This is a genomic window from Chromatiales bacterium (genome assembly GCA_014762505.1).
Taxonomy (GTDB): domain Bacteria; phylum Pseudomonadota; class Gammaproteobacteria; order SpSt-1174; family SpSt-1174; genus SpSt-1174.
This window is the reverse complement of the sequence record JABURS010000042.1, coordinates 111,923-223,971: the sequence shown is the minus strand read 5'-3', so window position 1 is coordinate 223,971 and position 112,049 is coordinate 111,923. Positions and strand designations below refer to the sequence as shown.

General features: G+C 66.9%; 112 protein-coding genes, 3 tRNA genes and 1 other RNA gene (2 of these 116 running past the window's edge). 65 read left to right on the top strand and 51 right to left on the bottom strand.

Going from position 1 to position 112,049, the window contains the following annotated elements:
* Nucleotides 1-1,020, top strand: the 3' portion of a protein-coding gene (locus HUJ28_11495; protein MBD3620087.1) for an enoyl-CoA hydratase/isomerase family protein. Its footprint begins 1,020 nt before the window's first position; 1,020 of the gene's 2,040 nt are visible here — the last part of the coding sequence; the start codon falls outside the window, past its left edge; the stop codon is at nt 1,018-1,020.
* Between the two features lie 69 nt (nt 1,021-1,089).
* Here the strand turns inward: HUJ28_11495 and HUJ28_11490 are convergent, their stop codons facing one another.
* The 11 genes from HUJ28_11490 to fabD all read right to left on the bottom strand — a co-directional run bounded on the left by HUJ28_11490 (nt 1,090) and on the right by fabD (nt 10,664).
* On the bottom strand, nt 1,090-1,863 hold the full coding sequence (locus HUJ28_11490) for a TatD family hydrolase (GenBank protein MBD3620086.1): 774 nt from the start codon (nt 1,861-1,863) through the stop codon (nt 1,090-1,092).
* Nucleotides 1,864-1,974: 111 nt separating this feature from the next.
* Nucleotides 1,975-2,316: a PilZ domain-containing protein gene (locus tag HUJ28_11485; protein ID MBD3620085.1), complete on the bottom strand. Its 342-nt coding sequence runs from the start codon at nt 2,314-2,316 to the stop codon at nt 1,975-1,977.
* A gap of 15 nt (nt 2,317-2,331) precedes the next feature.
* Nucleotides 2,332-3,318, bottom strand: coding sequence for a DNA polymerase III subunit delta' (locus HUJ28_11480; GenBank protein MBD3620084.1), 987 nt, complete (start codon nt 3,316-3,318; stop codon nt 2,332-2,334).
* Nucleotides 3,315-3,950, bottom strand: a complete 636-nt coding sequence (locus tag HUJ28_11475) for a dTMP kinase (protein ID MBD3620083.1) — start codon at nt 3,948-3,950, stop codon at nt 3,315-3,317. Before HUJ28_11475 ends, HUJ28_11480 begins: the two co-directional genes overlap by 4 nt.
* Entirely contained in the window at nt 3,947-4,972 is a 1,026-nt protein-coding gene (gene mltG, locus HUJ28_11470; GenBank protein MBD3620082.1) for an endolytic transglycosylase MltG, read from the bottom strand. The genes HUJ28_11475 and mltG overlap by 4 nt, the downstream gene beginning before the upstream one ends.
* A 25-nt stretch (nt 4,973-4,997) precedes the next feature.
* Nucleotides 4,998-5,798 carry an aminodeoxychorismate lyase gene (pabC, locus tag HUJ28_11465; GenBank protein ID MBD3620081.1) on the bottom strand — a complete coding sequence of 267 codons (801 nt, stop codon included), beginning with the start codon at nt 5,796-5,798 and terminating at the stop codon, nt 4,998-5,000.
* 14 nt (nt 5,799-5,812) lie between these two features.
* Entirely contained in the window at nt 5,813-7,177 is a 1,365-nt protein-coding gene (locus HUJ28_11460; protein ID MBD3620080.1) for an aminodeoxychorismate synthase component I, read from the bottom strand.
* Between the two features lie 27 nt (nt 7,178-7,204).
* On the bottom strand, nt 7,205-8,452 hold the full coding sequence (gene fabF, locus HUJ28_11455) for a beta-ketoacyl-ACP synthase II (GenBank protein ID MBD3620079.1): 1,248 nt from the start codon (nt 8,450-8,452) through the stop codon (nt 7,205-7,207).
* 99 nt (nt 8,453-8,551) lie between these two features.
* Entirely contained in the window at nt 8,552-8,785 is a 234-nt protein-coding gene (acpP, locus tag HUJ28_11450) for an acyl carrier protein (protein ID MBD3620078.1), read from the bottom strand.
* Nucleotides 8,786-8,979: 194 nt separating this feature from the next.
* The gene (fabG, locus tag HUJ28_11445; protein ID MBD3620077.1) at nt 8,980-9,723 is read right to left on the bottom strand and encodes a 3-oxoacyl-ACP reductase FabG; all 744 of its coding nucleotides are present in this window, start codon (nt 9,721-9,723) and stop codon (nt 8,980-8,982) included.
* Entirely contained in the window at nt 9,723-10,664 is a 942-nt protein-coding gene (fabD, locus tag HUJ28_11440; protein MBD3620076.1) for an ACP S-malonyltransferase, read from the bottom strand. The genes fabG and fabD overlap by 1 nt, the downstream gene beginning before the upstream one ends.
* A 220-nt stretch (nt 10,665-10,884) precedes the next feature.
* Between fabD and infA the strand changes: the two genes are divergently transcribed.
* Nucleotides 10,885-11,103 (top strand): translation initiation factor IF-1, encoded by a 219-nt coding sequence (infA, locus tag HUJ28_11435; protein ID MBD3620075.1) that lies wholly within the window; start codon nt 10,885-10,887, stop codon nt 11,101-11,103.
* A gap of 42 nt (nt 11,104-11,145) precedes the next feature.
* On the opposite strand, the gene clpA is transcribed toward infA, so the two are convergent.
* Both clpA and clpS read right to left on the bottom strand, forming a co-directional pair.
* Nucleotides 11,146-13,410, bottom strand: coding sequence for an ATP-dependent Clp protease ATP-binding subunit ClpA (gene clpA, locus HUJ28_11430; GenBank protein MBD3620074.1), 2,265 nt, complete (start codon nt 13,408-13,410; stop codon nt 11,146-11,148).
* Nucleotides 13,411-13,491: 81 nt separating this feature from the next.
* Entirely contained in the window at nt 13,492-13,815 is a 324-nt protein-coding gene (gene clpS / locus HUJ28_11425) for an ATP-dependent Clp protease adapter ClpS (protein MBD3620073.1), read from the bottom strand.
* Nucleotides 13,816-14,057: 242 nt separating this feature from the next.
* On the opposite strand from clpS, the gene HUJ28_11420 reads away from it, so the two are divergent.
* The 4 genes from HUJ28_11420 to acnA all read left to right on the top strand — a co-directional run bounded on the left by HUJ28_11420 (nt 14,058) and on the right by acnA (nt 19,107).
* Nucleotides 14,058-14,519, top strand: a complete 462-nt coding sequence (locus tag HUJ28_11420) for an NUDIX hydrolase (protein ID MBD3620072.1) — start codon at nt 14,058-14,060, stop codon at nt 14,517-14,519.
* Nucleotides 14,516-15,613 carry a tRNA 2-thiouridine(34) synthase MnmA gene (gene mnmA / locus HUJ28_11415; GenBank protein ID MBD3620071.1) on the top strand — a complete coding sequence of 366 codons (1,098 nt, stop codon included), beginning with the start codon at nt 14,516-14,518 and terminating at the stop codon, nt 15,611-15,613. Before HUJ28_11420 ends, mnmA begins: the two co-directional genes overlap by 4 nt.
* Nucleotides 15,614-15,660: 47 nt before the next feature.
* Nucleotides 15,661-16,248, top strand: a complete 588-nt coding sequence (hflD, locus tag HUJ28_11410; GenBank protein ID MBD3620070.1) for a high frequency lysogenization protein HflD — start codon at nt 15,661-15,663, stop codon at nt 16,246-16,248.
* Nucleotides 16,249-16,362: 114 nt separating this feature from the next.
* Nucleotides 16,363-19,107, top strand: a complete 2,745-nt coding sequence (gene acnA, locus HUJ28_11405) for an aconitate hydratase AcnA (protein ID MBD3620069.1) — start codon at nt 16,363-16,365, stop codon at nt 19,105-19,107.
* Nucleotides 19,108-19,197: 90 nt separating this feature from the next.
* Here the strand turns inward: acnA and HUJ28_11400 are convergent, their stop codons facing one another.
* Complete coding sequence (locus tag HUJ28_11400; protein ID MBD3620068.1) at nt 19,198-20,853, bottom strand: bifunctional diguanylate cyclase/phosphodiesterase; 1,656 nt, start codon at nt 20,851-20,853, stop codon at nt 19,198-19,200.
* Nucleotides 20,854-21,047: 194 nt separating this feature from the next.
* The gene (locus HUJ28_11395; GenBank protein MBD3620067.1) at nt 21,048-22,442 is read right to left on the bottom strand and encodes a class II fumarate hydratase; all 1,395 of its coding nucleotides are present in this window, start codon (nt 22,440-22,442) and stop codon (nt 21,048-21,050) included.
* A gap of 105 nt (nt 22,443-22,547) precedes the next feature.
* On the opposite strand from HUJ28_11395, the gene purB reads away from it, so the two are divergent.
* The 12 genes from purB to HUJ28_11335 all read left to right on the top strand — a co-directional run bounded on the left by purB (nt 22,548) and on the right by HUJ28_11335 (nt 31,935).
* Nucleotides 22,548-23,915, top strand: a complete 1,368-nt coding sequence (gene purB / locus HUJ28_11390; protein MBD3620066.1) for an adenylosuccinate lyase — start codon at nt 22,548-22,550, stop codon at nt 23,913-23,915.
* Nucleotides 23,915-25,102 (top strand): cupin domain-containing protein, encoded by a 1,188-nt coding sequence (locus tag HUJ28_11385; GenBank protein ID MBD3620065.1) that lies wholly within the window; start codon nt 23,915-23,917, stop codon nt 25,100-25,102. The genes purB and HUJ28_11385 overlap by 1 nt, the downstream gene beginning before the upstream one ends.
* Nucleotides 25,083-25,520: a GNAT family N-acetyltransferase gene (locus HUJ28_11380; protein ID MBD3620064.1), complete on the top strand. Its 438-nt coding sequence runs from the start codon at nt 25,083-25,085 to the stop codon at nt 25,518-25,520. Before HUJ28_11385 ends, HUJ28_11380 begins: the two co-directional genes overlap by 20 nt.
* A 202-nt stretch (nt 25,521-25,722) precedes the next feature.
* Nucleotides 25,723-26,262 (top strand): hypothetical protein, encoded by a 540-nt coding sequence (locus tag HUJ28_11375; protein MBD3620063.1) that lies wholly within the window; start codon nt 25,723-25,725, stop codon nt 26,260-26,262.
* Entirely contained in the window at nt 26,262-27,086 is an 825-nt protein-coding gene (locus HUJ28_11370; protein ID MBD3620062.1) for a hypothetical protein, read from the top strand. Before HUJ28_11375 ends, HUJ28_11370 begins: the two co-directional genes overlap by 1 nt.
* A gap of 556 nt (nt 27,087-27,642) precedes the next feature.
* Nucleotides 27,643-28,386 carry a hypothetical protein gene (locus tag HUJ28_11365; GenBank protein MBD3620061.1) on the top strand — a complete coding sequence of 248 codons (744 nt, stop codon included), beginning with the start codon at nt 27,643-27,645 and terminating at the stop codon, nt 28,384-28,386.
* Nucleotides 28,387-28,833: 447 nt separating this feature from the next.
* Nucleotides 28,834-29,130, top strand: coding sequence for a transposase (locus tag HUJ28_11360; GenBank protein MBD3620060.1), 297 nt, complete (start codon nt 28,834-28,836; stop codon nt 29,128-29,130).
* Nucleotides 29,127-29,717: an IS3 family transposase gene (locus HUJ28_11355; GenBank protein ID MBD3620059.1), complete on the top strand. Its 591-nt coding sequence runs from the start codon at nt 29,127-29,129 to the stop codon at nt 29,715-29,717. The genes HUJ28_11360 and HUJ28_11355 overlap by 4 nt, the downstream gene beginning before the upstream one ends.
* Nucleotides 29,718-29,774: 57 nt before the next feature.
* Nucleotides 29,775-29,993 carry an IS3 family transposase gene (locus HUJ28_11350; GenBank protein MBD3620058.1) on the top strand — a complete coding sequence of 73 codons (219 nt, stop codon included), beginning with the start codon at nt 29,775-29,777 and terminating at the stop codon, nt 29,991-29,993.
* A 79-nt stretch (nt 29,994-30,072) separates the two neighbouring features.
* On the top strand, nt 30,073-30,612 hold the full coding sequence (locus tag HUJ28_11345) for a hypothetical protein (protein MBD3620057.1): 540 nt from the start codon (nt 30,073-30,075) through the stop codon (nt 30,610-30,612).
* Nucleotides 30,609-31,463: a hypothetical protein gene (locus HUJ28_11340; GenBank protein ID MBD3620056.1), complete on the top strand. Its 855-nt coding sequence runs from the start codon at nt 30,609-30,611 to the stop codon at nt 31,461-31,463. Before HUJ28_11345 ends, HUJ28_11340 begins: the two co-directional genes overlap by 4 nt.
* 43 nt (nt 31,464-31,506) lie before the next feature.
* Nucleotides 31,507-31,935, top strand: a complete 429-nt coding sequence (locus HUJ28_11335; GenBank protein MBD3620055.1) for a hypothetical protein — start codon at nt 31,507-31,509, stop codon at nt 31,933-31,935.
* Nucleotides 31,936-32,048: 113 nt separating this feature from the next.
* On the opposite strand, the gene HUJ28_11330 is transcribed toward HUJ28_11335, so the two are convergent.
* A tRNA-Ala gene (locus HUJ28_11330) sits at nt 32,049-32,124 on the bottom strand.
* 76 nt (nt 32,125-32,200) lie between these two features.
* Entirely contained in the window at nt 32,201-34,390 is a 2,190-nt protein-coding gene (gene glgB, locus HUJ28_11325; GenBank protein ID MBD3620054.1) for a 1,4-alpha-glucan branching protein GlgB, read from the bottom strand.
* 200 nt (nt 34,391-34,590) lie between these two features.
* On the opposite strand from glgB, the gene glgC reads away from it, so the two are divergent.
* The 4 genes from glgC (at nt 34,591) to HUJ28_11305 (ending at nt 40,073) form a co-directional block, all read left to right on the top strand.
* On the top strand, nt 34,591-35,856 hold the full coding sequence (gene glgC / locus HUJ28_11320; protein ID MBD3620053.1) for a glucose-1-phosphate adenylyltransferase: 1,266 nt from the start codon (nt 34,591-34,593) through the stop codon (nt 35,854-35,856).
* Nucleotides 35,846-37,561: a glycoside hydrolase gene (locus HUJ28_11315; protein ID MBD3620052.1), complete on the top strand. Its 1,716-nt coding sequence runs from the start codon at nt 35,846-35,848 to the stop codon at nt 37,559-37,561. Before glgC ends, HUJ28_11315 begins: the two co-directional genes overlap by 11 nt.
* Nucleotides 37,562-37,621: 60 nt before the next feature.
* Nucleotides 37,622-39,148, top strand: coding sequence for a 4-alpha-glucanotransferase (gene malQ, locus HUJ28_11310; GenBank protein ID MBD3620051.1), 1,527 nt, complete (start codon nt 37,622-37,624; stop codon nt 39,146-39,148).
* Between the two features lie 265 nt (nt 39,149-39,413).
* Complete coding sequence (locus HUJ28_11305) at nt 39,414-40,073, top strand: arginine N-succinyltransferase (protein MBD3620050.1); 660 nt, start codon at nt 39,414-39,416, stop codon at nt 40,071-40,073.
* A gap of 11 nt (nt 40,074-40,084) precedes the next feature.
* Here the strand turns inward: HUJ28_11305 and HUJ28_11300 are convergent, their stop codons facing one another.
* The 10 genes from HUJ28_11300 to HUJ28_11255 form a co-directional block, all read right to left on the bottom strand.
* Nucleotides 40,085-40,363, bottom strand: a complete 279-nt coding sequence (locus HUJ28_11300; protein MBD3620049.1) for an MTH1187 family thiamine-binding protein — start codon at nt 40,361-40,363, stop codon at nt 40,085-40,087.
* 62 nt (nt 40,364-40,425) lie between these two features.
* Entirely contained in the window at nt 40,426-40,797 is a 372-nt protein-coding gene (locus HUJ28_11295; protein ID MBD3620048.1) for a hypothetical protein, read from the bottom strand.
* Between the two features lie 6 nt (nt 40,798-40,803).
* Nucleotides 40,804-41,034, bottom strand: a complete 231-nt coding sequence (locus HUJ28_11290; protein MBD3620047.1) for an RND transporter — start codon at nt 41,032-41,034, stop codon at nt 40,804-40,806.
* On the bottom strand, nt 41,031-41,669 hold the full coding sequence (locus HUJ28_11285; GenBank protein MBD3620046.1) for a TIGR04282 family arsenosugar biosynthesis glycosyltransferase: 639 nt from the start codon (nt 41,667-41,669) through the stop codon (nt 41,031-41,033). The genes HUJ28_11290 and HUJ28_11285 overlap by 4 nt, the downstream gene beginning before the upstream one ends.
* Nucleotides 41,662-42,342 carry a TIGR04283 family arsenosugar biosynthesis glycosyltransferase gene (locus HUJ28_11280; protein ID MBD3620045.1) on the bottom strand — a complete coding sequence of 227 codons (681 nt, stop codon included), beginning with the start codon at nt 42,340-42,342 and terminating at the stop codon, nt 41,662-41,664. The genes HUJ28_11285 and HUJ28_11280 overlap by 8 nt, the downstream gene beginning before the upstream one ends.
* Nucleotides 42,339-43,460 (bottom strand): methyltransferase domain-containing protein, encoded by a 1,122-nt coding sequence (locus tag HUJ28_11275; protein ID MBD3620044.1) that lies wholly within the window; start codon nt 43,458-43,460, stop codon nt 42,339-42,341. Before HUJ28_11275 ends, HUJ28_11280 begins: the two co-directional genes overlap by 4 nt.
* A gap of 390 nt (nt 43,461-43,850) precedes the next feature.
* Nucleotides 43,851-44,813 carry an arsenosugar biosynthesis radical SAM protein ArsS gene (gene arsS, locus HUJ28_11270; GenBank protein ID MBD3620043.1) on the bottom strand — a complete coding sequence of 321 codons (963 nt, stop codon included), beginning with the start codon at nt 44,811-44,813 and terminating at the stop codon, nt 43,851-43,853.
* A 76-nt stretch (nt 44,814-44,889) separates the two neighbouring features.
* Entirely contained in the window at nt 44,890-45,240 is a 351-nt protein-coding gene (locus tag HUJ28_11265) for a DsrE family protein (GenBank protein MBD3620042.1), read from the bottom strand.
* 21 nt (nt 45,241-45,261) lie between these two features.
* The gene (locus HUJ28_11260; protein MBD3620041.1) at nt 45,262-46,227 is read right to left on the bottom strand and encodes a VTT domain-containing protein; all 966 of its coding nucleotides are present in this window, start codon (nt 46,225-46,227) and stop codon (nt 45,262-45,264) included.
* Entirely contained in the window at nt 46,220-47,080 is an 861-nt protein-coding gene (locus HUJ28_11255; GenBank protein MBD3620040.1) for a sterol desaturase family protein, read from the bottom strand. The genes HUJ28_11260 and HUJ28_11255 overlap by 8 nt, the downstream gene beginning before the upstream one ends.
* A 128-nt stretch (nt 47,081-47,208) precedes the next feature.
* On the opposite strand from HUJ28_11255, the gene HUJ28_11250 reads away from it, so the two are divergent.
* The 9 genes from HUJ28_11250 (at nt 47,209) to ffs (ending at nt 55,156) form a co-directional block, all read left to right on the top strand.
* The gene (locus tag HUJ28_11250) at nt 47,209-47,868 is read left to right on the top strand and encodes a metalloregulator ArsR/SmtB family transcription factor (protein ID MBD3620039.1); all 660 of its coding nucleotides are present in this window, start codon (nt 47,209-47,211) and stop codon (nt 47,866-47,868) included.
* Nucleotides 47,869-47,944: 76 nt separating this feature from the next.
* Nucleotides 47,945-48,907, top strand: coding sequence for a MoxR family ATPase (locus HUJ28_11245; protein MBD3620038.1), 963 nt, complete (start codon nt 47,945-47,947; stop codon nt 48,905-48,907).
* 29 nt (nt 48,908-48,936) lie between these two features.
* Entirely contained in the window at nt 48,937-49,905 is a 969-nt protein-coding gene (locus HUJ28_11240) for a DUF58 domain-containing protein (protein MBD3620037.1), read from the top strand.
* Nucleotides 49,902-50,369 carry a hypothetical protein gene (locus HUJ28_11235; protein MBD3620036.1) on the top strand — a complete coding sequence of 156 codons (468 nt, stop codon included), beginning with the start codon at nt 49,902-49,904 and terminating at the stop codon, nt 50,367-50,369. Before HUJ28_11240 ends, HUJ28_11235 begins: the two co-directional genes overlap by 4 nt.
* On the top strand, nt 50,366-51,433 hold the full coding sequence (locus tag HUJ28_11230; GenBank protein MBD3620035.1) for a VWA domain-containing protein: 1,068 nt from the start codon (nt 50,366-50,368) through the stop codon (nt 51,431-51,433). Before HUJ28_11235 ends, HUJ28_11230 begins: the two co-directional genes overlap by 4 nt.
* Nucleotides 51,430-53,259, top strand: a complete 1,830-nt coding sequence (locus tag HUJ28_11225; protein MBD3620034.1) for a VWA domain-containing protein — start codon at nt 51,430-51,432, stop codon at nt 53,257-53,259. Before HUJ28_11230 ends, HUJ28_11225 begins: the two co-directional genes overlap by 4 nt.
* Nucleotides 53,253-54,446 (top strand): BatD family protein, encoded by a 1,194-nt coding sequence (locus HUJ28_11220; GenBank protein ID MBD3620033.1) that lies wholly within the window; start codon nt 53,253-53,255, stop codon nt 54,444-54,446. Before HUJ28_11225 ends, HUJ28_11220 begins: the two co-directional genes overlap by 7 nt.
* A gap of 109 nt (nt 54,447-54,555) precedes the next feature.
* On the top strand, nt 54,556-54,957 hold the full coding sequence (gene mscL / locus HUJ28_11215; protein MBD3620032.1) for a large-conductance mechanosensitive channel protein MscL: 402 nt from the start codon (nt 54,556-54,558) through the stop codon (nt 54,955-54,957).
* 102 nt (nt 54,958-55,059) lie between these two features.
* An RNA gene (gene ffs, locus HUJ28_11210) (signal recognition particle sRNA small type) lies at nt 55,060-55,156 on the top strand.
* A gap of 39 nt (nt 55,157-55,195) precedes the next feature.
* On the opposite strand, the gene HUJ28_11205 is transcribed toward ffs, so the two are convergent.
* On the bottom strand, nt 55,196-55,558 hold the full coding sequence (locus HUJ28_11205; protein MBD3620031.1) for a hypothetical protein: 363 nt from the start codon (nt 55,556-55,558) through the stop codon (nt 55,196-55,198).
* 244 nt (nt 55,559-55,802) lie between these two features.
* Here HUJ28_11205 and HUJ28_11200 point away from each other — a divergent pair, with 244 nt between their 5' ends.
* The 7 genes from HUJ28_11200 (at nt 55,803) to HUJ28_11170 (ending at nt 62,558) form a co-directional block, all read left to right on the top strand.
* Nucleotides 55,803-57,287 (top strand): HAMP domain-containing protein, encoded by a 1,485-nt coding sequence (locus tag HUJ28_11200; protein MBD3620030.1) that lies wholly within the window; start codon nt 55,803-55,805, stop codon nt 57,285-57,287.
* Nucleotides 57,277-58,671: a sigma-54-dependent Fis family transcriptional regulator gene (locus HUJ28_11195; protein MBD3620029.1), complete on the top strand. Its 1,395-nt coding sequence runs from the start codon at nt 57,277-57,279 to the stop codon at nt 58,669-58,671. The genes HUJ28_11200 and HUJ28_11195 overlap by 11 nt, the downstream gene beginning before the upstream one ends.
* 162 nt (nt 58,672-58,833) lie before the next feature.
* Nucleotides 58,834-59,220, top strand: a complete 387-nt coding sequence (locus HUJ28_11190) for a DUF4168 domain-containing protein (protein ID MBD3620028.1) — start codon at nt 58,834-58,836, stop codon at nt 59,218-59,220.
* Nucleotides 59,221-59,357: 137 nt separating this feature from the next.
* A complete protein-coding gene (gene dnaX / locus HUJ28_11185; protein ID MBD3620027.1) occupies nt 59,358-61,190 on the top strand; it encodes a DNA polymerase III subunit gamma/tau in 1,833 nt (610 codons plus the stop codon).
* Between the two features lie 10 nt (nt 61,191-61,200).
* Entirely contained in the window at nt 61,201-61,527 is a 327-nt protein-coding gene (locus HUJ28_11180; protein ID MBD3620026.1) for a YbaB/EbfC family nucleoid-associated protein, read from the top strand.
* Between the two features lie 10 nt (nt 61,528-61,537).
* Entirely contained in the window at nt 61,538-62,134 is a 597-nt protein-coding gene (gene recR / locus HUJ28_11175; GenBank protein ID MBD3620025.1) for a recombination protein RecR, read from the top strand.
* A 79-nt stretch (nt 62,135-62,213) separates the two neighbouring features.
* Nucleotides 62,214-62,558 (top strand): histidine triad nucleotide-binding protein, encoded by a 345-nt coding sequence (locus HUJ28_11170; protein MBD3620024.1) that lies wholly within the window; start codon nt 62,214-62,216, stop codon nt 62,556-62,558.
* A 154-nt stretch (nt 62,559-62,712) separates the two neighbouring features.
* On the opposite strand, the gene rsgA is transcribed toward HUJ28_11170, so the two are convergent.
* Genes rsgA through HUJ28_11150 form a run of 4 tightly spaced genes read right to left on the bottom strand, consistent with a single transcriptional unit; the run spans nt 62,713 to nt 65,534 of the window.
* Nucleotides 62,713-63,603: a small ribosomal subunit biogenesis GTPase RsgA gene (rsgA, locus tag HUJ28_11165; GenBank protein MBD3620023.1), complete on the bottom strand. Its 891-nt coding sequence runs from the start codon at nt 63,601-63,603 to the stop codon at nt 62,713-62,715.
* Entirely contained in the window at nt 63,600-63,947 is a 348-nt protein-coding gene (locus HUJ28_11160) for a 4a-hydroxytetrahydrobiopterin dehydratase (protein ID MBD3620022.1), read from the bottom strand. The genes rsgA and HUJ28_11160 overlap by 4 nt, the downstream gene beginning before the upstream one ends.
* Before the next feature lie 16 nt (nt 63,948-63,963).
* On the bottom strand, nt 63,964-64,254 hold the full coding sequence (locus HUJ28_11155; protein MBD3620021.1) for a cytochrome c: 291 nt from the start codon (nt 64,252-64,254) through the stop codon (nt 63,964-63,966).
* Between the two features lie 32 nt (nt 64,255-64,286).
* Nucleotides 64,287-65,534, bottom strand: a complete 1,248-nt coding sequence (locus HUJ28_11150; protein MBD3620020.1) for a M48 family metallopeptidase — start codon at nt 65,532-65,534, stop codon at nt 64,287-64,289.
* Between the two features lie 101 nt (nt 65,535-65,635).
* Between HUJ28_11150 and orn the strand changes: the two genes are divergently transcribed.
* Nucleotides 65,636-66,208 (top strand): oligoribonuclease, encoded by a 573-nt coding sequence (orn, locus tag HUJ28_11145; protein MBD3620019.1) that lies wholly within the window; start codon nt 65,636-65,638, stop codon nt 66,206-66,208.
* 159 nt (nt 66,209-66,367) lie between these two features.
* Here orn and HUJ28_11140 read toward each other — a convergent pair whose 3' ends face one another.
* From HUJ28_11140 to moaB, 4 genes are all read right to left on the bottom strand, one after another.
* Entirely contained in the window at nt 66,368-67,507 is a 1,140-nt protein-coding gene (locus tag HUJ28_11140; GenBank protein MBD3620018.1) for a carbohydrate porin, read from the bottom strand.
* Nucleotides 67,508-67,646: 139 nt separating this feature from the next.
* Nucleotides 67,647-70,349 (bottom strand): cation-transporting P-type ATPase, encoded by a 2,703-nt coding sequence (locus tag HUJ28_11135; protein ID MBD3620017.1) that lies wholly within the window; start codon nt 70,347-70,349, stop codon nt 67,647-67,649.
* Between the two features lie 344 nt (nt 70,350-70,693).
* Entirely contained in the window at nt 70,694-71,599 is a 906-nt protein-coding gene (locus HUJ28_11130; protein ID MBD3620016.1) for an amidohydrolase family protein, read from the bottom strand.
* Nucleotides 71,600-71,661: 62 nt separating this feature from the next.
* On the bottom strand, nt 71,662-72,183 hold the full coding sequence (moaB, locus tag HUJ28_11125) for a molybdenum cofactor biosynthesis protein B (protein ID MBD3620015.1): 522 nt from the start codon (nt 72,181-72,183) through the stop codon (nt 71,662-71,664).
* A gap of 89 nt (nt 72,184-72,272) precedes the next feature.
* Here moaB and rluB point away from each other — a divergent pair, with 89 nt between their 5' ends.
* From rluB to HUJ28_11110, 3 genes are all read left to right on the top strand, one after another.
* Nucleotides 72,273-73,160: a 23S rRNA pseudouridine(2605) synthase RluB gene (gene rluB, locus HUJ28_11120; GenBank protein MBD3620014.1), complete on the top strand. Its 888-nt coding sequence runs from the start codon at nt 72,273-72,275 to the stop codon at nt 73,158-73,160.
* A gap of 89 nt (nt 73,161-73,249) precedes the next feature.
* Complete coding sequence (locus HUJ28_11115) at nt 73,250-73,831, top strand: endonuclease (protein MBD3620013.1); 582 nt, start codon at nt 73,250-73,252, stop codon at nt 73,829-73,831.
* A gap of 70 nt (nt 73,832-73,901) precedes the next feature.
* Nucleotides 73,902-74,945, top strand: coding sequence for a thioredoxin fold domain-containing protein (locus HUJ28_11110; protein ID MBD3620012.1), 1,044 nt, complete (start codon nt 73,902-73,904; stop codon nt 74,943-74,945).
* Nucleotides 74,946-75,027: 82 nt separating this feature from the next.
* Here the strand turns inward: HUJ28_11110 and HUJ28_11105 are convergent, their stop codons facing one another.
* From HUJ28_11105 to hpnC, 5 genes are all read right to left on the bottom strand, one after another.
* Nucleotides 75,028-75,780, bottom strand: coding sequence for an SDR family NAD(P)-dependent oxidoreductase (locus HUJ28_11105; protein ID MBD3620011.1), 753 nt, complete (start codon nt 75,778-75,780; stop codon nt 75,028-75,030).
* Nucleotides 75,767-77,095, bottom strand: coding sequence for an FAD-dependent oxidoreductase (locus HUJ28_11100; protein MBD3620010.1), 1,329 nt, complete (start codon nt 77,093-77,095; stop codon nt 75,767-75,769). Before HUJ28_11100 ends, HUJ28_11105 begins: the two co-directional genes overlap by 14 nt.
* An 8-nt stretch (nt 77,096-77,103) precedes the next feature.
* Nucleotides 77,104-77,994: a presqualene diphosphate synthase HpnD gene (gene hpnD, locus HUJ28_11095; protein MBD3620009.1), complete on the bottom strand. Its 891-nt coding sequence runs from the start codon at nt 77,992-77,994 to the stop codon at nt 77,104-77,106.
* A 69-nt stretch (nt 77,995-78,063) separates the two neighbouring features.
* A complete protein-coding gene (locus tag HUJ28_11090) occupies nt 78,064-78,828 on the bottom strand; it encodes a lipo-like protein (GenBank protein ID MBD3620008.1) in 765 nt (254 codons plus the stop codon).
* A 56-nt stretch (nt 78,829-78,884) separates the two neighbouring features.
* Complete coding sequence (gene hpnC, locus HUJ28_11085) at nt 78,885-79,745, bottom strand: squalene synthase HpnC (GenBank protein ID MBD3620007.1); 861 nt, start codon at nt 79,743-79,745, stop codon at nt 78,885-78,887.
* Between the two features lie 84 nt (nt 79,746-79,829).
* On the opposite strand from hpnC, the gene HUJ28_11080 reads away from it, so the two are divergent.
* Together HUJ28_11080 and gloB are read left to right on the top strand one after the other, a co-directional pair.
* Nucleotides 79,830-80,024, top strand: coding sequence for a hypothetical protein (locus HUJ28_11080; GenBank protein ID MBD3620006.1), 195 nt, complete (start codon nt 79,830-79,832; stop codon nt 80,022-80,024).
* A gap of 7 nt (nt 80,025-80,031) precedes the next feature.
* Nucleotides 80,032-80,817: a hydroxyacylglutathione hydrolase gene (gene gloB / locus HUJ28_11075; GenBank protein ID MBD3620005.1), complete on the top strand. Its 786-nt coding sequence runs from the start codon at nt 80,032-80,034 to the stop codon at nt 80,815-80,817.
* An 8-nt stretch (nt 80,818-80,825) separates the two neighbouring features.
* Here gloB and HUJ28_11070 read toward each other — a convergent pair whose 3' ends face one another.
* From HUJ28_11070 to HUJ28_11040, 7 genes are all read right to left on the bottom strand, one after another.
* Entirely contained in the window at nt 80,826-81,158 is a 333-nt protein-coding gene (locus HUJ28_11070) for a YnfA family protein (protein ID MBD3620004.1), read from the bottom strand.
* A gap of 2 nt (nt 81,159-81,160) precedes the next feature.
* Nucleotides 81,161-81,433 carry a PilZ domain-containing protein gene (locus HUJ28_11065; GenBank protein MBD3620003.1) on the bottom strand — a complete coding sequence of 91 codons (273 nt, stop codon included), beginning with the start codon at nt 81,431-81,433 and terminating at the stop codon, nt 81,161-81,163.
* 15 nt (nt 81,434-81,448) lie between these two features.
* Nucleotides 81,449-82,723: a DNA recombination protein RmuC gene (gene rmuC / locus HUJ28_11060; GenBank protein ID MBD3620002.1), complete on the bottom strand. Its 1,275-nt coding sequence runs from the start codon at nt 82,721-82,723 to the stop codon at nt 81,449-81,451.
* The gene (locus tag HUJ28_11055; GenBank protein MBD3620001.1) at nt 82,723-83,412 is read right to left on the bottom strand and encodes an HAD-IA family hydrolase; all 690 of its coding nucleotides are present in this window, start codon (nt 83,410-83,412) and stop codon (nt 82,723-82,725) included. The genes rmuC and HUJ28_11055 overlap by 1 nt, the downstream gene beginning before the upstream one ends.
* A 3-nt stretch (nt 83,413-83,415) precedes the next feature.
* Nucleotides 83,416-84,123: a bifunctional 2-polyprenyl-6-hydroxyphenol methylase/3-demethylubiquinol 3-O-methyltransferase UbiG gene (gene ubiG / locus HUJ28_11050; GenBank protein MBD3620000.1), complete on the bottom strand. Its 708-nt coding sequence runs from the start codon at nt 84,121-84,123 to the stop codon at nt 83,416-83,418.
* 62 nt (nt 84,124-84,185) lie between these two features.
* A complete protein-coding gene (locus tag HUJ28_11045; protein ID MBD3619999.1) occupies nt 84,186-85,502 on the bottom strand; it encodes a TRZ/ATZ family hydrolase in 1,317 nt (438 codons plus the stop codon).
* 63 nt (nt 85,503-85,565) lie between these two features.
* A complete protein-coding gene (locus tag HUJ28_11040) occupies nt 85,566-86,393 on the bottom strand; it encodes a mechanosensitive ion channel (protein ID MBD3619998.1) in 828 nt (275 codons plus the stop codon).
* Between the two features lie 111 nt (nt 86,394-86,504).
* Here HUJ28_11040 and mtnA point away from each other — a divergent pair, with 111 nt between their 5' ends.
* The 18 genes from mtnA to fghA all read left to right on the top strand — a co-directional run bounded on the left by mtnA (nt 86,505) and on the right by fghA (nt 106,460).
* Nucleotides 86,505-87,560 carry an S-methyl-5-thioribose-1-phosphate isomerase gene (gene mtnA, locus HUJ28_11035; GenBank protein ID MBD3619997.1) on the top strand — a complete coding sequence of 352 codons (1,056 nt, stop codon included), beginning with the start codon at nt 86,505-86,507 and terminating at the stop codon, nt 87,558-87,560.
* 158 nt (nt 87,561-87,718) lie between these two features.
* On the top strand, nt 87,719-90,343 hold the full coding sequence (gyrA, locus tag HUJ28_11030) for a DNA gyrase subunit A (protein MBD3619996.1): 2,625 nt from the start codon (nt 87,719-87,721) through the stop codon (nt 90,341-90,343).
* A 32-nt stretch (nt 90,344-90,375) separates the two neighbouring features.
* A complete protein-coding gene (serC, locus tag HUJ28_11025) occupies nt 90,376-91,458 on the top strand; it encodes a 3-phosphoserine/phosphohydroxythreonine transaminase (protein MBD3619995.1) in 1,083 nt (360 codons plus the stop codon).
* 27 nt (nt 91,459-91,485) lie between these two features.
* Nucleotides 91,486-92,649 carry a phosphoglycerate dehydrogenase gene (locus HUJ28_11020; protein MBD3619994.1) on the top strand — a complete coding sequence of 388 codons (1,164 nt, stop codon included), beginning with the start codon at nt 91,486-91,488 and terminating at the stop codon, nt 92,647-92,649.
* A 9-nt stretch (nt 92,650-92,658) separates the two neighbouring features.
* Nucleotides 92,659-93,750, top strand: coding sequence for a prephenate dehydratase (gene pheA, locus HUJ28_11015; protein ID MBD3619993.1), 1,092 nt, complete (start codon nt 92,659-92,661; stop codon nt 93,748-93,750).
* A gap of 8 nt (nt 93,751-93,758) precedes the next feature.
* A complete protein-coding gene (locus HUJ28_11010; protein MBD3619992.1) occupies nt 93,759-94,943 on the top strand; it encodes a histidinol-phosphate transaminase in 1,185 nt (394 codons plus the stop codon).
* Complete coding sequence (locus HUJ28_11005) at nt 94,940-95,797, top strand: prephenate dehydrogenase/arogenate dehydrogenase family protein (GenBank protein ID MBD3619991.1); 858 nt, start codon at nt 94,940-94,942, stop codon at nt 95,795-95,797. The genes HUJ28_11010 and HUJ28_11005 overlap by 4 nt, the downstream gene beginning before the upstream one ends.
* A 44-nt stretch (nt 95,798-95,841) precedes the next feature.
* Complete coding sequence (gene aroA / locus HUJ28_11000) at nt 95,842-97,158, top strand: 3-phosphoshikimate 1-carboxyvinyltransferase (protein ID MBD3619990.1); 1,317 nt, start codon at nt 95,842-95,844, stop codon at nt 97,156-97,158.
* Complete coding sequence (gene cmk / locus HUJ28_10995; protein MBD3619989.1) at nt 97,155-97,835, top strand: (d)CMP kinase; 681 nt, start codon at nt 97,155-97,157, stop codon at nt 97,833-97,835. Before aroA ends, cmk begins: the two co-directional genes overlap by 4 nt.
* Nucleotides 97,836-97,932: 97 nt before the next feature.
* Nucleotides 97,933-99,612, top strand: a complete 1,680-nt coding sequence (rpsA, locus tag HUJ28_10990; GenBank protein MBD3619988.1) for a 30S ribosomal protein S1 — start codon at nt 97,933-97,935, stop codon at nt 99,610-99,612.
* A 100-nt stretch (nt 99,613-99,712) separates the two neighbouring features.
* Entirely contained in the window at nt 99,713-100,018 is a 306-nt protein-coding gene (locus HUJ28_10985) for an integration host factor subunit beta (protein ID MBD3619987.1), read from the top strand.
* Nucleotides 100,019-100,076: 58 nt separating this feature from the next.
* Nucleotides 100,077-100,370: a LapA family protein gene (locus HUJ28_10980; protein MBD3619986.1), complete on the top strand. Its 294-nt coding sequence runs from the start codon at nt 100,077-100,079 to the stop codon at nt 100,368-100,370.
* A 92-nt stretch (nt 100,371-100,462) separates the two neighbouring features.
* Nucleotides 100,463-101,161 carry an orotidine-5'-phosphate decarboxylase gene (gene pyrF / locus HUJ28_10975; protein ID MBD3619985.1) on the top strand — a complete coding sequence of 233 codons (699 nt, stop codon included), beginning with the start codon at nt 100,463-100,465 and terminating at the stop codon, nt 101,159-101,161.
* Between the two features lie 125 nt (nt 101,162-101,286).
* Nucleotides 101,287-101,556, top strand: coding sequence for a helix-hairpin-helix domain-containing protein (locus HUJ28_10970; GenBank protein MBD3619984.1), 270 nt, complete (start codon nt 101,287-101,289; stop codon nt 101,554-101,556).
* A gap of 73 nt (nt 101,557-101,629) precedes the next feature.
* Nucleotides 101,630-102,514, top strand: coding sequence for a UTP--glucose-1-phosphate uridylyltransferase GalU (gene galU / locus HUJ28_10965; protein ID MBD3619983.1), 885 nt, complete (start codon nt 101,630-101,632; stop codon nt 102,512-102,514).
* Nucleotides 102,515-102,584: 70 nt separating this feature from the next.
* Complete coding sequence (locus HUJ28_10960) at nt 102,585-104,330, top strand: YcaO-like family protein (GenBank protein ID MBD3619982.1); 1,746 nt, start codon at nt 102,585-102,587, stop codon at nt 104,328-104,330.
* Between the two features lie 160 nt (nt 104,331-104,490).
* Nucleotides 104,491-105,600: an S-(hydroxymethyl)glutathione dehydrogenase/class III alcohol dehydrogenase gene (locus HUJ28_10955; GenBank protein MBD3619981.1), complete on the top strand. Its 1,110-nt coding sequence runs from the start codon at nt 104,491-104,493 to the stop codon at nt 105,598-105,600.
* Between the two features lie 11 nt (nt 105,601-105,611).
* The gene (gene fghA / locus HUJ28_10950; GenBank protein ID MBD3619980.1) at nt 105,612-106,460 is read left to right on the top strand and encodes an S-formylglutathione hydrolase; all 849 of its coding nucleotides are present in this window, start codon (nt 105,612-105,614) and stop codon (nt 106,458-106,460) included.
* A gap of 228 nt (nt 106,461-106,688) precedes the next feature.
* Here the strand turns inward: fghA and HUJ28_10945 are convergent.
* Both HUJ28_10945 and HUJ28_10940 read right to left on the bottom strand, forming a co-directional pair.
* A tRNA-Asn gene (locus HUJ28_10945) sits at nt 106,689-106,764 on the bottom strand.
* 54 nt (nt 106,765-106,818) lie between these two features.
* Nucleotides 106,819-108,000 (bottom strand): pyridoxal phosphate-dependent aminotransferase, encoded by a 1,182-nt coding sequence (locus HUJ28_10940; GenBank protein MBD3619979.1) that lies wholly within the window; start codon nt 107,998-108,000, stop codon nt 106,819-106,821.
* A gap of 118 nt (nt 108,001-108,118) precedes the next feature.
* Here HUJ28_10940 and uvrB point away from each other — a divergent pair, with 118 nt between their 5' ends.
* Together uvrB and HUJ28_10930 are read left to right on the top strand one after the other, a co-directional pair.
* A complete protein-coding gene (uvrB, locus tag HUJ28_10935; protein ID MBD3619978.1) occupies nt 108,119-110,149 on the top strand; it encodes an excinuclease ABC subunit UvrB in 2,031 nt (676 codons plus the stop codon).
* Between the two features lie 92 nt (nt 110,150-110,241).
* Nucleotides 110,242-110,318 (top strand) — tRNA-Val (locus HUJ28_10930).
* 120 nt (nt 110,319-110,438) lie between these two features.
* Here HUJ28_10930 and HUJ28_10925 read toward each other — a convergent pair.
* Nucleotides 110,439-110,708, bottom strand: a complete 270-nt coding sequence (locus HUJ28_10925) for a hypothetical protein (GenBank protein ID MBD3619977.1) — start codon at nt 110,706-110,708, stop codon at nt 110,439-110,441.
* A 202-nt stretch (nt 110,709-110,910) separates the two neighbouring features.
* On the opposite strand from HUJ28_10925, the gene HUJ28_10920 reads away from it, so the two are divergent.
* On the top strand, nt 110,911-112,049 hold the 5' portion of the coding sequence (locus HUJ28_10920) for a nitrate- and nitrite sensing domain-containing protein (GenBank protein ID MBD3619976.1). The gene runs 163 nt beyond the window's last position; the window shows 1,139 of its 1,302 coding nt (coding positions 1-1,139); the start codon lies at nt 110,911-110,913; its stop codon lies beyond the right edge, outside the window.

The window sequence follows — 112,049 nt, the reverse complement described above, 5'->3', positions numbered from 1 at the left end:
CCGCGCCCCGAGGCCCTGGCGCAGACCATCAAGCGGGCCCAGAAGCAGTTCGCCCGGCGTTTTCGCAGCTACCCGCTGCTCGGCATGGCCGCCGGCGACCGGCTGATACCCGACCCGCAGGGGCATGGCCTGGGACGCGCCGACGTGGTGATCGAGGCCATCTTCGAGGACCTTCAGGCCAAGCGCGCGCTCTACCGTGACATCGAGCCACGCATGCGAGCCGAGGCCCTGCTCGCCACCAACACCTCGAGCATCCCGCTGGAGCGGCTGGCCGAGGGGCTGGCAGACGCGAGCCGGCTCGTCGGCCTGCACTTCTTCAACCCGGTGGCGAAGATGAGCCTGCTGGAGATCGTGCGCGGCGAGACGACCAGCGAGGCGACCATGGCGCGCGCCCAGGCCTTCGCCCGGCACATCGACAAGCTGCCGCTGCCGGTAAAGAGCTCCCCGGGCTTCCTGGTCAACCGCGTGCTTATGCCCTACCTGCTCGAGGCGGTCATCCTCTACGAGGAAGGCGTGCCCCGAGAGATCATCGACAGGGCGGCGCGCGACTTCGGGATGCCCATGGGCCCCATCGAACTCGCCGATACCGTGGGCCTGGACATCTGCCAGCACGTGGGCGAGATCCTCGCCGGCGAACTGGGTTACGAGGTGCCCAAGGCGCTGTCACGCATGGTCGAGCGCGGGCATCTGGGCAGCAAGTCCGGCCAGGGCTTCTACGACTACAAGCAGGGACGGCGGGTGAAGACGAAGCCGCCGGAATTCACCGGTTCCCTGGAGGAGATCCAGGACCGGCTGATCCTGCGCTATCTCAACGAGGCCGTCGCCTGTCTGCGCGAGGGCGTGGTGGAGGATGCCGACCTCATCGATGCCGGCATGATCTTCGGCACGGGTTTTGCCCCCTTCCGCGGCGGTCCCATGCATTACCGCGCGCAGTATGCGGCGGCACTGGAGAAACGCCTTCGGGAGCTGGCCGAGACACAGGGGCCCCGGTTTGCCCCGGATGCCGGCTGGCAGGGCTGAGGCGCCGGTCGGACACGACACGGCCCGGCAGGACACCGTCCTGCCGGGCCGTCGTCTTCCGGGACTGGTTCAGGCCGCGCGGAACAGGGTGCGGAAGTTGCGGGTGGTGGCGTCCTCGATCTGCGCCAGGGACAGCGCCTTCACCTCGGCCACACGCTCGGCGACGTGCCGCACCCAGGCCGGGTGGTTGCCCTTGCCGCGATGTGGCACAGGCGCCAGGTAGGGGGAATCGGTCTCCACCAGCAGGCGATCCAGCGGCACCTGCCGGGCCACCTCGCGCAGTTCCTCGGCGTTCTTGAAGGTGACGATGCCGGAGAACGAGATGTAGAAACCGAGCTCCATGGCTTGGCGCGCGGTCTCCCAGTCCTCGGCAAAGCAGTGCATCACCCCGCCGACGCTCTCGGCACCCTCTTCCCGCAACAGACGGATGGTGTCCTCGCGCGCCGCGCGGGTATGGATGATGAGCGGCTTGCCGGTCTGCTTCGCCGCACGGATATGGGTGCGAAAACGCTCGCGCTGCCACTCGAGGTCGCCCTTCAGGCGGAAGTAGTCCAGCCCGGTCTCACCGATGGCGATGACGTTGGGGTCCGCCGCGAGCCGGCAGAGTTCGTCCACGTCCGGTTCGTGCACGTCCTGCGAATCCGGATGCACGCCCACCGAGCACCAGACGTCCTCGTGTGCAGCCGCAATGTCGCGCACATCCGCAAAGTGTTCCGTGTCGATGCACACGCAGAGGAAGCCGCCGATGCCGTTGGCGCGGGCGGTATCCAGCGCCTTGCCCAGGGAACCGTCGAAGGGTTCGAGGTCGACGCGGTCGAGATGGCAATGGGAGTCGATGAGCATGATGGAAGCGTTCGTCTGTACGGGGTTGAGATTCTGCCACAGCGGGCGGTGGCGAAAAAACGGAAGGCGCCGATGGCGCCTTCGCGTATTCACTGCTTATTCCGGGCCGCGTCACATCGTGTGCGTCGGCCGGTCGGCCTTGAGGGCGCCGGCCAGCAGGCCCTCGATCTTGTTGCGGGTCTGCCCGTTGTCCTGATCGGAGAACTGAACACCGATACCGGGGGTGCGGTTCCCCTGGGCGCCTTGGGGCGTCACCCAGACCACCTTGCCCGCCACCGGCAGGCGATCCTTGTCCTCCATGAGCGTGAGCAGCATGAAGACCTCGTCGCCGATCTTGTAGGGCTTGGTGGTGGGGATGAACAGACCACCGTTCTTCACGAACGGCATGTAGGCCGCGTACAGCGACCCCTTGTCCTTGATCGCCAGCGATAGAATGCCCTGTCCTGCCGGCATGCGCGTACTCCTCGATCAGGCGCTCTGTCTGCGTCCCCGGTCGAGCGTGTGCGCCCAGGCCTGGATGACGTCTTCGAGCAGCAGTTGCGTATTGAGATTGGCCGAGGCCATGCGCCGATATTGGATGAGTTGGTCGCGCAGGTCAAATAGGCCCTGGCTGCCCATGATCGGCGCCAGGCGCTGCAGGACCTGGGCCTTTTGCGGGTCCAGTTCCATCTGCCCGGCAGCGAGCAGACGCAGCATCGCATCCACCCAGTCGATCTGCCAGGCGAGCTGCGCGCCGGGATCGGCCTTGTGCCATTGCTCGGCCATGGCCGTGAGCGACTCGCGGCCACGCAGCACGTCCATCAGCTGGTCGAAATAGCGCGACTGCGTCTCCAGCAGGCCTTCGCGGTCCATCGCCAGCGCCAGCAGCGGCGCGTGATGGGCCGCAGCGAGCAACTGTTCCGCGTCGCCCTGCGGCGACTGCTCGCGCAGCCAGGCGAGTCCGGCCTCGGGGGACGGGCGGCGCAGGTCGATACGCTGGCAACGGCTGCGGATGGTCGGCGGCAGCAGGCTGGGTTGGGCCGTGACGAGCAGCAGCAGCGTGCCGGCGGCCGGTTCCTCCAGGGTCTTGAGCAGGCTGTTGGCGGCGTTCACGTTCATCGCCTCGGCGGGCTCGATGATGGCCAGCTTGTAGCGCTCGTACTGGCGGCTCAGGGCCATGAATTCGATGAGGCCGCGCACCTGGTCGACCTTGATCGGCTTGCCCTCCTCCTCGGGAACCAGCCGCTGGTAGTCCGGATGGTTGCCGGCCAGGAACAGGCGGCAGCCGTGGCAGCTGCCGCAGGCCATGCCACGCGCGTCGGGGGATTCGCAGAGCAGGGCCTGGGCCAGACCGCGTGCCAGTTCCCCCTTGCCGATGCCGGCCGGCCCGGTGATCAGCAGGCCATGCGGCAACCGGTCCTGGGCGCGACGTTCCTGCAGCCGCTCCCAGGCGGGTTCCAGCCAGGGATGGATCACGAGGCCTCCCCGACCGCCGTCTCCAGCACGGCGGCGATGTCCGCCTGTACCTCGGCGAGCGGGCGGGCGGCATCGACGAGGCGGTAGCGTTCGGGATGCGCACGTGCGCGCTCATGATAGGCCGCGCGCACGCGCTCGAAGAAGGCGACGGTCTCCTGTTCGAAGCGGTCGGCCTCGCCGCGGCTTTTTGCCCGCGCCAGGCCGGTGTGCACGTCGGCATCCAGCAACAGGGTGAGGTCGGGGCGCAGGTCCCCCTGTACGAAGGACTCCAGGATACGGATGCGCTCGCTCGGGATGCCGCGCCCGCCGCCCTGGTAGGCGTAGGTGGCGTCGGTGAAACGGTCACAGACCACCCATTGCCCGGCCTCGACGGCCGGGAGGATGCGCCGGTGCAGGTGCTCGGCGCGCGCCGCGAACATCAGCAGCAGCTCGGTATCCGGGTGCATGCCGGGCAGTTCCGGCGAGAGCAGGATCTCGCGGATGGCCTCGCTGACCTCGGCGCCTCCGGGCTCGCGCGTCACCACCACCGTCTTGCCCAGTGCCTCGAGACGCTGGCGGATGAAGTCGATGTTGGTCGACTTGCCCACGCCCTCGATGCCCTCGACGGTGATGAACCGGCCGCGCACCGTCATCGTGTATCCCCCTGGTAGCGGTCGGCATTGCCGCCGAGCAGGTAGCGGATCACCGCCTCGCGGTGTTCCTCGTAGGTCGCGGAGAAGTGGTGGCTGCCATCGCCGCGGGCGACGAAGTACAGGGCGTCGGTGTCGGCCGGATGCAGCACGGCGTGTATCGACTCGCCGCTGGGCAGGGCGATCGGGGTGGGCGGCAGACCGCTGCGGGTATAGGTGTTGTAGGGCGTGTCGCGGCGCAGGTCGGACTTGCGGATGTTGCCGTCGAAGTCCTCGCCCATGCCGTAGATCACGGTCGGGTCGGTCTGCAGGCGCATGCCCTTGCGCAGGCGCGAGATGAAGACCGCCGCGATCATCGGCCGCTCGCTCGTCACGGCGGATTCCTTCTCCACGATGGAGGCCAGGGTGAGTGCCTCGTAGGGGGTGCGCAGCGGCAGCCCCTCCTCGCGCCCGGCCCACTCGGCCTCCAGGCGCTCGCGCGTGATGGTGTTGGCGCGACGCAGGAACTCGAGATCGGTGGTCCCCTTGGGGAAGTGGTAGGTATCGGGGTAGAACCAGCCTTCGGGGTGCATGCCCGGCTGGCCCAGTTCGGCCATCAGGGCCTCGCGGTCCCGCACGATGTCGGTCTGCACGATCTGCGGATGCGTGGCCAGGCTGTCCAGCAACTGGCGGAAGGTCCAGCCCTCGAGCACGGTATGGCTGTACTGCACCGTCGCGCCGGTGACCAGGGTGTCGAGGATCTCGGCCGGCGTCATGGTGGTGGAGAGACGGAACTCGCCCAGGCGGATGCGATGCGCCCTGTCCTGCAGGCGGGCATACAGGCGCCAGTAGAGCGGGTGGCGAATCAGGCCCTCCGCCTCGAGCTCGCGGGCCACCCGGGCGAAGGCGGCGCCCTTCTGGACCTCGTAGGTGAGGCTGCGCTCGGCACCACCCACCGGCGAGTGCAGGTAGAGATAGAAATGACCCAGGCCGGCAAGGCCGACGAGCAGGGATAGCAGAATGACGATGAAGACGAATCGTTTCATGCAGGTATTCAGTCCTGGCGGATAATCAGTCCTGGCCGATGTCCTGCATCAGCACGCGGATGGTTTCGTCGATGCGATACGGCCTGTCATCGAGCTGCCGTACCGGCCAGATGCCGATGACCGTGTTGCAGAAAAACAGTCCCCGGGCGCGCGCGAGATCGGTCATCGAGACCCGGCCGACGGTGACCGGCAGTCCCCGCGCCTCGGCGGCGGCGAGCACGCGCGCCCGGGTGGTTCCCTCGATGCCGCAGGCCGTGAGGTCCGGCGTCAGCAGGCCCTGTTCCGTCACCAGGAACAGATTGCTCATGGTACCGGAAACCACGTTTCCCTGCGTGTCGCACATCACGCCTTCCTGATAGGCATCGCCCCATTCGGCGCGGGCCAGCACCTGCTCCAGGCGGTTGAGATGCTTGATGCCGGCGAGTCGCGGGTTGTGTCCGAGCGGCATGCGGCAGCAGGTGGCCAGTATCCCCTCCTCCCGGTATTGCACCGGGTGTTCCGGCCAGGGGTGACGGCTGACGATGCGGGTGGGAGTGGCGCCCTCGGGCGGCCGATAGCCCCGTCCGCCCGCCCCGCGGGTCAGTACCAGCTTCACCACCTCGCGGGGCGCACCGCTGGCCACGCGGGCAATCTCGCCAAGCAGCAGGGAGGCCGCCGGCACGGCCAGGCCCAGGCGCTCGCCGCCGCGCTGCAGGCGGGCGTAATGCGCCGGCCAGTGGCACACCTCGCCGCCGCGCAGGGCGAGGGTCTCGAACAGGCCGTCGCCGTACTGCAGCCCACGGTCGGCGGCCTCGACCAGGTGGCCGGGCTGACCGTTGACGAGCATGGAATCCGTCATGCTCAGCCCCCCTGCCCCAGCGCGTGCAGCAGACCGCGGGCCTTGTGTCGGGTCTCCTCCAGCTCCGCCTGCGGGTCGGAGTCGGCGACGATGCCGGCCCCGGTACGAAAGTGCAGGGTGTCGCCCTGGCGCAGGATGCTGCGGATGAGGATGTTGAGATCCATGTCGCCGCTGCGATCGAGATAACCGATCCCCCCCGTGTAGGCGCCGCGCCCGACACCCTCCAGTTCGGCGATGATCTCCATGCAGCGCACCTTGGGGCAGCCGGTGATGGTGCCGCCGGGAAAGACCGCACGGATCACCTCGCCCGGGCGTACTCCCTGGCGCAGTTCCCCGGTGACGTTGGAGACGATGTGATGGACATGGCGATAGCTCTCCACCGACATGAGCTCGTCGACCCGGATGCTGCCCGGGCGGCAGATGCGTCCCAGGTCGTTGCGTTCCAGGTCCAGCAGCATGACGTGCTCGGCCCGCTCCTTGGGATGGCCGATGAGCTCCCGCGAGAGGCGGTCGTCGTCTCCGCTGTCCGCACCGCGCGGCCGCGTGCCGGCGATCGGCCGCGTGTCGACACGCCCACCCCTGACCTTCACCAGTCGCTCCGGCGAGGAGCTCAGCACCGCCCAGTCACCGAAGTCGGCGAGCCCGGCAAAGGGGGCCGGGTTGGCCTCGCGCAGCCGGGCATAGAGATCGGCATGCGAGACCGCCTGCGACAGCGTCACCTCCCAGCCGCGCGAGAGATTGACCTGGAAGACGTCGCCATCGCGGATGTAGTCGAGGCAGCGTCGTACGCCGTCGAGGTAGGCCGTGGGCTCGTCCTCGCGGATCGTGCCGACAATCGGCATGGGGCTGGTGCCGGCCTCGCGGGCGGCCAGGTCGGATGCCACGTCCGCGCACAGGGCGGCGAAACCGGCCTGCGCTCCCGGCTCGGCCACCACCGCGCAGGCCCGGCGTTCGTGGTCGACGATCACCGCCCCCTGGCAGCGTACGGCCTCGGCCACCGGTGCGATGCCGGCGGCCGGTGGCAGTTCGAGCGTGGGTTCGAGTTCGGCGGCGAGCTCATAGCCCAGGTAGAGGAACCAGCCGCCGTGAAACGGCAGCTCGTCGTCGGCCGGCGTGGCGGAGCCGACCTCGGCGAGAAACCAGTTGTCCAGGGCATCGACGAAGCGGGTCTGCCCCGCGGCATGGGGGCCGGTCAGGACGCCGTCGGCGGTCAGCCGGAGCCGCTCGCCAGGCAGTGCCAGGAGGATGGAATAACGCGAGTGGGGGGTCCCGGTGACCGCGCTATCCAGCAGGAAGGGATAGCGCGCGGGCGCGTGCCGGTGCAGGGCGAAGAGGTCGGTGCTGCTGTCGAACCAGCGTAGGAGCACGCGCCGCCCGCCCTGCCCGGGCAGTGATCAGGCGAGTTTCTTGAACACCAGGGTGCCGTTGGTGCCGCCGAAACCGAAGGAGTTCGACAGCACCACGTCGAGCTTGCCCTCGCGTGCGGTGTTGGGCACGAAGTCGAGATCGCAGGCCGGGTCCTGGTTGTCGAGGTTGATGGTCGGGGGCATGATCTGGTCGCGCAGCGACAGCACCGAGAACACCGCCTCGACACCGCCGGCGGCCCCGAGCAGGTGACCGGTCATGGACTTGGTGGAGCTCACGGCCAGCTTGCGGGCGTGATCGCCGAAGGCACGCTTGACCGCCGAGGTCTCGGCGACGTCGCCGGCCGGGGTGGAGGTGCCGTGGGCGTTGATGTAGTCCACGTCCTCGGGATTGATGCCGGCGTCCTTCATGGCCATGGTCATGCAGCGCGCCGCACCTTCCCCACCCTCGGAGGGCGAGGTCATGTGATAGGCGTCGGCCGACCAGCCGAGACCGGCCAGTTCGCAGTAGATCTTCGCCCCGCGGGCCTTGGCATGTTCGTACTCCTCGAGCACCAGCACGCCGGCACCGTCGCCGAGCACGAAGCCGTCGCGGTCCTTGTCCCAGGGACGGCTGGCCGCCTGGGGATCGTCGTTGCGGGTGGACAGGGCGCGGGCGGCGGCGAAACCGCCGATGCCGAGCACGGTGCAGCCCATCTCCGCACCACCGGCGATCATCACGTCCGCGTCACCATAGATGATGTGACGGGCGGCATCGCCGATGCTGTGGGTCGCGGTCGCGCAGGCACTGACCAGCGCGATGTTCGGACCCTTGAAACCGTACATGATCGAGAGATTGCCCGAGATCATGTTGATGATGGCGCTGGGCACGAAGAACGGCGAGATCTTGCGCGGACCGCCCTTCATGTAGGCCTCGTAATTGCGTTCGATGGTACCGAGACCACCGATACCCGAGCCGATGGACACGCCGATGCGCTCGGCATTCTGCTCGGTCACCTCCAGCCCGGCGTCGGCAACGGCCTGAATCCCTGCCGCCATGCCGTACTGGACAAAGAGGTCCATCTTCTTCTGGTCCTTGGGCGTGATGTAGTCATCGGCGGTGAAGCCGCTGACGTTACCCGCGATCTGCACGGAAAAGGCACTGGAATCGAAAAGATCGGGATTGATGCGGTCGATCCCGCTTTTACCCGCCTTGATGTTCTCCCAGGCAGTATCGATGGTGGAACCGACGGGCGAAATGATACCCAGACCGGTGACAACTACACGACGCTTGGACAAGGTGATGACCCTTCTTCGTTTCGCTTCATGATCCAAAGCAACAGACCGCGACCGTAGGGTCGCGGTCTGTTGCTCTGTCTTTATTCCGCAGGTCGCGCGTTACTTGTGCGCGTTGATGTAATCAATGGCCTGCTGGACGGTGGTGATCTTTTCGGCTTCCTCGTCGGGAATCTCGGTCTCGAACTCTTCTTCCAGAGCCATGACCAGTTCGACGGTGTCGAGGGAGTCAGCGCCCAGATCGTCGACAAAGGACGCTTCATTGGTGACATCTTCTTCCTTGGCGCCCAGCTGTTCGACGACGATCTTCTTGACGCGTTCTTCGATAGTACTCATTGGCTAGTTATCCCCTAAATATGCTCAACGCAGCGTAACTGCGGCGGTATTTTAGTGTAAAGCCATCCGGCAATCTACTTTGTCGGAAGACCCGCTCTCGAGGACCGCGCAACGTTCTCGTTACGCAGACCAAAAAACCTTTTCAAACAGAATGTTGGAGCCTGTTTCTCGTCTTTCTTCTAGGTAGTGGCGGCTCAGGCCATGTACATGCCGCCGTTCACGTGCAGGGTCTCGCCCGTGATGTAAGCGGCCTCCGGCGAGGCCAGGAAGGCCACCGCGTTGGCGATGTCCTCGGCCGCGCCCAGGCGTCCGAGCGCGATCTGGCCGACGAGCGCCTCGCGCTGCTCTTCCGGCAGGGCGCGCGTCATGTCGGTGTCGATGAAGCCCGGCGCCACCACGTTCACGGTGATCCCGCGCGAGCCCACCTCGCGGGCCAGCGACTTGGAGAAGCCGACGATGCCGGCCTTGGCGGCGGCGTAGTTGGCCTGACCCGGGTTGCCGGTGGCACCGACCACGGAGGCGATGCTGATGATGCGGCCCTTCTTCGCCTTCATCATGCCGCGCAGCACGGCCTTGGAGACGCGGAACACGGAGCTGAGGTTGGTCTGCATGATGTCATCCCATTCCTCGTCCTTCATGCGCATCAACAGGTTGTCGCGGGTGATGCCGGCATTGTTCACCAGAATGGTCACCGGACCATGCGCCTCGCCGATGGCCTTGACGGTCTCGGTCACGGCCTCGGCATCGGTGACGTTCAGGGTCATGCCCTGCCCCTTGATGCCGGCCTCCTTCATGTAGGCGGTGATCGCCTCGGCGCCCTTGTCGCTGGTGGCGGTGCCGATGACGGTCGCACCCTGCTGTCCCAGGGCCACGGCGATGGCACGGCCGATGCCGCGGCTGGCGCCGGTGACCAGCGCGATTTCTCCTTCAAGCTTCATCAGGCTTTCTCTCCGCACAGGCCGAGGGCGGACGCGAGCGAGGCCGCATCGAGCGCGCACTGGGCCGAAATGGACTTGTCGATTCGTTTGGTGAGGCCGGCCAGGACCTTGCCGGGGCCGAATTCTACGATGTCGGTGACACCGTCGGCCGCCAACCGGTTAACAGTTTCGACCCAGCGCACCGGGCTGTAGAGCTGGCGGGCCAGGGCGTCGCGGATGCGATCGGGCTCGCTGTGGCTGGCGACGTCGGCGTTGTGGATCACCGGGATGGACGGGGCCTGGATGGCCACGCCTGCCAGGCGCTCGGCGAGCTGATCGCCCGCGCCACGCATCAGGCTGCAGTGCGAGGGCACGCTCACCGGCAGTTTCAGGGCCCGCTTGGCACCGGCCTCGGTGGCGGCGGCCACGGCGCGCTCGACGGCGGCAGCCGAGCCCGCGATCACCACCTGGCCCGGCGAATTGAAGTTGACCGGCTCGACCACCTCGCCCTGCGCGGCGCCTTCGCAGACGGCCCGCACGGCGTCGTCGTCCAGCCCCAGGATGGCCGCCATGGCGCCCTCGCCTTCCGGTACCGCCGCCTGCATCAGGCGGCCGCGCTCGCGCACCAGGGTGACGGCCGCGTCGAACTCCATGGCGCCGGCGCAGACCAGGGCGGTGTACTCGCCCAGGCTGTGTCCGGCCATGGCCTGCGGCAGGCAGCCGCCCTGGGCCTTCCACACGCGCCAGACGGCAACGCCCGCCGCCAGCATGGCCGGCTGCGTGTTCTCGGTGCTGTTGAGATCGCTCTCGGGACCGTTCTGGGTCAGCGACCAGAGGTCGAAGCCCAGTGCGTCGGAGGCCTCCTGGAAGGTCTCGCGTACCTGGTAGTACTTGTCGCCCAGCTCGGCGAGCATGCCCATGGACTGGGAGCCCTGGCCGGGGAAAACGGCTGCAAAGGTCATGTAGGTGGTGGCCTCTTGCCTGGTTGTCTATTGTTTATCTGATGGCGACGTCGGCGAAGGCGCGTAGTGTAGGCAAAGCATCGAAGCAGCGCAAATGCGCCGGTGGGGATAAAAATGCCCGAAAATCAATCCGGAATGGGCGGCAAATGCTTGTTTTATCCGGCAGGTTGTCGATAATACCGGCTGGTCAAAACGGCGCAGCCTCTAACCTTCAAGGCATATGGCAAAAGAAGATCACATCGAGATGGAAGGCACGGTGGTCGACACCCTGCCCAACACGATGTTCCGAGTGGAACTGGACAACGGTCACGTGGTGACGGCCCATATCTCCGGCCGCATGCGCAAGAACTACATCCGCATCCTCACCGGCGACCGCGTCACCGTGCAGCTGACGCCCTACGACCTCACCAAGGGGCGCATCACCTACCGCAACCGCTAGGCCCCTGGCGACTGCGTGAAACCGAGATGCCGGAGGCGGTGCCTAGTGCACCGCCTCTTTTGTTTCGTATTCGAGTTTCAGCCCACCCTCGCCGGCCGTGATGCGCACCTCGCCACCACCCGCCAGCTTCCCGAACAGGATCTCGTTGGCCAGCGGCTTCTTGATGTGCTCCTGGATGACACGGGCCATGGGCCGTGCACCCATCTGCGGATCGTAGCCGCGCTCGGCCAGCCAGTGCCGCGCCGAATCCTCCACCACCAGCGTGACCTTCTTCTCTTCCAGCTGGGACTCGAGCTGGATGATGAACTTGTCGACCACGTTGACAATGGTGCGCGGGTCCAGCGACTTGAACTGGATGATGGCATCCAGGCGGTTGCGGAATTCCGGCGAGAAGGTCTTCTTGATGGTCTCCATCGCGTCGGTGGTGTGATCCTGCGGGGTGAAGCCCACGGTCTTGCGCGTCAGCGATTCGGCGCCGGCGTTGCTGGTCATCACGATCACCACGTTGCGGAAGTCCACCTTGCGGCCGTTGGTGTCGGTGAGCGTGCCGTGGTCCATCACCTGCAGCAGCAGGTTGAAGACGTCCGGGTGGGCCTTCTCGATCTCGTCGAGCAGCAGCACGGCATGCGGATGCTTGAGCACGGCGTCCGTGAGCAGCCCGCCCTCGTCGTAGCCGACGTAGCCGGGGGGCGCACCGATCAGGCGCGAGACGGTGTGGCGCTCCATGTACTCGGACATGTCGAAGCGCAGCAGCTCGATGCCCATGATACGGGCGAGCTGGCGTGTCACCTCGGTCTTGCCCACGCCGGTGGGGCCGGCGAACAGGAAGGAGCCGATCGGCTTGTCGGGGTCGCCCAGGCCGGAGCGTGACATCTTGATCGCCGAGGCCAGCAGGTCGATGGCCTCGTCCTGCCCGTAGACCACCATCTTCAGGTCGCGCTCCAGGTTCTTCAGCGTCTCCATGTCGGAGGCGGAGACGTTCTTGGCCGGGATGCGGGCGATCTTGGCGACGATGTCCTCGATGTCGCGGATGCCGATGGTCTTCTTGCGGCTGCTCTCCGGCTGCAGGCGGCGGCTGGCGCCGGCCTCGTCGATCACGTCGATGGCCTTGTCCGGCAGATGGCGGTCGGAGATGTACTTCTCCGACAGCTCGGCCGCCGCACGCAGGGCCTTGCTGGTGTACTTCACCGAATGATGTTCCTCGAAGCGCGACTTCAGCCCCTTGAGGATCTCGAAGGTCTCGTCCACGCTCGGCTCGTTCACGTCGATCTTCTGGAAACGACGGGCCAGGGCGCGGTCCTTTTCGAAGATGCCGCGGTATTCCTGGTAGGTGGTGGAACCGATGCACTTGAGTTCGCCCGAGGCCAGCATGGGCTTGATCAGGTTGGAGGCGTCCATCACGCCACCCGAGGCCGAACCCGCACCGATGATGGTGTGGATCTCGTCGATGAACAGGATCGCACCCGGCTCCTTCTTCAGCTGGCGCAGCACGCCCTTGAGGCGCTTCTCGAAGTCGCCGCGGTACTTGGTGCCGGCCACCAGGGCGCCGAGGTCCAGCGCGTAGATGGTGCTGTCGGCCAGCACCTCCGGCACCTCCTCGTCGACGATCTTCTTCGCCAGGCCCTCGGCAATCGCGGTCTTGCCCACGCCGGCCTCGCCGACCAGCAGGGGGTTGTTCTTGCGCCGGCGACACAGGATCTGGATGGTGCGCTCCACCTCGCTGGCGCGGCCGATGAGCGGGTCGATCTTGCCCTGGATGGCCTGGGCATTGAGGTTGGTGGCGAACTCGTCCAGCGGGCTGCGGCGCGATTCCTCGTCCTCCCCCTCGCCCTCTTCCGGCACGATGTGCTCCTCGCCCAGCTCCTCCTCGTCGCCGATGCGCGAGATACCGTGGGAGAGGTAGTTCACCACGTCCAGCCGCGTCAGGTCGTACTTGGCCAGCAGGTACACGGCCTGCGAATCCTGCTCGCCGAAGATGGCCACCAGCACGTTGGCGCCGTTGACCTCCTTCTTGCCGGAGGACTGCACGTGGAACACGGCGCGCTGCAGCACCCGCTGGAAACCGAGCGTGGGCTGGGTGTCGCGCGGATCTTCCGGCGGCAGCAGCGGGGTGTTGTCGTCGATGAACACGGCGAGGTCGTGGCGCAGCTCGTCCAGGTCCACGCCGCAGGCACGCATCACGCTGGCCGCCGTCGCGTTGTCGACCAGCGCGAGCAGCAGGTGCTCCACGGTCATGAATTCATGACGGCTCTCGCGGGCATTCTTGAAGGCCGCGTTGAGGGAAAACTCGAGTTCTTTGCTGAGCATGGGCTCTCTCTATCGTTCCGGCTGGCTGATGTACCGGCTGGGCCGGGTCTGGCTGCTGCCTGTGGGGCGTCCGGGCCGGATTCAGTCCGCTTCTTCCATGGAGCACAGCAACGGGTGCTGGTTCTCGCGGGCGTAGTCGTTCACCTGGGCCACCTTGGTCTCGGCGATGTCGCGGGTGTAGATGCCGCACACGCCCTTGCCCTTGGTGTGTACCGCGAGCATCACGCGCGTGGCGCGCTCGCGGTCCATGTTGAAGAAGGTCTCCAGCACCAGGACCACGAACTCCATCGGCGTGTAGTCATCGTTCAACAACACCACCTTGTACATGGGCGGGCGCTTGACCCGGGGCTTCGATTCCTCGACGAGCAGGCCGTCGTCGTGATCCTGTCTGTGTTGCTCTGCCATTGATCTGAGTCTAGTTCAGTTGCCGTATTGCCGACCCGGTGCGGCGGGACCCAGAGTATACCGCAGCGCCGCGTTTCACCCAACGGGCAGCGTTGCAAAACCGCGGCTTAACCCATTGATTGGTCGGGTTTTTCAAAGAACTGAGACTGGTCCTGCAAAACGAAAGTTCCACCGGCTGCTGTTTTCCCGGGCGGCGAGACGGCGGCGCGTCCCGGCGCTGGGCCGCATGATATGATGCGCGGATGATCTGGAAGCCGAATGTCACCGTGGCCTGCGTGGCCGAGCGCGAGGGGCGCTTCCTGCTCGTGGAGGAGCGGGAGGCCGGCCGCGCCGTGCTCAACCAGCCCGCCGGGCACCTGGAGGAAGGCGAGAGCCTGCTCGAGGCGGCGGTCCGCGAGACCCGCGAGGAGACCGGGCACGACTTCCGCCCCACCGCCCTGGTCGGGCTGTATCGCTGGGTGCATCCGGCCTCGGGCCTCACCTTCCTGCGCGCCGCCTTCACCGGCGAGCTCGGCGAACCGGTGCCCGGTGCGACGCTGGACCCCGACATCGTCGCCACCCACTGGCTGGACCGCGAGGCCCTGCTAGGCTCCGCCCTGGCCCTGCGCAGCCCCCTCGTACTGCGCTGCATCGACGACTACCTGGCCGGCCGGCGCTACCCCCTCGAACTGCTCACCGATCTCGACCACAGGGAAACGGCATGACCTCCCGCGCCCCCCGCGTCATCGTCGGCATGTCCGGCGGCGTCGACTCGTCGGTCGCCGCCCTGCGCCTGCTCGAACAGGGCTATCGCGTCGAGGGCCTGTTCATGAAGAACTGGGAGGATGACGACGACGCAGACTACTGTGCCGCCGCCCAGGACCTCGCCGACGCCCAGGCCGTGTGCAGCGATCTCGAGATCGTGCTGCACAAGGTGAACTTCGCCCGCCAATACTGGGACCGGGTGTTTGCCTACTTCCTGGAGGAATACCGCCGCGGCCGCACGCCCAACCCGGACGTGATGTGCAACAAGGAGATCAAGTTCAAGGCCTTCCTCGACTATGCCCTCGAACTCGGCGCCGATTACATCGCCACCGGCCATTACGCACGGGTGGAACACGGCGAGCGCGCCCGCCTGTTGCGCGGCGTGGATGCCAACAAGGACCAGAGCTACTTCCTCTATGCCCTGGGCCAGGCGCCGCTCGCCCGCAGCCTGTTCCCCGTCGGCGAGCTGGAAAAGCCCCGCGTGCGCGAGATCGCCGCAAAGGCCGGCTTCATCACCTCCACCAAGAAGGACAGCACCGGCATCTGCTTCATCGGCGAGCGCAAGTTCCGCGACTTCCTCGCCCGCTACCTGCCCGCCCGGCCCGGCCCCATCGTCACGGCGAACGGCGAGACGCTGGGCGAGCACCAGGGGCTCATGTACTACACCCTGGGCCAGCGCCAGGGGCTGGGCATCGGCGGGGTGCGGGATGCGGGCGAGGCGCCCTGGTTCGTGGTGGGCAAGGACCTGGAGCAGAACCGGCTCCTCGTCGGCCAGGGACACGACCACCCGCTGCTCTATCATCCCGCCCTGCTGGCCCGGCAGGTCCACTGGATCGCGGGCGAGGCACCGGCCTTTCCCCTGTCCTGCACGGCGAAGATCCGCTATCGTCAGCCCGACCAGGCCTGCAGCGTCACGCTGCGCGGGACGGATACCCTGGCGGTGCATTTCGCCGAGCCGCAGCGCGCCATCACGCCGGGCCAGTCCATCGTCTTCTACGACGGCGCGGTCTGCCTGGGCGGCGCCATCATCGAAGAGCCCATCGACCATCCGTAACAACAGGTAGCCCCGTGACACCGAGCATCGAAAATCGCGCCATCGCCATGGCCGCCCTGTTCCAGTGTGCCGAACTCGTGCGCCAGGTCGCCTGGGAAGGCTCGGCCGACCCCGCCGCCTTCGAGACCTGCATCAAGAGCCTGTTCACGCTCGAGGCCGAGGGCATCGAGTCGATTTACGGCGAACTGTCGAACCTGCGCCTGGGCTTCAACGTGCTGGAACAGCAGCTGGGCCAGCAGAACACCACGCGCGAGATGGAGATCACCCGCTACGTCGTCACGCTGCTGCACCTGGAGCGCCGCCTGCGCAGACGCCCGGACCTGGTGTCCACCATCCAGGAAGGCCTGCAGACGGCCGAGAAGCAGTTCGAGTTCTTCTCCGCCACGCATGCCAACACCGTGGCGCGGCTGGCCGAGCTCTACCAGAACACCATCAGCCAGATGGGGCCGCGCATCATCGTGCAGGGCGACCAGGGCCACCTGAGCAACCCGGACAACGCCTCCCGCATCCGTGCCCTGCTGCTGGCGGGCATCCGTGCCGCGGTGCTCTGGCGCCAGGCCGGCGGTTCACGCTGGAGTCTCATCTTCGGCCGCACCAAGCTGGTCGCCGCGGCACGCCGGCTGGGGCCGCATTAGCCCGGCGCGTCACCCCCGCCCCTACCGTTTCGGGGCCAAATCGCCGATAATTACGCGCTTTCGCGCCGAAAAACCGCGCGCAAGACGAATAACCTCCAACACGCAGGACAGACCATGGCTGATACCTTCAAGACCCGCTCCCATCTCGACGTCAACGGCAAAACCTACGAGATCTTCCGCCTGAGCGGGCTGGACAAGGCACAGCGCCTGCCCTACTCCCTGAAGATCCTCCTGGAGAACCTGCTGCGTTTCGAGGACGGCAAGAGCGTGAGCGCCGACGACATCCAGGCCCTGCTCGACTGGGACCCCAAGGCCCAGCCGGCCAAGGAGATCGCCTACCGCCCCGCGCGCGTGCTGATGCAGGACTTCACCGGCGTGCCGGCGGTGGTGGACCTCGCCGCCATGCGCGACGCGATGAAGGCCCTGGGCGGCGACCCGGCCAGGATCAACCCGCTGCAGCCGGCCGAGCTGGTCATCGACCACTCCGTGCAGGTCGACAACTTCGGCGACACCAGCGCCTTCTCGCTCAACGAGAAGCTCGAGTACCAGCGCAACAAGGAACGCTACGCCTTCCTGAAGTGGGGCCAGGAGGCCTTCGACAACTTCAAGGTGGTGCCGCCGGAGACCGGCATCGTGCACCAGGTCAACCTCGAGTACCTGGCGCGCGGCGTGTTCGCCATGGAGAACAACGGCGTGCTGCAGGCCTACCCGGACACCCTGGTGGGCACCGACTCCCACACCACCATGATCAACGGCCTGGGCGTGCTCGGCTGGGGCGTGGGCGGCATCGAGGCCGAGGCCGCCATGCTCGGCCAGCCGGTCACCATGCTCATCCCGCAGGTGGTTGGCTTCCGCCTCACCGGCCAGCTGCCCGAGGGTGCCACCGCCACCGACCTGGTGCTGACCATCGTCGAGATGCTGCGCGCCAAGGGCGTGGTCGGCAAGTTCGTGGAATTCTTCGGCGACGGCCTGGATCACCTGCCGCTGGCCGACCGCGCCACCATCGCCAACATGGCACCGGAGTACGGCGCCACCTGCGGCATCTTCCCCATCGACGACGAGACCCTCACCTACCTGCGTCTCTCCGGCCGCAGCGCCGACGAGGTCGCGCTGGTGGCGGCCTACGCGAAGGCCCAGGGCATGTTCCGCGAGACCGGCGCTGCCGAGGCCGTCTACAGCGACACCCTGGAACTGGACATGTCCACGGTCGAGCCCAGCCTCGCCGGCCCCAAGCGCCCGCAGGACCGCGTGAAGCTGAGCGAGGCCAAGGGCTCGGTGCGTGCCGTCATCGACGCCATGCTCGACGAGCGTGCCCTGGCCGGGGCGAAAGACGTGGAGGCCGACCGCTTCGAGGGCGAAGGCGGCCACACGGCCGTCGGCGTCGAACACCAGGCCGATGAAAAGCCGCGCCACACCGTCTCGCACAAGGGCCAGCAGTTCCACATGGATCACGGCATGGTGGTGATCGCGGCCATCACCTCCTGCACCAACACCTCCAACCCCTCCGTCATGGTGGGTGCTGGCCTGGTGGCGACGAAGGCCCGCGAGCGCGGCCTGGCCGTCAAGCCCTGGGTGAAGACCTCCCTGGCCCCCGGCTCGCGCGTGGTCACCGACTACCTCGACAAGGCCGGTCTCACCGAACACCTCGACGCACTGGGCTTCAACCTGGTCGGCTACGGCTGCACCACCTGTATCGGCAACTCGGGCCCGCTGCCCGAGGCCATCAGCGAGGCCATCCTGGAAGACGACCTGGTGGTCTGTTCGGTGCTCTCGGGCAACCGCAACTTCGAGGGGCGCATCCACTCCGAGGTGCGCATGAACTACCTCGCCTCGCCGCCGCTGGTGGTGGCCTACGCCATCGCCGGGCGCATGGACATCGATCCGTACAACGAGCCGCTGGCCACCGACGCCGACGGCAACGACGTCTACCTGAAGGACATCTGGCCCACCCAGGCCGAGATCCAGGCCGTCGTGGGTGGCTCGGTGAGCGCCGAGGGCTTTGCCAATGCCTACGCCGACGTCTTCAAGGGCAACGAGGCCTGGAACAAGCTGGAATCGCCGAAGGGCCAGCTCTTCGCCTGGTCGGACGACTCCACCTACGTGCAGAACCCGCCCTACTTCGTCGACATGGCCAAGGAGCCGGGTGCGGTCACCGATATCAAGGGCGCGCGTGTGCTCGCGCTGCTGGGCGACTCGGTCACCACCGACCACATCTCCCCGGCCGGCGCCATCAAGGCCGACAGCCCCGCGGGCAGGTACCTGCAGGCGCATGGCGTCGCCCCCGCCGACTTCAACTCCTACGGCTCACGCCGCGGCAATCACGAGGTCATGATGCGCGGCACCTTCGCCAACGTGCGCCTGCGCAACCTGCTCGCGCCCGGCACCGAGGGCGGTGTCACCCTGCACCTGCCGGACGGCGAGGCCATGTCGATCTACGACGCGGCCATGAAGTACGCCGACGAGGGTGTGCCCACCATCGTGCTGGCCGGCAAGGAATACGGCTCCGGTTCCTCGCGCGACTGGGCGGCCAAGGGCCCGCGCCTGTTGGGTGTGCAGGCCGTCATCGCCGAGAGCTACGAGCGCATCCACCGCTCCAACCTGGTGGGCATGGGCGTGCTGCCGCTGGAGTTCCTGCCGGGCGAAAACCCGGCCACCCTGGGGCTCACCGGTACCGAGGCCTTCGACATCGAGGGCCTGGACAACGGCAACGCGAAGGAGGTCACCGTCACCGCCACCGCGGCCGATGGCAGCCGCCGGCAGTTCAAGGCACGCGTGCGCATCGACACGCCGGTGGAGGCCGACTACTACCGCAACGGCGGCATCCTGCACTACGTGCTGCGCCAGCTGGCCAGCGCCTGAGCCGATACCGATGCATGGATTACCGGCGGCCGGGATGGCCGCCGGGCGATGAGAGATTCAGGTACGCCCCGCTAGCGGGGGAAGCGCCGCTCAGGCCGGCACCACCGTGCCGGGTCCCGGCCAGGCCGCGGGGCGTTCCTCGCGGGGGGCGTTGGTCTGCAGCCAGGCCTGCAGGCTGTCCACGTCCATGGGGCGGCTGATGTAATAGCCTTGGGCGCGGTCGCAGCCCAGGATGGCCAGCAGGTCCAGCGTGTCCCGGTCCTCCACCCCTTCCGCCACCACGCGCCGGCCGAGGTTGTGCGCGAGATCGATGGTGGCGCGCACGATCACGGCGTCGTTGTCGTCGAACCCCATCTGCGTGACGAAGGACTTGTCGATCTTGATCTCGCGCGCCGGCAGGCGCTTGAGGTAGGCCAGCGAGGAATAGCCGGTACCGAAGTCGTCGATGGCGAAGCCGAAGCCCATGCGGGTCAGACGGGTGATGGCGTTCATCGCCTGTTCGGGGTCGGCCATCACCGCGCTCTCGGTGATCTCCAGCATCAGTGCACGCGGCGAGATGCCGTGGCGGCGGAAGGTGGCGATGATGTCGTCCAGAAAACCCGCATCGCTCAGGCTGCGCGCCGAGATGTTCACCGACACGCTGAAGTCGCCGGTGATGCGCTCCCACTGCCGGAGGTATTCTGCCACCCGGCGGATCACCCACTGATCGAGCTGGGTGATGAGGCCGGTCTGTTCGGCCATGGGGATGAACTCGTCGGGCATCACCGTGCGCCCGTCATCCCCGCGCCAGCGCACCAGCGCCTCCAGCCCCCGCAGCTCCCCGCTCAGCACATCCACCTGCGGCTGGAACATCAGGTGCAGTTCGTTCCCCTCGATGGCACGACGCAGTTCGCCGTGCAGCGAGAGCTGGTTGAGGCTGTGCTGTTCGAGTTCGTGGTTGTACACCGCCCACTGGATGGCCGATTTCTTCGCCGCGTACATGGCGATCTCGGCGCGTTTCATCAATGTGTTGGCCGTGCTGCCGTGATCCGGGAAGAAGGCGGCGCCCAGGCTCATCGCCGCGTCCATCACGTGGCCGTCGATGACGAAGGGCTCGCTGAGTGCGGCATGGATGCGTCCGGCGATGGAGCCCACGCGTCGCGCGTTCGCCACCCCCTCGATCACCAGGCCGAACTCGTCGCCGCCCAGCCGCGCCAGGGTATGCGTCTCGTTGAGGACGCCGCTCAGGCGTTCGCTCACCGCCACCAGCAGGCGGTCGCCGTAGTCGTGGCCGAGGGTGTCGTTGATGGCCTTGAAACGGTCGAGGTCCATGAGCAGCACGGTGAAGGCCCGTTGCTCCTCGCCCGAGGACTCGATCAGTGCCGAGATCCGTTCGCTGAAATGGGCGCGGTTGGGCAGGCCGGTGAGCCCGTCGTGCGAGGCACGGTGGCGCTCCAGGGCCGAGATGCGGCGCACCTCGCGGATGGTGATCATGCTCAGGCGGCTCACCACCAGCACGAACACGCTGCCCATGAAGAAGATGCCGGCCACCACGTAGTCGATGGGCGTGACCTCGCGGCCGATGAGCGAGACGTTATAGGCCAGGTAGCCCAGGATGAAGACGACGATGAGGAGGGAGAGGATGCGCCAGCCCTGGACGGTATCGCGGGCCTCGCCGCAGATGCGGCAGGCGGGTAACAGGGCGGCGACCAGGAAGGTCACCCCCACGAGCACGAGCCCGGCGGGTAACAGGTGCAGGGGTTCCAATGGACTTCTCCCAAAGACCGGCCGTGATTGTCGTTGTAGTGGCATTCGCCCCCTGCCCGGCCGGCTGCGTGTTGCGGGGAGAATGCGGGCGCCGGGTCATGCCCGGCGCCGTTATCATTGCAGTATAACCACCTGCGAAGCTTAATGTAAAACGTTTGCTTGCGCGGATAACCCGATGATTATCCATGAGTAATTTAGCCTTCGCTAATACCGCCCTCGGTGAGCCTGGCCGGGTCCAGCAGGCGACGCAGCGTGGCCTCGTCGAGGTCGGTCTCCTCCAGCGCAACCTCCAGCAGCGGGCGGCCCTCGGCATAGGCGCGCTTGGCCACCTTCGCCCCCAGCTCGTAGCCGATCACCGGGTTGAGCGCCGTCACCAGGATGGGGTTCCGCTCCAGGGCCTCGCGCAGCCGCGCCTCGTTCACCACGAAGCCGGCGATGGCCTTGTCGGCCAGCACCTGCGAGGCGCTGGCGAGCAGCGTCAGGCTCTGCAGCAGGTTGTGGGCGATGACCGGCAGCATCACGTTGAGCTGGAAGTTGCCGGACTGGGCGCCGATGGTGATGGCCGTGTCGTTGCCGATGACCTGGGCGCAGACCATGGCGGTGGCCTCCGGGATCACCGGGTTGACCTTGCCCGGCATGATGGAGCTGCCGGGCTGCAGGGAGGGCAGCGCGATCTCGGCCAGGCCGGCCAGCGGGCCGGAGTTCATCCAGCGCAGGTCGTTGGCGATCTTCATCAGCGCCGCGGCGTAGGCCTTGAGCTGGCCGCTCAGCTCCAGGGCGTCGTCCTGCGCGCTCAGGGCCTTGAACTTGTCGGGCGCGGTCTCGAAGGCGATGCCCGTGCGCTCGGTCAGGCGCGTGGCCACCCGCTCGCCGAATTGCGGATGCGCGTTGATGCCCGTGCCCACGGCCGTGCCGCCCAGCGCCAGGCGACGCAGCCGCGGCAGGCTGGACTCGATGCGCGCCACCGCGTCCTCCACCTGCGCGGCCCAGCCACCCAGTTCCTGCGACAGGCGCACGGGCATGGCGTCCATCAGGTGGGTGCGGCCGGTCTTCACGTACTGCTCGCATTCCCAGGCGCGGCGGGTGATGGTCTCCGCCAGGTGGCGCATGGCCGGCAGCAGCGCCTGTTCCACCTGCAGGCAGGCGGCCACGTGGATGGCCGTGGGGATCACGTCGTTGGAGCTCTGCCCCATGTTCACGTGGTCATTGGGGTGCACCCCGGCATCGGCGGCCAGGTGGGCGATCACCTCGTTGGCATTCATGTTGGAGCTGGTGCCGGAGCCAGTCTGGAACACGTCGATGGGAAACTCGCCGTCGTGCCGGCCCTCGGCCACGGCCTCGGCGGCGGTGACGATGGCCCCGGCGCGCGCGGCGTCCAGCAGGCCGAGATCGGCGTTCACCTCGGCGCAGGCGGCCTTGATCAGGCCCAGGGCGCGGATGAAACCGCGCGACATGGGGATGCCGCTGATGGGGAAGTTGTCCACCGCCCGCTGGGTCTGCGCGCCCCACAGGGCGTCGGCGGGCACCTTAAGCTCGCCCATGCTGTCGGTCTCGATGCGATAGTCGCCGCTCTGCTTCTGCTTGCTCATGGTCTCGGGGTTTCCGGTCAGGCGCGCCGGTCGGGAAACCGGCGCGGGTGATGTATAATCCGTGCCCTTCGCACGATCCTTACACGTCATTCTAACGGAGCCGGCATGGAACTCTCATCCCTTACCGCAATTTCCCCCGTCGACGGCCGCTACGGCAGCAAGACCGAGGCGCTGAGGCCCATCTTCAGCGAGTACGGCCTGATCCGTCACCGGGTGCTGGTGGAGGTGCGCTGGCTCCAGGCCCTGGCCGCCTGCCCCGAGGTGATCGAGGTCCCGCCGCTGTCCGAACACGCCAACCACCTCCTCGACCACATCGTCGAGAAGTTCAGCGAGGAGGATGCGCAGCGCGTGAAGAACATCGAGCGCACCACCAACCACGACGTGAAGGCGGTGGAGTACTTCCTCAAGGAGAAGATCGCCGGCAACGCCGAGCTCGAGGCCGTCTCCGAGTTCATCCACTTCGCCTGCACCTCCGAGGACATCAACAACCTCGCCTATGCACTGATGCTCGCCGAGGGCCGCGGCCAGGTGATGCTCAACGAGATGGACGAGATCATCGACACCCTGCGCACCCAGGCCCACCAGTTCGCCGACGCCCCGCTGATGTCGCGCACCCACGGCCAGCCGGCCTCGCCGACCACCATGGGCAAGGAGTTCGCCAACGTGGTCGCGCGTCTGCGCCGCCAGCGCCAGCAGGTGGCCGCCGTGGAGATGCTCGGCAAGATCAACGGCGCGGTGGGCAACTACAACGCCCACCTGGCCGCCTACCCGGACGTGAACTGGCCGGCCTTCGCTGAGCAGTTCGTGAGTTCGCTGGGGCTGACCTGGAACCCCTACACCATCCAGATCGAGCCGCACGACTACATCGCCGAGCTGTTCGACGCCGTGGCCCGCTTCAACACCATCCTCATCGACTTCGCCCGCGACGTCTGGGGCTACATCGCCATGGGCCACTTCCGCCAGAAGGTGGTGGCCGGCGAGGTGGGCTCCTCCACCATGCCGCACAAGGTCAACCCCATCGACTTCGAGAACGCCGAGGGCAACCTGGGCGTGGCCAACGCCCTGTTCACGCACCTGGCGCAGAAGCTCCCGGTCTCGCGCTGGCAGCGCGACCTCACCGACTCCACCGTGCTGCGCACCCTGGGCGTGGGCTTCGCCCACAGCAGCATCGCCTACCAGTCGCTGATGAAGGGCCTGGGCAAGCTGGAGATCAACCGCGAGAGCCTGCAGGACGAGCTCGACCGCAACTGGGAGGTGCTCGCCGAGCCCATCCAGACGGTGATGCGCCGCTACGGCATCGAGAAGCCCTACGAGAAGCTCAAGGAGCTCACCCGCGGCCAGCGCGTCACCCGCGAGGTGATGCAGGCCTTCGTCGACGGCCTCGACATCCCCGAGGAGGCCCGGGCCCGCCTGCGCGCGATGACCCCGGCCAGCTACATCGGCAACGCCGCCGAACAGGCCCGCAACATCTGATGCAGCTGCTCGGCGGACTGAGCGCGGAGGACTTCCTGCGCGACTACTGGCAGCAGCGCCCCCTGCTCGTCCGCCAGGCCATCCCGGGCTTCGCCTCCCCGCTCAGCCCGGACGAGCTCGCGGGCCTGGCCTGCGAAGAAGGCGTCAGTGCGCGCATCATCCGCGAGCACGGCGAGACCGGGCCGTGGCAGGTGAGCTACGGCCCGTTCGCCGAATCGGTCTTCGCCACCCTGCCCGAGACCCACTGGACGCTGCTGGTCTCCGACGTGGAGAAGCACGTGCCGGAGCTGCTCAACGTCATCGAGCCCTTCCGCTTCCTGCCCGACTGGCGCATCGACGACCTCATGATCAGCTACGCCCCCGAGGGCGGCTCGGTAGGCCCGCACATCGACGACTACGACGTGTTCCTGCTGCAGGCCCACGGCCACCGCCGCTGGCAGATCGGCGGCGTGCCGCTGCAGGAGGAACGCTACCTGCCGGACCTGGAGCTGCGCATCCTGGAGCGCTTCGACGCCGCCGAGGACTGGGTGCTGGCCCCCGGCGACATGCTCTACCTGCCGCCGCGCTACGCCCACCACGGCGTGGCCACCGACGACTGCCTCACCTACTCCATCGGCTTTCGCGCCCCGGCGCAGCGCGAGCTGGTCACGGGCTTCGCCGAGTTCCTCGCCGCCCGCCTGCCCGCCGCCGCCCGCTACGGCGATGCCGGCATGGCGCCGGTGCAGAAGAAAGGCGAGATCGATGCCGCCGCGCTCGAACGCGTGCGCGCCCTGCTCGCCCCGGTGCTGCAGGCCGGGGACAATGCGCTCGCCGTCTGGTTCGGCCAGTACGTCACCGAGCCGAAGAACCCGGAGCTCGCCGAGCTGCTCTACGATCCGCCGACGGACGACAGCGCCGCCCTGCGCGCACGGCTCGCCGCCGGCACCCCGCTGGAGCGGGCGGCCGTCTCCCGCCTCGCCTTCATCGCCGAGGACGAGCGCCTGCTGTTCTTCTGGGACGGCCACTGCCGCATCCTGCCCAACGAGGCCCGCGCCACGGTCGAGACCCTCTGCGAGGGCTACCGCTACGCCCCGCGCGTGAGCCAGGCCCTGGCCCGCGACGACGCCCTCTTCGCCCTGGCCCACGCCCTGTTCCAGAGCGGCTGCCTCGGCTTCGAGGCGGACGACGATGACGGCCTCAACGGCTGAGCTGCGCCTGGCCGACTGGGCCCGGGACGAGCCGGCCCTGGCGCTGATCCGCCGCGAGGTCTTCATCGAGGAGCAGCAGGTGCCGGAGGCCCTGGAGTGGGACGGGCTCGATGCGGCCGCCGTGCACGTGCTGGCCGAGACGCGGGACGGCACGCCCATCGGCACCGCGCGCCTGCTCGCCGACGGCCACATCGGCCGCATGGCCGTACGCGCCCCCTGGCGCGGCAACGGCATCGGCCGCGCCCTGCTCGAGGCCCTGCTCGCCGAGGCCCGCCGGCAGGGCATGGCGGAGGTCTTCCTCCACGCCCAGACCCACGCCATCCCCTTCTACGAGCGCGCCGGCTTCACCACCGAGGGCGAGGTCTTCATGGACGCCGGCATCCCCCACCGGCAGATGCGCCGCCCCCTCACCGACTGACGCGCAGGCGGCTGGGACACGCGACGGACAAGCGTGGCGTGTCCCAGCCGCCACACCGTCATCCCTTCCCCCACACCTCGTCATCCCCGCGAAAGCGGGGATCCAGTAAACGAACCCACCTCATCCCCCTGGTTCACGACAGCGCGTGAATGACGCTAATCGATGCGCTATCCTCGAGCGATATCCACAGCGCAGAGACGACATGGCCGACGACACCCTGCATCCCCTGCTCGCCGATCCCGACCGCTACCAGCTCGGCACCGACCACGAACCGCTGCGGCTCGACAACATCGAGCAGAACCGCCTCGCCGCACTCCTGCTCGCCCGGCAGGCGCGCCGCTCGCTGCACATCGTCACCCGCGACATGGACCCGGCCGTCTACGACACCGCCGAGTTCGATGACGCCATCGCCGAACTCGCGCGCCAGAGCCGCTACGCCGAGGTCCGCATCCTGGTGAACAACACCGAGCACGCCATCGCCCACGGCCACCGCCTGATCGAGACCGCCCGCCGGCTCAGCAGCTACATCCAGATCCGGCGCCTGCGCCCCGAGCAGGCCCACTACAACGAGGCCTTCCTCGTCGCCGACCGGCGCGGCGTGCTGCACCGCGGCAAGGGCGACCTCTACGAGGCCACGCTGGAGTTCAACAACCCCGCCCGCGCCCGCGACCTGCACAACGAATTCACCAGCCTGTGGGAGCACGCCGAGCACGAGCCCAACTTCCAGCGCCTGCATTTATGATGCGCGCCGCCACCCTGCTCCTTGCCCTCCTGCTCGCGGCACTCGGCGGCACCGCTATCGCCGCCGCGGGCGACCGGCTCGAGATCATCGAACTGCGCAACCGCCCCGCCGAGGAAGTCATCCCGCTGGTGCGCCCCCTGCTCCAGCCGCAGGACGCCCTCACCGGCACCGGCTACCAGCTCATCATCCGCGCCGCCCCCGAACGCATCCGCGAGGTCCGCGAGCTCGTCCGCCAGCTCGACCAGGCCCAGAAGAACATGCTCGTCACCGTCAGCGCCGGCCGTGCCGAAGACCTGCGCGACCGCGAGATCGGCGCCAGCGGCCGCATCGAGAACGAGCGCGGCAGCGTCACCCTGGGCGACACCGACGAAGAAGGCCTGCACGGCACGCTACGGGAACGCAGCACCCGCGGCCAGACCACCCGCGCCAGCTCCCTACGCGTGCTCGAAGGCCAGAGCGCCTTCATCCGCACCGGCGGCGACGTGCCCTACGTCACCACCGCCGCCATCATCACCGGCAACCGGGTCATCACCTCCAGCGGCGTCGAATACCGGCGCGTGGAAACCGGTTTCTACGTCACCCCGAGGATCTCCGGCGACCGCGTCTACCTGCACATCCGCCCCGTGCAGCAGTCACTGCAGTCCGACCAGACCATCGCCACCCAGGAGGCCGTGACCACGATCTCGGGGCCGGTGGGCGAATGGATCACCATTGGCGGCGTGGCAGAGGAAGAGCGGTATGAATCCAGCGGCACCGCCTCGCGCCAATGGGAGACGCGCGGGCGGGATGATGCGATTAGCGTGAAGGTGGAGGTGATTGAGTGACGTCGCGGTTGACCGGTTTCACTTCGATTGTCCGGTTTGCTTTTTCCAAGCGACTGATTTCTATGGGGCCCCTCTGTTACGGGTCCCAAATGACCGGTTTAAAACGGTCTTTTAGGCCCACTAATTGTAGTTATACGTCAAAGGAGTGATATTCAGGTGTGGCACCACGGTCTTATACCTTCATTGAGCCCAGAAACTCTGATACAGAGGCGGAGCAGATGGGCTGCTTCGGAGAGACCTACTCGCTAGGTCGTTCCTACTTTGGAGGCGAAAATGGCCAAGACGAAAGATCGGAAGCTAAAGAAGGTACATGTACCTGAGCATACAAAGGTGGTTAAAGGCAAAAAGGTGAAAGTTAAGGAGCATTATCGCTCCACACCTGATTAATCTTTAATTGCTGCTCCCGTGGTGTCACACACTAAATATCATTTATAGTGAATAGCATGAAGAAACGTATAACAATTAGCTCAAGTCGTTCGCTATCGCTCACTGGGACGCTCCGCCGCGCTGCGGCTCCGCGCCCCTTAGCAAAACGTTATACCTTAATAGGGAAATGATGGATAAGACAACAATATCAGTAGTAACAATAGGCCATATGCCCAGCGAGTTTGATAAAAGAAAAATCAAAAGCTGGAAGTCAGCCCTATTCTCAGTCGTGGGCGATATTGAAAATTACTCCCTTACACAAGATTCGGATGGTTATGGGTGGGAATTTACTGATGCCAAACTTGAACAGGTTTTGCCGGAACAATTTACAGGCAATTTTCTCATCGCAATTGTAAATGTTCCTCTTGAGTACAACTGGTATACACGCCGACTTAGTAAAAACAGAGTGGTTTTTACCTTTCACGAAATTAAAGATATTTTAAATGGCTTTAATATACCGTTAGAAAATGCAGTATTTCGGCTCTTATATGCTTACACCTTTTTATACAAACGTAGTGGAGAGCGAATACCGCTGAATGATGAGGCCACAAATTTCACACATGATGAAACCCGTGGTTGCCTATTTGATATGAACGGCATCAAAACAGATATTATATATTCACTCCACGAACCAATTATCTGTCCTGATTGTGTTGAGCGCCTACGAAAGGAGAAGGTATCGAATGAAACCATCTCAAAAGCTCAAAATGAAATTATAAAAATAAAAAAACCATTGTTTTATAGAATTGTTTCATTTGTGAAAAAACATCCAATTTGGTCAATGGTTATTTCTGCCATTTCAGCAATTATCCTGGGCGCAATAGGCTCTTATATAGCTACCGTAATTTATGAGGCAACGAAAAATACGGTATAACAAGGCGCTCGTTCGGACGCAAACTACGCTACGCTTCGTCTGCGCCGCACAGCTTAAACGTTAGGCGTCTAAGAATGCGTAGATATCTAATTCCTAGCATTGTCTATCTGGCGCTTTCTGCAGTATATCTCGGCCTAAGCAATGCGCCAGTCCGAGTACACGCTCTGTCTCTCGCTGTTTTGGTTGTAGCATTCCTTGTTCCGAGCATCTGGTCTACCTATCTTCAAAGTTGGCGAAAGCGTTTGATCGTGTCCAGTATTTTTGCTTTGTTAGCGATCCTAGCGTGGGATGCAGCAGCGCACTTAGTCATTACCAAAGCCGAACCGTTTTCAATCCTCTTTCAGAGCGGCTGGCCATACCTTGTTGTGGCAATTCCGGGGACAGTATGAGGCACCCCTGATATTCCGGACACCCAGATAAGGGGATAATGCCCCGGAGAGGTGTCCGATGCAAAAGCGTAAAACCTTTAGCCGAGAATTCAAACTCGAAGCGGTGCGGCTGCTGAAGAAGGGCGATAAGCCAGCTGCTGAGATCGCCCGACAATTGGGCATTGCCCGAAATAAGCTGTACCTCTGGCGCGACGAGGTTGAGGCCCATGGCGACCAGGCATTTCCCGGCCGTGGCCGCCCCACCAGTGACAAGGATGCCGAGATTGCTCGGCTGAAGCGTGAGCTGGACCGGGTTACCGAGGAGCGTGACATTTTAAAAAAAGCCGCGCTGTACTTTGCCAAGGAATCGAGGTGAGGTACGCCTTCATGGACGAGCATCGCGATAAATTCCATGTGAGCACCATGTGTGCTGCGCTAGGTGTAAGCCGCAGCGGGTATTACGAGTGGCGTGCTCGCACCCCCAGTCGTCGCGCCGAGGAAGATAATCGCCTGCTCCGGCTTATCCGTGAGGTGCATCAGGAGTCACGCGAGAACTATGGCGATTACAAGACCTGGAGGGCACTACGGGACCGTGGCGAAACCTGCGGACGGCACCGGGTAACCCGACTGCGCAGGCTCGACGGCCTGGTTGCCAAGCGCGTGCGCCGTTTCCGCCAGACCTATGCGGCACGCAGCAACCATGAACCTGTGGCGCCAAACCTGCTCAACCGCAACTTCACGGCGACACGTCCAAACCAGGTATGGGTCACGGATATCACCTTTGTGCCGACCCGGCGTGGGTGGCTCTATGTGGCTGCTGTCGTGGACCTTTTTGCGCGCCGGATCGTCGGCTGGGCCATGAGTCAGCGCATCGACCAGCAGCTCGTGCTGGATGCCCTGCACATGGCTGTGAAACGTCGACGACCGGAGCCAGGCCTCATCATCCACAGCGATCAGGGGTAGCAATACGTCGGCGCCGTGTATCGCGCCAGGCTAAAGCACTATGGCATCGTGCAAAGCATGAGCCGCAAGGGCAACTGCCTCGACAATGCCGTGGCTGAGAGCTTCTTCAGCAACTTGAAGAATGAGCTGGTGCATCATGTCGTATTTGAAGACCGGGACGCGGCGCGCACAGCCATCTTCGAATACATGGAGGTGTTCTACAATCGCCTACGTCTGCATCAATCGCTGGGCTTCACAACCCCAGTCGATTTCGAGATGATGTCGGAATTGGCTTAACCATGTGTCCGGAAAACCGGGGGTACCTCAACCTGACCCCGCAGGCGCATCCGGGAATGTGCGACAGTTTAAGAGTTTCTTGCAAAAAGGCATCGATCAAAATCATACGATCAATCTCGCGGGACACAGTCAGGGTGGGCTGATTACCTATCGTGCGATTGATGGATTGGATTTTACTAATGGAGAACCAAACACTAAAACAGGTACGATTCAGCTGTCGGGGGCGCCAGTGAGGGCAACGAAATTCTTTAAGGTAGCGCAAGAATCAGGGTTTAAAGTGAATGAAGAAACGACTGATTCAACTGAGAGTCGGGTAGTATTTCAGGTCAATCGACCCGATGGGAAATCTACAATCTTTGGCACGAGAGTCGTCGATTCAGTAGCAGATATGCCGCTTCTTGGAAATAATTGGAATAGGGAAAGACCTGTATCGTTTATCGACAGTTTTGCATCAATCCCGCTCGTCTTGTTCGGTGGCGATAAAAGTCCACATAGTGATTACATTTGTCAGGGGGTGGCATGTGCCGGAGGTCAACAACCGTCAGTCGAGCATTTCAGAAACACACATCCGAAGCCGATATTGATACTTCACGATGGTAGTCAGGTGCGTGCACAATGATTTCCCGAATCATTGCAATCGGTATTGTTTCTCTTATTCATGTCGGGTGTGGAGTCGTTAATAACCCTTTCAAGCCAGACACAGTGATAATGCGTGACGCATGTGGGTTTGATTTCGAGCAAACAGTTGAGTTAGAGCGCGTGCGCTTTACGCCATCTGGTTACTGGTCGGATCTTACACCCTGTCAATCAGTCCTGATCAGTCATGATACGCAAAGAGATGGATGGAGAGTATCTGTTATGGGTGGGTTTAGTTACAGTGAGGTCATAGGAGTAACTGAAGTCGCACATTTCGGTATCGGTACTGACATTCATCTAATTGGGAAGCCATTTGTCACTCCTGAAGAGTGGCTTGCATTAAGTCAGGTTGAGTGGAGCGAGAGACAGGAGTCACATGACTACGTTGAACGTGACATAACCAGAATTCGTCATGGAAGTCTTGAATGTTGGAGAATTGCTTCAAATAGTTATAAGCGGAACGCTGAACGCGAGGTGACAGATGAGCAAACACATTCCGGTGTAGGGTATGCATGTTGGGAGATCGGAAATGATCGATACCATCACATAGGATTTAGCGCAGGCTTTTATTATAAAAACGGTAAGCCGCTTTACGATATTGATATCGATCAGGTGTTTCTCAGGCCGGTGCTCGAATCCATCGAGCTGAAAGATCTTAGTGCTGAAGCATATGAGCAGCGCCTTACAGAAACACGACAACGTGAGAGGGCGCGTTGCAATCGACTCGTGAAAGGTGCGTGGGAGTCTGGTACTCGCAACATCGATGACCACTATAAGCAGCTTATTCGCGAATGCGGCTACGACCCGAGCACGCTGAAGCGAATAGCACAGTAGAGATCGAGACGTAGTAAGTGATTACTTTAGCAAGGAGAGCGTAATGATCAGATATATCGCACTGGCCGTATTCGGCCTTTTACTGACCGGGTGTGCATCCACCCAGACGAAGCCGCAGCGGGACGTTCTGGCTGAGGCGGCCACCACGTTCGGCGGCGGTGACTTTATCTACATAGACATTCCTTCGCACGGCGCCATTGGCGATGGCGTGGCCATCGCGGCGGGGGGCGGCGCCAACGCTACGCGCCTTGGAGGAACACTGGACGATCTTTCTAGATCGAGCGATGGGAAGGTGCTCGTCTCGGGTCGGAATTCCGCGCTGGTCAATGCCGTAATCAAGGGCGCTGTGGAGGGGAAGGCCTATCCCGGCGTTTGGCTGATCTATGCCGGTGATGAAAAGTACGCCACGCCGTTGAAAGAGCTCGTGGAGGGTGCTGACATGAGATATTCGTTCATCGATATCCGTCAGTAATCCGTACCGACCCTGACGCCGGCCAGCGGGTGATCAAGCGCGGCCCGCACGGTGTATGGTCTGACCGGAAACGAAAAAGGCGCGCCATCGGCGCGCCTTTTTCGTTTGGGATGTGGTGGAGCGGAGGAGGATCGAACTCCCGACCTTCGCATTGCGAACGCGACGCTCTCCCAGCTGAGCTACCGCCCCATGAGGTACAGGGGCGTAATGATAGCGCCTTCGCCGGGGTCTGCCAATGCCCTAACAATGCCCTGGCGGTGCCTGCCTAGGTGTCCCGGCGGCGCAGGACGAGGGCGCCGAGCGGGGGGAGGGTGAGGCTGACGGACCAGGGGCGGCCCATCCAGGGGGTGGGTTCGGCCTGGATCGCGTGGCCGTTGCCGGTGTTGCTGCCGCCGTAGTGGGCGGAGTCGGAGTTGAGGATCTCCTCGTAGACGCCGTCGTCCGGGACGCCGATGCGGTAGTGGTGGCGGGGAACGGGGGTGAAGTTGAGGATGACGAGGCGGTAGTCGTCGTCACTCTTGCGCAGGTAGCTGACGATGGACTGGGCGCTGTCGTGGCAGTCGATCCACTCGAAGCCCTGGTGCTCGAAGTCGTAGCGGTGCAGGGCGGGCTCGTCGCGGTAGAGGCGGTTGAGGTCGCCGACGAGGCGCTGCATGCCGCTGTGGTGGGGGAACTGCAGCAGGTACCAGTCCAGTGCCTGGCCGTGGTTCCATTCGTCGCCCTGGCCGAATTCGCAGCCCATGAACAGGAGCTTCTTGCCCGGGTAGGTGAACATGAGGCTGTAGAGCAGGCGCAGGTTGGCGAAGCGCTGCCACTCGTCGCCGGGCATGCGGTAGAGCAGGGAGCGCTTGCCGTGCACGACCTCGTCGTGGGAGAAGGGCAGGACGAAGTTCTCGGTGAAGGCATACAGCAGGCCGAAGGTGAGCCGGTCGTGGTGGTAGCTGCGGTGCACCGGGTCCTGCTGGAAGTATTCGAGGGTGTCGTGCATCCAGCCCATGTTCCACTTCATGGCGAAGCCCAGGCCGCCGAGCCACGGCGGGCGGGTGACCTGGGGCCAGGCGGTGGATTCCTCGGCGATGATGAGTGTGCCCGGGTGCTGGCCCTGCACGGTGCCGTTGAGGTCGCGCAGGAAGTCGATGGCGGCGAGGTTTTCGTTGCCGCCGAACTTGTTGGGCACCCAGTCGCCGGGCTCGCGGGAGTAGTCGAGGTAGAGCATGGAGGCGACGGCGTCCACGCGCAGGCCGTCGATGTGGAACTCCTCCACCCAGTACATGGCGCTGCCGATGAGGAAGTTGCGGACCTCGTTGCGCTCGTAGTTGAAGATCAGCGTGCCCCAGTCGCGGTGTTCGCCCAGGCGCGGGTCCTCGTGTTCGTACAGCGCGGTGCCGTCGAAGCGGGCCAGGCCGTGGGCATCCTTGGGGAAGTGGCCGGGGGCCCAGTCGAGCAGCACGCCGATGCCGTGCCGGTGGCAGTGGTCGACGAAGTAGCGGAAGTCGTCCGGGCTGCCGAAGCGGCTGGTGGGGGCGTAGTAGCCGATGGTCTGGTACCCCCAGGAGGCATCCAGCGGGTGTTCGGTGACGGGCAGCAGTTCGATGTGGGTGAAGCCGGTCTCGCGGCAGTGCTCGACCAGGCGGTGGGCGAGCTCGCGGTAGTCGAGGAACTGGCCGTGCTCGTCGCGCTGCCAGGAGCCGAGATGCACCTCGTAGATGGACAGGGGGGCGTGCTGCCAGTCGCGGTGACGGCGCGCCTCCAGCCAGGCCTGATCGCCCCAGGTGAAGCCGCTCTCCGGCGGGATGCGGCTGGCGGTGCCCGGCCGGCGCTCGAAGTGCTGGCCGTAGGGGTCGGCCTTGGTCAGGAGCTGGCCCTGACGGTTGTAGATCTCGTACTTGTAGTGCTGGCCGGCGTCGATGTCCGGGATGAAGAGTTCCCACACGCCGCTGCCGCCGCGCGAGCGCATGGGATGGATGCGTCCGTCCCAGTGGTTGAAGTCGCCGACCACGCTGACGCGCTCGGCGTTCGGCGCCCACACGGCGAAGCGCACGCCGGCCACGGCGTCGATCACGCAGGGATGGGCGCCGAGCACGCGGTAGATGTGCCAGTGACGGCCCTCGCCGAACAGGTGCAGGTCGAAGTCGCCGAGCTGGGCGGGGAAGGCATAGGGGTCGTGGCGCTCATGCCACTGGCCCTGGGTGTCCTGCCAGCGCAGACGGTAGCGCGCGGGCAGCGCGTCGGCATCGCCCTGCCACTCGAAGAGGTCCGTGCCCTCGATGCGCCGCATCGGGGCATCGAGGTCGGCGATGCGCGCTTCGCGGGCATGGGGGAGGAAGGCGCGGATCGTCGCGCCGGCCGCGTCGTCGTGGCGTCCGAGCACGGTGAAGGGGTCGTGATGCCGGGCCTCCAGCAGGCGGCGCAGGGCGTCGTCGGAGAGGCGGCTGGCGGGTTGGGCGGCCTTCATGGAGTCGGTATCCCTGCCTTGAGCGTGTTCAGCATTATGTAATAGAAACGGGGCGGCAAAGAAGCCATACTAGGGCTTCGCAGGAACGCGGCGCCGCGCCGGGCAGATCCATCCCGTGCAGTTACCGGGCCAGTTTCAGTGGCTGCGGCCCCATTCTTGCACATATGGACTTCAGTGACAGATCGGGAATCCCATCGCCAATGAAACTGAAATCGCAACGCTTCATCAGCCGCATCACCCGAGACACCCTGGCCCTGATCCTGGCCGGTGGACGCGGCTCACGCCTCAAGCAGCTGACCATGTGGCGCGCCAAGCCCGCCGTGCCCTTCGGCGGCAAGTTCCGCATCATCGATTTCCCGCTCTCCAACTGCATCAACTCCGGCATCCGCCAGGTGGGCGTGCTCACCCAGTACAAGGCCCATTCCCTGATCCAGCACGTGCAGAAGGGCTGGGGCTTTCTGCGCGGCGAGTTCGGCGAGTTCGTCGAGATCCTGCCGGCGCAGCAGCGCATCGAGACCTCCTGGTACGAGGGCACGGCCGACGCGGTCTACCAGAACCTCGACATCATCCGCCGCCACAATCCCGAGTACGTGATGATCCTGGCGGGCGATCATGTCTACAAGATGGACTACGGCCAGATGATCGCCTATCACGTCGAGTCCGGCGCGGACATGACGGTGGGCTGCCTGGAGGTGGATCTGAAGACCGCGCAGTCCTTCGGCGTGATGGCGGTGGACGGCGACGGGCAGGTGACCGATTTCGCCGAGAAGCCCGAGGAGCCCGCGGCGATGCCGGGCAAGCCGGACACGGCGCTGGCCTCGATGGGCATCTACGTCTTCAACACGGCCTTCCTGTTCGAGCAGCTCATCAAGGATGCCGACATGCCGGGCTCGAGCCACGACTTCGGCAAGGACATCATCCCCTCCATCATCGACCGCTACCGCGTGATGGCCTTCCCGTTCCGCGACCCGGAGACGGGCACCCAGGCCTACTGGCGTGACGTCGGTACCGTGGACTCCTACTGGGCGGCCAACATGGAGCTCATCGGGGTGACGCCGGAGCTCAACCTCTACGACGAGTACTGGCCGATCTGGACCTACCAGGAACAGCTGCCGCCGGCGAAGTTCGTGTTCGACGACGACGACCGCCGCGGCATGGCGGTGGATTCCATGGTCTCCGGCGGCTGCATCATCTCCGGCGCCTACCTGCGCCACTCGCTGCTGTTTTCCAACGTGCGCATCGATTCCTTCTCGCAGGTCGAGGATGCGGTGATCCTGCCGGATGTCGAGATCGGCAGCGACTGCCGCATCACCAGGGCGGTGATCGACAAGGGCTGCCGCATCCCGCCCGGCACGGTGATCGGCGAGGATGCGGAAGAGGACGCGCGGCGCTTCCATGTCTCCCCGGGCGGGGTGGTACTGGTGACACCGGAGATGCTGGGCACGAGCATCCGCTATGTCCGCTAGCGACAAACTGAAGGTGGTGCTGTGCTGGCACATGCACCAGCCGCAGTACCAGGACCTGCTCAGCGGCGACTATCACCTGCCGTGGACCTACCTGCACGCCACCAAGGACTACATCGACATGGCCGCGCACCTGCGCGCCGTGCCGGGCGCCCGGGCGGTGGTGAACTTCGCGCCCATCCTGCTCGAACAGATCGACGACTACGCCCGCCAGCTGCACGCCTACCTCAACCAGGGCACGCCCATCCGCGACACGCTGCTGGCGGCCCTGGCCAACCCGGTGCTGCCGCAGGAGCCCGCTGCCCGCATGGTGCTGGCCGAGGCCTGCGTGCGCGCCAACGAGCACCGGCTGATCGATCCCTATCCCCAGTTCAAGCTGCTGGCCGACATGGTGCGCTGGTACCGGCGTCACCCGGAAGGGCTGGCCTACGTGAACGAGGGCTTCCTCGCCGATCTGCTGGTCTGGTATCACCTGGCCTGGATGGGTGAGACCACGCGCCGGCGCGACGAGCGCGTGGCCCGGCTGATGGACCGGCAGAGCGGCTATACACTGGAGGATCGCCGGCAGCTGCTGCAGATCATCTGCGAACAGCTGGGCAGCGTGGTCGAGCAGTATCGCGCCCTGGCCGAGCAGGGGCAGGTGGAGCTCTCCATGACCCCCTATGCCCATCCCATCATGCCGCTGCTGCTGGATACGCGGGCCGCGCAGGATGCCATGCCCGGCGTGGAGCTGCCGGCCGGCGGCCAGTATCCGGGCGGCGAGGAGCGCGTGCGCTGGCACATCGTGGAGGGCATCCGCGTCTTCGAACGCTACTTCGGTTTCCGGCCCGCCGGCTGCTGGCCCTCCGAGGGCGGGGTGAGCGCCGCCACGCTGCGCCTGCTCGGCGAACACGGCTTTCGCTGGGCCGCCAGCGGCGAGACGGTGCTGGCCAACAGCCTCAAGGCCGTCAACGGCGGCGAGGTCGACCCGACCAAGCGCTGGCTGCACGCCCCCTACCGGCTGGAGGAGGCCGCCACCGCCTGCTTCTTCCGCGACGACGGCCTCTCGGACGCCATCGGCTTCAAGTATGCCGACTGGCACGCCGACGATGCGGTGGGCGACTTCGTGCATCACCTGGAGAACATCGCCACGGCCTGCGCCGACGCCCGCCAGGACTGCGTGGTCTCGGTGATCCTGGACGGCGAGAATGCCTGGGAGTACTACCCGAACAACGGCTATTACTTCCTCAGCGCCCTGTATGCCCGGCTGGCCGATCACCCGACCATCGAGCTCACCACCTTCAGTGCGGCGCTGGATGCGGTCGCGCCCCGGCCGCTGGCCACGCTCACCGCCGGCAGCTGGGTGTACGGCAGCTTCTCCACCTGGATCGGCGACACCGACAAGAACCGCGGCTGGGACATGCTCATCGACGCCAAGCGGGTGTTCGACCGCCTGGTGTCAGAGGGCCGGCTCGGTGGCGAACGCCTGGAGCGCGCCACCCGCCAGCTCGCCATCTGCGAGGGCTCGGACTGGTGCTGGTGGTTCGGCGACTACAACCCGGCCAATTCGGTGAGCGCCTTCGAGCGCCTCTACCGCCTGCACCTGGCCAATCTCTACCAGATCATGGGCGAGGCGCCGCCCGAATACCTGGCGCACAGTTTCACGCACGGTGGCGGCAGCCCGGCCACCGGCGGGGTGATGCGGCAGGGGCAGCGGCCGCAGGCCTAGCAGGGCCGCAGAGGAGGGACAGGGATGCGTCCGCACGATTACGAGACCCGAACAGCCCGGATGGAGGAAGGGACCGGCTTGACGCGCACCACGACCAAGGCACGTACCCCGCTGGACCGCCGTCGCGCCGGTGTCGTGCTACATCCGACCTCGTTGCCGGGCGAGGCCCCCGTCGGCGGCCTCGGGTCCGCTGCCTTCCGTTTCGTCGACTTGCTGGCCCGCTCCGGGCTGAGTGTCTGGCAGGTGCTGCCGCTCGGTCCCACCGCCCCGCTGGGCTCGCCCTACCAGGGCGAGTCGGCCCATGCCGGCAACACCTGGCTCATCGGCCTCGAACCCCTGCGGGCGCAGGGCTGGCTGGAGGACGACAGCGCGCCGCCGCAGGCCCTCGATGCCTGGGCGGCGTGGCATGCCGCCCGCCTGCGCGAGGCGCGCGCCGGCTTTCTGGCCCGCGCCGATCAGGCCGAGCGCCGCAGCCTCGCAGCCTTTTGCGAGACCAATGCCGAGTGGCTGGACGACTATGTCCTGTTCCGTGCCCTGAGCCACGAGCATGACGAACGCCCCTGGTGGGAGTGGGCGCCCGAGCTGCGCGACCGCGAGCCGGCGGCGCTCGACGCCACGCGCGGGCGGCTCGCGGCGGTGCTCGACCAGCACCGCTTCGAGCAGTATCTCTTCTACCGGCAATGGGCCGATCTGCGCCGCTACGCCAATACCCGCGGCATCCTGCTGTTCGGCGACATGCCCATCTTCGTCGCCCACAACTCCGCCGATGTCTGGGCCGAGCCGCAGTACTTCGATCTCGACGCGCAGGGCCAGCCGCACCACGTGGCCGGCGTGCCGCCGGATTATTTCTCGGCCACGGGCCAGCGCTGGGGCAACCCGCTGTACGACTGGGAGGCGATGCAGGCCGACGACTTCGCCTGGTGGGAGCGGCGCCTGCGCACCCTGGAGACCCAGTTCGACCTGATCCGCGTGGACCACTTCCGCGGTTTTCAGGCCTACTGGTCCATCCCGGCCGGCGAGGAGACGGCCATCCAGGGACAGTGGATCACTGCGCCCGGCGAGGCGCTGTTTCGCCGGCTGCGCGAGCGGCTGGGCAACCTGCCGCTGGTGGCCGAGGACCTGGGCACCATCACCCCCGAGGTCGAGGCCCTGCGCGACGCCTGGGGCCTGCCGGGCATGAAGATCCTGCAGTTCGCCTTCGATGGCAGCCCCGACAACCCCTATCTGCCGGACCACCACGTCGACAACGCCGTGGTCTACACGGGCACCCACGACAACGACACCAGCCTGGGCTGGTACGCCTCGCTGGACGAGGCCACACGTCGCTACGTGCATGACTACCTGGGCGAGCCCGACGAGCCCATGCCCTGGCCGCTGATCCGCGCCGCGCTGGGCTCGGTCGCGCGCCTGGCCATGGTGCCCATGCAGGACCTGCTCGCCCTCGACGGCGGACACCGCATGAACGTACCGGGCACGGTGAAGGACAACTGGACCTGGCGCTTCGACTGGGACCAGGTCGGCGACGACCTGCCGCCGCGTGTGCGGCACCTGGTCGAGCTGTATGACCGGGAGGGGGGTGAAGTTTGAAGTTTGAAGTCTCACGTCATAGGGCGGCCCGTGGCCGCCGTGCACCTTTCTCTTCGGCATCGTCCGTCCGGCGGCCGCGGGCCGCCCTGTCGGGATGGTCGTGAGGGACTGGGTGTAGGGGGCGTTCGATGTGAATGCGTTTTGCCACAGAGGGCACAGAGGAAGAATACAGCCCGGTTGTCCTCTGTGATCTCCGTGCCCTCTGTGGCAGATTAGATTTTCACGCCTAACGCCCACATCAAGGAACCCCATGAACGAGACCACGATCACCCCGACGCCGCCCGCGAAGAAAACCGGGTTTCCCTGGAAGGCCACGGGGCTGGTACTGCTCGCCGTGGCGCTGTCGGTGGGCATCACGCTGTGGATCGTGTGGGCCTATCTGTTTCCCACCGAATTCCGGCCGGTCACGCTGAACCAGAAGGAGACACAGGTGCTGGAGGCCAAGCTGGACCGGCTGGAGGGTACGGCCGGCCGCACCGCACCGGCTGCGTCCGGGCCGCTGGTCCCCGAGCCCTATAGCGAGGCGGGCGCAAGCCGCGAGATCCAGTTCACCGAGAAGGAACTCAACGCCCTGCTCGCACGCAACACCGACCTGGCCCATCGCCTGGCGATCGATCTGTCCGACAACCTCGCCAGCGCGAAGCTGCTGGTGCCGCTGGACCCGGAGTTTCCGGTGCTGGGCGGCGAGACGCTGAAGGTGCCGGCCGGCATGGAATTGCGTTACGCCAACGGCCGGCCGGTGGTGATCCTCAAGGGGGTGAGCGTGTGGGGCGTGCCGTTGCCCAATGCCTGGCTGGGTAACCTGAAGAACATCGACCTGGTGCAGGAGTTCGGCAACGACCCGGGCTTCTGGCAGTCCTTCGCCGATGGCGTGGAGGCGATCGAGGTGAGCGAGAGCCGGCTGCGTATCCAGCTCAAGGAATAGAGGCCTGGTGGCTAGAGCTTCTTGCCGGCGAGCGTGGGCGTCTTGTCGGTGCGCGTCTCCAGCTTGAGATAACTCACCAGGCGCACCGTGCCCTCGGCATGCAGCAGCTCGTGCACCCTCGCCACGGCGGCGAGGATGTCCGCCAGCTCGCCTTCGATGTTCGTGCCCGAGGCATGAGTCTCGATCAGCAGTTCGTACCCTTTCAGCACCTCTGTCACGCGCAGGATCTCCGCACGCACCGAGACACCGCTACCCAGCGGTATGACCTGCAGTTCGGCAGTGGCGTGCATGTCGTTTGCTCCGGTGGTCTCTGATGCGGGTTGATCGTGGGTGGTCGTCTTCGCGCCCGGCATCACGCCGGCAGGCAGCGGCGGATGGCCTGTTGCAGGGCCGCCAGGTCGGTGCAGTCGGCCAGGTCGTCTCGCGTGAGGCAGGGCTGCAGTCCGTTTTCACCCATGTATAGCACGACAGGAAAACGGTGCCCCTGCTGGTCCGGATGCGCGCGCAGGAATTCATCGCGATGCAGGAACTCGCAGGGCAGCGGCAGTGACTCGACGAAGGTGCGCCACTCGCGTCGTTCGCTGAAATAGCCGTGGGTGAGGGCGCAGAGCTCGCAGGCGTAGGTCTCGGGCGAGAAGATCTTGTGGCCGATGTCGGCCATGGTGTTGAACAGGCCGCTGTCGGCGTTGTAGACGAAGATCAGGCGCGGGGTGTTCGCGTTCATGCGATCTTACCGGGCAGCGAGCTGCTTCTGCGCCAGGCGCCCGAGCTTGAGGCCGAGCAACACCCATGGCGCGCCGTGCATCAGCAGGTCGAAGATGTCGATGGGGCGCGTGAGCGCGCCGTCGGCCAGCATCTTGAGCTTTTCCCAGATATGCGGTTCCGGCACGAAGGGCGCAAGGCCCAGGGTGGCGGCGATGATGACGAGCATGCCGAGCGGCAGTTTGTCGAGCCAGTTCATGCGTTCTCTCTCGTGTCTTGCAGCAGTTTCGCGGGTACGTGGACGAGGTCGTCCGGACGGTCCACGTCGGCCAGTGTGCGCAGCACATGGCAGCGCCAGCCCAGGGCCTCGATGCGTGCGCGTGTCTGTTCGTATATCGCGTCGCCACCCCAGGGCAGGTCGTCGAAGAGCGTGGGCGAGATGGCACGCAGTCCGAGCAGCCAGTAGCCCCCGTCCTCGGCCGGGCCGAGGACGGCGTCCGCACCCTGTTGTAGTGCCTGCGCGGCGGCCTCGATATCGGCCGCTGCCATACCGGGGCAATCGGTGCCGACGATGATGGCCTGGGCGTGATCGCGCAGGGCGGTGTCCAGCGCATGATACATGCGCGCGCCCAGATCATCACCGCACTGGGTGTGCAGTTTCAGCTCGTGGCGCCTGGCGAGGTCACCGAAGAGCGGGTGGCCGGTGTCCGGGGCGCACCAGAGCTGAAGCGTGTGGGTGCCGGTGGCCAGCGTCTCGATGCTGTGCTCGATCATGCGCGCGTGCAGGGTGGCCGCGCCGCGTTCGCCGAGCGCGGGTATCAGGCGCGTCTTGCTGGCGCCCGGCACGGGGGCGCGGGCAAAGACGATGACCGCGGTATCGTGCTTGTCAGCCACGACGGTAGCGCTCGGCCAGGGCGTCGGGAGCGGCGCCGAGGAAGTAGGCCAGCCGCAGGCGCCACATGAGGAGCACGGTGCGCAGGATGCCGTTGCGTTCCCAGCGGCGGCTGGAGGTGACGAGCCGTGACTTCAGGCAGGCCGGTGGCGTGTGTTTTCGCAGGCGCCTGCTCAGCGCGATGTCTTCCATCAGCGGGATGTCGGCATAGCCGCCGACCGCCGCGAAGGCCTCGCGCGTGACGAAGATGCCCTGGTCGCCGGTGGCGATGCGCGTGAGGCAGGAGCGCAGGTTCATGGCGCGCTCGATGAGGCGAAACGGCCAGTGATTGCCGGACAGGCGCACGTCGAAGCGGCCCCAGCAGCGGCGGCCGTCGGCAAGTGCATCGCCGATGCCATCGATCGCCTCGGCAGGGGCGAGGGTGTCGGCATGCAGGAACCACAGGACGTCGCCGGTGGCGATGCCTGCCCCCGCGTTCATCTGCCTGGCCCGGCCGGGCGGACTGGCGATCACCCGGTCGGCCAGCGCACGGGCACGGTCGACAGTGGCGTCCGTGCTGCCACCGTCGACCACGATGATCTCGTGACCGGCCGTACGCACGGCCTGCAGCGGCGCGAGTGTGGCCGCGATGGTCGCCGCCTCGTTGAGCGCCGGCACGATGACCGAGACGGTCAGCAACAGCAGCTGCCCTCGCTGTCGCAGGTGGGCGCGAGGGGGCTCTTGGTCTCGGCGGCCGGACGGCGGGTGCCGGCCGGTGCGCAGAACGTGCGCGGCTCGCCCGGGTTGCGCGGTGCAAAACCGATGAACTGATCGGCATAGGGGCCCTCGGTGAGGAGCCGGTAGCTGCGCTCGCACACGGCGATGCGCGCGCCGCGCGGGTAGACGTGGCCCTCGTCGTCGTGCACCTGTGAAAACGGACCGCGGTACATCACGGCATGGCCGTAGTCCAGGCAGGCGGTGGCCTCGGGCTTCGTGGCGGTGAGCGTGACCGAGCGGAACTCGATGCCCTCGATCACCTGCCAGGGTGCGGCGTCCCACTTGTCGTAGGCCACGGCGACGAAGCCGGCCTCGCGGAAGACCTGGAGGAACGTCTCTTCCTGGAAGGCGCCGGAGATACAGCCGCTCCACAGCGCCGGGTCGTTCTTCAGGTGCTCGGGGACCGGCTCGTCGCTGACGATGTCCGAGATGGCCACGCGCCCGCCGGGCCTGAGCACGCGGAAGACCTCGCGCACCAGCTGGTTCTTGTCGGCGTCGGGCACCAGGTTGAGCACGCAGTTGGAGATGACCAGATCCACCGAGGCATCGGGGATCAGCGGTTTCTCACGGCGCTGCGTGGCCTGCCAGTCGTGCAGGCGGGTGTAGCCTGCCGCATCGGTCACCGGCTGTCCGGCGAGAAAGGCCTCCATCGCGGCGACGTCCAGCGCCAGGTCCTGGATGTAGCCCTTGCGAAAGTCGACGCGGTCACCGCCGAGCTTCTCGGCCATCTCCGCCTGGTGGCGGCGGGCGAGGTCGAGCATGTCCTCGTTCATGTCCACGCCGATGACAAGGCCCTCGGGGCCGACGAGCTGCGCGGCCATGTAGCAGATCTTGCCGCCGCCCGAGCCGAGGTCGAGCACGGTGTCGCCCTCGCGCACGTAACGCGAGGGATCGCCGCAGCCGTAGTCGCGTTCCAGTATCTCGGCCGGAATCGCCTCGAGCAGGCGGGCGTCGTAGTCCACCGGACAGCACAGCGCCTCTACGCGCTGTTGCGCGCCTTCGGAATAGCGGTCGAGTACGGATTGGCGAACGTCCATCGGTGTCTCCTGCAATAGTTCTTTGTTTGCAATAGTTCGTTTTTGGCCGGCTGAAATCGTTCGGCCGAATGTTTCAGCGTATCGTCAGCGCCGCTGAAGTCATTGTTACCGCGGGGCTGATGTCGTCATCCCCACGCTCTCAAGCCGTCGTCCTCGCTCTCTTGACTTGTCATTCCGGCTCTCTCAACTCGTCATTCCCGCGAAGGCGGGAATCCAGTATCAGCGACAAGGTGCCAGTACGGCCTCCGAAGGTTATCGGCCTCGGTGTTCCTGGATCCCTGCCTCCGCAGGGATGACGAACATGAACGTGTTGAACACGAATTCCGTACGCCACAGAGGGCTCAGAGTAAAACCGCTCGAATAACCTCTGTGACCTCTGTGGCAAAAACCCTAGCTCAACGCCCCGCCGCAGGATGAACCCTGGCCGGCGGTGCAGCCGTAGCAGTGGTCGGCGATCACGATCGGGTTGCCATCGAGGTCGCGGCCGAGGAGGTCGGCGAGTTGCGGCCGGGGCTTGCCCCCGATGCGCAGCGGCAGGCCGAGCATCTGGTTGAAGTCGCAGTCGTAGACGTAACCCTGCCAGTCCACGCTCAAGAGCGAGCGGCACATGACCGCGTCGAGGTTCTCCGCGCGGTAGGCCTCGCGCAGCAGCCGCATGTAGTCCTCGAACTGGCCCTTGCTCACGAGCGTGCTGCCGAAACGCTCGATGGGCAGGTTGGTGAGCGTGAAGAGCCGGTTGAAGACGATGCCGAAGCGCGTATCCAGTTCACGCTTGTAGTCGGCCTCGAGCTGCGCCTGCGGGGGCGGCAGGAACGGGCCGGTCGGGTTGTACACGAGGTTGAGCGCGAGCCCGCTGCCGGCCTGGCCGTAGCCGAGTGCATTCAGTTTCTGAAGCCCCTCGATGCTGCCCTGGTAGACGCCCTTGCCGCGCTGGCCGTCGACGTTGTCCTCGAGGTAACAGGGCAGGGAGGCGATGACCTCCACCCGGTTGTCGGCGAGGAACCCGGCCAGGTCGTCCTGCCCGGGTTCATGCAGGACGGTGAGGTTGCAGCGATCCATGACGTGCACGCCGAGCGCGCGGGCACGGGTGACGAGATCGCGAAAATGCGGATTGAGTTCGGGTGCGCCGCCGGTGAGGTCCAGGGTCTCGATGTTGCCGGCCCGAAGAAACTCGACCACGGTGTCGATGGTCCCGGCCGACATCATCTCCTTGCGGTTCGGTCCGGCGTTCACGTGGCAGTGCAGGCAGCTCTGGTTGCAGCGATAGCCCAGGTTGACCTGCAGCGTGGTGAGCCGTCCGCGACGGATGGCGGGGAAGTCGGTGTCTTTGAGTAATGGCAGTGTGGCGTGCATGTCCGGTTGTCCTGTCCTGCGGGTGGTGCCCCGGTCGAAGCCTGCACTCCGACCGGGGCATCCTAGCTTACCGTGATCAGAAGATCAGGACCTTGTCGGCCGCGGCGGTGAGTTCCCCGAGTTCGTCCATGGTGGAGCGTTCGGCACCCTCGACCAGGTCCTCGTCCCTGAGACCGCGCGCGTCCATGCAGGTGCCGCAGAGCAGCACACGGCCCTTGCGCAGCACGGCCCTGAGCATCAGCTCCAGGTTGTAATAGCCCTGCGGGATCTTCTGCCCGGCACGCGCGCAGCCCACCGAGTCGGCCATGAGAAAGACGTCGACGCCGTCCTCGGCCTGTTTTTGCAGGGCCTTGGCCATGCGCAGGCCGTTGAAGCTGCGCTCGGTGCCATAGGGCGGATCGTTCAGGATGATGAGTGCGCGTTTCATGTCATACCTCCTCGGTGAAGACTAGCGTTCGACCGGCAGCCCCGCCGCATTCCAGGCCTCCATGCCGCCGGCCACCACGTGCAGGTCGGCAAAGCCCCTGCGTGCGAGGATCTGTGCGGCTCTGGCCGAGCGCCTGTCGGTGCGGCAGACGAGCAGGACGGGGCGCTCCTGCCATTCGCTCAGCTCCTCGCTGCGCCCAGCCACGGCGTCCAGCGGCAGGTTGCGGGCACCCGCGATGTGGCCGAGCTCGCCGGTGAATTCCTCGGGCGTGCGCACATCCAGCACCAGCACGTCCTCGCCGGCATCCAGCCGTGCCCTGAGTGCGGCGATGTCGAGCATGGGGCCGCGACGCAGGCGCGCGACCAGTCGGGGCAGGAAGGCGACGGCGGCGAGCAGGGCGATGCCGAGCAGGATCTTCTGGATCAGCGACTCGCCCCCGGCGATGGCCTCGCGGCCCGCGTAGCCCAGATAGGTATAGGCGATGGCGCCCGGCAGCATGCAGACCGCAGAGGCGATCACGTAGTGCCAGAAGGGGATGCGCGTGAGCCCCAGGGCGTAGTTCAGCAGGTTGAAGGGAAACAGCGGCACCAGGCGTACGAATGCGACGAAGCGCCAGCCCTCGGACTCCACGCCCTGGGTGAGCTGCTTCAGCCGGCCGCCGGTCCTGCGGGCCACCCAGTCCGAGGCGAGGTGACGCGAGACCAGGAAGGCCAGGGCCGCGCCCAGCGTGGCACCGGTGAGGTTGAGCACGGTGCCGAGCACGGGGCCGAACAGGGCCCCGCCGGCCAGGGTCAGCACGGAGCCCGGCAGGAACAGCACGGTGGCCAGTGCATAGATCAGCACGAAGGCAACGGGGCCGGCGGCCCCGGCGTTGTCCACCCACGCCTCGAGCGCGGCCGCATCGAAGGCATCGCGGTAGACGATGGCCAGGGTGATGCCGGCGACCAGCACCAGCACCAGGGCGATGCGTGTCAGCTGCTTACTCACTGGCGTCCTCCCACTGGCGGCGGTTGATGGCGTAGCCCGTCACCTTGCCGACAAAGGGGATGGCCAGCATCCCGGGCAGCCAGGCGCAGCGCCTGGCATCGCGCATGTCGCGGATGCCGATGGCCATGCCCTGGTGTCCGGCGCGCGGCTGGGCGCGGTAGGTGCCGAAGAGCCGGTCCCAGAGCGAGAGGGCAAAACCGAAGTTGCTGTTGGTCTCGTCGTCCTCGATGGAATGGTGCACGCGGTGCATGTCCGGGGTGACGATGAACAGGCGCAGCACGCGGTCCAGCCCCAGTGGCAGGCGCACGTTGCCGTGGTTGAACATGGAGGTGGCGTTGAGAATCACCTCGAAGATCACCACCGCCACCACGGGCGGGCCCAGCAGGACGATGGTCGCGAACTTGATGCCCATGGAGAGGAAGATCTCCAGGGGGTGGAAGCGCGAGCCCGTGGTCACGTCGAAGTCGAGATCCGCGTGGTGCATGCGGTGGATGCGCCACAGTACAGGGATCGCGTGCACCATCACGTGCTGCAGCCAGATGATGAAGTCCATGATCAGTACGGAGGCGAGGATGGCGAACCAGAAGGGCACGTCCACCACGTTGAACAGGCCCCAGCCCCGCTCCTGGGCCAGCAGTGCCACGCCCACCGCCGCGGCGGGAAAGGCCAGGCGCAGCAGGAAGGTGTTCAGGAACACCAGGCCGATGTTGCTGCCCCAGCGCACCCACTTGGCGGTGGTAAGCTGGCGGCGCGGGGCGAGGACCTCCCACAGGGCCATGAGGGCGAAGATGCCGAAGAAGGCCGACAGGCGGATGACCGGCTCATACTGGCTGATGAAGCTCTCGAAGCTCATGGTTCGGGTACCCTCTATTCGTCGTGAGCCCCGGTGACGGGGATGTTGATCCATGCCGATGTTGGCCAAGACGCAAAATGAAGATACACTATTCCATAGATTAGTGGAATAGTCATCGGAGATGACACATGGCAGGCAATTTCAAGAAAGACCTCTTCGCCCAGTTCGCCCGCGTGGCCAAGGCCCTGGGCAACGGCCACCGGCTGGAGCTGCTGGAGTTCCTCGCCCAGGGCGAGCGCAACGTGGAGGATCTCGCGCGGGTCTCCGGGCTGTCCGTCCGCAACACCTCCCAGCACCTGCAGCAGCTGCGCCAGGTGGGGCTGGTGACCTCGCGCAAGCAGGGGCTGCACGTGTATTACCGGCTCACCAGCGATGACGTGGTGCAGTTGCTGCAGTGCGTGCGCGGCGTCGCCGAGCGTCATCTGGCCGACGTGAAGGTGCTGGTGGACACCTACCTCACGGTGAAGGACGCGCTGGAACCCATGCCGGTGGCCGAGCTGCTGGAGCGCGTGCGCCAGGGCGAGGTCACCGTGCTCGACGTGCGCCCCTCGGAGGAATACGCCGCCGGGCATCTGCCCGGGGCCGTGAACATCCCGCTGGCGGAACTGGAACAGCATCTCGACGAGCTGCGCGACAGCGGCGAGGTGGTGGCCTACTGCCGGGGGCCGCACTGCGTGCTGGCCTTCGAGGCGGTGGAACGCCTGCGCGGCAAGGGGCTCAAGGCCCGCCGGCTGCAGGATGGCTTCCCCGAGTGGAAGGCCGCCGGTATGCCGGTGGAGGCTGAGTGATGGCACCCCCACGGGGAATGTTCCGGTAAGGGCCGGCATCCCTACGACCAACGTCCAACCGACTCTCGGAGTGAGCATGCATAACCAGGAGGCCTTTCGCGCCCTGCGCCGTCATCTCGAACAGGTCATCGTCGGCCAGCCCCGGCTGCTCGACCGGCTGATGATCTGCCTGCTCACGGGCGGGCACCTGCTGCTGGAAGGGCCGCCCGGGCTGGCCAAGACCACGGCGGTGAACACGCTGGCCAGCGGCGTGCATGCCAGCTTCCAGCGCATCCAGTTCACCCCCGACCTGATGCCGGGCGACCTCACGGGCAGCGACGTCTTCGACCCGCGCGAGGGCGCGTTCCGCTTCGTGCCGGGGCCGTTGTTCCACGAGATCGTGCTCGCCGACGAGATCAACCGCGCCCCGCCGAAGGTGCAGTCGGCACTGCTCGAGGCCATGGCCGAACACCAGGTGACGGTGGGTGGCACCACGCGCCGGCTGCCCGATCTGTTCGTGGTCATGGCCACACAGAATCCGCTGGAGCAGAGCGGTACCTATCCGCTGCCCGAGGCGCAGCTCGACCGCTTCCTGCTGCATACGGTGCTGGACTACCCGACGGCCGAGGAGGAGCTGGAGATCCTGCGTCGCGATCGCGGGCGCCACTACGGCAGCGATCCCGATGACTTCGAGTCGACGCTCAAGCCCGGTACCGTGCTGGCCGCGCGCCGCGAGGTGGCCGAGGTGCATGTCGAGGACGTGATCGAGCGCTATGTGGTGGCACTGGTGGGGGCGACCCGGCGCCTGGGCGAGATCGACCCCGACTGGTCCGGGTTCCTGGTGGCCGGCGCCTCGCCGCGCGCCTCCATCGCCCTGCTGCGCGCCGCCAGTGCCCTGGCCTATCTGCGCGAGCGCGATTACGTCACCCCCGACGACGTGCTCGAGGTGGCCCCGGACGTGTTGCGCCATCGCCTGGTGCCGGGCTACGCGGCGGCCGCCGCCCAGGTGAGCGTCGATGCCATGGTACGGCGCATCCTGGACAGCGTGCCGGCCCCCTGACGATGGTCCTGACCAGGGGCATACAGGGCATGAGGGGCTGGCGGCAGGCCGTCACGGCCTGGCGTCACGGACGGGCTCGCCCGGCCGCGGCGACACTCGCGCCGCTGCTGGACGAGGCCGCCCTTCAGGCGCTGGCCCGCCGGGCGGCCACGGGGAAGGGCATCGCGGGCCCGCGCGAGGTGGACTACCCGCTGCACGGCGACAGCCCGGCCCGCCACCTCGGTGCCGGCCTCGACTACGAGGAGAGCCGGCCCTTCCAGCACGGTGACGAACCCCGTTTCATGAACTGGCGCCTGCTGGCGCGCACCGGCGAGCATTTCGTGAAGGTCTTTCGCGAGGAACGTCGCCCCGGCGTGTTCCTGCTGGTGGACCGGCGCGCGGGTATGCGTTTTGGCACGCGCCGGCGTCTCAAGGCCGCCCAGGCCGCGCGCGCCGCGACGCTGATCGCCTTTGCCGCGGCGCAGGCGCAGATGGCCATCGGTGGCGTGATGCTGGAGACCCGGCCGCGCTGGCTGCGCGACCTCCGGGGCGAGGCGGGCGCCCACGGCCTGGCGCAGGCCGCCGCCGCGCCATGTCCGCCGCCGTCTCCTGCGTCCGCGCAGGGGACCGAGCCGGGCCTGGCCGGGCCGCTGGACCTGCTGCGTGCGAGCCTGCCCCGCGGTACGCGGATCTATCTCATCAGCGACTTTGCCGACCTGGACACCACGCTCACGCCGACGCTGCTGGCCCTGGCCCGGGCCCATGCCGTGCAGGCCGTGCATATCGTCGATGCGGCGGAGCAGGGCCTGCCTGCCGTGGGGCCGCTGTGGCTCGCGCCCGCGGCCGGCCAGGCGGCCCGTTACGTGAACACCGACGATACGGCCGTGACCGCCGACTATGCCCGGGCCGCCGAGGCCTGCCTGGCCGATCGCGAGGCCGTACTGCGCGCGGCCGGCATCCCCTGCCGGCGCCTGATGGCGGATTGCGAGGCCGTCGAGCGGGAGCTGGTCCTGCCATGAGCGCGGCGGGCGGGATGACCGGGGCGCTGGATGCCGGCCTGCTCGACGTGGAACTGCCGGCACCGGAGGCACTGGCGGTTACGTCACTGCTGCCCTGGCTGGGGCTGGTCGCCCTGCTGCTGCTGACCGCCTGGCTGCTCTGGTGGTGGCGGTTTTCGCCGCGCGGACTGGCGCGCCACCGGCTGCAACGCCTCGAGCGTGCGGCCCGGGCCGGACGCCTGCCGCCCCGCGGCGTCGCGCTGCACCTGGCCCAGGCCCTGCGCCTCGGACTGGGGCTGCCCCGCCTGTCCCTGCAGTGCGCCCCGTCGGCACTGCCCGCCGGGCAGGTCACCCGCTGGCGCGACTTCCTCGTCGCGCTGGAGACCGCCCGTTTCGCCCCGGACGGCTGCAGTGCCGATGCCGCCCGGGCCCTGATCCTCGAGGCCCGTTACTGGCTGCGGCGCTGGCCGCGGAGACCCGCGTGACCCCGGCCGATGTCATGACCAGTGGGCTGCCACTCGGCGACATCACCCTGCTGGCACCCTGGTGGTTGCTGCTGCTGCCGGTTCTGGCGGTCCTCGCCTGGTGGTGGCGCCGCCGCTCCGGCAGTGAGGCGGCAACCGGGCGCATCACCCGCTACCTGCATCCCCTGATCGCCCTGTTGCCGCCCCGGCCCCCGCCACGGGCCCATTGGCGATGGCTGTGGCGCCTGTCGGGCCTGCTCGGCGTGGCCTGCCTGGTCGTGGCCCTGAGCGAACCCGTGCGGGTGGGCGAGCGCCTGCCCGAGCCGCCGGCTGTGCGCGACATCGTGCTGGTGGTGGATACCTCGGTGAGCATGGTGCTGCGCGATTACGTGCTGGACGGGGAGCGTGTCTCGCGCATGGACGTGCTCAAGGGCCTGCTCGATCCCTTCATCGCCGGGCTTGCGCAGGCCCGGGTCTCGGTCATCGTCTTCGCCGAGCGCTCGCATACCCTGGTGCCCCTGACCACCGACACGGCGCTTGCCCGCTGGCAGGTGCGGCGCCTGCGTACCGGCATGGCCGGACGCTTCAATGCCCTGGGCGAGGCCATTGCGCTGGGCGTGCGCGAGCTGGACCAGGCCTCGGTCGCGGCCCCCGATGGCACCGATGCCCCCGAGCGCCGTCGCTTCATCGTGCTGTTCACGGACGCGGACCAGGCCACCGGCGGGATCGCGCCCGAGGCCGCCGCGGCGCTGGCGGCCGAGGCCGGCATGCGGCTCTATACGGTGGGCATCGGCGCCACCGACACCGCGGCGGCCGAGGAGACCCTGGGCGGGCTGCTCTATGCGCCGGTGGACAGGGAGCTGCTCGCCCGGCTCGCCGAGACCGCAAACGGGCAGCGCTTTCTCGCCCGGGATACCGCCAGCCTGCGCGAGGCCATCGAGGCCATCAACCGGCAGGAGGCCCATGTCCTCGAGGTCGAGCCCCAGCGCTGGACCTGGCCGCTGTATCACTGGCCGCTGCTGGCCGGGCTGCTGCTGCTGAGCCTGGCGCGGCTCGGCCAGGTACTCACGGGGAGGGGGGCATGATCGGCTGGACCGAGCTCAGCCAGCTGCACTGGCGGGAGCCGCTGTGGCTGCTGCTCGCGGCCCAGCCGCTGCTGCTCGGGCTGCTGCAGGCCCTGTGGCGACAGCGCCAGGCCCGCTACGCCGAGCCGGCCCTGCGCCCCTGGGTGGTCGATCCCGGGGCGGCGACGGATACGCCCTGGCGGCTGACGGCGGTCGGCCTGCAGTGGCTGGCCTGGCTCCTGCTGGCCGTGGCCGCCGCCGGACCGCGCCTGCCGCTGGTCGTGGCGGGGGAGGGGCAGGCCGATCCGGGCAGCCTGCTGGTGCTGGTCGATGTCTCGCCCTCGATGCAGGCAACCGACATCCGGCCCCAGCGGCTGCGTCGTGTCCGTATCGAACTGGAGGAATTGCGCGCCCGCACCGGGCGCCTGCGCATCGGGGTCATGGTCTATGCCGGTCGGCCGCACCTGCTGGCGCCGCCCACCGCCGATGCCGACGCGCTCGATTTCTATCTCGACCAGCTCGAGGGGCTCGTGCTGCCCACCGCCGGCAGCCGCCATGCCGTCGCGCTGGAGGCCGCCGCGGCGCTGCTGGCCGATACGGACCGGGCCAGCCTGCTGTGGATCACCGATGGCGACCTCGTCGGCGAGGACGAGGCGGCGGATGGCGACCCGCGCCTGGCAGCGGCGGTGGCCGGCCTGGCCGAGGCCGGGGTGCCGCTCTTCTTGCTCGGCGTGGGCACGGCAGAGGGCGCGGCCGTGCCCACGCCGGATGGCGGCTGGCTGAGCGTGGATGGCCGCCCGGTGATCTCGCGCCTGGATGCCGACCGGCTGCAGGCCCTGGCCAGCCGGGGCGGTGGGGCCTTCAGCCCGGTGCGTCCCGATGACGGCGACTGGCGCCGGCTCTACGACGCCGGCATCGCCACGCACCTGCCCGCACCATCCGAGGCGGAAGCGGACATCCTCTGGCGCGAGCTGTATCGCTGGGCCTTGTTGCCGGGGCTCGTGCTGCTGCTGATTCCCCCGCTGCTGCGGGCGCGGGGGCCACGGGCGACCCCGCTGGCCGGCGTGCTGCTGCTGGGGACGTTGCTGCCCTCGCTGCCCCTGCCGGTACAGGCGGACGAGGCCCGCGCCCATGCGGCCCTGCTCGCAGGCGAGTACGCGGTCGCCGCCGAGCAGTATGCCGGGCTGGGCGGGTATCGCGGCCTGCTGGGCGAGGGAGTGAGCCGTTACCGGCAGCAGGACTACGAGACGGCCGCGGCGCGGTTCGGCCAGGCGGTGCTCGTGGCCGGCAGCGATGCCGAGCGGGCCCTGGCCCTGCACAACCTCGGCAACAGCCAGTTCCGCCTGGGCGACTACGCCGCGGCGCTGACCAGCTTCCAGGATGCGCTCAACTACCAGCCCGCGCGCGAGACCACCCGGCACAACCTGGCCCTGAGCGAGGTGCTGCTGGAGGCCGTGGAGGAACGGCTGGGCGAGCGCCTGGCCGAGCGCGCCGGCACCGGCCCCGCCAGTCGGCGGGCTGCCGACGGCCTGGACGTCGGCGAGAATGCGACCGTCTCGCTGGCCGATGACGAGAACGCGGACTTCGTGCCGGACCCCGTCGATCCTGATGCGCTGCCCGAGGCCCTGATCCTGCGCGGGCTGGAACGGTTGCGACTGCAGGAGGAAACGGGCGGGGCGGCCCGCAGCCAGCGCATCCGCGAGCAGGCACTGGGCATCGCCCGCCTGCGCATGGAGGGACTGGCCGACGACCAGGCGCTGTTGTGGAAGACCCTGTTCGAGCTCGAAGAGGGGATCGTGAGCCCGCTGGACGAGCCGGCCCGGATGCAGGGGGTGGCGCCATGGTGAGGTGGCTGCTGACGGGCTGGCTGCTGCTCGGCACCGGACTGGCCGTGGCGGCGGACTTTTCCCACCGGCTGTCGGATGAGACGCCGTGGACCCGTGAGGCCATTTACCTCATGGTGGAGGTCGCGGACGCCGACCGCTTTGCCGTGCTCGAGACCGAGGCGCCGCAGCTGCCGGGCATGGAGGCCGTGCTGCTGCCCTACACCCGCGAGGGGGGCCGCCTGCGTATCGGCTGGGCCCTGTTTGCCCAGGCCCCCGGCGCATACCGGGTCGAGCTGCCGCCGGTGCGCTATCGCCTGGGCGGCGTGACCGAGCACAGCCATCAGGTCCCGCCGCAGGTGGTCAGCGTGCGTGCACTGCCGTCCTACATACCGCCCACCCTGAGCGTGGGCGAGGTGCGGATCGCCTCGACGGTCGAGCCCGCCGGCCTGTTGCGACCCGGGCGGCTGGCCTACTGGCGCATCCGGCTGGCGGGCGATGCGGTGTTGCCCGAGGCGCTGCCGCATGTGCTGCAGCAGATCGAATCGACCGCCGATGTCGAGTTTCTCGCCCCGCGCAGCAGGCGGCAGATGACGCCGGGGGCCGGCGGTGTGCATGGCGAGGTGGTGCACGAGGTCCCCTTCAAGCCGCGGGGCAGTGGGCTCGTCCGGCTGCCGGCGCTCGAGTACCAGTATTTCGATCCCGCCACCGGGCGCCTCGCGCGGGTGCGCCACGCGCCGCCAACGGTGCTGGCGCTGGCGCCCGGCTGGCGCCTGCTGGCGGGCCTGTTCCTGCTGGCCCTGGTCGCGGCGGGCGGCTATACCGCGGGGCGCCGACTGCACCGGGCATGGCGCCGCCACCGGGGCTGTGCGGCAGCGCTGCGACGGCTGGCGGTGGCCGGCGATGCGACGGCGGTCCTGCGGGCCCTGCAGGACCACGCCCGCGCCGCCGGGCGCCCTGCCGGGCCGGGGCTCGAAGCCTGGCTGGCCGGGTGGGAGGCGGTGCACGGGGAGGACGGGCGGCTGGCCGGGTGGCTGGGGCAGCTCGCGGCCATCCGCTACGGCCGCGCCGACGCCGCGCCCCTGCCGGCGCTGCGCGATGCCCTGCTGCGGCACCTGCGGCAGCCGCCATGCCGTCCGGCCCGTTTCCGCTGCCGGGGCGAGGGCTGGCTGCCGGCCTATTTCCCGTCGACCCGATTCCCGCCGACCTGACCCCCGGTCACGCGCCCTTGTCCGGGCTGGGCTATCCTCAGGCCGTTACCGGGCGCCTTGCGCCCGTGACATCCGGTTCACAACAACTAATGAGGAAGCGGTCATGGGCATGTTGCAGGAGTTCAAGGCCTTCGCGGTGCGGGGCAACGTGGTGGACATGGCGGTGGGGATCATCATCGGCGTGGCCTTCGGCAAGATCGTCTCGTCCTTCGTCGCCGACGTGGTGATGCCGCCGCTGGGGCTGCTCATCGGCGGGGTGGACTTCACGGATCTCGCGGTCACGCTCAAGGCGGCCGAGGAGGGGGTGGCGGCCGTCACGCTGAACTATGGCGTCTTCATCCAGACGGTGTTCGACTTCGTGATCGTGGCCTTTGCCGTCTTCATCGCCGTGAAGGTGATCAACTCGCTGAAGAAGAAGGAGGAGGCCAAACCCGCCGCCCCGCCGGCCCCCTCGAAGGAAGAAGAGCTGCTGGCGGAGATCCGCGACCTGCTCAAGCAGCAGCGCGGCTAGCCCGCCCCGTCATCCGCCTGCCGGGCGCCTCGCGCCCGGCAAACTTGCCCCCGCCTGCTCGCAGTCGGTATGATGCGCGGCTCTTCGTTCAATGGTGGCCCGTGCCGGTCCCCCCGCGACGACAAGCTGCAAACCCCGCCAGGCCCGGAAGGGAGCAACGGTAGCAGTGGACTCGGGCGCCGGGGTGTGGCTGGTGCGGGCCGCCACCCTTTCCTGCCTCCGTTTTTGTCTGCCGCCCTCAATAGGGCCTCTTGCGCTCGACGATGTCGATCGCGATCCCCTCGATCTCGCTCAGGTAGATGGCCGGCAGGTATTGCCGGTCGCCGGCCTCGGTGACCGTCTCGCGCTCGATGGTGATGAGCTTGCGCACCTCGTAAACGGATTCGCCCTCGCCATCGGTGAAGTGCACGGTGAGGTCGGCATCGTAGGCGCGTTCGCAGCTGTTCTCGATGTCGGCCCGCCAGGCCAGCGCCGCCGCACTGGTGTCGCTGCGATCCTCGTCGATCTGCTTCTCCCTGACCTCCAGGCACTGGGCATTGGCACTGCCGGCGTAGAGGCAGAGAAGCAGCAGGATGGCGAGGGTGGGCATCGGGTATCGCATGGGTCCTCCGGCATGGTCGTTGCAATGGGTCGTTGCAATGGGTCATTGCAATGGGTCATTGCAATGGGTGTTGCAATAAGTCTGGGCAATGTATCGGGCAAGACGCGGCTCACACGACATGCCCGGGCTCTCCCGACTTACGCAAGGACCGTACCAGCACGCCGGTTGCTGCGGTCTCCTCTACATGGGACCTGCGGGCGACCTGTCTGGCCGGGACCGCCTCAAAAGTGTATCATTTTGACTCATGCGCCAATTGAATCCACCGTATGCCCGCCCCTGGACCGCTCGTCGCCCGTCGCTGGCGGTCACGCTCTTCGCCGTGGTGGTGCTGCCCCTGCTGGCGGCCACCGCCCTGACCGGCTGGTACAGCGTGCGCTATCTCGAGTCCCAGACCGAGGCCCGCATGCAGAAGGACATCGAGCTGGTGGCGCGGGCCATCCGCCTGCCGGTGAGCCATGCCCTGGAACGCGGCTATGAACGTACCGTGCAGCAGGCGCTGGAGTCGGCCTTCAGCATCGACCGCGTCTATGGCGTGTTCGTCTACGACAGCGAGGGCCGCGAGGTGGCGGCCAGCGGGCGCATGAACGCCTCGCTGGAGAGCGAACGCGTGGCCCTGCTGGCCGCCAGCGGCGAGCGCCAGGGCGAGTTCGGCGAGGTTGGGGGCGAGGAGGTCTTCTCCTATTTCGTCCCGCTGACCGATGCCGGCGGGCGCATCTCGGGCCTGTTGCAGGTCACACGCAAGGGCAGCGACTTCGACGGCTACATCCAGCAGGTGCGTATACACACCCTCACGGTGATGGCGCTCACCGGTGTGATGCTGGTGCTCATCTTCGTCGTCGGTCACCGCTGGGCCGTGGGCCGGCACATACGCCGCATCGAGGACGACCTGCGCCGTGTGGGCGAGGGCGAGCCCGACCATCGCCTCACCTTGCACGGGGCGCGGGAATTCCGTCTGCTGGCCTCGTCCGTGAACCGCATGCTCGATGCCATCGAGCGTTCGCGTACCGAGCTGCAGGCGCTGGGCGAGCGGCTGCACCGTTCGGAGAAGATGGCGGCCCTGGGCCAGCTGGCGGGCGGGGTGGCGCATGAGCTGGGTAGTCCGCTCAGCACCGTGGACGGCAAGGCGCAGCGGCTGCTGCGCCGCGAGGACCTGCCAGAGCCGGTGGTCACGGCCCTGCAGGCCATCCGGCGCGAGGCGGCGCGCATGCAGCGGATCATCCGTCAGCTGCTCGACTTCGGGCGTAGCAATCCCCTGCGTCGTCGGCGGACAGCGGCCGACCGGCCGCTGCGCAGTGTGCTCGAGACCGTACGGGACCAGGGGCTCGCCCGGGGGGTGGATCTGCGGCTGGAGTCGCCGGGGGAGGCCCCCTTCATCGGCGTGGACGTCATCCGCCTGGAGCAGGCCCTCGGCAATCTGTTGCGCAATGCCCTGCAGGCCGCACGCAGCGAGGTGCGGGCGGGCTGGGCCGTGGACGATGGCTGGCTCAGCTACCGGATCGACGATGACGGCCCGGGGGTGGCACCCGAGGTGCGCGGGCATCTGTTCGAACCCTTCTTCACCACGAAGCCCGTCGGCGAGGGCACAGGGCTAGGACTGGCCGTGGCGCATGCCGCGGCCCACGATCACGGCGGCGAGATCACGCTGGACCGCAGTCCGCTCGGCGGGGCGCGGTTCTGCCTGCGCCTGCCCCTGGAACCGAAGCAGGAGGGTGATACCGATGCTGTCTGAAGAACCCGTGCGCATACTGCTGGTGGAGGACGATGCCGGCCTGCGTGAACTCATCCGCGAGGAGCTGGAGGATGCCGGCTACGCGGTGATCGAGGCGGCCGATGTATCCGCTGCGCGCGAGCTGCTGCGCACGGAGGCCCCGGGGCTGGTGGTCAGCGACCTGCGCCTGCCGGGCGAGAACGGCCTGGCGCTGCTGGCCAGGGCCCGTCAGCAGGCGCTGCCGCCAGGCTTCATCATCATCACCGCCTTCGGCACGGTGGAGCAGGCGGTGGAGGCCCTCAAGCAGGGCGCGGACGACTTTCTCACCAAGCCGCTGCAGCTCGACCATCTGCGTCTGGCCGTGGCGCGCACCCTAGAGCGGCGCGCGCTGCGCGAGGAGCTCGCCCGCTACCGCAGCATGCTCGGCAGCGGCGACTTTCACGGCCTGCTGGGTCGCAGCCCCGCCATGCGCGAACTCTTCGAGCAGATCCGCCGCATCGCCCGCGCCAGCGGGCCGGTGCTGGTGCTGGGTGAGAGTGGGGTGGGCAAGGAGCTGGTGGCCCGTGCCCTGCATGCCGAGTCGGAGCGCCGCGACGGTCCCTTCGTGGCCATGAACTGCGCGGGCATCCCCGCCGAGCTGCTGGAAAGCGAGCTCTTCGGCCACAGCGCCGGGGCCTTCACCGGTGCGCAGCGCGCCCGCAAGGGGCTGTTTGCCGAGGCGGAGGGCGGCACGCTGCTGCTCGACGAGATCGGCGAGATGCCGGCGGAGATGCAGTCCAAGCTGCTGCGCATCCTGCAGGACGGGCGCATGCGGCCGGTGGGCGAGAACCGTGAACGCCAGGTCGATGTGCGCATCGTCGCCGCCACCAACCGCGACCTGGAGGCCGGGATCGAGGCCGGCGGTTTTCGCGCCGACCTGTTCTATCGCCTGGAGACCTTCGCCCTGCGCGTGCCCCCGCTGCGCGAGCGTGAGGACGACATCGACCTGCTGACCGCGCACTTCGTCACCCGCTTTGCCGGGACGAGCGCAAGCCCGGTGCGCGGCATCACCCTGGAGGCCATCGAGTGCCTGCGGGCCTATGGCTTCCCCGGCAACGTGCGCGAACTCTCCAACGCCATCGAGCGGGCCGTGGCCTTCTGTCGCGGCGGCGAGATCGGCGTGGAGGACCTGCCGGCCCGCATCCGGGAGGGTGCCCGTCGGCAGGGTCTCGTCGTGCCGAACCTGCCGGACGCAGGACCGCCGGCGCTGGTGCCGCCGGGCCAGCTGCCGCCGCTGCGCGAGGTCGAACAGCGCTACGTGCGCCACGTGCTGGAGCGCCTGGACAACAACAAGCGCCGGGCGGCACAGGTGCTGGGTATCGGCCGACGCACGTTGTATCGCTATCTCGAAGAGGAGATGGGCTGAGCGGGTTCAGGGCGTCACATGTGCCAATCTGGCCCAGGTAATGGCGGTGTTGCAGACGGCGTGCCTGCCGTGGAACCGCGTGGCCATGGGCTCGCCGCATCCTGGCATGGCCATTGCAACCTGTCCTGCTGCATACATACGAAGCAGCCCCAAGGAGGACACATGATCCGCTTCAAGCATTCCCTGATCGCCGCCGCCTTCGGTACCGCCCTGGTGTTCGCACCCTGGGCCGCCATGGCCGAGCCGGGCTCCCAGTCCCAGCCGCCGGCCGGCATGCAGCAGGGCGCCGCCGCCGATGTGGATGACGCCACGCTGGACAAGTTCGTCGTGGCCTACGCCGACATCCAGGCGCTGCAGCAGGAATTCGCCACCGAGCTCGAGCAGGTGGAAAGCCAGGAAGAGGCCGCGGCCCTGCAGCAGGAAACCCAGCAGAAGATGGTCGAGGCCGTGCAGGATTCTGGCCTGAGCGTGCCGGAATACAACACCGTGGTCCAGGCCCTGGACCAGGATCCGGCGCTGCGCGAGAAGGTGGAAAGCAAGATCGAGTAAACCTTCCCGGCACAACGCGAGTGGGAAAAAGGCCGGCCCGTCCGGCCTTTTTCTTTGCCCGCCCCGTCGTTACGGCCGGGGCCCAGTCTCTGCTATAGTGTGGGCCTTCGTCAGGCTACCGGTTCGCACCGTATCTCATGAGTTATCAGGTTCTTGCGCGCAAGTGGCGCCCGCGCAATTTCGAGCAGATGGTGGGGCAGACCCACGTGCTGCGCGCGCTGGTCAACGCGCTGGAAGAGGGGCGGCTGCACCACGCCTATCTGTTCACCGGCACGCGCGGTGTGGGCAAGACCACGGTGGCGCGCGTGCTGGCCAAGTGCCTGAACTGCGAGACGGGCATCACCGCCCGACCCTGCGGCGAATGCGCCGCCTGTCGCGAGATCGACGAGGGGCGCTTCGTCGACCTGATCGAGGTGGATGCGGCCTCCCGCACCAAGGTGGAGGATACACGCGAGCTGCTCGACAACGTGCAGTACGCCCCCACCCGCGGGCGCTACAAGATCTACCTCATCGACGAGGTGCACATGCTCTCCGGGCACAGCTTCAACGCCCTGCTGAAGACCCTGGAGGAGCCGCCGCCGCACGTGAAGTTCCTGCTGGCGACCACCGATCCGCAGCGCCTGCCGGTGACCATCCTCTCGCGCTGCCTGCAGTTCAGTCTCAAGCGCATGCCGGCCTCCATGATCGTCGGCCATCTCGCCCACATCCTCGAACAGGAAGGCATCCGTGCCGACAGTGCGGCGCTGGACCAGATCGCCGTGGCGGCGGATGGCTCCATGCGCGATGCCCTGAGCCTGCTCGACCAGGCCATCGCCTTCGGCGGTGGCGAGGTACGTGATGCCGAGGTACGCGACATGCTGGGCGGCATCGCCCGTGAGCATGTCTTCGGCCTGCTGGATGCCGTGGCCGGTGGCGATGGCCGCGCCCTGCTCGAGGCCGTGGCGAAGGTGGCCGAACAGGCCCCGGACTTCGAGGGCGTGCTGGATGACCTGATATCCCTGCTGCACCAGGTGGCCCTGGCCCAGGTGGTGCCCGAGGCGCTGGACAGCGTCGAGTCGGATGCCGCGCGACTGCGCGCCCTGGCCGAGCGGCTGGCCCCGGAGGACGTGCAGCTCTATTACCAGATCGCCCTGATGGGGCGCCGCGACCTGCCGCTGAACCCGAACCCGCAGGCGGGCTTCGAGATGGTGCTGCTGCGCATGCAGGCCTTCCGGCCCGTGGTGGATGCGGTGTCGGCGCCGGTTGCCGGAGCGGAGACGACCACCCCGGCCAGCGCCCGCGAGGCGGCGATGGCGGCCGTGCAGGCGGACAGACCGGCTCAAAAAAAAACACCTGACGCCGCCCCCCGGGTGAGCCGGCCGATGCCGGTGGCGCCTGCCGCGCCCGCCGAGGCCATGTCGACACCGGCACCGGCTGCCCCGGCGGCGCGTCCCCCGGAACCCGCGTCGGTGCCGCCGGCCTGGGAGGAGGCGCCGCCCCCGACCGCCGCATCCGGGGCCGCCAGTGTGACGGAGCCGGCGCCGGCCCCAGCTCCGGCCCCAGCTCCAGCCCCGGCGGCCAGCCCGGCTGCGGGCCCCGACCTGCGCGGCATCGACTGGCATGCGCTGGTGAACCAGCTGGGCCTGCGGGCCATGGCCCGTTCGCTGGCGGCCAACTGCTCGCTGCGGGCCATCGAGGATGGCCGCGTGGTGCTGGCGCTGGCGCGCTCCCAGGAGAGCCTGCGCACGAAGAGCGTGGAGGCGCGCATCGAGAAGGCGCTGTGCGAGCATTTCGGCGAGGCGCTGAAGCTCGTCATCGAGGTCGTAGACCAGGTCGATGACACGCCCGCGCAGGCCGTGGAGCGCGGCCAGGCGGAGCGGCAGCAGGCGGCCGAGCGCTCCATCGAGGAAGATTCCGTGGCCCGCGCACTGAGGGAGACCTTCGGCGCGGAGCTCATACCGGGTTCGGTAAGACCCCTAACCAGCAAGTGACAGGTGCAAGATGATGAAAGGTGGATTGGGCAACCTGATGAAGCAGGCCCAGAAGATGCAGGCCGACATGCAGAAGGCGCAGGAAGAGATCGCGCGCATGGAGATCACGGGCGAGTCCGGGGGCGGCATGGTGAAGGTGACCATGACCGGCAAGCACGAGGTGCGCCGCGTGGCGATCGACGACAGCCTGATGGGTGACGACCGCGAGATGCTGGAAGACCTGATCGCCGCGGCCATCAACGACGCCGTGCACAAGGTGGATCGCGAGACCAGCGAGCGCATGTCGGGTATCACCGCCGGGATGAACCTGCCGGGCGGCATGAAGCTGCCGTTCTGATCCCGCGCGCATGTCCGAGCGTTCGGTACTGCAGAACCTGGTCGACACCCTGAAGATCCTGCCGGGGGTCGGGCCGAAATCGGCGCAGCGCATGGCGCTGTACCTGCTCGAGCGCGAGCGCGACGGTGCGCTGCGCCTGGCCGATGCCCTGCGCGAGGCGGTGGAGAAGATCGGCCACTGCAAGCGCTGCCGCACGCTCACCGAGCTCGAGGTCTGCCGCATCTGCGCCAATCCGGCGCGCCAGGTCGAGCAGCTGTGCATCGTCGAGACGCCGGCGGACGTGCTGGCCATCGAGCAGGCCTCGGTCTACCGGGGGCTGTATTTCGTGCTCATGGGCCATCTCTCGCCGCTGGACGGCATCGGTCCGGAGGAGCTCGGCCTGGACGAGCTCGAGCGGCGCTTCGGCGAGGGCGAGGTGCAGGAGGTGATACTGGCCACCAACCCGACGGTGGAAGGCGAGGTGACCGCGCATTACATCAGCGAACTGGCCGCCGAGCATGGCATCTCCACCACCCGCCTGGCGCATGGCATCCCGATCGGCGGTGAACTCGAGTACGCGGACAGCCAGACGCTGTCGCATGCCTTCCAGGGTAGAAAGCAATACTGAATGCGGTCGGTCGTTCGTTTGCGGTTTTGCAACGGACGACTGACCACGGACCACGGACGCGACTGAAAGGAGCCAACTCATGTCCGATTGCATCTTCTGCAAGATCGCGGCCGGCGAGATTCCGGCGGATGTGGTGTACCAGGACGACGACGTCATCGCCTTCCGGGATCTGAATCCGCAGGCACCGACCCACGTGCTGGTGATCCCGCGCAAGCACATCGCCACGCTGCACGATGCCGAGGCGGAGGACGCGCAACTCCTGGGCAGACTGTTCCTCGGTGCGCAGCAGGTGGCCGAGGCCTGTGGCATCGCCGAAAGCGGCTATCGCACAGTGGTGAACTGCGGGGCCGGTGCGGGGCAGAGCGTGTTCCACGTGCACCTGCACGTGCTGGGCGGGCGTGCGCTGGGCTGGCCGCCGGGATAAAAAGGCGGTCAGTTGCCCGTGTCGGTCTTTTTGCCACCGTGGGCACAGGGCACACAGAGTTGATGCGAGGAGCGGTTTCTCCTCTGTGGTCCCTGTGCCCTCTGTGGCTTCAGTGCCGTTACACCCGCTGACTGATCTGCCTGGCAAGCTCCTCTCAAACGGCGTTCACGGCGGCGAGGATGTTGCGGTAGTTCGTGTAGCGGCGTCGTGAGATCCCGCCATCCTCCACCGCGGCCTTCACCGCGCATCCGGGTTCCACGACGTGCGTGCAGTTGTGGAATCGGCAGTCGCCTGCACGGTCCGCGATCTCCCGGAAACCACGGGCCAGTTCGGCGGGCGTGACCGTGCCGAGCGTGAAGTCGCGCACGCCCGGCGAGTCGATGAGTTCGCCGCCGTCCGGCAGGTGGTAGAGGGTCGCGCTGGTGGTGGTGTGCTTGCCCTTGCTGCTGTGGTCGGAGATCTCGCCGATGCGGATGTCCTGGGCGGGCAGCAGGTTCTTGATGAGCGACGACTTGCCCACGCCCGAGAGCCCGACCAGGATGCTGGTCTTTCCCTTCAACGCGGCAAGCAATCCGTCCAGTCCGTGTTCCCGCGTGCTGGAGACCTCCAGGACCTGATAACCGAGTTCGCGGTATTCGGCGAGGATGGTCTCGTCCACCGGATGGGTGTCCGCGAGGTCGCACTTGTTGAGCACGATGAGGGCATCGGCCGGCAGCAGTTCGGCGGCGACGAGATAGCGGTCCACCATCTCCCAGTTGGGGGCGGGCAGGTGGGCGCTGACGATCGCCAGCTGGTCGATGTTGGCGGCGATGGGCTTGGGCCGTCCGCGCAGGTCCGGACGGGTGAGGACGTTCTGCCGCTTCTCGATGGCGACGACGACGGCGTTGCCGGTCTGTTCCGCCTGCCACTGCACGTAGTCCCCGCACACCGCGTCCTGCAGCTTGCGCCGGGTGGTGCAGCGATGGGTCTGACCGTCCTCGTCCTCGACGATCATGTCCGCGCCGTAGCGCGTGATCACCCTCCCGGGGCGGCTGCGATCGCTCATGCGCCCGAGGTTTGCAGCAGGGCGTCCACCTTGGCGGCGCAGATCAGGTCGTTTTCCGACAGGCCGCCGATGGCGTGGGTGCTGTAGCGCACCAGGCAGCGGTTGTAGCCCACCTCGAGGTCCGGGTGATGGTCTTCCTGGTGCGCGATCCAGGCGATGGCATTGACGAAGGCCATGGTCTGGTAATAGTCGGCGAAGCGGAATTCACGACGGATGGCCCGGCCATCCTCGACCAGCTGCCACTGCGGATCGAGGGAATGCATCTCCGCCTGCGCCTGTTCGGGGGTGATCGGTGCGACGCCGCCCTCGCAGGGCCTGCAGCGTTTCTGCCTCAGGTCGGACATGGCCATGCCTCCCGGATCAAAAGCGGTAGTAGGTCTGGTTGAGGAAGTGCACCACGTCGGCGATGTCCTCGTCGAACCACTTCAGCTGCAGGTTGGATTCGCAGCGGCGCACCTGGGCCTCCAGGCCGGCCAGCGAACTGACGCGGCGATCGGGGCGGGTGTAGAGCACCTCGCCGTCGCCACCGGTCATGCGGGCGTGGCAGGCCATGCAGTTGTCCTGGTGCAGCTGCTTGCCGTGCTCGAAATCGGCCGCCATGGCCGGGGCCATGCTCGTCAGCAGGGCGATGAAGATCACGATCGGTTTCATGGGCTTGGCTCCTGTGGGGGTCCGGGTTCGCATTATACGGCGGGCAGCGACTTGAGGTGGGCGATGCGCACGCTGGCCGGGGGATGCGAGTCGTAGATGGCCGAGTGCAGGGGGTCCGGCGTCAGGGTGCTCGCATTGTCGCGATACAGGCGTACCAGCGCCTGGATCAGGCTGTCGGCATCGGTCTGGCTGGCGGCGAAGGCATCGGCCTCGAACTCGTGGCGTCGCGACAGCCAGGCGAGCAGGGGCTGAAGGAAGAAGCCGAACACCGGCGCCACCAGGAGGAAGCTCGCCAGGGCGAGGTGGGTGGAGGGTGTCTCGATGCCCAGGCCGGCAAAATACCCCTCCGTGCCGATCAGCCAGGCGAGCAGGGCCAGCGCAGCCAGCGACAGGGCGAACTGCAGCAGCATGCCCTTGAGCACGTGACGGCGGCGGAAGTGCCCGAGTTCATGGGCGAGTACGGCCTCGATCTGGGCCGGCTCCAGCGTATCGAGCAGGGTATCGAAGAACACGATGCGCTTGTGACGGCCAAGCCCGGTGAAGTAGGCATTGCCGTGGCCGGAGCGGCGCGAGCCGTCCATCACGAAGATGCCGTTGCTGCTGAAGCCGCAGCGGGCCAGCAGCCGCTCGACGCGCTCGCGCGTGGCGTCGTCGTCCAGCGGCTCGAAGCGGTTGAACAGCGGCGCGATCAGCGTGGGGTAGGCCCAGATCAGCAACAGGGTGAAGCCCGTCCACGCCGCCCAGACCCACAGCCACCAGTGTTCCCCGGTCACCTGCATCAGCCACAGCACCAGTGCGATGAGCGGTATGCCCAGGACGAGCGCCAGCAGTGTCCCTTTCACGAGATCGGCCAGGAAGGTGCGCGGGGTCGTCTTGTTGAAGCCGAAGCGTGCCTCCAGCCCGAAGGTGCGGTAGACGGAAACGGGCAGTTCCAGCAGGCCGGTGAGGAGGAACACACTGAGCAGCACGGCCGTACCCGTGGCCAGCGCGTTCCAGCCCGCCTGGCGCCAGGTCTCGTCCAGCAGCTGCAGCCCGCCGCCCAGGGTCCAGGCGACGAGCAGCAGGGCGCCGTAGATCAGGTCGATGCGCCCCAGCCGCCCGCGGGCCAGGGTGTAGTCGGCCGCCTTCTGGTGCGCGGCCAGCGGGATGCTGGCGGCAAACTCGGCCGGCACCGCGTCGCGGTGCGCGCGCACGTGCCGTGCCTGGCGCCGGGAGAGCCACAGGCGCAGGGCGACGCTGGTCAGCAGGGCGATGAGAAACAGGATGGTGAAGGCATGCATGAATGAGACCTCGACGAAGGAGCTTACCCCTTTGCGAGAAGCAGGGGCAAGCGGCACAATGGCCCGCAGACTGACACATTCTTGAACCAGGGAATCCCCACATGAGCGCCAGCGCCGACAACCTGATCTGGATCGATCTCGAGATGACCGGTCTCGACACGATGAACGACCGCATCATCGAGATCGCGACCATCGTCACCGACAAGGATCTCAATCTCCTGGCCGAGGGGCCGGTGCTCGCGATCCACCAGCCCGACGCGGTGCTGGCCGGCATGGACGAGTGGAACACGCGTCAGCATGGCCAGTCGGGGCTCACCGAGCGGGTGCGCCAGAGCACGGTGGACGAGGCGCAGGCCGAGGCCGAGACCCTGGCCTTTCTGCGTGCATGGGTGCCCGAGCGCGCCTCGCCCATGTGCGGCAACAGCATCTGCCAGGACCGGCGCTTCCTCGCCCGCTGCATGCCCGGGCTCGAGGCCTATTTCCATTACCGCAATCTCGACGTCAGCACCCTCAAGGAACTGGCGCGCCGCTGGGCGCCCGAGGTGGCCGGCGGTTTCAGCAAGGCCTCCAGCCACCTGGCCCTGGACGACATCCGCGACTCCATCGAGGAGCTCAAGCACTACCGCGATCACTTCATCCGTCTGCCGGCGGTGGATACGGGGATGGAGATGTAGTGGGTCTTGGGCGATAGACGAAAGTCGACTCGCCACAGAGGACACAGAGGGCACAGAGGAAGACGGGTGCCGGTAGGAGCGCTGCGAGGCGCGATCGGGGGATGGCTGCTTCGCCCGGTATGGGCACGGATTGCGCCTATCGCCTGACTCCCACTACTCTCAGAAGCCGTAGCTGATGCGCAGGCCGGTCACCCAGTGGTCTGCGTTGTCATCGATGAGCCCGCTGTTGCGGATGTATTGCAGGGAGGGGCTGATGCGCAGCCCTTCATAGGGTCTGAAACGCATATAAAGTTCGGCCTGGCGGCTGTCGCTGCGCGTCGCATCCAGCTCGTCGGAGGCGCGGGTCTGGGCAAGGCCGAGCCCTGTCGGTACACCACCAACCGGATGTTCGATGGCGAGGGCCACGAAGGCTGACGCCTCGGCAACCGTCTCGTCGGCCTGTCCCAGGCGCAGGTTCAGGCGCGCATCTCCCAGGCCGGTATCCACGACTGCGTAAATCCCCCGGTTGGACGCCATGCCCGGCAGGCCGTCGAGCCGGGCATGGTCGCCGCTGTTCTGCCACAGTCCCAGGCGCAGGGTGGTGGTGGCACCTTGCCAGTAGATCTCCCCCGCGCCGAAGACCCCCTTGTCCGACGCATCGACGTCGAGCAGCGCCGCATAGGAGCGTTCTGCATTATCGCCCAGCCCGTGCGAGCTGCCCATGAAGAGGGTGAACCCGGGAAAGACCTGTCCCTGGTAGCTGTGATGCAGGGCAGCGCCCAGTGTGTAGTCCGGAAAGGCGATGGTGGGATTGTTCACGAAGTGCGTGCCGAGAAACTGCGTGGTTTCGTCGTTGGCAAGATTGCTGATGTCGAGGTAGCCGCTGGCATCGATCAGGCCGAGGGTCAGGGTGTGTCCCGTCCAGCGCCAGCGATAGTTCACCTCCGAGACCTGCAGCCGACCCTTGCCATCGCGATCCAGGGCCGTGCCGGCATCCGCATTGGCTTCATGGAGGGTCGCCGATACGCCGTCGTCTGCCGGCGTGGTGCTTCCCTCCAGATAGAACAGCCAGCGCCCGCTCGCCGTCGGCAATGTGGTGAGCAGGTCGAAGGAGGAGAGGACCTCGGTATCGATATCCTGGTTGTCCGCATGCTGGACGGTTGCCGTGAGAGCGCCCTTGACGGCGGCGCCGTCTTCCAGCACGGCCCCATGCCGTACCGCCGGCTCGTCGGCCAGGAGGGGGTTGCCCGCGCAGAGCAGGCCGATGCCCAGGGCCGTAGGCCATGTCGTCGAGCGTGGAGGAAGAAGGCCGGGTGCCATATTGTCTGGGTTGGGGGGTTAGGGGTTAGACGAAAGTCTACATGCCACAGAGGGCACAGAGTTCACAGAGGAAGCCGGGTGATCCACCACGAGACACAGGCCTCCCTGCATCCTCTGTGCCCTCTGTGGCGTCCGGCTTTTACGCCTCACGCCCACGCTCCACCCATCGCCGACGTACCCACTTCTCCAGCTCCAGCAGCGCAAACAGTGTCACGCCAATGGCGATGATCTCCACGCCGTGAATGAAATCCACCGGACGCGTGTCGAAGAAGGTCTCCATGAAGGGGGCGTAGGTAAAGAGCAACTGCAGTGCGACGACGATACCTACCGCGATGAGCACGGCCCGTGTGCCGCGTACCTGACGCCAGCCGATGGAGCTGCTGTCCAGGTAGCGGATGCTGAAGAGGTAGAAGATCTCCATCACGACCAGGGTGTTCACGGCGTAGGTGCGCGCCTCTTCGAGCGTGGCGCCATGATACTGACTCCAGGCGAAGATGCCGAAGACGCCCGCGACGAACAGCAGCGAGACCAGGCAGATACGCCATAGCAGGAAGGCGGAGAGCATGGGCTCGTCACGTGGTCGGGGTGGCCGCTGCATCACGCGTGGTGAGGGCGGCTCGAAGGCCAGCGCCATCGCCAGCCCCACCGAGCTGACCATGTTGACCCAGAGGATCTGCAGCGGCGTGATGGGTAGCGTGAGGCCGGCCAGTACCGCGAGCAGGATGGCGAGTGACTCGCCACCGTTGACCGGCAGCAGGAAGAGAATGGCCTTTTTCAGGTTGTCATAGACGGTGCGCCCCTCGCGTACCGCCTGCGCGATGGAGGCGAAGTTGTCGTCGGCCAGCACCATCTCGGCGGATTCCTTGGCCACCTCGGTTCCCCCTCTGCCCATGGCCACACCGACGTCGGCGCGCTTGAGTGCCGGGGCATCGTTGACGCCGTCGCCTGTCATGGCCACCACCTTGCCGGCCGCCTGCAGGGCGGTGACGAGCCGCAGCTTGTGCTCGGGCGTGGTGCGGGCGAAGACATCGACGTGCGGTACGATACGTGCAAGCTCGTCGTCATCCATGCCTTCCAGCTCGTGTCCGGTGACCACGTCATCGTCATTCTGCAGCCTGAGTTGGCGCGCGATGCCGCGGGCGGTCAGGGCATGGTCGCCGGTGATCATCTTCACACGGATGCCGGCGGCCTGGCAGTCGCGCACGGCCGCAATGGCCTCCTCGCGGGGTGGGTCGATCAGGCCCAGCAGGCCGAGCAGGGTGATGTCCTGGTCGAGATCATGAAAGTGCAGCTCGCGATGTTCGGCAGTCACCCGGCGCATCGCGATGCCGAGGACGCGCTGTCCTTCGGCGGCGATGGTTTCGATGTGATGTTCCCAGTACGCGCGGTCCAGCGGATTGCTGCACTGCCTGTCGCACATGTCGAGGATGCGCTCCGGGGCCCCCTTGATGAAGATGTAGCCGTTGCCCTCGTGATCATGGTGCAGGGTGGCCATGAAACGGTGTTCGGTTTCGAAGGGGATGGCGTCGATACGCGGCAGGTGTTCGGCTTCGATGGCGAGTTCCAGGCCGGTCTTCATGGCGCCGATCAGCAGGGCACCTTCCATGGGATCGCCGTCCACCTGCCAGGCATCGTCTTTGCGGCTGAGTGAGGCGTCGTTGCACAGGGCGGCGGCACGCAGGATCTCACGCAGGCCGGGATGCAGCTGCGGGTCGATCTCGCCGCCGTCTATGGCAAAACCGCCATGGGGGTCATAGCCGGCGCCGCTCACGGTATAGGTCTCGTCGGCCGTAATCACGGTGCGCACGGTCATCTCGTTGCGGGTGAGCGTGCCGGTCTTGTCCGAACAGATGATGGAGACGGCGCCGAGTGTTTCCACCGCGGGCAGCCGGCGGATGATGGCATTGCGCCCTGCCATGCGCTGCACACCGATCGCCAGCGTCACCGTGAGGATGGCGGGGAGGCCCTCGGGGATCGCGGCTACCGCGAGTCCCACGACCGTCATGAACATCTCGGTGGCGTCGCGCCCCTGCAGCAGGTAGCCATAGGCGAAGACCAGGGCAGCGATACCAATGATGACGATGGCGAGCAGGCGGGCGAAGCCGGCCATTTGTTCGAGCAGCGGCGTGGTGATGTCCTCGACCCGGGCGAGCAGGTCGCTGATGCGGCCGATCTCGGTGTCGGCGCCGCTGGCAACGACCACCCCCAGGCCCTGGCCACCTGTGACCAGGGTGCCGGAATAGGCCATGCCGCGGCGGTTGCCGAGGTCGGCATCCACGGCCACCGCATCGGCAGACTTCTCCACGGCCACGGACTCACCGGTGAGCACGGCCTCCTGGATACGCAGGTTACGGGCACGCAGGAGGCGCAGGTCGGCGGGAACTTTGTCGCCCGGCTCCAGCAGCACCACATCGCCCGGCACCAGCTCCTCGGCAGCTACGGTGCGGCGCTGGCCGTCGCGGGTCACCGAGGCCCGAGGCGAAAGCATGTGACGGATCGCCTCCAGCGATTTCTCCGCCTTGCCTTCCTGGGCGAAACCGATGATGGCGTTGACCACCACCACGCCGAGGATTACCCAGGTGTCCACCCAGTGGTCGAGCAGCGCGGTGACCACGGCGGCGACGATCAGCACCTGGATCAGCAGGTTGTTGAACTGCGCGGCCAGGCGGGCGAGGGGGCCACGGCGCCGGCCGGCGGGGAGCCGGTTGGGGCCGTACGTGGCAAGGCGGTGTTGCGCCTCGGCCTGGCTCAACCCCTGTGCGCTGCTGCCGAGCTTGTCGAGCACCGCGTGGGGATCGAGGTGATGCCAGTAAACGGGTTGTTTCTGTTCCGTTGGCTGCATGGCTGCTTCTGTGTGGGCGTTAGGCGTTAGGCGTTAGGTGTTAGGCGAAAGTCGATTCGCGACAGAGGGCACAGAGTTCACAGAGGATGCAGGGAGGCCTGTGTCTCTTGGCGGATCACCCGGCTTCTCCCCGCTCGGCGGCCACGGGCCATCCTATGGTTCTGAGGGGGACATGAGGAGCGAGGTGTCAGGCGCAAGGCGGGGCCTACCCATGCCAGGCGAGCCATCCTTGATCGCGCCTTGCAGCGCTCCTACAAACATCTGCTTTGCTCTGTGCCCTCTGTGGCATGGGCCTTTCATGGCCCGGCGGCCACGGGCCGCCCTATCGCTTCACGCCTCCTGCCTCACTGTCGCGGCGTATAGATGCGCTTCGCATTCTCCACCAGGATGGCCTCCTGGATGTCCTCGGGCAGGTCGCTGATCCAGCGGCGGTGGAAGTCGAGGAAGAACTCGAGCTTGTCCCAGCCGGTGTCCGGTGCGTCCCAGGCGTGCTTGTTGTAGACGGGCCAGACCGGGTCGGCGCCGACGATGACGCGGCTCGGATGCTTGAGCACCAGGTCGCGCCAGCCAGGCAGCAGGCTGCCGCTCTCGTCGATGATCTGCGTCTCGGTGTGGCGCAGGGGGTCGCGTGCGGAGAGGTCGATGTCCACGTTCGGACAGCCCTCCAGCAGGGCGTCGACCTGTTCCGGCGGCAGGATGCCGCCGGCATGGGCCCAGACGAAGCGCACGTCGCTGTGCTGCATGCAGATCGACAGCAGGTATTTGTAGCTCGAGGCATCGGTGTGGATCATGTAGGGCACGTCGTACTGCCGGGCGAGATCCAGGGTCTTGAGGAAGGCGGGGTGGGTGCGGTGCGGCCCCAGCCCCGGCAGCATGTGCACCTCGCCGATGCCGTGGTACTTGCCGGAGGCCAGGCCTTTTTCCATCTGCACCAGCACCTCCGGGTCGTTGTACCAGTTGTGGCGGTGTACCGGCGTGAGGTAGGGGCTGAAGATGGGCACGATCCAGTCGCCACCACCGGCCTCGGCGAGTTCGACCGCCAGCTCGGGGGGCGAGCTCGCCACCACCACGAACACCACGTTGTTCTCCTTCAGGCGCCGGATGGCCTCGTCCGGCGGGAGCGTCTCGTGCTGGTTCCAGTTGTAGTGGGTATGGCCCTCGGCGATGGCGCGAGGGGTCTCGGCCTGCAGGGCGCCGGCACCGAGCAGTGCGGCGAGGCTGGTGGCGAGAAGTCTGGCTCTGGTGGACATCGTGGATCTCCCGGACACGGTGATTGGTCTTGTTGTTATTTTGATTTGTCGCCTTTTGCCGCCTAACGTTCCCGCAGCCGGGGGATGAGCATGGCCAGGTTGCAGGGGGCGGTGCGGTGGTCGAGCTGTTCGCGGATGAGGCGGTCCCAGCCGGTGCGACAGGCGCCGGAGGAGCCCGGCAGGCAGAACAGATAGGTGCCGTTGGCCACCCCGGCGATGGCGCGCGACTGCAGGGTGGAGGTCTTTATCTCCTCGTAGGAGAGCATACGGAACATCTCGCCGAAGCCCTCGATCGCCTTGTCGAGCAGCGGGGCGATGGCCTCGGGCGTGCCGTCGCGGCCGGTGACGCCGGTGCCGCCGGTGGTGAGCACCACCTGTACCCCGGGATCGGCGATCCACTGCGAGACGACGGCGCGGATGCGGTAGATGTCGTCCGGCACGATGGTCTTTTCCACCACGCGGTGGCCGGCCTCCTGCGCGCGTTCGACGAGCGTGCGTCCCGAGGTGTCGTCCGCCTCGGTGCGCGTGTCGGAGATGGTGAGAACGGCGATATTGAGCGGAATGAATTCGCGCGGGTTCGTCATGATGGTATTCTGCCGGGATTCGGATGGTCGATTGACCCCATTCTAGCGAATCCACCCGCCCGGGACAGCCCGGGCCCGCAGGCAGGACCATGGCTGAACGACTGCAAAAACTCCTGGCCCGTGCCGGTTACGGCTCGCGCCGCGAGATCGAACGCCTCATCGAGCAGGGGCAGATCACCATCAACGGCAAGCCGGCCACCCTGGGCGATCACGCCAGCGAGACCGATGTCATCGCCATACGCGGCGAGCCGGTGGCCCTGTCCAGGGTCTCGCACTTCAAGGCGCGCGTGATCGCCTATCACAAGCCCGTCGGCGAGGTCTGCACCCGGGATGACCCCGAGGGGCGCCCGACCGTGTTCGATCATCTCCCGCGCATGCAGAGCAGCCGCTGGGTGGCGGTGGGGCGCATGGACATCAACACCGTCGGCCTCATGCTCTTCACCAACGACGGCGAGCTGGCGAACCGGCTGATGCACCCCTCCAGCGAGATCGAGCGCGAGTATGCCGTGCGCGTGCTGGGCGAGGTGGACGACGCGATGATGAAGCGCCTGCTCGCCGGGGTGGAGCTGGAGGACGGCCGCGCCGCCTTCGAGACCCTGGAGCGGGCCGGTGGCGAGGGGGCCAATACCTGGTTCCGCGTCACCCTGAAGGAGGGCCGCAAGCGCGAGGTGCGCCGCCTGTGGGAGTCGCAGGGCGTGACCGTGAGTCGCCTGATCCGCGTGCGCTACGGGCCGATCGAGCTGCAGCGCGCGCTCAAGCCGGGGCGCTGGGCGGACCTCAAGCCCCGCGAGATGCGCCAGCTCTACGAGGCCGTGGGCCTGAAGTACGTGGCGCCGAAGCCCAAGCCCGGGGTGACGGGGTCGCGACCGCCCTCGACCAGCCGGCGCAGTGCCTCGCGCCCGGCCGAGGCGCGTGGTCCGCGGTCGCGCGACCGGTCCGGCGGCAAGTCCAATCCCTGGGGGCGGGGCGGCAAGTGACCCCGGGCCAGGCGCGCAGGGTCTACGACCGACTGCTCGCCCGGCACGGGCCCCAGCACTGGTGGCCGGCCGACACCGCCTTCGAGGTGATGGTCGGGGCCGTGCTCACCCAGAACACGGCCTGGCGTAACGTCGAGCGCGCCATCGCCAACCTGCGCGCCGACGACCTGCTCGAACCCCGGCGCCTGCTCGCCTGCGATACGGCCGCGCTTGCCGCGCGGCTGCGCCCCTCCGGTTATTTCAACGTCAAGGCCGCCCGCCTGCAGGCGCTGTGCCGCTGGCTGGTGGCGGCCGGCGGCGTCGAGGCCATCGCTGGCTGGCCGACGGAGAAGCTGCGCCATGCCCTGCTCGCGGTGAAGGGGGTGGGACCGGAGACGGCCGACGACATCCTGCTCTACGCCTTTCGCCGCCCCGTGTTCGTCATCGATGCCTACACGCGGCGGCTGTTCTCCCGCCTGGGGCTCTGCGCCCCCGACGCGGGCTACGAGGCCCTGCGCCATGCCTTCGAGCGCGTGTTGCCGCCGGATGTGGCGCTGTTCAACGAATACCATGCCCTGATCGTCGCCCAGGCCAAGCACGTCTGCCGCCCGCGCCCCTGCTGTGCCGAGTGCTGCCTGCGTGCGGATTGCCCCTCGGCCGAAGGCCGCGCGGGGGAACGATCTGCGGGATGAAATGTCGCATGGTTTATCGGTAGGATTGGCGTCCAAGTACATAAGAAAAACCGGTAACGGAGGAGTCGAGATGAGAGCTGTGCATGCATTGCTGGGGGGGCTCGCCGCCATGGTCCTGGCGACCACCGGCCTGGCGAAGGAAGAGGGCGAGCTGGCCCCGGGCTTCGTGAATCCGGGCTATGAGGAGAAGCCCGCCTGGTTCACCGAGTCCTTCCTGGACCTGCGCGAGGACGTGGCCGAGGCCGCCGCCGAAGATCGCCGCCTGCTGCTGTACTTCTACCAGGATGGCTGCCCCTACTGCGCCAAGCTGCTGCAGGACAACTTCGGGCAGAAGGCCATCGCCGACAAGACGCAGAAGTACTTCAACACCATCGCCATCAACATGTGGGGGGATCGTGAGGTCACCGACCTCGATGGCCGGCAGACCACCGAAAAGCAGTTTGCGGTGGACCAGAAGGTGATGTTCACCCCCACCCTGGTGTTCCTGGACGAGCAGGGCGAGGTGGTGTTGCGCATCAACGGTTACTACGCCCCGCACAAGTTCACCGCGGCCCTGGATTACGTCGGCCAGAAGATGGAGGGCGAGCTGGCCTTCCGCGACTACCTGGCAAAGGCCGCCAGTGAGGCCGCCTCCGGCAAGCTGCACACCGAGGTGAGCACCGTCGGCAAGCCCTATGATCTGCGCGCCTCCGCCCGCGAGGGCGAGAAGCCCCTGCTGGTGTTCTTCGAACAGCAGCAGTGCGCCGCCTGCGACGAGCTGCATCAGGACGTGCTCCGGCGCGAGGAGAGCCGGGAGCTGCTCGACGACTTCGATGTGCTGGTGGTGGACATGTGGTCCGACGAGCCGCTGGTGACACCGGCGGGCATGCGCCAGACACAGCGCGACTGGGCGAAGCAGATGAACGTCAACTACGCGCCCAGCCTGGTCTTCTTCGATGCCCGGGGCGAGGAGGTCTTCCGCACCGAGGGGTATCTGAAGTCCTTCCACATCCAGTCGGTGATGGACTACGTGGCCTCCGGTGCCTACCGGAACGAGCCGGAGCTGCAGCGCTTCATCGACGCTCGTGCCCATCACCTGCGCGAGCAGGGGGTGGAGGTGAACCTGATGGACTGAGGTCCGTCGGTCGCATCCATGAAAAAGGCCGGACACTGTCCGGCCTTTTTCATGGGCACCGTCGCGACGCTTCGTCGCCGGCTTATTCGTAGAGGCGGAAGTCCTCGCCGCGTGTCTCGCCCGCCTCGGGGCCGAGCAGGTAGACGTAGGCCGCAGCGAATGCCTCTGGGGCGGGCAGGCTGGCCGGCGGTTCGCCCGGGTAGTTCATGATGCGCAGCTGGGTGCGGGCCGGCCCGGTGTCGATGCTGTTCACGCGCATGCGCCGCTCGCCCGAATACTCGGCGGCGAGGATCTTCATCATGCTCTGCTGCCCGCCCTTGGCCACGCCGAAGGCGCCCCAGTAGGCCTTGTTGCAGTCCTGGCTGGAGAAGACGATGGCGGCATCCGGGGCCTGTTCCAGCAGCGGCAGGCAGGCGCGGGTGAGCAGGAAGGGACCGTGCAGGTTGGTCATGATCACCCGGCCCCAGAGTTCCGGGTCATAGAGCTTGAAGGGGGTGAGGGTGCCGACCCAGGCGGCATTGTTCACCAGGCCGTCCAGCCGGCCGAATTCCTGGCCGATGTTCTCGGCCAGGTCGTCGTAGTCCTTGGCAGTGGCGCCCTCGAGGTTCAGCGGGTAGATGGCCGGCTGCGGACCGCCGGCGGCCTCGATCTCGTCGTAGACGGCCTCGAGTTTCTTGATGGTCTTGCCGAGCAGGATCACGCTGGCGCCGGCCGCGGCGCAGGCCTTTGCCACCGCCCGGCCGATGCCGTCGCCCGCCCCGGTGACCAGGATGACGCGGTCCTTCAGCAGGTCGGCGGGGGGCTGGTAGTGCTTGAGTTCGTCAATGCTCGGCATGCGGGCTCTCGATTCGTCGTCGGTTGAGGATGGCGTGGGCGCATTCTAAACCACTGCGCACCGCCCCTTCGAGGGTTGCGGGCAGGCCGGTGTCGGTGTAGTCGCCGGCCAGCCACAGGCCCGGGTGTGTCGTCGCATGCCCCGGGCGCAGGGCGTCGCTGCCGGGCGTGCAGCGAAAGGTGGCGCGCTTCTCGCGGATCACGCGCGTCCAGTCCGGCCGGCCGAGCGCCGGGAAGCAGGCGGCCAGCTCCTCGGCGACCCTGGCGGCCAGTGCCGCATTGTCCATGTCCATGTGGTTCCCGCCCACCGAGATCACCACGGCGATGAGCCCGGGCTGACCGGCCACGCCGCGGTCGAAGACCCACTGCGAGAGCGTGCCGGCCAGGCCGATCATGGGGCGCGCCAGGCGCCGGTTAGCAGGGTATTGCAGGTAGACGGTGGTGATGGGCTCATCACCCAGGGCGTTGAGTGCGGCGAGCGCGGCCGCCGTCTCTTTGAAATCGACGAGCAGGCGCCCGGCAGCGACGGGCGCGGTGGCCACGACCACGTCACGGGCCTGCAGCATGTCCGTATCCGTCTCTACGCCCAGGCCATCATTCTGCGGGGTGATGCGGCGGGCGGGCTGGCCGTAACGGATCTCGCCGCCCCGTCGGCGGATGAACTCGGCGCCGGGTCCGGGAATGACCTCGCCCAGCGGCCGGCGCGGGATCAGCAGGTCGGAGGCGGCACGTCGGGTGGCGAAGCTCTCCTGCAGCATGCGGGTGAAGACGCGGGCCGAGGCCTGGTCCGTCGGGACGTTGAGGGCGGCGATGCACAGCGGCTCCCACAGCAGCCGTTGCAGCACCTCGGGCTGGCCACAGGCCTCGAGCAGGGCCGCGACGCTGATGTCCTCGGCCCCCTGCCAGCGCATCAGGGCCGGCAGCCGGGCAGGCGCCCGGTAGCGGTCGCGCCAGGCGAGCCCGCGGGCGCCGAGCAGGGCGACGAGCAGGTGCAGAGGGGCTGGCAGGCGCGGGGCCTGTAGCGCGAGGCCGGGACCCTGCGGGGTGCGTATCTCGAGCTGCAGCGGCAGGCGCAGCAGGACCTCGCCCTCGCCGATGCCGAGTTGTTGCAGCAGGGCGAGGGTGGCGTGGTAGGCGCCGATCAGCAGGTGCTGGCCGTTGTCCACGGTGAGGCCGTCGGTGCTCACGCTGCGCGCCCGTCCGCCGGGCTGGCGGGCGGCCTCGAGCAGGATGACGGGCAGGCCGTGACGGGCGAGTTCCACGCCGGCGGCGATGCCGGCCCAGCCGGCGCCGATGATGACCACCGGGGCGTGCATGGCGATGTTTACTTCACCTGTTCCCGCTGCAGGCGCTTGTGCCGTTTCTTTTCCTGGCGCGCGGTGCGCCAGGCGATCCACAGCTTGCGCAGGGGGGTGAGCTTGATGCGGTGCTCGAGCACGCGGAAACCGTCGTCCTCGATCTCGCGCAGTGTGGTGCGGTAGATCGCGGCCATGATGATGCCGGTGCGCTGCGACCAGCGGTCGCCCTCGGGCAGATGGCCGAAGGCGCGGTCGTAATAGCCCTGCGCGCGCTCGGCCTGGAAGGCGAAGAGCTTGCGCAGGTTGTCGGTGGTCTGCGGCAGGCTGAGGTCGCCCGGCGAGACGCCGAACTTCTTCAGCTCGTCCAGTGGCAGGTAGACGCGCCCACGTTCCACGTCCTCGCGCACGTCGCGCAGGATGTTGGTGAGCTGGAAGGCGATGCCCAGGTCGTTGGCGTAGCGCAGGGTGCGGCGGTCCTCGTAACCGAAGATCTCGGCCGACAGCAGGCCGACCACCGAGGCGACCCGGTAGCAGTAGAGCGAGAGCTCGGTGAAGCTCGGGTAGGCGTCGTAGTCCAGGTCCATCTGCATGCCGTCGATGATCTCCTGGAAGTATTCCTGCGGCAGGTTGTAGCGGGCGAGCGCGGGCTGCAGGGCGCGCGTGACCGGGTGCTGTGGCGTGCCGTCGAAGGCGCTGGCGATCTCGCCCCGCCAGTAGTCGAGCTTGGCGCGGGCCACGCCAGGGTCGCTGCACTCGTCCACCACGTCGTCCACCTCGCGGCAGAAGGCGTACAGCGCGGTGATGGCCTGGCGCTGCTCCTCGTTCAGGAACAGGAAGCTGTAATAAAAGCTCGAGCCGCTCTTGGCGGCGCGTTCCTGGCAGTAGTCGTTCGGTGATCGGATGCGCTCGGCGGTCATGGCTCTGGCTGCCCACGAAAAGCGTCCATGCTATCACAGGCCGCGGGGCTGCTCAGTCTTCCGTACGGATCAGTCTTCCGTGCCCTGGGCGTCCCCCGCCCAGCGCAGGCGCTGGTAGTCGAAGCCATCCTCGATGGTGGGCTTCACCACGCGGAAGTAGGGCGAGAGGTCGAAGTCGCGCGGCGTGAACAGCGAGTGGTGGCGGATCTCCAGCAGGGTCTCGGCATGCATCGCGCCGCCGTTCACGGGGCTGGGCAGGATGGGATAGCGCACGGCCTGGAAGGCCTGGGCGATGAGCGTGGAGCAGATGGCGCGCGTCGGGTCGCCGCTGCCCAGGGCGAGCATGCGACGGCGAAAGCGCTGCGGGACCGGCGGTTCGGGCAGCAGATAACGCATCAGGTCGAAGACGTTCTTGAGGTCGTAGGCCTTGCCCAGGCTCTCCAGCATGAAGCTGATCACCTGCCGGCGATCGTCGGCGGTGAGTCCGACTGGCCGGCAGATGCGCAGGTTGAGATCCCGGAACCTGGCGAGGGGCACGGCGATGACGCCATGCTGCAGGTCCGCCTCGATCAGGCACAGCGGTTCGTCCTCGGGACTGCGTGCGTCGATGGCATCGCCCACGTACAGGGCGGCATGCGACCAGGTGGACTGGGTCAGGTACTTGATGGCGGTGGAGATGCGGCGGTTGCCCTCGACCAGCAGCACGTCGCCCGGCTCCAGCCAGGCGGCCAGTTCGGCGGGGTCGTGCACGGCGAAAGGCTGGTAGCGTCCCACCGGCTGGTTGAGATAGGCCGCCAGCCAGCGGCCGACGTGGCGCCCCAGGCCTTCGAACATGCGCATGGATTCAGTGACTCCGCTTGTCGTCCATGCCGCCTAGCCTAACCAGCTTTTCAGCGCGGGAACAGGGCGCCCCGCACGATGCTCGCCCAGTCGCGCAGCTGCAGCCGCGGCCGGCTGAAGAGATCGTCCTGCTGTTTCAGACGGTGGACGATGCGCGCCCCGCCCATCACGATCATGCGGATCTCGAGGCCGAAACGGCCGCGCAGGCGTTTGCCCAGCGGGGCCCCGGCGCGCAGCATGCGGTCGGCGCGCTGGAACTGGTGCTGCATGAGCCGGCGCATGGCCACGTCCGAGCGGCGTTCGCGAAGATGCGCCTCGGTCACGCCGTATTTCTCCATCTCGTCCTGCGGCAGGTAGATGCGCCCCAGTTCCTCGTAGTCCTGTACCAGGTCCTGGTAGAAGTTGATGAGCTGCAGGGCGCTGCAGACACCGTCGCTCAGCGCCAGGTTCTTTTCCTCGGCGTTGCCCGTGAGGTGCAGCAGCAGGCGGCCGACCGGGTTGGCCGAACGGCGGCAGTACTGCATCACCTCGCCGAAGTCGGCATAGCGTTTCTTGGTCACGTCCTGGCGGAAGGCATCGAGCAGGTCGTGGAACAGCGATACCGGCAGGCCGTGGCGGGGGATGGCATCGGCCAGCGCCAGGTACAGCGGGTCGTCACTGGCTTCGCCCCGCGCGGCGGCATCGACTGCGGTCCCCATGGCATCCAGTGCGCGCAGGCGCTCGTCGTCCGGGCGCGTTCCTTCGTCGGCCAGGTCGTCGGCGCGGCGGGCGAAGGTATAGATCGCCGCCACCGGGTGGCGAATGGGGCGCGGCAGCAGCCAGGAGGCCACGGGAAAGTTCTCGTAATGCCCGCGGGCGGTGCGCATGCAGGCGCGGTAGGCCTGGCGGGTCGGTCGGTCGATGCGTGCCATGTGACGGATTCGAGTGGGCAGAGCGGCTTATTATCCCTAAAATCCAACCATTCACCACAAGGGCTGATTTTTGGAGGGATATACATGAAATGGTTGAAGGGTCTGGTACTGGGTATCGTGGTCGGTCTGCTGCTGGGGCTGTGGTTTGGCGTGAACATCGGGCGTGACCGGCCGATCTATGCCAACCCCTTCGAGGAGAAGACCGTGAGCGAGCACCTCAAGGGTGCGGTCGAAGGCACGCGCGATACCGTGCAGCGCGCCCTGGACGAATCGAACTAGGCCGTACATGTCCTCGTTGTCGATCTTTCCGGTCCCCGCCTTCAACGACAACTACATCTGGTTCGTCTGCGATACCGGTCGCCGCCATGTCGCCATCGTCGATCCGGGCGATGCCGCCCCGGTGCTGGCGGCGCTGGAGCGTGAACGTCTCGAGCCGGTGGCGATACTCATCACGCATCATCATGCCGATCACGTGGGCGGAGTGGCCGAGCTCAAGCACCGGTTCCCGCTGCTCACCGTCTATGGTCCGGCGCGCGAGCGCATCCCGCACATCGACGTGCGGCTGAAGCAGGGTGACGTGGTGGAGCTGCGCGCCGTCGGCGCCCGCTTCGAGGTGCTGGACGTACCGGGGCATACCGCCGGCCACATCGCCTATTACGGCGACGGTGCATTGTTCTGCGGCGACACCCTGTTCGCCGGCGGCTGCGGGCGGGTGTTCGACGGCACCCACGAGCAGCTTGCCGATTCCCTGCAGCGCATCGCCAAGCTGCCCGCCGATACGCGCATCTACTGCGCGCACGAGTACACGCTGGACAACCTCGGCTTTGCCAAGTGGGTGGAACCCGACAACGTGGCCCTGCTGGCGCGCGAGGAGGCGGCGCTGGCGCTGCGCCACGATGGCCGGCCCACCGTGCCCTCGATCCTGGCCGAGGAGCTGGCGACCAATCCCTTCATGCGCCTGGAGGCGCCGACGGTGATCGCGGCGGCCGAGGCACGTGCCGGGCAGCCGCTGCAGGGTGCGCGCGAGGTGTTCTACGCCATTCGGCAGTGGAAGGACAGGGAGTACGACTAGGGCCCGTCTCAGGTCTGGCGTGCGCCGAGCATGATGACGGCCATGCCTGCCAGGGAGAGTGCGATGCCGACGAGGTCCCAGCGCGTCGGCTGGGCCCCGTCGATGAGCCAGAGCCAGAGGATGGCGATGCTCACGTACACGCCGCCATAGGCGGCGTAGACCCGGGCAGCATCGGTTGGGTGCAGCGAAAGCAGCCAGGCGAACAGGGCGAGGCTCAGCGCCGCGGGGATCAGCAGCCAGGCCGGGCCGTCCTTCTTCAGCCACAGGTAGGGCAGGTAGCAGCCCACGATCTCGGCCACTGCCGTGAGCACGAACAGCCCCAGGGTCTGCAGCAGGTACATGGTCAGCTGATGAACTGCACGGCGATGCCTTCCTCGCTGCGGCGCACCACGCGCGCGCGGATGACCGGGGTGTCGGCGCCGTCACCTTCCGGCTTCTGTGCCTTGACGGTGATCAGCGCGCCGGCCGGCGGCAGCGGGGCCTCGCCCTTGAGAATGAAGGCGCCGCCGTGGCTCAGGTCGCGGGTGCAGAGGACCTGCGGCGGCTGGTCCTCGTAACGCACCTCGACGCTGAAGCACATCGACATGCGTGGGTATTCGCGCTGATCGTCGGACATGGCTGAACGGCTCGTCTATTCCGGCGGCAGGCGCACACCGGATTCCAGGGGTTCCAGCTCGGTGACATCCTTCTTCGCATGGATGCCGAGCTCGGTGAACTTGCGTGCGCCCGGCATCACGTTGCGTTCCAGCGAACCCACCGCCTTGTTGTAGCTCTCCACCGTGGAGCCGAGCTGGCGCCCCATGCGGCTCATGTGCTCGGTGAAGGTGCCGATGCGCTTGTAGAGGTCCTCGCCGAGCTCGCGGATGCGTTCGGCATTCTCCGCCACGGCCTGCTGGCGCCAGCCGAAGGCCACGGCGCGCAGCAGCGCGATCAGGGTGTTGGGTGTGGAGAGGATCACGCGGTTGGCCAGCGAGTCCTCCAGCAGGGCGGGGTCGTTTTCCAGCGCGGCGGAGAGGAACTGCTCGCCTGGGATGAACAGGATGACGAAGTCCGGCGAGTTCTTGAACTGGGTCCAGTAGGCCTTGCTCGCCAGTTCCTTCATGCGCTCGCGCATCTTGCGCGCATGGCGCTTGAGGTGCTCGGCCCGCTCGCGTTCGTCGTCGGTCTCCATGGCGGCGAGGTAGGCATCCAGTGAGGTCTTGGCGTCCACCACCAGCTCGCGGTTGTCCGGCATGCGCACGATCATGTCGGGGCGCATGGCGCCGTCCTCGCCCGCGCGGTGTTCCTGCTCGTAGAAGTCGCAGTGGTCGACCATGCCGGCCAGCTCGGCCAGCCGCCGCAGCGTGAGTTCCCCCCACTGGCCACGTACCTCGGGCCGGCGCAGCGCCTTCACCAGGTTCTGGGTCTCCATGCGCAGCTGCTGGTGGTCGTTGGCCACCTGCTTCAGGTGCTCGCTGATGGAGCCGAAGGCCTGCTGACGTTCCTTTTCCATCTGCCGCAGCTCGCGCTCGGTCTTCTCCAGCGTTTCGCGGATGGGCCTGATCAGCGTCTCGAAGGACTTTTCCTTCTGGTCCAGCTCGGACTTCGCCTGGTTCTGGAACTGCTTGAGATTCTCGCGCGCCAGGCGCAGGAACTCCTCGTTGTTGTGCTTCAGGGCCTGGCTGGAGAGGGCGGCGAAGGAGTCGGCCAGCTGCTTGCGGGCCTCGTCGAGCAGGGCGATCTTCTCGGCGCTGCCGGCCCGCTCGTGTTCGAGTTCGGTGCTCAGGCGCGTGATCTGGTTGTGCTGTTCGAGCTGCTGGCGATGGGCGCGCAGGTGGGCAATCAGGTAGCCGATGAGCAGCCCGGCGAGCAGGGCGATGCCGGCGCTGATGAGCAGGAGCGGATCGAGCTGCGCCAGACGCTCCATCATGACAGGGCGGCCCGTTGCGGATCGGCCTCGAGCAGCCAGTCGAGGATCTCGCGCGGCTCGTTGATCATGCCGTCCGCACCCCATTCCTCGGGCTTCTGGAATTCGTCGATGTAGCCATAGAGCGCGACCAGGGTGGCCATGCCGGCGCGGCGGCCGGCCTCGATGTCGCGGCTGGCGTCCCCCACGTACAGGCATTCGCCGGCGCTGGAGCCCGCCAGTTCGCAGGCATGCAGCATGGGCTTGGGATGGGGTTTGCGCTCGTCGGTGGTATCGCCGCTGACGATGCAGGCGGCGCGCGGGGTCAATCCCAGAGAGGCCATCAGCGGATCGGTGAGAAAGGCCGGCTTGTTGGTCACCACGCCCCAGTTCATGCCGTGGCGCTCGATATAGGCCAGCAGGCTGGCCATGCCCGGGAACAGCTCGGTGTCCAGGTGCAGGTTCTCGTTGTAGATGTCGAGAAAGCGCTGGCGCCGGCGCAGGAAATCGGCCTCGGCCTGTTCCCGGCCGAATCCCAGTTCCACCAGCGCGCTGCTGCCGTGCGAGACGTGGTTGCGGATGTGCTCGAAGGGCAGCTGCGGGAAGCCTTCCTCGGTGAGCACCGCGTTGAGGGCGGCGGCCATGTCCGGGGCCGTGTCGAGCAGGGTGCCGTCCAGGTCGAAGAGCACGGTGCGGATCGCTTGCGCCATGTCTCAGTCCTTGCGCGTGTACATCAGGTAGTTGACGTCCACGTCGCGCCCCAGGCGGTAGTGCTTCGTCAGCGGGTTGTAGGTCATGCCCGTGATGTCCTGCACGTCCAGCTCGGCGGCGCGCGCCCAGCCCGCGAGTTCCGAGGGGCGGATGAACTTGGCGAACTCGTGCGTGCCCTTCGGCAGCATGTTCAGCACGTACTCCGCACCGACGATGGCGAAGAGGAAGGCCTTGGGATTGCGATTGATGGTGGAGAAGAAGACGTGCCCGCCGGGCCTGACCAGGCGCGCGCAGGCGGCGATCACCGAGCCCGGGTCGGGGACGTGCTCGAGCATCTCCATGCAGGTGACCACGTCGAAGGAGGCCGGGCGCTCTGCGGCCAGTTCCTCGGCGGTGATGCGCCGGTAGTCGACCTTCACGCCGGATTCGAGCATGTGCAGCCTTGCCACCGACAGCGGGGTCTCGCCCATGTCGATGCCCGTGACCTCGGCGCCGCGCCGGGCCATGCTCTCGGCGAGGATGCCGCCGCCGCAGCCCACGTCGAGCACCTGCTTGCCGGCAATGCGGGCACGCGCGTCGATGTAATCCAGGCGCAGGGGGTTGATGTCGTGCAGCGGCTTGAATTCGCTGTCCGGATCCCACCAGCGGTGGGCCAGTTCCTCGAACTTGCTGATTTCGTTGTGATCGACGTTGAGGGCGCTGTCGTTCATGCGCGGGCGATCCTTGGGAGCCATGAGTCAGGCAGACAGTGTACCAGCTGCCCGTGTGGTGCTCACGCGCCGTGTATGCGCTTGCGCCAGGCGCCGGCCTTGCGGCACAGGGTCTCCTCGTCGAGGGTGGTGAGGGCGCGGTCCTTGAGAAGATGCCGGCCGGCCACCCAGACGTCGCTGACCTTGTCGCGCCCGCCGGCGTAGACGATCTGCGAAACCGGGTGGTAGAGGGGCTGGGTCTCGATGTCACCGAGATGGATGGCGGTGATGTCGGCCTCCTTGCCGATCTCGAGGCTGCCGGTGCGCTCGCCCAGGCCCAGGGCGCGTGCGCCGCCCAGGGTGGCCATGTACAGGACCTCGGCGGCCGGCAGCACGGCCGGATCGCGCTTGACACCCTTGGCCAGGTAGGCGGCGGTGCGCATCTCGCCGAGCATGTCGAGATCGTTGTTGCTGGCCGTGCCGTCCGTGCCGATGGCGACGTTCACGCCCGCGGCTCGCAGGTCGGCCACCGGGCAGAAGCCGCTGCCGAGCTTGAGGTTGGACTCCGGGCAGTGGATGACGTGGGCCCCGGTCTGCGCCAGCAGCTCGATCTCGTCGTCGGTGAGCTGGGTCATGTGCACGGCGGTGAGGTTGGGGGTGACCAGGCCCAGGTCCTGCAGGCGTTCCAGTGGGCGCTTGCCGCTGGCGGCCATGGCCTGTTCCACCTCGCCGGCGGTCTCGTGCAGGTGGATGTGGATGGGCAGCTCGAGTTCGTTGGCGAAGGTGGCGATGCGCCTGAGCGGCTCGTCGGAGACGGTGTAGGGCGCGTGCGGTGCGAGCGTGGTGCTGATCAGCGTCTCGCCCTTGTGCGCATCGCGCAGGGCCAGGCCCTTGGCGAGGTAGTCGTCGGCATCCGCCGCCCAGGCGCTGGGGAAGTCGATGACGATCAGGCCGATGGCGCTGCGCATGCCGGCATGGATGGCGGCGCGCGCCGTCACGTCCGGGAAGAAGTACATGTCGTTGAAGCAGGTGATGCCGCCGCGCAGCATCTCGGCGATGGCGAGCTGGGTGCCGTCGTGCACGAACTCCTCGCTCACCCAGCGCGACTCGGCCGGCCAGATGTGGCCCTTGAGCCATTCCAGCAGCGGCAGGTCGTCGGCCAGCCCGCGCAGCAGGGTCATGGCGGCATGGGTGTGGGCGTTGACGAAGCCGGGGAGGAGGGCGTGGTCGGGCAGCTCCTTCACCACGGTGCCGCTGTAGCGCGTGCGCGCCTCGGCCGAGGGGAGGATGTCCAGGATGCGCCCCTGGTGGATGGCGACGGCGTGGTTTTCCAGCACGAGCCCCTGGGGCTCGACCGGGATCACCCAGCGGGCGTGGATTAGCGTATCGATGGTCTGCATGCGCGAAAGATAGCTGCGAGGCGCCGGCCACCGCAAGCGGCGGTCGACGGGGGCGGGCGGCGATCAGCCGGTCTGGCGCACCGTGATCTCGCTCTGCGGGAAGGGGATGGTGATGCCGGCGGCGTCGAATTCGGTCTTGATGCGCTCCAGCAGGTCGCCGCGGACCGTCCAGAAGTCGGCGCTGTTCACCCAGGGGCGCACATAGAGGTTGATGCTGCTGTCGGCCAGGTCCATCACCCCGACCGTGGGCTCCGGGTCCTGCAGTACGCGCTCGTCGCTGCGGAGGATGGTCTCCACGATCTCGCGGGCCTTGCGGATGTCGTCGTCGTAGCTGATGCCGACCACGAGGTCGATGCGTCGCTGCGGACGGGCGGTGACGTTGACGATCACGCCGTTGTAGATCTGCCCGTTGGGAATGGTGATCTCGCGGTTGTCGGGCGAGTACACCACCGAGTTGAAGATGCGGATCTCCTCGACGATGCCGGCGGTGCCGGCCGCCTCGATGAAGTCGCCCACCTTGAAGGGCTTGAAGACGACGAGCATGATGCCGGCGGCGAAGTTCGACAGCGAGCCCTGCAGGGCGAGGCCGACGGCCAGGCCGGCGGCACCGAGCACGGCGATCAGCGAGGTGGTCTGCACGCCGACCTGGTCCAGGGCGGCGATGACCACGGCGATGAGCAGCAGGCCCTTCAGTATGGAGCCGAGGAAGCTGCTCAGCATGGGGTCGGCACCGGCACGGCTCATCACCCGTCGCGCCATCTTCACCACGATGCGCACGACCCACAGGCCGATGAGCAGGATGGCCAGGGCGAGGGCGAGCTTGATGCCCCAGGGGATGAGGTACTGCTCTAGCAGGGCGTTGAAATCGATATTCAGATCGGTGCCGAACATGGCCGTTCCTCTGTGATCTGTTGTTGGTTGCAGGGAACCGTCTGCACGTGCAAGCAGCTCGCGGCTTTGCGATACTGGGGGAACTGACATCTCCTGCCCCTGAAGACCGCCATGACTGCCGAAACCCGTCTCGATACCGTACGCGCCGTGCGCTGGCATGACAACCACCTGGAACTGCTGGACCAGCGCCTGCTGCCGGCGCGCTCCCAGTTCAACGCCTATGAGGACGTGGACGAGATCGCCCAGGCCATTCGCGACATGGTGGTGCGCGGTGCACCGGCCATCGGCATCGCGGCCGCCTATGGCGTGGTGCTCGGTGCCCGCCGCCGCTTTGCCGAGGCCGGCGCCGGCTGGCGCGAGGCCATCGCCGCCGACATCGAGGCCCTGGCGGCCTCGCGGCCCACGGCGGTGAACCTCTTCTGGGCGCTGGACCGCATGAAGACCGTCATCGACGTGCTGGAAGAAGGCGCTGACCCGGAACCGGCCCTGCTGGCCGAGGCGCAGCGTATCCACGAGGAGGACATCGCGGCCAATTACCGTATGGGCGAACTGGGGGCGGCACTGATCGCGGGCGGTGATCTCATCACCCACTGCAACACCGGCTCGCTCGCCACCGGCGGTTACGGCACGGCACTGGGTGTGATTCGCAGTGCCGTGGCCCGCGGCGGCATCGGCCAGGTCTATGCCGACGAGACCCGCCCGTGGTTGCAGGGCTCGCGCCTCACCGCCTGGGAGCTGGTGGAGGACGGCATCCCGGTCAAGCTCATCTGCGAGGGGGCGGCGGCCAGCCTGCTGCGCGAGGGCCGGGTCTCCTGGGTGATCGTGGGCTCGGACCGCATCGCTGCGAATGGCGATGTGGCCAACAAGATCGGCACCTACAGCCTGGCGGTGAATGCCCGTCACCACGGCGTGAAGTTCATGGTGGTGGCGCCGACCAGCACCGTGGACATGGGTACCCCCACGGGGGCCGACATCCCCATCGAGCAGCGTGCCGAGGACGAGGTGCTGTCGCTGGCCGGCCAGCGGGTGGCGGCCGAGGGGGCGGGGGCCTGGAACCCGGCCTTCGACGTCACCCCCGCCGGGCTGGTGGACGCCATCGTCACCGAGCGCGGTGTGGTGGAGCGCCCGGACGCGGAGAAGATGGCCCGGCTGATGGGTCTGCGCTGATCCGGCCGGCGCCCGGTCGGGGGTTATTTCGCGGTTCGTCCGCGCTCAGACGCCCTGAGCGTCGATCTGAGGCGTTTTTCATCCAATGACGTAGTGGGCGGCGTATGGTAGGATTTCCGCTTCATAATCAAATAAGCCAATCGAGCTGATCCCCAACGATGGCCGAATTCGCCAAAGAAGTCCTCTCCGTAAATCTCGAAGACGAAATGCGCCAGTCCTACCTGGATTACGCCATGAGCGTAATCATCGGGCGGGCGCTCCCCGATGTGCGCGACGGGCTCAAGCCGGTGCACCGGCGCGTGCTCTACGCCATGAGCCAGCTCGGCAACGACTGGAACAAGCCGTACAAGAAGTCCGCGCGCGTGGTCGGTGACGTCATCGGTAAGTACCACCCGCACGGCGACACCGCCGTCTACGACACCATCGTGCGCATGGCCCAGCCCTTCTCCATGCGCTACATGCTGGTCGACGGGCAGGGCAACTTCGGCTCGGTGGACGGCGACTCCCCGGCGGCCATGCGTTACACCGAAGTGCGCATGGCGAAGATCGCCCACGAGCTGCTGGCCGACATCGACAAGGAGACGGTCGACTTCGTCGCCAACTACGACGGCTCCGAGCACGAGCCGGCGGTGCTGCCGGCCCGCGTGCCCCACCTGCTGGTCAACGGCTCGGCCGGGATCGCGGTGGGCATGGCCACCAACATCCCGCCGCACAACCTCACCGAGGTGGTCAACGCCTGCGTGGCGCTGATCGACGACCCCACCATCGACATCGCGGGGCTGATGGAGCACCTGCCGGGCCCCGACATGCCCACCGCCGGGATCATCAACGGCGCGCGGGGCATCCACGAGGCCTACCGCACCGGCCGCGGCCGCATCTACCTGCGTGCCCGCGCCCACGTCGAGACCGACGAGAAGACCGGCCGCGAGAGCATCGTCGTCACCGAGCTGCCCTACCAGGTCAACAAGGCCCGCCTGCTGGAGAAGATCGCCGAGCTGGTGAAGGAGAAGAAGCTCGAGGGCATCTCGGAGCTGCGCGACGAGTCCGACAAGGACGGCATGCGCATGGTCATCGAGCTCAAGCGCGGCGAGGTCTCCGAAGTCATCCTGAACAACCTCTACCAGCACACCCAGATGCAGAATGTGTTCGGCATCAACATGGTGGCGCTGGTCGACGGGCAGCCCCGGCTGCTCGACCTGAAGCAGATCCTCGAGGCCTTCATCCGCCACCGCCGCGAGGTGGTGACGCGGCGCACCATCTACGACCTGCGCAAGGCGCGAGAACGCGCCCACGTGCTGGAAGGCCTGGCCGTGGCGCTGGCCAACATCGACGAGGTCATCGAGCTCATCAAGCGGTCGCCGAACCCGGCCGAGGCCAAGGCCGCGCTGGTGGCGCGCGCCTGGGCGCCGGGCATGGTCACGGCCATGCTGGAACGCGCCGAGGACTCGCGTCCCGAGGACCTGGCGCCCGGCTTCGGCCTGCTGGACGACGGCTACCACCTCTCCGAGGCCCAGGCCCAGGCCATCCTGGACATGCGCCTGCACCGCCTCACCGGGCTGGAGCAGGACAAGATCGTCAGCGAATACGCCGAGCTGCTGGAGAAGATCAAGGGCCTGCTCGCCATCCTCGCCGACCCGAACCGCCTCATGGAAGTGATCCGCGACGAGCTCATCGAGATCCGCGACCAGTACGGCGATACGCGCCGTACCGAGATCGTGCAGAGCTACGAAGACCTCTCGCTGGAAGACCTCATCTCCGAAGAGGACGTGGTGGTGACCCTGTCGCATGCGGGTTACGCCAAGGCCCAGCCGCTCACCGACTACCGCTCGCAGAAGCGCGGCGGGCGCGGCAAGGCGGCCACGGCCATGAAGGAAGAGGACTTCATCGACAAGCTGTTCGTGGCCAACACCCACGACACCATTCTCTGCTTCTCCAGCCGCGGCCGGGTCTACTGGCTCAAGGTCTACCAGCTGCCGCAGGCCAGCCGCACCGCGCGCGGCAAGCCGATCAACAACCTGCTGCCGCTGGAGCCGGACGAGCGCATCAACGCCGTGCTGCCGATCCGCGAGTTCACCGAGGGCGAGTACGTCTTCATGGCGACGGCCAGCGGCGTGGTGAAGAAGACCCCGCTGGTGGACTTCTCGCGCCCGCGCTCCAGCGGCAGCATCGCCGTGGACCTGCGCGACGGCGACCAGCTCATCGGCGTGGCGATCACGGAGGGCGAGCGCGACGTGATGCTGTTCTCCAGCGGCGGCAAGGCCATCCGCTTCAACGAGCAGGACGTGCGCCCGATGGGCCGCACCGCCTGCGGCGTGCGCGGCAGCCGCATCGGCAAGGACGAGCGCGTGCGCTCGCTCATCATCGTCTCCGGCGACTGGGACGTGCTGGTCGGCACCGAGAACGGCTACGGCAAGCGCACCCCGGTCAGCGAATTCCCGCAGCAGGGCCGTGGCGGGCAGGGCGTGAAGGCCATCGCCACCACCGAGCGCAACGGTCAGCTGGTGGGCGCCACCCTGGTCGGCGAGGAAGACGAGATCATGCTCATCACCAACGGCGGCGTGCTGGTGCGCACCGCCGTGGCCGGTGTCTCCCGCATGGGCCGCAACACCCAGGGCGTGATGCTCATCCGCCTGGGCGAGGACGAGCAGCTGGTCGAGGTCGAACGCATCGAGCGCCTGCAGGGCGAGGACGACGAGGACGAGTCGGACGAGGACGTCGATGCGCCGGAGACCGACAACGATGACGACGCGTCTGCCGATGCCGGGCGCGGCGACGAAGACTGATTTCCCAACTGGACGGATTGACGAGACACACGATGTCACGACCCTATAACTTCAGTGCCGGGCCGGCCATGCTGCCGGAAGCCGTGCTTCAGCGCGCACGCGACGAGATGCTGGACTGGCAGGGCAGCGGCATGTCCGTGATGGAGATGAGCCATCGCGGCAAGGAATACATGTCCATCGCCGAGCAGGCCGAGGCCACCCTGCGCGAGATCATGGGTATTCCCGCCAATTACAAGGTGCTGTTCCTGCAGGGCGGGGCCAGCGCCCAGTTCGCCATGGTGCCGATGAACCTGCTGCGCGGGAAGAAGGGTGCCGACTACGTCAATACCGGGGCCTGGTCGAAGAAGGCCATCGCCGAGGCAAAACGCTACGGCGAGGTGAACGTGGTGGCGAGCAGCGAGGCGGACGGTTTCAACAGCGTGCCGGCCTTCGCGACCTGGCAGACGAACCCCGAGGCGGCCTACCTGCACTACACGCCCAACGAGACCATCGGCGGCGTGGAGTTCTCGTGGATCCCCGAGACCGGTGACGTGCCGCTGGTGGCCGACATGTCCTCGACCATCCTCTCCCGGCCCATCGATGTGTCGAAGTTCGGCCTGATCTACGCCGGTGCGCAGAAGAATGTCGGTCCGGCCGGGCTCACGCTGGTGATCGTGCGCGAGGACCTGATCGGCGAGACCCTGCCCGGCACGCCGACCATGTTCGATTACGCCGTGCACGCCGAGAACGACTCCATGTACAACACGCCGCCGACCTACGCCTGGTACCTGGCGGGGCTGGTGTTCGAGTGGATCCGCGAGCAGGGCGGCCTGCCGGCCATGGCCGAGATCAACCGCCGCAAGGCGGACAAGCTGTATGCGGCCATCGACAATTCACCGTTCTACGCCAACCCGGTCGAGCCGGCCTCGCGCTCCTGGATGAACGTGCCCTTCACGCTGGCAGATCCCTCACTGGATGCGCAGTTCCTGAGCGAGGCCCGGGAGATCGGTCTGCTCACCCTCAAGGGCCATCGCTCGGTGGGCGGCATGCGCGCGAGCATCTACAACGCCATGCCGGAGGCGGGCGTCGATCGGCTGGTCGAGTTCATGGCCGACTTCGAGCAGCGCTGCGGCTGACGGCAGCGGGCCGGGCGGGGGCAGGCCATGTTCAAGGTACGCACGCTCAACAACATCTCGGTGAAGGGGCTCGAGCGCCTGCCGCGCGAGCGCTACGAGGTGGCCTCGGACTTCACCAACCCCGACGCCATCCTGCTGCGTTCCTTCGACATGCACGCCATGGATATCCCGCCGGGCCTCAAGGCCGTGGGCCGGGCGGGCGCCGGCGTGAACAACATCCCGGTGGAGCGCCTGAGCGCCCTGGGCATCCCGGTGTTCAACGCCCCGGGAGCGAACGCCAACGCGGTGAAGGAACTGGTGATCGCCGGCATGCTGATCGCCGCGCGCAACCTCTGCCCGGCCTGGGACTATGCGCGACAGCTGGCCGGCAGCGACGAGGCGATTCATCGCGAGGTGGAGGCGGGCAAGAAGCAGTTCGCCGGCTTCGAGCTGCCGGGGCGCGTGCTCGGCGTCATCGGCCTGGGGGCCATCGGCGTGCAGGTGGCCAATGCCGCACGTGCGCTGGGCATGCGCGTGATCGGCTATGATCCGCGCATCACGGTGGAACGCGCCTGGCAGCTGTCCTCCGACGTGGAGCAGGCCACCACGGTGGCGGAGGTGCTCACGCGCGCCGATTTCGTCACCTTTCACGTGCCGCTGGTCGAGGCCACCCGGCACATGATCAGCCGCGAACGCCTGCGTGACATGCGCGAGGGGGTGGTGATCCTCAACTTCGCGCGGCCCGGTATCGTGGACGAGGCGGCCGTGCTGGAGGCGATCGAGGCGGGCCGGGTGCATGCCTATGTCTGCGACTTTCCCGCCAGCCACCTGCAGGGACGTCCGGGCGTGATTGCCCTGCCGCACCTGGGCGCCTCCACCGCAGAGGCGGAGGACAACTGCGCGGTGATGGTGGCCGAACAGCTGCGCGACTACCTGGAGAACGGCAACATCGTCAACGCGGTGAATTTCCCGCAGGTGGTGTTGCCGCGACAGGGTGCGGCGCGCCTGGCGGTGGTGAACGCCAACCGGCCCGACATGGTGGGACAGATCTCGCACGACCTCGGGCGCGGTGGGCTGAACATCGTCCACATGCTCAACGAGTCGAAGGGTGAGCTGGCCTATACCCTGGTCGACGTGGAAAGCGGGATCGATGACGAGGTGGTGGAGACCATACGTCGCATCGACGGTGTAATGAACGTCCGAGTAATCTAAGAAGAACGCATGACCGATCAGGATCCGCTCAAGCCGATACGCGAACGCATCGATGCCATCGATGCCGAGCTGCTCACGCTCATCAGCGAGCGCGCGCGCTGTGCCCAGGACGTGGCGCGCGTGAAGCGCGAGGCCGAGCCGGGTGTGGATGTGGAGTTCTACCGCCCCGAGCGTGAGGCGCAGATCCTGCGCAAGGTGCGCGACGACAACCCGGGGCCGCTGTCGGGCGAGGAGATGGCGCGGCTGTTTCGCGAGGTCATGTCCGCCTGCCTGGCCCTGGAGCAGCCGCTCAATATCGCCTATCTGGGCCCCGAGGGGACCTTCACCCAGGCGGCGGCCTACAAGCATTTCGGCCATTCCGTGAGCACCACGCCGCTGGGCGCGATCGACGAGGTCTTCCGCGAGGTGGAGTCCGGCGGCTGCCAGTACGGCGTGGTGCCGATCGAGAATTCCACTGAGGGCGTGGTCAACCACACCCTGGACATGTTCATGGAATCGCCGCTGAAGATCTGCGGCGAGGTCGAGCTGCGTATCCATCAGCACCTGCTCGGGCAGGATGTCCAGATCGAGCAGGTCGAGCGTGTGTACTCGCATGCGCAGTCGCTGGCGCAGTGCCGCGAGTGGCTGGATGCGCACCTGCCGCAGGCCGAGCGGATTGCGGTGAACAGCAACGCCGAGGCCGCGCGCCGGGCGAGCAGGGAGAGCGGTGCCGCGGCCATCGCCGGCGAGACCGCGGCCGAGCCCTATGGCCTGGCGATCCTGCAGCGCAACATCGAGGATCACCCGGACAACACCACGCGCTTTCTAGTCATCGGCCGCCAGTCGGTGGCGCCCAGCGGGCGCGACAAGACCTCGCTGCTGGTCTCCATGCGCAACCGTCCGGGCTCGCTGTACCGCCTGTTGGAGCCCCTGGCCCGCGCCGGCGTGAGCATGACGCGCATCGAGTCGCGCCCCTCGCACTGCGTGAACTGGGAGTACGTCTTCTTCCTGGATGTGGAGGGCCACGCCAGCGAGCCGAAGCTCAGGGAGGCGCTGGCCGCACTGCGCGGGGAGGCCGATCTGGTGAAGGTGCTGGGTTCCTACCCGCACGCGGTGCTCTAGGCGGCGGCATGCAGGATTTTCCACCGACCGCCGCCTCCGGGCGGCGGTCGGGCTTTCGAGGTATCGATAACGTGACCTGTGACTACATCGAACTGGCCCTGCCGGGCGTGAGACAGCTGACCCCGTACCAGCCGGGCAAGCCCATCGAGGAGCTGGAGCGCGAGCTGGGCATCACCGGCTCGGTGAAGCTCGCCTCCAACGAGAACCCGCTGGGCCCGAGCCTGCGGGCCATGGACGCCGCGCGCGGCGTGATCGAGGGCATCTCCTTCTACCCGGACGGCAACGGCTTTGCGCTCAAGGCGGCCCTGGCGACGCACACCGGGGCGGGCCCGGCGCAGATCACCCTGGGCAACGGCTCCAACGAGATTCTGGAGCTGGTGGCGCGGGCCTGGCTGGCACCCGGGCGCGAGGCCATCTTCTCCGAACACGCCTTTGCCGTGTATCCCATCGTCACCCAGGCGGTGGGCGCCACCGCCCGCGTGGCCCGCGCCAATCCGGCCGACCACGCCATGCCGCACGGTCACGATCTGGACGCCATCGCGGACCTGATCAACGCGGAGACGCGCGTGATCTTCATCGCCAACCCGAACAACCCCACGGGCACCTGGCTGACCCGCGACGCGCTGGAGGCGTTTCTCGACCTCGTGCCGGAATCGGTGATCGTGGTGCTGGACGAGGCCTACTTCGAATACGTGGAGGAGGCCGCCTACCCGGACGGCATGGCCTGGGTCGGGCGCTACCCGAACCTGATCGTCACGCGTACCTTCTCCAAGATCTATGGCCTGGCCGGCCTGCGCATCGGCTACGCGGTCTCCAGCCCGCAGGTGGCCGACGTGCTCAACCGCGTGCGCCAACCCTTCAACACCAGCCTCATCGCCCAGGCCGCGGCCGTGGCTGCGCTCGGCGACCGCGAACACGTGGCCGAGAGCGTGCGGGTCAACCGCGAGGGCCTGGCCCAGCTGGTGGCCGGCTGCGAGGCGCGCGGCTGGGGCTATATCCCCTCCGTCGGCAACTTCCTCTGCATCGACGTCGGGGCGGACGCCGGCGGTGTCTACCAGGCCCTGCTGCGCGAGGGCGTGATCGTGCGCCCCGTGGGCAACTATGGCCTGCCGAACCACCTGCGTGTCACCGTGGGCACGAGCAAGCAGAACGAACGCGTGCTGGCGGCCCTGGCGAAGGTGCGCGGCGCATGATCGAACGCCTGGCCATCATTGGCGTCGGTCTTATCGGCGGGTCGCTGGCACTGGCCCTGCGCCAGGGCGGCGCCTGCCGCGAGGTAGTGGGCTGCGGACGCAACCAGGCCAACCTCGACCGTGCGGTGGCGCTGGGTGTGATCGACCGCTACACGCACGACCCGGCAGAGGCCGTGACGGGGGCGGACATGGTGCTGGTGGCCGTGCCGCTGGGGGCCATGCGCGCCGTGTTCGCGGCGATGCGCCCCGGGCTGTCGCCGGAGGCGGTCGTCACCGACGTGGGCAGCGCCAAGGCCAGCGTGGTGCTGGACGCCCAGGCCGCCTGGGGTGAGCTGCCGGCCGGCTTCGTGCCGGGGCATCCCATCGCCGGCACCGAGCAGAGCGGGGTGGAGGCGGCCTTCGCCACGCTGTACCAGGGGCGGCGGGTGATTCTCACCCCGCTGGCCACGAGTGGCGAGCAGGCGGTGGCCCGCGTGCGCGCCATGTGGGAGACGGCCGGTGCCGTGGTCGAATCCATGTCGGTGGCCCATCACGACGAGGTGCTGGCCGCCACCAGCCACCTGCCGCACATGCTGGCCTTCGGCCTGGTGGACAGCCTCGCGCGCATGCGCGACAACGACGAGATCTTCCGCTATGCCGCCGGCGGCTTTCGCGACTTCACCCGCATCGCCTCCAGCGATCCGGTGATGTGGCGCGACATCTGCCTCGCCAACCGCTCGGCCCTGCTGGACATGATGGCCCGTTACAAGGAAGACCTGCGCCTGATCGAGGACGCCATCGAGGCGGCCGACGGCGAGGCCCTGCTCGAGATCTTCACCCGCGCCAAGGCGGCACGGGACCGATTCTGCGGATAACCGTCTGCCGTGACAGACGCTGCTACAGGAAACCCGATTCAACCATGAGCAACGAGATTCGATTCAAGCTGCAGGGCGGTGGCCGTCTCAAGGGGCGTATCCGCGTGCCGGGCGACAAGTCCATCTCCCACCGGTCCATCATGCTGGGCTCGCTGGCCGAGGGCGTCACCGAGGTGAGCGGCTTCCTGCAGGGCGAGGACTGCCTCGCCACCCTCAACGCCTTCCGCAGCATGGGCGTGCAGATCGAAGGCCCGATGGACGGCAACGTGACCATCCACGGCGTCGGCCTGCACGGTCTCAAACCACCCGTCGGCGAGCTCTACATGGGCAACTCCGGCACCTCCATGCGCCTGATGGCCGGACTCATGGCCGGCCAGGCCTTCGACGTGACCATGACCGGCGATGTCTCCCTGTCGCGCCGGCCCATGCGCCGCGTCACCGACCCGCTCACCGAGATGGGCGCCAGCGTGGCCACGGAGGAGGGCGGCACGCCGCCGCTGCGCGTGCGCGGCGGCCGGCAGCTCGCGGGCATCGACTACCGCATGCCGGTGGCCAGCGCCCAGGTCAAATCCTGCGTGCTGCTGGCCGGGCTCTACGCCCAGGGCGAGACCTGCGTCACCGAGCCCGCGCCCACCCGCGATCACACCGAGCGCATGCTCAGCGGCTTCAGCTACGCGGTGCGCCGCGAGGGCAACCGCGTGTGCCTGACCGGCGGCGGGCGGCTGCGCGCGGCGCGCATCGACGTGCCGGCCGACATCTCCTCGGCGGCCTTCTTCCTGGTCGGCGCCTCCATCGCCGAGGGCTCCGAGCTGACCCTGGAACACGTGGGCATGAACCCCACGCGCACCGGCGTGATCGACATCCTGCGCCTGATGGGGGCGGACATCCGCGTCAGCAACGAGCGCGAGGTGGGTGGCGAGCCGGTGGCCGACCTCACGGTGCGCAGCGCGCCCTTGCGCGGCATCCGCATCCCCGAGGAACTGGTCCCGCTGGCCATCGACGAATTCCCCGCCCTGTTCGTGGCTGCGGCCTGCGCGGAAGGGGAGACCGTGCTTACCGGGGCCGAGGAGCTGCGCGTGAAGGAGAGCGACCGCATCCAGGTGATGGCCGACGGGCTGGTCGCCTGCGGCATCGACGCCCGGCCCACCGCCGACGGCATCGTCATCCAGGGCGGCCGGCTCACCGGCGGCGAGATCCAGTGCCACCACGACCACCGCATCGCCATGTCCTTTGCCATGGCGGCCCTGCGGGCCTCGGGTGGCATCACCGTCCACGACTGCGCGACCGTGAACACCTCCTTCCCGGGCTTTGCCGAGCTGGCGGCGCGGGTGGGGCTGGGCATCCAGGTGGAGGCGGCATGAGCGTGCCGGTCATCACGCTGGACGGGCCGGGCGGCTCCGGCAAGGGCACCATCAGCCGGCTGATCGCCGAGCGCCTGGGCTGGCACTTCCTCGACTCCGGGGCGCTCTATCGCCTGGTGGCCTTCGGCGCCCTCGAGAACGACATCGCCGCCGGCGACGAGCCGGCCCTGGCCGCCCTGGCGCGCGAGCTGCCCGCCGAATTCACCCTCAACGGCAGCGGCGAGCCCGAGATCCGCTACGCGGGCGAACCCGTGGGCAGCCGCCTGCGCACCGAGGCGGTGGGCAACATGGCCTCGCAGGTGGCCGCGCTGCCGGCCGTGCGCGAGGCCCTGCTGGCACGCCAGCGGGCCTATGCGCAGGCCCCGGGCCTGGTGGCCGACGGGCGGGACATGGGCACCGTGGTCTTCCCCGATGCCCCCCTCAAGATCTTCCTCACCGCGAGCCTGGAAGAACGGGCCGAGAGGCGCTATAACCAGTTGAAAGAACAAGGGGTTAGTGCTAATCTTCACGCCCTTTTTCGCGAAATCGCCGAGCGCGACGAGCGCGATGCGAATCGATCGGTGGCGCCTCTGCGGCCCGCCGATGATGCCATCGAGGTCGACACCACGGGCCTGACCATCGAAGCGGTCATGGACCGTGTGCTCACGTTGGCGCGGGAGAGACAAATCATTCGTTGATCCGGACAGGACGTCAGGGATCGTGTGTTGAAAACCCGGTCTGCGCGGGATAGGCGCCGGCTGTCGAGTCTTCTTTAATTGCAGGTTTAACCTAATCATGAGTGAAAGTTTCGCGCAGCTTTTCGAAGAAAGCCTGGCCCACACCGAGATGCGCCCGGGCGCCATCGTCACCGGTACCGTGATCGATGTCACCTCGGAATTCGTCATCGTCAGCGCCGGTCTGAAATCGGAAGGCGTCATTCCCGCCGAGCAGTTCCGCAACGAGCAGGGCGAAGTTGACGTCAAGCCCGGTGACGTGGTCGAGGTCGCCCTGGATACCGTCGAGGACGGTTTCGGCGAGACCCGCCTGTCCCGCGAGAAGGCCAAGCGTGCCAAGGCCTGGGCTGAACTCGAGCGCGCCTTCGAGGCCGACGAGACCGTCAGCGGCATGATCAGCGGCAAGGTCAAGGGTGGTTTCACCGTCGACCTGCAGGACATCCGTGCATTCCTGCCGGGTTCGCTGGTCGATGTGCGTCCGGTACGCGATACCGCCTACCTGGAAGGCAAGGAACTCGAATTCAAGCTCATCAAGCTGGATCCGCGCCGCAACAACGTGGTGGTCTCCCGCCGCGCCGTGGTGGAGAAGGAATACAGCGCCGAGCGCGAAGAACTGCTCAAGAACCTGCAGGAAGGCATGGTCGTCACGGGTATCGTCAAGAACCTCACCGATTACGGTGCGTTCCTCGACCTGGGCGGCATCGACGGCCTGCTGCACATCACCGACATGGCCTGGAAGCGCGTCAAGCATCCCTCCGAAGTGGTCAACATCGGTGACGAGATCGAGGTCAAGGTCCTCAAGTTCGACCGCGAGCGCAACCGCGTCTCCCTGGGCCTGAAGCAGCTGGGCGAAGACCCGTGGGTCGATATCACCCGCCGCTACCCGGAAGGCACCCGCCTGTTCGGCAAGGTCACCAACATCACCGACTACGGCTGCTTCGTGGAAATCGAAGAAGGCGTGGAAGGCCTGGTGCACGTGTCCGAGATGGACTGGACCAACAAGAACGTCAGCCCGGGCAAGATCGTCCAGGTCGGCGACGAAGTGGAAGTCATGATCCTGGACATCGACGAGGAACGTCGTCGCATCTCCCTGGGCATGAAGCAGGTCCGCACCAATCCGTGGGAAGAGTTCGCCGCTACCCACAACAAGAACGACAAGGTCTCCGGTGTCATCAAGTCGATCACCGATTTCGGTATCTTCGTCGGCCTGGACGGCGGCATCGACGGCCTGATCCACCTCTCCGACATCTCCTGGAGCGTGGCTGGCGAAGACGCCATCCGCAACTTCAAGAAGGGCGAGGAAATCGAGGCGGTGGTGCTGTCGGTCGATCCCGAGCGTGAGCGCATCTCGCTGGGTATCAAGCAGCTGGAAAAGGATCCCTTCTCCAACTGGGTGGCCGAACATGCCAAGGGCAGCATCGTCACCGGCAAGGTCAGCGAAGTCGACGCCAAGGGTGCCATCATCGACCTGGGCGACGGCATCGAGGGCGTGCTGCGTGCCTCCGAGCTGTCCCGCGATCGCGTGGAAGACGCCCGCTCCGTCCTGAACGTCGGCGACGAAGTGGAAGCCAAGTTCATCGGTGTCGACCGCAAGACCCGCGCCATCAGCCTGTCCATCAAGGCGAAGGACATGGCCGAGGAAGCCGAGGTCATGCAGGATTACAGCGCCAGTGGTTCCTCCGCGACCACCTCGCTGGGCGACATCCTGAAGCAGCAGATGGGCGACGGCGAAGACAAGTAAGTCTTTGGCCGAAGGGGCCGGGTCATCCCGGCCCCTTTCTGTCTGGTAACACCGATAAGCATTCGATTCTTCGAACTCGCGAGCCCGAGGCAGTTGCATCATGACCAAGTCGGATCTGATTGACATCATTGCACGCAAGCAGAGTCATCTTGCCTACAAGGATGTGGAATTGTCCGTCAAGACGCTGCTGGAACAGATGAGCCACGCGCTGGCTGGTGGCGAGCGTATCGAGATTCGGGGCTTTGGCAGTTTTTCGCTACACTTCCGGCCGCCCCGCATGGGCCGGAATCCCAAGACCGGCGATTCGGTCGCGCTGCCGGGGAAATATGTCCCGCATTTCAAACCCGGCAAGGAATTACGCGAGCGCGTGAACGATTCGATCGGCACGGAAATTCGAGAGGCGTGATTATTCACGCCTTTTCTTTGTTCATCTCCTGATATCAAAACATGGGCAGATCTGTTGCATGAAGCGACTGGTGACCTTTCTCCTGCTTGTCCTGGTGGTGCTGGTGGTCATGGCTTTCACGGTACTCAATACCGAGACCGTCGCCATCGATGTGTATTTCTACCAGGCAGCGATCCCGGTGTCGGTGCTGATCTTCCTGAGCCTGATCGTCGGGGCGTTGCTGGGGGTATTCGGCAGCATCGGCATGACGTTGCAGTTGCGTGTCGAGCTGCGCAAGTTGCGCAAGCAGCTTGCCAGCAGCGAGCAGGAAATCGTCGAGCTGCGCAAGATCCCGGGCAAGGATACGGAATAAACCGTCGCTGGCGATTGCCGGGGTGGCACAGTGATGCCATGCCCGGATCTCGTTCATCAACGATCCCCTCTTCAATCGAAAGGCCCTAACACATGTCATCCAAGGTAATCGTCGCGCTCGATTTTGCCAGCGCCGGTGAGGCCCTGGCCTTTGTCGACAAGGTCGATCCCGCTTCCTGCCGTCTCAAGGTCGGCTTCGAACTCTACGTGGCGGCGGGTCCCACCCTGGTCGAGACGCTCGTGCAGCGCGGCTTCGACGTCTTTCTCGATCTGAAATTTCACGACATACCCAATACCGTGGCCTCGGTCTGCCGGGTGGCCGCGGGACTGGGCGTGTGGATGATGAACGTTCATGCCTCCGGTGGCCTGGCGATGATGCAGGCTGCACGCGAGGCCATCGCGGGGGCCGAGCGGCGGCCTTACCTGATCGCCGTGACCGTGCTCACGTCCATGGATCGTGAGGACCTCGCCGGTCTGGGTATCGACCGCAGCCCGGCGGAGCAGGCCCTGTTTCTCGCCGGGCTGACGCAGTCGGCGGGGCTGGACGGTGTGGTGTGCTCCGCCCAGGAGGCGGCGGCCATGCGCGACCGTTACGGCGATGCCTTCCTCAGGGTCACCCCGGGCATACGTCCGGCCAGTGCCGAGGTGGGTGACCAGAAGCGTGTCATGACGCCGGCCGCGGCCGTGCGTGCCGGGGCCAGCCACCTGGTGATCGGCCGCCCCATCACCCGTGCCGGGGAGCCCCAGGCGGTACTCGATGGCATCAACCGGGAGCTGGATGGCTTGACCTGAAGGGGCAGGGTGCTAGGATCAACAGGCCCGCTACGCGGGTGATGTCACGGACGAGTGACATGGAAGACGGCGCCGCAAGGCGCCAATCGACAAGCCAAGGACCATAGGATATGGAGGCTATAACCATGAAACACCTGATCAGGTCGTTCGTACTGTCCCTGTTGCTGCTGCCGGTCTTCGCCCTTGCAGGCCCGGTGAACATCAACACGGCCGATGCCGATACCCTCACCGCCGAGCTGAAGGGTATCGGGCCGCAGAAGGCCGCCGCCATCGTGGCGCATCGGGAGCAGCACGGTCCCTTCACCTCGCCCTACGAGCTCACCGCCGTCAAGGGCATTGGTGAAAAGACGGTGCAACAAAACCTCGATAACATCCTCATCGAGGACGCCCGCTAAGGGGCCAGACGCTACGACTGTAGACTTGAGGGGCGGCCCGTGGCCGCCCCTTTTTGGTTGGACTGGAGAACGCATGACACAGCGGATACGCAAGGCCGTCTTCCCGGTGGCCGGCATGGGGACGCGCTTCCTGCCGGCGACCAAGGCCAACCCCAAGGAAATGCTGCCCGTGGTGGACAAGCCGCTGATCCAGTATGCGGCCGAGGAGGCCGTGGCCGCGGGTATCGAGCACCTGATCTTCATCACCGGGCGCAACAAGCGCTCCATCCCGGACCACTTCGACAAGGCCTACGAGCTGGAGGCGGAACTGGAGGCGCGCGGCAAGACCGAGATGCTCCGGGTGGTGCGCAACATCGTGCCCGAGCACGTCACCTGCGTGTACATCCGCCAGACCGAGGCGCTGGGGCTGGGGCATGCGGTGGGCTGTGCCGAGCCGGTGGTGGGTGACGAACCCTTTGCGGTCATCCTTGCCGACGACCTGATCAGGACTGGCGATGGCAGCCCCAACGTGCTGCAGCAGATGATGGCGGTGTATGAACAGACCGGTGCCTCGGTGCTCGGCGTCGAGGAGGTGCCGCGCGAGGAGACCCATAAATACGGGGTCATCAAGCCGAAGGCGGTGGCCGAGCGGCTCTGGGAGGTCGAGGGCATGGTGGAAAAGCCCCGTCCCGAGGAGGCGCCGTCCAATATCTCCGCGGTGGGCCGCTATATCCTCACCCCGGGCATCTTCCGGGAGATCGCGCAGGTGGGGCGTGGCGCGGGCAACGAGATCCAGCTGACCGATGCCATCGTCGGCCTGCTGGGACACGAGCAGGTGATGGCCTGCCAGTTCGAGGGGCAGCGCTACGACTGTGGCAGCAAGCTCGGCTATCTCGAGGCCAATGTCGAGTATGCACTTTCGCATCCCGAACTGGCGGATGACTTCCGCGCCTATCTGAAGTCCCTGCACATCGGTTGATGGCCTCCAGTCTTCCGTGTATCCGGCGGTACAGTGGCCTGTGCCGCCTTTTCATTTGCAGACGAGTGACATGAGCGAACATACCTATATCAAGGGCAAGGACCGGGACCTCGAGAGCAGCATCGCGTCCATGACGAAGAAGCTCGAGGCCCTGGACATCCACGTGGAAGAGGCCTCCTGGCTCAACCCGGTGGCCAACGTCTATTCGGTGCATATCCGCGACCGCGACTGTGGTCTCATGTTCACCAACGGCAAGGGGGCCTCGGCCAAGGCCTGCCTGGCCAGTGCGCTGGGCGAATACTTCGAGCGTCTGAGCTGCAATTACTTCTTTGCCGACTTCTACCTGGGCGAGAGTTTCGCGCAGCACGACTTCGTGCACTATCCGAACGAGCGCTGGTTTCCGGTGAACGGCGATGAGGTGCCCGAGGGTCTGCTGGATGCCGGGCTCTGGGATCACTACGACCCGGATGGCGAGCTGCGTGCCTTCCACCTCTACGACACCAACTCGGGCCATTTCGAGCGCGGCATCTGCGCGTTGCCCTACATGCGCCAGCGCGACGGCGAGACGCTGTGGTTTCCCGTGAGCCTGATCGGCAACCTCTACGTGAGCAACGGCATGTCCGCCGGTAACACGCAGCACGAGGCCCGCGTGCAGGGGCTGTCCGAGGTCTTCGAGCGCTACGTGAAGAACCACATCCTTGCCGAGGGCATCTGCCTGCCCGAGGTGCCGGATGCCGTGATCGACCGCTATCCGCGTATCCGTGCCGCCATCGACGAGCTCACGGGTCACGGTTTCCGTCTGCGCGTCTGCGATGCCTCGCTGGGCGGTCGTTTCCCGGTGATGAACGTGACCCTGGTGACCCCGGCCGATGGCGGGGTGTTCGCCTCCTTCGGTGCCCACCCGGCCTTCGAGGTGGCGCTGGAGCGCTCGCTCACCGAACTGCTGCAGGGCAGGGGGCTGGACCAGCTCGACGTATTCCAGCCGCCCACCTTCGACAACGCCGCGGTGGCGGACCATCACAACCTGGAGACCCACTTCATCGATTCCAGCGGGCTGGTGTCCTACGACTTCTTCGGCGATGTGCCGGATCACACCTTCGTCGACTGGGACCACGACGATTCCACCGGCCGCGAGTTCGAATACCTGTGCAACATCGTGCATGAGCTGGGCCGCGACGTGTACATCATGGATTACGAACACCTGGGCGTGTATGCCTGCCGCATCCTGGTACCCGGCATGTCCGAGATCTACCCGGTGGACGAACTGGTGTGGAACAACAACAACGAGGGCGCGCGTCTGCGCGAGAACATCCTCTCGCTGCAGGATCTCGACGCCGGGGCCTGGCGCGACCTGCTGGAGACGCTGGAGGCCGGTGGCTACAGCGATTTCCAGGGCGTGGCCGAATTCATCGGCGTGGCGCCGGACCAGGGCACGGCCTGGGCCAGCCTGCGCATCGGTGAACTCAAGGCCATGCTGGCCCTGGCCCTGGGTGAGCAGGAGGAGGCCCTGGAGTGGGTGGAGTGGTGCATCCAGCTGGGCCAGCTGCCCGCGGAGCGAGCGGCCCTCTATCGTGCCATCGAGGCCCTGCTGAATCTCGAGCTCGATCCGGAGCGCGAGGCCGACCGCTACGCCCGCGGTCTGAACCTGATTCATGGCGAACCCATGATGGCGCGGGCCCGGGCGCTCGTTGCAGGAGACGCCCGCTTCGACGGCCTGCACAGCCCCGGGCTGGGTCTTGCGGGCTTCGAGCGTCATCGCCGCCTGCTCGAAGGCTATGCCAAGCTGCACAGGGCGAAGGCGGCGCACTGGGCGTAGACGAGGCATCACGGGACAGCAATGCCGCCGGACTTGCCGGGTGCCATGTGCGGGCCCCGGCAGTCGAAACCGGCTATGCTTGACTGCATGTTTTTTACACGGGATGTGAATGCTGCACCGGCACCCCGGCCCTACAGACAACCCCGAGGAGTGAACCATAATGAAAGCACGTGCCGCCGTGGCCTGGGAGCCGAAAAAGCCGCTGGTCATCGAAGAGGTCGACGTCGAGGGGCCGAAGGAGGGCGAGGTGCTCCTCAAGGTGCACGCCTCGGGCGTTTGCCACACCGATGCCTTCACCCTGTCCGGCGAAGATCCGGAAGGCGCCTTTCCCTGCATCCTCGGCCACGAGGGTGGCTGCGAGGTGGTCGAATGCGGCAGGGGCGTGATGGGGCTCAAGCCGGGCGATCACGTGATTCCGCTGTACATCCCGGAATGCGGCGTCTGCGAGTATTGCCATTCCGACAAGACCAATCTCTGCCAGTCCATCGCGGAAACGGTGTGGACCGGCTACATGCCGGATCGCACCCGCCGCTTCTCGGTGGGGGGCAAGCCGATCTACCACTACATGGGCTGCTCGACCTTTTCCGAGTACACGGTGGTGCCCGAGATCGCGCTGGCGAAGATCGACCCGAAGGCCCCGCTGGACAAGGTCTGCCTGCTCGGCTGCGGCGTCACCACCGGCATCGGTGCGGTGTTGAACACGGCCAAGGTCACGCCGGGGTCCACCGTGGCGGTGTTTGGCCTGGGTGGCATCGGCCTGTCGGTGATCCAGGGCGCCGTTATGGCAAAGGCCGGGCGCATCATCGGGGTGGACATCAACCCCGACAAGTTCGAGTTCGCCCGCTCGCTTGGGGCCACCGACTGCATCAACCCGCGTGACATCGATGGCAACGTGGTCGAGGCGATCAAGGAGATGACCAACGGCGGGGTGGACTATTCCTTCGAGTGCATCGGCAACACCCAGGTGATGCGCGATGCACTGGAGTGCGCCCACATGGGCTGGGGGGTGTCCACCATCATCGGCGTCGCCGGCGCCGGGCAGGAGATCTGCACCCGTCCGTTCCAGCTGGTGACCGGCCGCACCTGGAAGGGCAGCGCCTTCGGTGGCGTGAAGGGGCGTACCGAGCTGCCGGGCTACGTGGAGAGCTACATGAACGGCCGCATCGAGCTGGACCGCTTCGTCACGCATACCATGCCGCTGGAAGAGATCAACACGGCCTTCGACCTGATGCACGAAGGCAAGAGCATTCGTTCCGTGATCCTGTTCTGATGGGGGCCGGCATGGAATTGATCGAATCGATACGCGAGTCCGGCGGCTGGCTCAACCGCTACCGCCACGACTCCAGCGCCTGCGCCTGCCCGATGACCTTCTCGGTCTACCTGCCACCGGCGGCAGAGGCGGGGCCGGTGCCTGCCGTGTACTGGCTGTCGGGCCTCACCTGCACCGACGACAATGCGCGCACCAAGGCCGGGGCGCAGCGCTATGCCGCCGAACTCGGCATCGCGCTGGTGTTCCCGGATACCAGTCCGCGCGGTGCCGGGGTACCCGACGTGCCCGAGCGCTACGACCTGGGCCAGGGCGCCGGCTTCTACGTCAACGCCACCCAGGCCCCCTGGGCGGGCCATTACCGGATGTACGACTACGTGGTCGAAGAGCTGCCGGCACTGATCGAGCGGGAGCTGCCCCTGATGACCGACCGGCGATCCGTCTGCGGCCACTCCATGGGCGGGCACGGGGCGCTGGTGGTCGCGCTGCGCAATCCGTCGCGCTACCGCTCCGTGTCGGCCTTCGCGCCGATCGCGCATCCGGTGGTCAGCCCCTGGGGCGAGGGCTGCTTCGGTGCCTACCTGGGCGATGACCGCCGCCAGTGGGAGGCCTACGACGCCACCTGCCTGGTGGAGGCCGGTGCGCGGCTGGCCCCCGGGGCCCCGCCCATCCGCATCGATCAGGGGACTGCCGACGAGTTCCTGGCCGAACAGCTGTACCCGCAGGATCTCGAGGCCGCCTGCGCCCGGGCCGGCGTCGCGCTCGATCTGCGCATGCAGCCCGACTACGACCACAGCTACCACTTCATCGCCAGCTTCATCGGCGAACACCTCGCGCTGCACGCCGCCGCCCTGGCTGACTGAGAAACAGGCCCGCAGCCGCGACGGCTGCCGAGTCGCCAAAGAATGCGAATTAGGCGAATGCTGCCACAGAGGACACAGAGAAAACATACGCGGGGAGGGGAGGATTGAGAGGCCGGTTTCACGAGCAAGCTGCTGATGAGTCCCTCCACCTCTGTAGCCTCTGTGGCAAAGATCGCCTGTCAGAAACGAAAAAGGCCCCGACATCGCTGTCGGGGCCTTCAACGTAAATGGCTCCCCGGGACGGGCTCGAACCGCCGACCTAGTGATTAACAGTCACCCGCTCTACCGACTGAGCTACCGGGGAAGAAAGGCCGCTATCCTAATGATTTTGGGGGGGGCGGTCAACTCCGATTCCGGTTCAGCCGGCGACGGCCTGGGCGATGCGCGCCAGCGCCTTTTCCAGGTTTTCCATGCTGGTGGCGAACGACAGGCGCAGATGGCCCTCGGTGCCGAAGGCGGAGCCCGGCACCAGTGCGACGCCGACCTTTTCCAGCAGCAGCTGGGCGAGTTCGGTGTCGTTGCTGATGCCGTCCATGCGCGCGATCACGCCTTCCACGTTGGGGAAGGAGTAGAAGGTGCCGTCCGAGGGCAGGCACTCGATGCCGTCGATGGCGTTGAGGCTGTCCACCACGAAGCGGTGGCGCTGTTCGAAGGCCGTCAGCATCTCGCCCACGCAGGCCTGGTCACCGTCGAGCGCGGCCACCGAGGCGGCCTGCGAGATCGAGGTCGGGTTGGAGGTGCTCTGCGACTGGATCTTCTTCATCGCGCCGATGAGTGCCTTCGGGCCGCCGGCATAGCCGATGCGCCAGCCGGTCATCGAATAGGCCTTGGATACGCCGTTGAGCACGATGGTGCGCTCGTACAGGTCCGGGCAGGCCATGACGATGTTCACGAAGGCCTCGCCGCCGAACAGGATGTGCTCGTACATGTCGTCGGTGGCGATGAGGATGTCCGGATGGCGGCGCAGCACCTCGCCCAGCGCGACGAATTCCTCGCGGCTGTAGGCCACCCCGGTGGGGTTGGAGGGGCTGTTGAGCACCAGCAGGCGGGTCTTCGGCGTGATGGCCGCCTCCAGCTGCTCGGGGGTGAGCTTGAAGCCCTGGTCCTGGCCGGCCTGCAGGATCACCGGTTTGCCGTCGGCCAGCAGCACCATGTCCGGGTAGGAGACCCAGTAGGGCGCGGGGATGATCACCTCGTCACCCGGGTCGAGCAGGGCCATGGCCAGGTTGAAGAAGCTCTGCTTGCCGCCGCAGGACACCAGGATCTGGTCCGGGGCATAGGCCAGCCCGTTGTCGCGCTGGAACTTGCGTATGATCGCGTCCTTCAGCGCGGGGGTCCCGTCCACGGCCGTGTACTTGGTCTGGCCGGCGCGGATCGCCTCGATGGCGGCCTGCTTGATGTGCTCCGGGGTGTCGAAATCGGGCTCCCCGGCGCCCAGGCCGATGATGTCGCGGCCCTCGGCGCGCAGCTGGGCGGCCAACGCGGTGACGGCGAGGGTGGGGGAGGGCTTGACGCGTTGAACGCGCGACGAAAGTTTGATGTCCAAAGGAGCGGTTCCGTCAGTGAAGATGTGTGCGGTCATGAACGTTCAATGATACTGTAACTTCCCGCTGCAGATAAGACCGCGCCACCGCCGATTTGCCCGCTGAAAGCCCGAAATGTCCGAACAGCTGTTCCATCTCGAAACCCAGTACACCCCCGCCGGCGACCAGCCAGAGGCCATTCGCAAGCTCAGCGAGGGGCTCGAGGACGGGCTCATGTACCAGACCCTGCTCGGGGTGACGGGCTCGGGCAAGACCTTCACCATCGCCAATGTCATCCAGCGGGTGCAGCGCCCGACCATCATCATGGCGCCGAACAAGACCCTGGCGGCCCAGCTCTATGGCGAGATGAAGGAGTTCTTCCCGCACAACGCGGTGGAGTACTTCGTCTCCTACTACGACTACTACCAGCCCGAGGCCTATGTGCCGGCCTCCGACACCTTCATCGAGAAGGACGCCTCGATCAACGAGCACATCGAGCAGATGCGCCTGTCGGCCACCAAGGCGCTGCTGGAGCGGCGCGACACGGTGATCGTGGCCACCGTCTCGGCCATCTACGGCCTGGGCGACCCGCGGGCCTACCTGCAGATGATGCTGCACCTGGATCGCGGCGACCGCATCGACCAGCGTACCCTGCTGCGCCGGCTGGCCGAGCTGCAGTACACGCGCAACGACATGGAGCTCGCCCGCGGCAACTACCGGGCGCGCGGCGAGGTGATCGACGTGTACCCGGCCGAGTCCGATGCCGAGGCCGTGCGCATCGAGCTGTTCGACGACGAGATCGAGCAGCTGTCCTACTTCGACCCGCTCACCGGCGAGATCCTGCGCCGCGTGCCGCGCCTGACCATCTACCCCAAGACCCATTACGTCACCCCGCGCGAGACCATCCTCGGCGCCATCGACCACATAAAAGAGGAGCTGCGCGAGCGCCTGGCCGAGCTGCGCGAGGCGAACCGGCTGGTGGAGGCCCAGCGGCTGGAGGAGCGCACGCGCTTCGACATCGAGATGCTGGTCGAGGTGGGCTACTGTTCGGGCATCGAGAACTACTCGCGCTACCTGTCCGGCCGCAACCCTGGCGAACCGCCGCCCTGTTTTCTCGATTACCTGCCGAAGGACGCCCTGATGGTGATCGACGAGAGCCACGTCACCGTCCCGCAGGTGGGCGGCATGTACAAGGGCGACCGCTCCCGCAAGGAGAACCTGGTCGAATACGGCTTCCGCCTGCCTTCGGCGCTGGACAACCGGCCGCTGATGTTCGAGGAATTCGAGCGCCTGCAGCCGCAGACCATCTTCGTCTCCGCCACCCCCGGCCCCTACGAGCAGGCGCATGCCGACCAGGTGGTGGAGCAGGTGGTGCGCCCTACCGGCCTGGTCGATCCGATCGTCGAGATCCGGCCCGTCACCAGCCAGGTCGACGACCTGCTGTCGGAGATCAACGAGCGCGCTGCGCGCGACGAGCGCGTGCTGGTGACCACGCTGACCAAGCGCATGGCCGAGGACCTGACCGACTACTTCATCGAGCACGGCGTGCGCGTGCGCTACCTGCACTCGGACATCGACACCGTGGAGCGCGTGGAGATCATCCGCGACCTGCGCCTGGGCGAGTTCGATGTGCTCATCGGCATCAACCTGCTGCGCGAGGGCCTGGACATCCCCGAGGTCTCGCTGGTGGCGATCCTGGATGCCGACAAGGAGGGCTTCCTGCGCTCCGACCGCTCCCTGATCCAGACCATCGGCCGCGCCGCGCGCAACCTCCACGGCAAGGCCATCCTCTACGCGGACAGGATCACCGGCTCCATGGAGCGGGCCATCGGCGAGACCGAGCGCCGCCGGGAGAAGCAGATCGCCTTCAACGAACAGCACGGCATCACCCCCAGGGGCGTGGAGAAGCGGGTACGCGACATCATGGAAGGGGCCTATGCCGGCGGGCAGATGGCCAGCGCGAAGCGCTTCGCCAAGGTGGCCGAGGCCGAGCTGCGCTACGGCAAGCTCAAGCCGGCCGAGGCCCTGAAGCAGATCGAGCAGCTGGAAAGGCAGATGCACGAGCACGCCCGCAACCTCGAGTTCGAGGAGGCCGCCCGCCTGCGCGACGAGATCGGCCACATCCGCCACCACGCCCTGGGCATCCCGGAGGAGGTGGCCGGCTGAGCCGGCAGGGCCCGACCCGGAGTGGGCGCGATACGCGCGCATTTCAGGGATTGTCGCCCCCCAAACCCTGTGGTAAAGTTCGCAGCCTCTGCAGGCGCGTAGCTCAGTTGGTTAGAGCACCACCTTGACATGGTGGGGGTCGTTGGTTCGAGTCCAATCGCGCCTACCAACACCCGAAAACCCGGCCCCGGCCGGGTTTTTTTGTGCCCGGCGTCCGCCACGAAAAAAGGCGCCCCGTTGCCGGGGCGCCTTTTTTCGTTTCTTCCCTGAATCCGGTGAGGCGTCGGGCTTACTTGGCGTTCAGGTAGCCCTGCAGCGTCTCATTGTCCGGTGCCTTCACGGTCATGCCGTTCGGGCCGGCACCGATGGCGGTGGCCAGCTTGCCCGGTTCGTGGCCGGTGGCACGGTATTCATCCAGTTCCTTGGAGGGGTCCTTGAACACCCACAGGCGCTCTTCGACGACGAAGGCCGCATAGCCTTCCTTGTCATACTTGGAGCCCGAGGTGGTGGCGCAGGCGGTCAGCGCCAGGGTAGGGATCAGGAAGGCGAGGATCAGCACGAGCTTACGCATGGAATGTCTCCGGGGAGGTTGTTTAACAAGTCGACCTGCACCCTATCAGCCGTTTGTGACGAAGTGGTTAAGAGGCCGTGACAGAGGTGTTGCAGTGTCATGCCCCCTGCTCCGGTGGTGAGGCCATCACCGCCGGGCATGAAGCTTGCTTCGTTCCTGATGAACCCGTATCAGACATCTGGAAGTCCCCATGCCTCTACGAGAATGCCAGGGAGAACGTCAGGCAGAACGTCAGGAAGTCGTTCGTTTCCTGGTGGCGGCCCGGCAGTGCGAGATCGAGGGCCTCAAGCACCTGCTGGAGGTGGGCCATCTCGTGCTCAGCGTCACCGGCCTGATCCACCATCTGCAGCGCGAGCGCGGGGCCTCGAACCTGTTTCTCGGCTCCGGGGGGCAGTGTTATGGCGAGCAGCTGCGAATCTATCAGGAGGCCGCCACCGAGGCCGAGCGGGAGCTCCGTGCCCGGCTGGCGGGCTGGCTCGAGCAGGCCCGGTGCCCCCACGGCTGTGCCCGGTTCTTCGCCCGCATCGCCACCGCCCTGCATGGCCTGGGCAGCCTGCCCGGGCTGCGTGAGCAGGTGCGCGAACGCGGCATTGACGTCACGGCGGTGATGACGGGGCTCAACGACCTGATCCGTGATCTGCTGGCGGTGGTTTTCGAGGCCGCCGATTCGGCCGCGGACCCCCAGATCTCGCGGGCGCTGGTGGCCCTGTTCAACTTCATGCAGGGCAAGGAGCTGGCCGGGCAGGAGCGCGCCATCGGCGCCGCCGGCTTCAGTCAGGGAGGATTCGACGATTCCCTGAGGCAGGCCCTCCTGCATCGCATCGAGGCCCAGGAGCGCAGCTTCGAGGTCTTTGAGGAATTCTGTGACCCGGAATCCCGGGCGGCCTGGCAGCAGGTCGTTGCCTCGTCCCACAGCAGCGAGCTGGAGCGCCTGCGGCGTATCGCCTGTACCCGGCAGATAGCCGAGGTCGATGGCGTGGAGATGGCACAAACCTGGTTTTCCCGGGCGACCCACCGTATCGATGCGATGAAGGATGTGGAGGAGGGGCTGGAGGCCCACCTCAAGGGGCTGTGCGAATCCCGCATCGAGTCGGTGGGTCTGGAGCTGGCCACCGCGGACGAGCCGGCGGCCTGGGCCGATGGGGCGGCCCTGGCCATCGCGGGGCCGTTCACGACCTTCTTCCCGCACGAATCCGCCCAGGCGGGTGGCGAGGCGCAGATGCTGGCGGCCCCCCTGTCCGGACGCTCGGTCATGGACCTCGTGCACCAGCAGTCCCGGCGCCTGCAGGCCATGGAGGACGAGCTGCACGCCGCGCGCAAGGCGCTGGC

Bases quoted from the DNA above. Each gene is read 5' to 3' on its own strand.
- purB (MBD3620066.1), top strand. From the start codon at position 22,548: ATGGAACTCTCATCCCTTACCGCAATTTCCCCCGTCGACGGCCGCTAC.
- acpP (MBD3620078.1), bottom strand. From the start codon at position 8,785: ATGAGTACTATCGAAGAACGCGTCAAGAAGATCGTCGTCGAACAGCTG.
- HUJ28_11350 (MBD3620058.1), top strand. From the start codon at position 29,775: ATGAGCCGCAAGGGCAACTGCCTCGACAATGCCGTGGCTGAGAGCTTC.
- HUJ28_11065 (MBD3620003.1), bottom strand. From the start codon at position 81,433: ATGTCCGACGATCAGCGCGAATACCCACGCATGTCGATGTGCTTCAGC.
- HUJ28_10970 (MBD3619984.1), top strand. From the start codon at position 101,287: ATGAAACACCTGATCAGGTCGTTCGTACTGTCCCTGTTGCTGCTGCCG.
- HUJ28_11110 (MBD3620012.1), top strand. From the start codon at position 73,902: ATGAGAGCTGTGCATGCATTGCTGGGGGGGCTCGCCGCCATGGTCCTG.
- HUJ28_11070 (MBD3620004.1), bottom strand. From the start codon at position 81,158: ATGTACCTGCTGCAGACCCTGGGGCTGTTCGTGCTCACGGCAGTGGCC.
- rmuC (MBD3620002.1), bottom strand. From the start codon at position 82,723: ATGGAGCGTCTGGCGCAGCTCGATCCGCTCCTGCTCATCAGCGCCGGC.
- HUJ28_11235 (MBD3620036.1), top strand. From the start codon at position 49,902: ATGAGCGCGGCGGGCGGGATGACCGGGGCGCTGGATGCCGGCCTGCTC.
- HUJ28_11040 (MBD3619998.1), bottom strand. From the start codon at position 86,393: ATGTTCGGCACCGATCTGAATATCGATTTCAACGCCCTGCTAGAGCAG.
- HUJ28_11290 (MBD3620047.1), bottom strand. From the start codon at position 41,034: ATGAACTGGCTCGACAAACTGCCGCTCGGCATGCTCGTCATCATCGCC.
- HUJ28_11490 (MBD3620086.1), bottom strand. From the start codon at position 1,863: ATGCTCATCGACTCCCATTGCCATCTCGACCGCGTCGACCTCGAACCC.
- HUJ28_11190 (MBD3620028.1), top strand. From the start codon at position 58,834: ATGATCCGCTTCAAGCATTCCCTGATCGCCGCCGCCTTCGGTACCGCC.
- HUJ28_11170 (MBD3620024.1), top strand. From the start codon at position 62,214: ATGTCCGATTGCATCTTCTGCAAGATCGCGGCCGGCGAGATTCCGGCG.
- mnmA (MBD3620071.1), top strand. From the start codon at position 14,516: ATGACCTCCCGCGCCCCCCGCGTCATCGTCGGCATGTCCGGCGGCGTC.
- HUJ28_11475 (MBD3620083.1), bottom strand. From the start codon at position 3,950: ATGACGGTGCGCGGCCGGTTCATCACCGTCGAGGGCATCGAGGGCGTG.
- HUJ28_11080 (MBD3620006.1), top strand. From the start codon at position 79,830: ATGAAATGGTTGAAGGGTCTGGTACTGGGTATCGTGGTCGGTCTGCTG.
- HUJ28_11105 (MBD3620011.1), bottom strand. From the start codon at position 75,780: ATGCCGAGCATTGACGAACTCAAGCACTACCAGCCCCCCGCCGACCTG.
- HUJ28_10985 (MBD3619987.1), top strand. From the start codon at position 99,713: ATGACCAAGTCGGATCTGATTGACATCATTGCACGCAAGCAGAGTCAT.
- arsS (MBD3620043.1), bottom strand. From the start codon at position 44,813: ATGCACGCCACACTGCCATTACTCAAAGACACCGACTTCCCCGCCATC.
- HUJ28_11420 (MBD3620072.1), top strand. From the start codon at position 14,058: ATGATCTGGAAGCCGAATGTCACCGTGGCCTGCGTGGCCGAGCGCGAG.
- acnA (MBD3620069.1), top strand. From the start codon at position 16,363: ATGGCTGATACCTTCAAGACCCGCTCCCATCTCGACGTCAACGGCAAA.
- HUJ28_11275 (MBD3620044.1), bottom strand. From the start codon at position 43,460: ATGGACGTTCGCCAATCCGTACTCGACCGCTATTCCGAAGGCGCGCAA.
- HUJ28_10955 (MBD3619981.1), top strand. From the start codon at position 104,491: ATGAAAGCACGTGCCGCCGTGGCCTGGGAGCCGAAAAAGCCGCTGGTC.
- HUJ28_11340 (MBD3620056.1), top strand. From the start codon at position 30,609: ATGATTTCCCGAATCATTGCAATCGGTATTGTTTCTCTTATTCATGTC.
- serC (MBD3619995.1), top strand. From the start codon at position 90,376: ATGTCACGACCCTATAACTTCAGTGCCGGGCCGGCCATGCTGCCGGAA.
- HUJ28_11385 (MBD3620065.1), top strand. From the start codon at position 23,915: ATGCAGCTGCTCGGCGGACTGAGCGCGGAGGACTTCCTGCGCGACTAC.
- pabC (MBD3620081.1), bottom strand. From the start codon at position 5,798: ATGCTCGTCAACGGTCAGCCCGGCCACCTGGTCGAGGCCGCCGACCGT.
- HUJ28_11250 (MBD3620039.1), top strand. From the start codon at position 47,209: ATGGCAGGCAATTTCAAGAAAGACCTCTTCGCCCAGTTCGCCCGCGTG.
- HUJ28_11295 (MBD3620048.1), bottom strand. From the start codon at position 40,797: ATGAACGCGAACACCCCGCGCCTGATCTTCGTCTACAACGCCGACAGC.
- HUJ28_11090 (MBD3620008.1), bottom strand. From the start codon at position 78,828: ATGTTCGAAGGCCTGGGGCGCCACGTCGGCCGCTGGCTGGCGGCCTAT.
- mltG (MBD3620082.1), bottom strand. From the start codon at position 4,972: ATGAAACGATTCGTCTTCATCGTCATTCTGCTATCCCTGCTCGTCGGC.
- HUJ28_11360 (MBD3620060.1), top strand. From the start codon at position 28,834: ATGCAAAAGCGTAAAACCTTTAGCCGAGAATTCAAACTCGAAGCGGTG.
- HUJ28_11205 (MBD3620031.1), bottom strand. From the start codon at position 55,558: ATGCGATACCCGATGCCCACCCTCGCCATCCTGCTGCTTCTCTGCCTC.
- HUJ28_11380 (MBD3620064.1), top strand. From the start codon at position 25,083: ATGACGGCCTCAACGGCTGAGCTGCGCCTGGCCGACTGGGCCCGGGAC.
- rluB (MBD3620014.1), top strand. From the start codon at position 72,273: ATGGCTGAACGACTGCAAAAACTCCTGGCCCGTGCCGGTTACGGCTCG.
- orn (MBD3620019.1), top strand. From the start codon at position 65,636: ATGAGCGCCAGCGCCGACAACCTGATCTGGATCGATCTCGAGATGACC.
- HUJ28_11395 (MBD3620067.1), bottom strand. From the start codon at position 22,442: ATGAGCAAGCAGAAGCAGAGCGGCGACTATCGCATCGAGACCGACAGC.
- rpsA (MBD3619988.1), top strand. From the start codon at position 97,933: ATGAGTGAAAGTTTCGCGCAGCTTTTCGAAGAAAGCCTGGCCCACACC.
- ubiG (MBD3620000.1), bottom strand. From the start codon at position 84,123: ATGAACGACAGCGCCCTCAACGTCGATCACAACGAAATCAGCAAGTTC.
- fabG (MBD3620077.1), bottom strand. From the start codon at position 9,723: ATGAAGCTTGAAGGAGAAATCGCGCTGGTCACCGGCGCCAGCCGCGGC.
- HUJ28_11115 (MBD3620013.1), top strand. From the start codon at position 73,250: ATGGTCGGGGCCGTGCTCACCCAGAACACGGCCTGGCGTAACGTCGAG.
- aroA (MBD3619990.1), top strand. From the start codon at position 95,842: ATGAGCAACGAGATTCGATTCAAGCTGCAGGGCGGTGGCCGTCTCAAG.
- clpS (MBD3620073.1), bottom strand. From the start codon at position 13,815: ATGGCAGAGCAACACAGACAGGATCACGACGACGGCCTGCTCGTCGAG.
- HUJ28_11155 (MBD3620021.1), bottom strand. From the start codon at position 64,254: ATGAAACCGATCGTGATCTTCATCGCCCTGCTGACGAGCATGGCCCCG.
- HUJ28_11140 (MBD3620018.1), bottom strand. From the start codon at position 67,507: ATGGCACCCGGCCTTCTTCCTCCACGCTCGACGACATGGCCTACGGCC.
- glgC (MBD3620053.1), top strand. From the start codon at position 34,591: ATGAAACTGAAATCGCAACGCTTCATCAGCCGCATCACCCGAGACACC.
- HUJ28_11130 (MBD3620016.1), bottom strand. From the start codon at position 71,599: ATGTCCACCAGAGCCAGACTTCTCGCCACCAGCCTCGCCGCACTGCTC.
- pheA (MBD3619993.1), top strand. From the start codon at position 92,659: ATGACCGATCAGGATCCGCTCAAGCCGATACGCGAACGCATCGATGCC.
- fghA (MBD3619980.1), top strand. From the start codon at position 105,612: ATGGAATTGATCGAATCGATACGCGAGTCCGGCGGCTGGCTCAACCGC.
- HUJ28_11245 (MBD3620038.1), top strand. From the start codon at position 47,945: ATGCATAACCAGGAGGCCTTTCGCGCCCTGCGCCGTCATCTCGAACAG.
- HUJ28_11255 (MBD3620040.1), bottom strand. From the start codon at position 47,080: ATGAGCTTCGAGAGCTTCATCAGCCAGTATGAGCCGGTCATCCGCCTG.
- recR (MBD3620025.1), top strand. From the start codon at position 61,538: ATGTCCGAGCGTTCGGTACTGCAGAACCTGGTCGACACCCTGAAGATC.
- HUJ28_11315 (MBD3620052.1), top strand. From the start codon at position 35,846: ATGTCCGCTAGCGACAAACTGAAGGTGGTGCTGTGCTGGCACATGCAC.
- HUJ28_11100 (MBD3620010.1), bottom strand. From the start codon at position 77,095: ATGCACGCCCCGGTGGTCATCATCGGCGCCGGCTGGGCCGGCATCGCC.
- HUJ28_11135 (MBD3620017.1), bottom strand. From the start codon at position 70,349: ATGCAGCCAACGGAACAGAAACAACCCGTTTACTGGCATCACCTCGAT.
- HUJ28_11225 (MBD3620034.1), top strand. From the start codon at position 51,430: ATGATCGGCTGGACCGAGCTCAGCCAGCTGCACTGGCGGGAGCCGCTG.
- HUJ28_11265 (MBD3620042.1), bottom strand. From the start codon at position 45,240: ATGAAACGCGCACTCATCATCCTGAACGATCCGCCCTATGGCACCGAG.
- galU (MBD3619983.1), top strand. From the start codon at position 101,630: ATGACACAGCGGATACGCAAGGCCGTCTTCCCGGTGGCCGGCATGGGG.
- HUJ28_10980 (MBD3619986.1), top strand. From the start codon at position 100,077: ATGAAGCGACTGGTGACCTTTCTCCTGCTTGTCCTGGTGGTGCTGGTG.
- gyrA (MBD3619996.1), top strand. From the start codon at position 87,719: ATGGCCGAATTCGCCAAAGAAGTCCTCTCCGTAAATCTCGAAGACGAA.
- HUJ28_11300 (MBD3620049.1), bottom strand. From the start codon at position 40,363: ATGCACGCCACTGCCGAACTGCAGGTCATACCGCTGGGTAGCGGTGTC.
- HUJ28_11160 (MBD3620022.1), bottom strand. From the start codon at position 63,947: ATGTCCGACCTGAGGCAGAAACGCTGCAGGCCCTGCGAGGGCGGCGTC.
- dnaX (MBD3620027.1), top strand. From the start codon at position 59,358: ATGAGTTATCAGGTTCTTGCGCGCAAGTGGCGCCCGCGCAATTTCGAG.
- HUJ28_11200 (MBD3620030.1), top strand. From the start codon at position 55,803: ATGCGCCAATTGAATCCACCGTATGCCCGCCCCTGGACCGCTCGTCGC.
- rsgA (MBD3620023.1), bottom strand. From the start codon at position 63,603: ATGAGCGATCGCAGCCGCCCCGGGAGGGTGATCACGCGCTACGGCGCG.
- fabD (MBD3620076.1), bottom strand. From the start codon at position 10,664: ATGACCTTTGCAGCCGTTTTCCCCGGCCAGGGCTCCCAGTCCATGGGC.
- pyrF (MBD3619985.1), top strand. From the start codon at position 100,463: ATGTCATCCAAGGTAATCGTCGCGCTCGATTTTGCCAGCGCCGGTGAG.
- infA (MBD3620075.1), top strand. From the start codon at position 10,885: ATGGCAAAAGAAGATCACATCGAGATGGAAGGCACGGTGGTCGACACC.
- clpA (MBD3620074.1), bottom strand. From the start codon at position 13,410: ATGCTCAGCAAAGAACTCGAGTTTTCCCTCAACGCGGCCTTCAAGAAT.
- HUJ28_11010 (MBD3619992.1), top strand. From the start codon at position 93,759: ATGCAGGATTTTCCACCGACCGCCGCCTCCGGGCGGCGGTCGGGCTTT.
- mtnA (MBD3619997.1), top strand. From the start codon at position 86,505: ATGACTGCCGAAACCCGTCTCGATACCGTACGCGCCGTGCGCTGGCAT.
- hpnD (MBD3620009.1), bottom strand. From the start codon at position 77,994: ATGACCGCCGAGCGCATCCGATCACCGAACGACTACTGCCAGGAACGC.
- HUJ28_11045 (MBD3619999.1), bottom strand. From the start codon at position 85,502: ATGCAGACCATCGATACGCTAATCCACGCCCGCTGGGTGATCCCGGTC.
- cmk (MBD3619989.1), top strand. From the start codon at position 97,155: ATGAGCGTGCCGGTCATCACGCTGGACGGGCCGGGCGGCTCCGGCAAG.
- glgB (MBD3620054.1), bottom strand. From the start codon at position 34,390: ATGAAGGCCGCCCAACCCGCCAGCCGCCTCTCCGACGACGCCCTGCGC.
- malQ (MBD3620051.1), top strand. From the start codon at position 37,622: ATGGAGGAAGGGACCGGCTTGACGCGCACCACGACCAAGGCACGTACC.
- HUJ28_11240 (MBD3620037.1), top strand. From the start codon at position 48,937: ATGAGGGGCTGGCGGCAGGCCGTCACGGCCTGGCGTCACGGACGGGCT.
- HUJ28_11375 (MBD3620063.1), top strand. From the start codon at position 25,723: ATGGCCGACGACACCCTGCATCCCCTGCTCGCCGATCCCGACCGCTAC.
- HUJ28_10960 (MBD3619982.1), top strand. From the start codon at position 102,585: ATGAGCGAACATACCTATATCAAGGGCAAGGACCGGGACCTCGAGAGC.
- HUJ28_11005 (MBD3619991.1), top strand. From the start codon at position 94,940: ATGATCGAACGCCTGGCCATCATTGGCGTCGGTCTTATCGGCGGGTCG.
- HUJ28_11150 (MBD3620020.1), bottom strand. From the start codon at position 65,534: ATGCATGCCTTCACCATCCTGTTTCTCATCGCCCTGCTGACCAGCGTC.
- hflD (MBD3620070.1), top strand. From the start codon at position 15,661: ATGGCCGCCCTGTTCCAGTGTGCCGAACTCGTGCGCCAGGTCGCCTGG.
- HUJ28_11335 (MBD3620055.1), top strand. From the start codon at position 31,507: ATGATCAGATATATCGCACTGGCCGTATTCGGCCTTTTACTGACCGGG.
- HUJ28_11195 (MBD3620029.1), top strand. From the start codon at position 57,277: ATGCTGTCTGAAGAACCCGTGCGCATACTGCTGGTGGAGGACGATGCC.
- moaB (MBD3620015.1), bottom strand. From the start codon at position 72,183: ATGACGAACCCGCGCGAATTCATTCCGCTCAATATCGCCGTTCTCACC.
- mscL (MBD3620032.1), top strand. From the start codon at position 54,556: ATGTTGCAGGAGTTCAAGGCCTTCGCGGTGCGGGGCAACGTGGTGGAC.
- gloB (MBD3620005.1), top strand. From the start codon at position 80,032: ATGTCCTCGTTGTCGATCTTTCCGGTCCCCGCCTTCAACGACAACTAC.
- HUJ28_11485 (MBD3620085.1), bottom strand. From the start codon at position 2,316: ATGCCGGCAGGACAGGGCATTCTATCGCTGGCGATCAAGGACAAGGGG.
- HUJ28_11370 (MBD3620062.1), top strand. From the start codon at position 26,262: ATGCGCGCCGCCACCCTGCTCCTTGCCCTCCTGCTCGCGGCACTCGGC.
- hpnC (MBD3620007.1), bottom strand. From the start codon at position 79,745: ATGGCACGCATCGACCGACCGACCCGCCAGGCCTACCGCGCCTGCATG.
- HUJ28_11055 (MBD3620001.1), bottom strand. From the start codon at position 83,412: ATGGCGCAAGCGATCCGCACCGTGCTCTTCGACCTGGACGGCACCCTG.
- HUJ28_11180 (MBD3620026.1), top strand. From the start codon at position 61,201: ATGATGAAAGGTGGATTGGGCAACCTGATGAAGCAGGCCCAGAAGATG.
- HUJ28_11020 (MBD3619994.1), top strand. From the start codon at position 91,486: ATGTTCAAGGTACGCACGCTCAACAACATCTCGGTGAAGGGGCTCGAG.
- HUJ28_11365 (MBD3620061.1), top strand. From the start codon at position 27,643: ATGGATAAGACAACAATATCAGTAGTAACAATAGGCCATATGCCCAGC.
- uvrB (MBD3619978.1), top strand. From the start codon at position 108,119: ATGTCCGAACAGCTGTTCCATCTCGAAACCCAGTACACCCCCGCCGGC.
- HUJ28_11220 (MBD3620033.1), top strand. From the start codon at position 53,253: ATGGTGAGGTGGCTGCTGACGGGCTGGCTGCTGCTCGGCACCGGACTG.